The following is a 109986-nucleotide window of genomic DNA, read 5'->3' as shown; positions in this document are numbered from 1 at the left end:
GAACAGCGCGCTCGATACCTTCTCCTCGGCCACCGGCCTGGGCGCCGTCGCCGAAGCCAGCGCCCGCGACATCAACGCCAGCTATGCCCAGGCGACCACCGCCAACGGCATTATCTCGGCGACCAGCGCGCTCGACGGCTATTTCGTCAACCCGACCACCGGCGCCGCGCTGACCAGCGATGTCGCCCGCCAGCTGATGCGCGTCGCCCGCATGATCGATGCGCGCGGCTCGCTCGGCCACAACCGCCAGAGCTTCTTCGTCAGCCAGGGCGGCTATGACAATCACTCGGGCCAGGTGAACGGCGGCACCAACGATACCGGCACCCACGCCAATCTGCTCGGCGACCTCGCCATGGCGCTGGCCGGCTTCCACCGCGCGATGCAGTCGATCGGCATGGCCGAGAACGTCACCGCCTTCACGATGAGCGACTTCGGCCGCACCTATCGCGGCAACGCCCAGAACGGCACCGACCATGCCTGGGGCGGCAACCACCTCGTGGTGGGCGGCAACGTCACGCCCGGCGGCATCTTCGGCGCCTATCCGGACCCGGTGCTCGGCGGCGCGACCGACGTCAGCAGCGAGGGCCGCTTCGTCCCCGCCGTCGCGCAGGAGGAATATATCGGCGCGATCGCCCGCTGGCACGGCGTCAGCGATGCTGACATGCCCTATGTCTTCCCCAACTGGTCGACCTGGAGCACCGGCGGGCGCGGGCCATTACAGTTGTTCCGCGCTTAACGACGTATCCGGATTGCGCTATCGTTCCGCCCCGGCAATGGGGCGCGCCTTCGGGAGGGTGAACGATGGCCAATCTCTACCGCATCACGCCGTTCATGCACGTGCCGGACTTCGACAAGGCGCTTTGGTTCTTCACCGAGGTGCTCGGCTTCGAACTCTATTTCCGCACCACCAACTATGCCTATGTCCGGCGCGAGCAGGCGGCCTTCCGCATCCTCCAGAACGCCGGCGACGACGGCGCCCCGCCGGGCAATCGCCGCTTCTGCTATTATGTCGATGTCGAGGACGTCGACGCGGTCGCCGCGGAGCTGGCCCCCAAGGCGCCACTGCTCAACGACGGCGACATCTATGGCCCGATCGACCAGATCTACGGCCAGCGTGAGCTGATGGTGGTGGCGCCCGACGGCAATCTGCTGGTGTTCGGCCAGGATATCTCGAAGCGATAGCGTCACCCCACCCCAATCGTAATCCCGCCCCAAACCGTCATCCCGGCGAAAGCCGGGATCTCAGGCGAAGGCGCGGGGAAAGAGCCGCACGAGATCCCGACTTTCGTCGGGATGACGGTCAAAGGGCAACACTCCCCTCCCCCATGAACCGCGCCCGGGTGGAGAAGCTCGCCCCCTCCACGGTGATCTCGTTGAACGAAGGCGGCTTGGCGCGCACCCGCTCGGACAGCGTCCCCGCGCCGATCAGCCGCACGGTCCGCCCGCCGACCTCGCGCTCGATGTCGAACGGATCATGGACATGGCCGGTCAGCACCGCATGCGTCCCCGCCTCGGCCAGTGCGTCCAGCGCCTCGGCGCCGTGCCTTGTGTGCGAGGTCGCCAGCGTGCCGCCCTCCACCAGCGGGTGGTGGCAGGCGACGAACACCAGGCCGCCCGTCGGCACCGCCTCGACCAGTGCCAGCGCCTCCTGCAGCGCACGCGTGCTGACATGCCCTTTCGACCAGTTGAGCCGCCACTGGAAGCGCGCCGTGGTCTTGAGCGGCACCACCGCCACGCCCTTCACGTCCAATGGCTTCTCGATCATCTGCTCCAGCGCCTGGTAGCGCTTGTACGGCGTCACGAACCGCGCCCAGAGGTTGAAATAGGGCAGGTCGTGATTGCCCACCTCCACCGTCACCGGCCGGCCCAGTTCCTTCAGCCACTTCGCCGCCGCCGAGAACTCCTTCGCCCGCGCCTGCATCGTCAGGTCGCCGGTCATGATCACGGCATCGGGCTGCTCCTCCTTCACCCGTGCGCCGAACCAGTCGACCGCGGCGCGGTCCTCGCGCCCGAAATGGACGTCGCTGACGTGGAAGAGACGCGTCATCCCAGCTCCTCGCGTGTCGCGATGAAGGCCTTGCGGCTGATGCCGGACCTGATCGCGGTGCCTGGTGCCAGCGACACCGGCTCCCCGTCGAACAAGGCGAGCACCGGCTTGTTCCCTTTCGGGCTCAGCCTGTCGGTCAGGCTCTCGCTCACTGCATGCGCCGCGACCCAGTCGCCGGTCAGCCATTCCCAGCCCAGCTGCACGATCGAGCCCCAGTCACGCGCATCGACCGCGGCGACGTGCAATTCCCCTTCCTCGGGGCGCACGAACACCGCCTGATACTTGTCCTTGAGCGCAGGCACGCCCGCAATCCGTATCCCACTTCCCCCAAAAGTCCTGTTCCACGCGACATGTGCGGCCTGGAACAGCTTCTTGATCGCCCCCTTGCGCACCGCCTCGCGCGCCCGGAACCACGCCGTCGCCGGCCCCAGGATCAGCCCGACAAAGGCGCGATGCTTGCCCGCCTCGATGAACGGCAGCGCCACCCGCGTCGTCTCGTCATGCGCCGCCTCGATGATCTTCTTCGGGTCGAGCGTAGGATGCAGCGACCTGGCGAGCAGGTTCATCGTCCCGCCCGGCAGGATCAGGAAGCTGCCCTTCCAGCTGGCCAGCGCGCAGAGGGCGGTGTTGATCGTCCCGTCGCCCGCGAACAGCACGACCGTGTCCACCTTCTTCCGGGTGAGCGAAGCCCCCTTGGGAATCTCCTCCGCCGGGAATTCGGTGCGGCCGACCAGGGTCAGCCCGCGTTCCTCGAACACGGCCTCCAGCGCATCGCACTTGGCCTTGGTGGTCGATCCCGATCCGGGGTTGGTTATGAACCAGAGTCTTTCCATCCCGGTCGTAACGCTCGGGATACGAAATGGCTCAATAGCGGTAGAGCCGCACCTTCTGGATGCCGAACTGGCCCGGCGGCAGGCGGACGTGCCGGCCCTGGTGCGTCTGGTCGCCATTGAGCCTGCGCCCGGCGACCCATTTGCCGTCGACGAACCTGCCCTCCTCGACGAAATCGAGGCCCACGCGCGGTTCAAAGGTCACCGTGATCCCGCTGCCCGCGATGAGGTAGTCCTCGCCGCCCAGCCACAGCAGGATTCCACCATGCTCGGCCGGCGCCTGCTTGTCCTTCGGCGTCCAGGGATCGACGAAGCCCACGGTCAGCCTGTACCCGCCCAGCGTCGCCACCTGCGGGCTGCTGTCGACCACCCCCTCGAAGCTCACCACCGGCGAGAAGCCGTCGCGCGCCTTCGCCGCGAAGATCGCCGGGGTCAGCTGCCCGAGCATCGCATAGAAGCTGCCCAGCCGGTCCTTGTCGGCGATCTGCTCGATCGCAAAGGGACTGAAACCGATCGCGCCATGCTTGCCGATCGCGCGCATCGCATTGGCCGGCGCGCGCGGATCGCCCGCCTCGTTCGCCTCGGGCACGAACAGCACATTCCCGGGCACGACATAGCCATCGGTGATACCTGCGAAGTTCGGGAAGTAGATGTCGGGCGAGAGCATGTCGATCGCCGGCCCCGCCTGCTTCCATTCCCGCATCAGGTGCGCGAGCGGCCCGCCGCTCGGATACTCGCCCGGCAGCTTGCCCGGCCGCCCCTGTGCGCCGTTGACGTACATCGGCAGCCGATATTCGCGCTTCCCCGCCTCGGCGACCGCATTGGCGAAGCGCGCATAGTGATGCGCGGTGAACGCCTCCTCGCTGCCCTGCCACTTGGCGAAGGCCGCATCCGCCAGCGCCCCATGTTCGCGCGCGGTCGGCAGGAAGCCCATCTCGTTCTCGACCTGCACCATCAGCACGGTATGGCGGTCCCCGTCGATCGCCTTGAGGTGCTGCATCATCGCCGCGAACGCCCGCGCATCGGCATCGAGCGTCGCCTTGCCGAATACCGAGAGGATGTCCTGCGACTGCCCGTCCTTGCCCGTCGAGCGCAGGAAGCGCCTGCCGTCGCGCTTCACCCAGGCCGGCGCATAGGTCGACATGCTGTTCTTCCACACCCCGAACCACAGCAGCACCAGTCGCATGTCGTTCGCCCGCGCATCCTCGACCAGCCAGTCGAGGCTGGAGAAGTCGAACTTCCCCTCCTCCGGCTCGATCGCCTCCCAGGTCACTGGGGCCAGCACCGTGTTGAGGTTCAGCGCCTTGAGCCGCTGCCAGTGCGGCTTGAGCCACGCCCGGTCGGTCGCCGAACTGTTCCCCAGCTCACCCCCGCGGATCAGGAACGGCTTGCCGTCGACGATCAGCCGCCCGCCCTCCAGATGCGGCGTCTGCGCCAGCGCGGGGGTGGCGAGGAAAAGGGCGAGCGCGGAGAGCCAGCGGAGCATGGCGCACACAATAGTCCGAGTAATTACCCAAGGGAACCAGGCGCGTCGAATCGACCGCCGACGCAGCTCAAGTGATTCAGATCTGAGGAGAGATTGGAGCGGGTAGCGGGAATCGAACCCGCGCTAGAAGCTTGGGAAGCTCCTGTGATACCATTTCACCATACCCGCTCGGGCCCGCCGAAATCCCCGCTTTTGCCGATTCTGTCAACCCGCTCCGCTCAATGCCGGAGCTTGAGGTGATGCGGCGGCGGACGGCGCCTGCGGAACAGCAGCTTCAGGCACACCCAGAGCAGCAGCCACTCCCATAGGGACGGCACGCGATCGGCACGCATCACTTCGGCTCCCAGGGCTCGAGGAAGGCGGGCGGCACCGCTTCGGTCAGCCACACGCCGTTGCTGGTCAGCAAGAAGTCCCGGCCCGTCGCGGCCAGCGCCGCCGCACGCACGGCCAGGATCACCGGCGCCCCGCGCCGCCGCCCCACCCGCATCGCGGTGTCGAGATCGCCCGACAGATGGACATGATGCCGCCGCATCGGCTTCAGCCCCTCGGCCAGGATCGCCGGCAGGAAGCGCGCGACCGTGCCGTGCCACAGCAGTTCCGGCGGGTCGGCACGCGGCCAGTCGAGCGCCACTTCCACCGAATGACCCTGGCGCGCCCGGATCCGCGCGGTATCGGCGCTGAGTTCGAAGCGCTGCTTGTCGCTTTCCTCGACCACCCGAAGGAGATCGTCCCAGCCACGACCGGTGCCCGAGCGGGCGAGCGCTGCCAGCACCGCATCCACCTCGGTCCAGCCCTGCGGATCGAGCGTCAGCCCGCCCGCCTCGGGCTGGTGGCGCAGCCATAGCGACAGCGTCTTGGAGAGCCGGACGTCATCCATCACGCCATCTCCGCGATCGCGACATCGGCGCCGGTCCATTCCTCGGCCGCGACCTGGTCGATCGGCCGGGCGATGCCGCGCGTCAGGCCAGCCGGCACCGTCACGCGGAAGCCGCGGTCGATCAGCCCCTCGACCGCCCAGCGCACGCAATAATCGGCGGCCACACCGACCACGATGACCTCGTCGATCTCCCCGCGGAACAGCCCCGAGAAGAACGCCTCGCGATCGACCGAACCCTCCCCGCGGATCGATTCGACCACCAGTCCCGGCTCGGCCCACATGTCGAACACGCCCTTTTCCAGCCGCCAGGTCGCGATCGCCGGATCCACCGCACCGGGATCTACCACCAGCTCCCAGCCGGGCGTGCCCTTCTCGCAATGCGGCGGGAACTGCTTCGCCTCCTCGGACACCGCATAGACCGCGGGCATATGCGTATCGAAGGTAAACAGCACCCCAACCACCGCATCGGGCCGCAACCCGGCCAGCCAGTCCCGCATCGGCGCGACGATCTGCTCGGCGCCCGGTACCGGCAGCGCGCCATCGGCCGCCACGAAATCCCGCTGCATGTCCACCACGATCACGAAGCTCGACATTACCTGTCTCCCATTCATGCCACTTTACTTATGCGCGCAACGCGAATAAGTAAAGTGCATAACGCATATAAGGGTGATGCGCGTGGATGAAGCTGCCTTCCTCAAAAGCTATGACCCGGCCGCATTCGAGCGCCCTTCGGTGGCGGTCGACCTGATCCTGATGAGCGTGATCGACGGCGCCCCAGCCGTGCTGCTCACCCGCCGCGACCAGTACCCCTTCCAGCACGCATGGGCGCTCCCCGGCGGATTCGTCGGCATCGGCGAGAGCCTCGACGATGCCGCGCACCGCCTGCTCGCCGACAAGGCGCACATGGCCGATGCCTATGTCGAGCAGCTCTACACTTTCGGCGCGGTCGATCGGGACCCGCGCATGCGGATCATCAGCGTCGCCTATTTCGCCCTGATCCCCGCCACTGCCTTTGCCGCCGCATTGAAGGCCGCCCAGGAGCTCGCGCTCGCCCGCCTGACCGTGCCCTGGCAGGGCGAGACCGGCGGCCCGGTCGAGGCTCGCCTGGCCGAAGGCGAACCGCTTGCCCTCGCCTTCGATCATGGCGCGATGCTCGGCGTCGCGGTGCTGCGGCTGCGCGGCAAGCTCGATTATTCGGGCATCGCCTTCGCCCTGCTCCCCGAGCGTTTCACCCTGCGCGCGCTACAGGATGTGTACGAGGCGATCCTCGACACCCGCCTCAACAAGCCAGCCTTCCGCCGCCGCATGCTCGATCGCGGCTGGCTGGCGCCTACCGGCGAGCGCGAGACCGGCGCCTCGTTCCGCCCCGCCGAACTCTATCGCTACCAGCCCCCTCGCTGAGCCGCCCCGCCCCGTCTATCGTCACCGGCCATATCCGGAGGAAGCCTTGCCCGTCACCGACATCGCCACCCGCGTCTACAATCATGGCTGGCGCCTCGACCCGATCGTCCGCAGCCTGCTCGACACCGATTTCTACAAGCTGCTGATGCTGCAGATGATCCGCCACCTCCACCCGGAGGTGCAGGCGACCTTCTCCCTCATCAACCGTACAAAGACCGTCCGCCTCGCCGAGGTGATCGACGAGGCCGAACTGCGCGCCCAGCTCGATCATGCCCGCACGTTGCGCTTCTCGAAGAAGGAGCTGATCTGGCTCGCCGGCAACAGCTTCTACGGCAAGCAGCGCATGTTCGCGCCCGACTTCATCGCCTGGCTCGCCGAGTTCCAGCTGCCCGAATACGACCTCCACAAGGTCGACGGCCAGTTCGAGCTGCACTTCGCCGGCCCCTGGACGCACACGATGATGTGGGAGATCCCCGCGCTCGCCATCGTCAACGAGTTGCGCTCGCGCGCCGCGCTCAAAGGCAAGGGCCGGTTCGAGCTCGACGTGCTCTATGCCCGGGCCAAGGCCAAGATGTGGGACAAGGTCGAGCGCCTCCGCCAGCTCCCCGATCTCGTCATCTCGGACTTCGGCACGCGCCGCCGTCACGGCTTCCTCTGGCAGCGCTGGTGCGTCGAGGCGCTCAAGGAAGGCCTGGGCAACCGCTTCATCGGCAGCTCGAACGTCCTGCTCGCAATGGACAACGACCTCGAGGCGATCGGCACCAATGCGCACGAGCTGCCCATGGTCCTTGCCGCCCTGTCCGACACCGACGCGCAGGTCGCCACCGCGCCCTATCGCGTGCTGGAGGAGTGGCGCGCCCATTATGACGGCAACCTCCTGGTCGCCTTGCCCGATGCCTTCGGCACCACCGCGTTCCTGCGCAACGCCCCCGACTGGGTCGCCGACTGGACCGGCTTCCGCCCCGATTCGATGCCGCCGATCGAGGGCGGCGAGCAGATCATCGCCTGGTGGCAGGCGCGCGGCCGCGACCCGCGCAGCAAGCTGCTGATCTTCTCCGACGGCATGGACGTCGACAGCATCGAGGCGACCTATCGCCACTTCCACGGCCGCGTCCGGATGAGCTTCGGCTGGGGCACCAACCTCACCAACGACTTCCGCGGCTGCGACCCCGCCGGCGGCCACGGCCTCGAGCCGATCTCGCTCGTCGCCAAGGTGACCAGCGCCAATGGCCGCCCGGCGGTCAAGCTCTCGGACAACCCCGCCAAGGCGACAGGCACCCCCGCCGAGATCGCCCGCTACCTGCGCATCTTCGGCGAGGAAGGCCGGGTGGCGCAGCAGGTGGCGGTCTAACGCGCACCCAATTCCCCTTCCTGCAAGGGAGGGGAGAAAGAGCAAGACGCCCGCTTAGAATCCGATCGGGGACGCCGCGCCCGGTCGGCCAGCCGCCTCGGCCCGCAGCCGCCCGGCGATGTCCGCCGCGCCCCGCGCCGGCCGGTGCCGCAGCTGGCGCGCGACCACCGCGAAGTCGCCGGGGGTCAGCCCGTCGAGCCCCGCCGGGGCCGTCATGCCGAAGAAGCGCTCGAACGCCCTTGCCGCCCGCTCCGCCCCCAGCGGGCGCAGGCCCAGCTTGAACACGAACCGCCGCAGCGTGGCCGGATCGAGCTTCCCCGGATGGTTGGTCGCCGCCACCACCGGCAGCGGGTGCCGGTCGAGCCAGGTGAGCAGCTCGTTGACCTGCCCGACCTCCCAGCTCGTCTGCGCCGTGGTCCGGTCGAACAGCAGCGAGTCCGCCTCGTCGAACAGCAGCACCCCACCCCGGCGGCGCGCCTCGGCAAAGGCATCGGCGATGTTCGCCTCGGTCTCGCCGACCCATTTGGACAGCAGGTCCGATGCGCGCTTGACCACTAGCGGCCGGTCGAGCCGCTGCGCCAGATGCCAGGCGAGCGCCGTCTTGCCCGTGCCCGGCGGCCCGGTGAGCAGCAGCGAGACATCGGCGGCGCCCGCCTGCGCGATGCCCTCGATCACCTCCGCCACCGGCGGATCGCTTTCGTAGAGCGTCACGTCGAGCGCGCCCGGCCCGGCCAAAGGCAGCTCGTCGCCGCGCAGCGCCCTGACCAGCGATTCGGCCGATCGCACCCCGCCATCGGCCTCGCCCGCCAGCCGCCCGGCCCGGGTCGCCACCCGCAGCACCGTCGCTGCCTCGGGCGCGGCATCGAGCAGCCGCTCGAACCCCGCCCCTGGCGCCACGCCTTCGTCCGCCGCCACCCGCGCCAGCATCCGCTGCCCGGCGCTTCGCGAGGGCAGGCCCAGCTTCAGCACGTGGCTCATCCGCCGCAGGATCGCCCCGTCGACATTGCCGATTGCGTTGGTCGTCCAGATCACCGGCACCTTGTTGGTCTCCAGCATCCGGTTGACGAACACCTTGCTGCCCGTGCGCTTCTGGAACCAGTCGCCGTCGCTCGGGCTGGACTCGCCGATCAGGTCCTCCATCTCGTCGAACAGCAGCGCCGCGTCCCGCCCGCCGCCGAGCACCCGCTGCGACAGCTGCATCGCCGCGATCCGCGCCCAGCGATTGGGCTCCTCGCCGTCCTCGTCGGCTTCCGCTACTGCGTGCAGCCGCGCGCCGGCGGCCGCCGCCAGCGTGCGGGCGAACTCGGTCTTGCCGGTGCCCGGCGGCCCGTGGATCAGGATGTTGATCCCCGCGGCTTGTTCGGCGAGCGCGCCGCGGAGCAGCCGGACCAGATAGTCCGCCTCTTCCACCGCGAAGTCGTCAAGGCCGAGCCGGGCGACCTGGCAGGTGCCGGCCAGCGCCTCGAGCAGCGGCCGGCCCGGCCGCGGCGCCGCGTCGAGCACCCGCTCGAGCGACCAGCTAAGGTTGATCTCGTCCCGGCCCTGATAGTCGTGGCCGAAACTGAGCAGCCCGAGCCGCACCGCCGCCGAGCGGCGCGCCAGCCGCCCGGCATCGACCGGCTCGGCCCCGGCCAGCTCTCCGAGCAGCCCGGGCAGGTCGATGCCGGCCCCGCACATCGCCTCGACCAGCCCATAGACGCGCGGCACCCGCCGGGCCGCGATCATCAGCTCGAGCAAGCCATGGTCGAGCGGCCCGAAGCCGAGCATCGCGGACAGCTCGTCGGCGATCTGGAGCACCTGCGGGCGCATCTCGCCCACCGGCCGCCACCGCAGCGTCGCGGCCAGCAGCGCGTCCCAGCCGATAGTCTCGCTCTCCACGGCCGAGCCGGTGAGCCACTCGACATGCGGCTGCGCCCATTCGAGCACCGCCTTGGCGAGCGGCGCCGTGGCCGGAAGATTCCGGCCGGTCCGGCGGAGCATCCGCCGGACGATCTGATGTTCGTGCATAAATTCCCGTAGTCGCCCGGACGCAGCGGACGGCACGCGCAAGCGCGCGCCGCGGCATCGGCCGGAACGCATCTCTGATCGAATTAAGATACGGACTGCTGCAAGCGCCGCTCGGCTCCGGCAGCGCTCAGGCGAGCTCTACAGGAACGAAGCGACGCAGGGCATAAGGCCGTTCAGGGCGCTCGTGACCAACACGTCATTTCTCCTTCGCCGGGCGGAAACGGTCCCCCGGCTGCGGCGCCGCACTACGCCCAACGCCGCCCAAATTCAAGTTGGCCCTTGTGCTTCCCGGCGCTAGCGTTGCGCAAAGGTAACAGGGGAACGAATGATGCGGGTTCTTGCAGGTGCGGCACTGGTCGCGACGATCCTTACCGGCACCGCCGCCCAGGCGCAGCAGAACCCCCAGGCGGAAGCCCAGGCGCTCGAGCTGCTCAAGCGCGGCCTCGCCTTCCGCACCGTCGCCGGCCCGGGCAACCAGACGCCCGACTATGCCGCCTACCTGAAGGACCAGCTCGTCGCCGGCGGCTTCGACGCGGCCGACATCCGCATCGAGAAGCTCGGCGACACCGCCTGGATGGCGGCGCGCTACCGGGGCACCGACAAGGCGGCCAAGCCGATCTACATCTCCGGCCATATGGACGTGGTCGAGGCCAAGCCCGAGGACTGGACCCGCGATCCGTTCACGCCGATCGTCGAGAACGGCTATATCTTCGGCCGCGGCGCGACCGACATGAAGTACGACCTCTCGACGATGGTCGCCACGCTGATCCAGCTCAAGCGCGAAGGCTACAAGCCCAGGCGCGACATCATTCTCCTCGCCTCGGGCGACGAGGAGACCAGCATGAAGACCACCGCCGCGCTGGCCGAGCTCTATCATGACGGCGAGCTGCTGCTGAACATCGACGGCGGCGGCGGCGCGCTCGACGAGAATGGCAAGCCCGAGATCTTCGGCCTGCAGGGCGCCGAGAAGACCTATGCCGATTACGAGCTGACCTTCACCAATCCGGGCGGCCATTCGAGCGCCCCGGGCAAGAGCAATGCGATCTATTCGCTCGCCCATGCCCTGGCGAAGATCGAGGCCTATCAGTTCCCAGGCGAGATCAACGAGATCACCCGCGCCGGCTTCGTCGAGGGCGCGAAGACCGCCGACGCGGAGATGGCCGCGGCGATGCGCGCCTTCCTCGCCAACCAGCAGGACCCCAAGGCGCTCGCCACGCTGCGCTCCGAGCCCGGGCTGATCGGTCAGACCGGCACCACCTGCGTCGCGACCATGGCCAATGCCGGCCACGCCACCAACGCCCTGCCCCAGCGCGCCACCGCCAACATCAATTGCCGCATCTTCCCGGGCACCTCGGTCGCCGCGGTCGAGGCGACGCTGACCAAGGTGGTCGGCGATCCCGAGCTCAAGATCCGCACGCTCGACAGCGGCAGCATCGCCAGCCCCGCCTCGCCGCTGCGCCCGGACCTGATGAAGCTGGTGTCGGACGGCATCCATGCCCGCTTCCCCGCCGTGCCGATCGTCCCGGCGATGTCGGCCGGCGCCAGCGATTCCATGTGGTTCCGCGCCAAGGGCGTGCCGAGCTACGGCGTCAGCCCGATCTTCATGAAGGGCTCGGACAGCTTCGCCCACGGCCTCAACGAGCGCACCCCGCTGAGCGAGATCGCCCCGTCGATCACTTACTACAAGGCACTGCTCAAGGGCCTGACGAAGTAAGTCCCAACCGTCATCCCGCCCCGGACTTGATCCGGGGCGGGATCTCGGGCGAAGGCGCGCACCGTCCGACCGGGACAATTCGCCCCATGGCGATAGCACCGAGGGCCGACTAGTCCGCCGCCATGTCCACGCATGGCTTTCCGTTCGCGCTGATGATCCTCGCGCTCACCGCCTGCTCCGGCGACCAGCACGAGGAACGCCTGCGCAAGGCCGGCCCCAAACCCACGCTGGCAGCGCTGCTGAAAGTAGCCGATGCGGAAATCGGCGAGCGCAAGTTTGCCCAGTGCGCCGCCTGCCACCGGATCAGCCCCGGCGCGCCCGATCTCGGCGGCCCCAATCTCTACGGCGTCTATGGCCAGCCCATGGGGCAGAACAGCCAGCGGTTCAGCTACACTGCGGCGCTGCGAAACGCCGGCGGCAAGTGGGACGCCGCGACGCTCGATGCTTGGATCGCAAACCCCAGGGCCGTGGTTCCGGGCACCAACATGCAGTTCGCCGGCATCGCCGATCCGCTCGACCGCGCCGACATCATCGCCTATCTGCAGAGCCGGTCCGCGCCCTGACCGCGGCAGCGCGGAAGCACGCCGCCGACACCAGCCACAGCACCGCGAACACTCCACCGAACAGCAGCGCCTTGGACGACTCGCCCGGCACCCGCGCAACCACCGGCGCCGTCGCAATCGCAAGGGCCAGCAACGCCTGCATGACCGCCACGCCCAGCATCGTCCGCGCCATCCCCGCTGGCCGGAACCAGGCGGCGAACGCCCCGGTCATCGCCGCCAGGATCAGCAGGAAGAAGCTCATCCCGTTCCCGTCGTCGCGCACGATCGTGGTCCACACGGTCAGGAAGGACGTCACCACCGCGACGCCGACCCCGGCGCGATAACCCCAACCGCCATTCCCTTGGCTCGATCCAGTCATTCGCCTTCCTCCAATCCCACGATATCTACCACCGTCCCATGCCGGGCCTGTGCAGGAGATGAGGAGAAACCAAGGAATCGGGCACTCGCGTATTATCTTGCCAACACACCCTGGCTGATGCACATTCCCCGCCAGCGGCGCCGGCCTGGCGCCCGGGGGAAAGGATCACGGTGTCCACAAGCGAACCCAGCGGCACGCCCGCGCTAGAGTTGCGCGCGCTCGGCAAGACCTATGGCCGCGGCGCCAAGGGCAAGCGCGCCGTCGACGACGTGTCGCTCAGCGTCCGCCACGGCGAAGTCTATGGCTTTCTCGGCCCCAATGGCGCCGGCAAGAGCACCACGATCCGCATGGCGCTGGGCCTGATCCGCCCCACCGACGGCGAGGCCCTGCTGTTCGGCCGGCCGGTCTCCGACAAGCAGGCGCTGCGCCGGGTCGGCTCGCTGGTCGATGGCGGCACCTTCTATCCCTTCCTCTCCGGCCGCGACAATCTGCGCGTGCTGGCCCGCACCCAGGGCCATGACGGCGCACGGATCGAGCAGGTGCTCGAGCGCGTCGATCTGGCGAACGACGCGAAGCGCAAGGTGAAGGGCTATTCGACCGGCATGAAGCAGCGGCTCGGCGTCGCCGCCGCGCTGCTCGACGATCCCGACCTGGTGATCCTCGACGAGCCCGCCAACGGCCTCGACGCCGCCGGCATCCAGGACATGCGCAACCTGCTCCGCGGCCTGGCGGCGGACGGCAAGGCGGTGTTCCTCTCCAGCCACCTCCTCCACGAAGTCCAGCAGATCTGCGACCGCGTGGCGATCGTCCACAAGGGCAAACTGCTTCGCGAATCCACGATCCGCGACCTGCTCGATCACGGCCAGGCGCTGCGCGTCGAGGCCGAGCCGCTCGGCACTGCCGAGACGGCACTCCAGGGCAAATGGCCGGTCGAGCGCGCGCAGAACGGCCTCAGGGTGCAGGCGCCCCGCGCCGATGCACCCGCCATCGTCCGCCAGCTGGTCGAGGCCGGCGCAGACGTGTTCCGGGTCGGCCCCGACGACCAGAGCCTCGAGGAAATCTTCCTGACCATGACGAGGGACACCGATGCTTGACGCCGTCCGCGCCGAGGCGCTGAAGCTCCGCCGTCACCGCGCCACCTGGCTGATGGTCTGGATCTATCCGATCGCCATCGCCCTGATCATGATCGGGGTGCTGCTCTACGGCGCATTCTCCGCGCATGAGTCGGGGCCGCCCCAGTCCGCCGCCGAGTGGATCCAGGACAGCGCGATGCTCTGGAAGATCCCCACCTCCGGGCCCGGCCGCTTCCTCATCGCCGGCTTCGCCGCGGTGGTGTTCGCCGGCGAATATGGCTGGAACACCTGGAAGCTGATCATCCCGGCGCGCACCCGCTGGCAGCTGATCGCCGCAAAATGGGCCGTGGCGCTCGGCTTCCTGGTCATCGCCCTGGTCGCCGCCGACCTGATCATGCTGCTCGGCGGCTGGCTGGGCTCGCTCCAGGACGGCCAGCTCCCCGCCGGCGTGACGCTCGCCGCCGTCGCCGAGGCGCATTGGAAGGCAGGCGCCCATGCCCTGCTGCCGATTATCTACACCATCGCCTTTGCCGGACTGTTCGCGATCCTGACCCAGTCGATCCTCGCGACGATGATCCTGTCGATCGCGATCGTCGTGATCGAGGGGATGCTGCCGCTGATCGCGATCTTCTTCCACGGCTATGCGCCGGCGCTGACGGCCTGGCTCGTCAAGGTTCTGCCCTTCTACCACATGGCCAATCTGGGCGCCTGGGCGAAGGGCGGCGCGGTGATCCCGTTCGGGCCGAACGAGATCCTGTCGATGTCCTGGACGACGTCCTTCTGGGCACTGACCGCCTGGATCGTCGCCGCAGGCGCGGCAACGCAGCTCCGCTTCCTGCGTCAGGATCTCAACTAAGCCATAGACTCATAATAGCAGCCTGGCGGCTAACGCCCCACCTGTAGACGTTGGAGTGGCTTGAAGGTGGCGCTAGAAGCAGTCGATGACCGAGCCGACAATCCAAGAACTGAAAGCCTCTCTCGCTGTCGCCAATGATGAGCTGGGGCGAGCAGTGCGGACCCTCGCGCCCAAACATGTCGGCGGCGAAATGGAAGCATACGAGGCGGCATATGAGAGGCTCTTAGACGCCGAGCGCCGACTGGCTGCGGCAGAGGGCCGCCCATACGCTGTCCTTTGCGACTGCCCGGTATCGTGGGACGTTGGAGCCCCGCTCCCGACACTTCTTCAATCGGACCAAACTTCCGCCTTGTTTTTCCTCCTGCCGGACGATGACGAACGAGTAGGTCACGTTCGTTTCGAGCGACTATTGTCCAGCTTATTCGGAGCCCCGAACGACGAGACATTCGAAGGGCACCCGCTTCATGGAAGCGGTTTTCAGCCGTATCGCGCGATGCGCGTTGTCGACTCACCCTGGATCGCGCAGCTTGAGCGGATGAACAGCGTTCATCGCTATCACGACCTGAGCGCCTATGCTGCCGCGAAGCATTTCATCTTCCCGTTCCACGACACGACATTCGAATGTGTCGCGCGGTCGTTTACCGCGTCGACAGTAGACCGACGCCTTGCCGACGCTGTTAAAGATGCCGTGGATCAATTGTATTGAGCGTCAGCTATACGGTCTGCTCGCCAGAAGCGGTCGGTCGGCAAACCACCTAATCTCGGACGCTCAGCCCTTCTGCCGAAAGCGGCCGTTCATGAGTTCACGACGCAGGACGAGTTGCCCCCTTTCGATCCTCTCCTGCCAGGGTGAGGTGTCAGCCAAAGGCTGACGGAGGGGGAGGTAAGCCGCCCACTATCGGCTTGCTTGCCTCCCCCTCCGTCCGGATGCCGCGCGCCCGGGCGGGAAGATACGCGATATCGCCGGGCTAGGCGCCGTCGGGACCCGAATAGCGCATCGCCACGTCGCACCGCTCATAGCGGGCGCCATAGCGGGCCATGATCCCGGCATCGTGCCGGAAGCCGAGCTTCTCGTAGAGGTGGATGGCGGCCGCGCATTTGGCGTTGGTGAGCAGATAGAGCGGATCGCCGCCCATCTCCCGAGCCCGCTCGATCAGCGCCGCCAGCAGGAACTCGCCGGCCTTCAGCCCGCGCGCGCTCGCCCGCACGCCCATCTTGGTCAGCTCCAGCCCGCCATCCTTCGAGCGCTGCAGCGCGCCCGCGCCGACGATGCCTAGTCCGCGCGCCTCGACGAACAATATGGCGCCGCCGCCATCGAGGATCCGTCCGCGCGGATCGTCCAGCACCTCGCGGTCGGTCTCTTCCATGCGGAACATCGCATCGATCCACTCGGCGTTGATGTCGCGGAAATGATGCGCCAGCGCGTCGCTATATTCCCGGATCGCAAGCACTTCGCTGCTTGAACGGGCGGCCAGCACGTCGATCGGAGTCGCCGCCAGCGCGGTCTCCAGCCGCGCGATCTGTGTCATGAAAGCGTCCGCGTCCTCCCCGAGCAGCATGCGGACCGCATCCTCCACCTTCGGCCACACATGTACCCGCGCCCGCGCCAGCACCGCTTCGCCGGCCGGGGTCAGCGAGATGGTCCGCTGGCGCTGGTCCTCGCCCTGCTCCGACCGGACCATGCCAAGCTCGACGAGCTGGCCGATCGCCCGCGTCACGCCGGGCTGGCTGATCCCGATCGCCTGGACGAGCTGTCCGATCGTCCGCGCCTCGCCGTCGAGCGCGGCGAGGAAGGCCATGTGCGCGGGCTGCACCGGCAGCTCGGCATCGGCGGTGACGCGCGCCGCACCCGCCTGCATCCGCTCGCCGAGCCGCTTCAGCCGGCTGCCGAGAAAGCCGATCCCCTGCTCGCGAATCACGTCCATTCCGAAACTCCATACAGCGTTATATATCTTGTTATATAAAGCCACACGCGAGTCAATCCTCGGCCCGATCCCAGCGAACATCCGCGTGCAATGTGTCCGCCGGCGGGTCGTTCAGATCCCGCCTTCGAACGCCTCCAGCCCCTTGGCAACCAGCCCCGCGATCAGCGCGTCGCCGCACGCGTCGAGCAGCGCCTGCTCGGTCGCCCGGATCACGAAGTTCGCGCCGGTCTTGCCATCGCGGAAGAAGGGATAGGAGCCGATCGCCACGCCTTCGAAGGCGCGCTCGGTGGCGCCCAGCATGTCGGCGATCTCGCTCTCCGCAGCCCAGGCGCCGATCGTGCGCGACAGCACCGGGCGGCCGCCCTCCAGCGTGCCGGTCAGCGCATCGAGCATGCCCGCGGTGATGTGCGGCACCCCGGCGAGGATGAACAAATTGCCCACCCGGATTCCCGGCGCGCCGGACATGCGGTTGGGGATCAGCTCGGCACCCTCGGGCACCCGCGCCATGCGCAGCCGCGCATCGGTGATGCCGCCGCGCGTCTCGTAATAGCGCTCCAGCACCGCCCGCGCCTCGGGGTGGATCACCACGCCGACGCCCAGCGCCACCGCGATCGCATCGACGGTGATGTCGTCATGCGTCGGCCCGATCCCGCCCGTGGTGAAGCAATAGTCATGGCCGCTGCGCAGCGCATTGACCGCTTCGACGATCCGCGCCTCGACATCGGGCACCACCCGTACCTCGGCCAGGCGGATGCCCTGCACGTTCAGCCAGGTCGCGATCTGGGCGATGTTCTTGTCCTGGGTGCGGCCCGAGAGAATCTCGTCGCCGATCACCACCAGCCCAGCCGTCCAGATGCGTTCGCCCATGCCCCCGGCATAGCCACAAGCCGGGCCCGCGACTAGGGTCCGAACCGGTGTTTCTGCCTCTCGAAAAAGCTGGCCGACCGGCCTATATCGCCTCGATGACCGAATATGTGACCGTAACCGCCGACATGCCGCAGGCCCGCGATGGCGCGATCAAGCTCCATGGCCCGGCAGGCTTCGAGGGCATGCGCCGCGCCGGCCGCCTCGGCGCCGAGATCCTCGACGCGCTCGTCCCCCATGTCGTGCCGGGCGTCACCACCGCCGAGCTGGACGACATCGTCCGCGAGATGACCATCGCCGCCGGCGGCGTGCCCGCCACGCTCGGCTATCGCGGCTACACGCACAGCTGCTGCATCTCGATCAACCATGTCGTCTGCCACGGCATCCCCAGCGAGAAGACGCTGAAGGACGGCGACATCGTAAATATCGACGTGACGCCGACGCTCGACGGCTGGCACGGCGACACCAGCCGCATGTTCCTGGTCGGCGATGTCGGGATCAAGGCGCGCCGCCTGGTCGACGTGACCTATGAGTGCCTGATGCTCGGCCTCGAGCAGGCCAGGCCGGGCAACCATCTCGGCGACGTCGCCAACGCGATCCAGCGTCATGCCGAGAAGCATCGCTACGGGGTGGTCCGCGATTTCTGCGGGCACGGCCTCGGCCAGATCTTCCATGACGCGCCCGAGGTCGTCCATGTCGGCCGCCCGGGCACCGGTCCGGAGCTACGCCCTGGCATGTTCTTCACCGTCGAGCCGATGATCAACATCGGCCGCGCCGACGTGAAGCTGCTCGACGATGGCTGGACGGCGGTGACCCGCGACCGTTCGCTCTCGGCCCAGTTCGAGCATTCGATCGGCATCACCGAGGACGGCTGCGAGATCTTCACCAAGAGCCCCAAGGGCCTCGACAACCCGCCTTATTGAGGCGGAAGGAAGGGGCGGCCCGCACCGCCCCTCCCCTTGCATCTTTTACGACTGGTACGGCCGGCCCGACTGGATGAGCCGCTGCCGGTTGGTGTTGCCGGGCACCGCGATGTGCGTCGCCGGGTCATATTCCCTGCCCACCGCCGGGCTGCCCTGCGGCACCCAGATCTCGACCACGGTGTTGGTATAGCCCTGCGGCAGATAGCGGACGTAATAGCCGTCGGGGTGCAGGCTCCAGCGGCCCTCCGGCACGTCGCTGCTGCCCGGGCCGACGCCCGCCATGCCGGCGAGCACCGCGACGCGCTCGAGATCGGCATAGCTGCTGCCCGGCGAGGCCAGCATCCGCCGCAGGTCCGCCTCGGCCCGCAGTGCCTGGCGCACGCCGCTCGGCAGGTTGTCGGCGATCGGGCCCTGGCTCAGCATGTCGAGCGCGTTGCGGTTGAGCGAGGCGAGCTGGCGCGGGGTGAGCAGGCGGGCGGCGACGGCCTTGTGCTCGTTCGACAGGTCCTCGAACTTGGCCCGGGCGATGATCGCCCAGAGCAGCGTCTGGATGTCGTGCTGGTGGATTTCGGGATGGTTCACCGAATTGCGGACGACCGACATCACCACGTCCTCGGCCGGCCCCTTGGGCGGCGCATAGAGATAGCCGTCGCCGCCACCCGGGCCGTGGGTGCCGGCCTTCAGGCAATAGCTCTGGTCGTGGAAGCTGTAATAGCCCGGCTGGAGCACGAAACCGCCACCCGGCGTGCGCTGCAATTGCATCAGCCCGCGCTTCGGCTCGCGCGGCACAAAGCCGTCCTTGCCTTCCTCACCCCATTTGGCGTCGGGCAGGCTGGTGGTGATCGGCTCCTTCTGCAGGCTGGGCATGCCGATGCCCGCCTTCTTCACCAGCTTGCCGATGCTGCCGAACTGCGCCTGTGCCGGCGCCGCGGAGAATAGAAGCCCGGCCGCCAGGACGGCGCCGAACATCGCGCGGAGGTTCATGATCGTTCTTTCCTGCCCTGTTTAAAGGAAACGGCCGCCTCCCCTGCAGCCACGGGCTGGATATCGTCTTTGTTCGTCGCAGGCCAGTCGGACTTGGTCGCTGAATAGTTGCGAAACCCTCTTACGCGCAGCGCGGCGCGCACTTCAGTGCGAGAGATCTTTGTCCGGCAGATGCGACCAGCATTCGAGCTGCGCCTCCGCCCCCGCCGCGTCCAGATCTCCGGCCTCGCTATGGATCCAGCAGGTCTTGCGCGCCTCCGGATCGAGCGCCAGCAGCCCCTGCGCCATGATGACGAGCGGCCCCGTGGCGACGATCACATCGCCATTCGGCACGTCATTCCCCCGCCGGTGCAACTCGGCGGGCAGGTCCATCGGCATTGCTTGCATTGGGTCACACCCCGGTACGCTCGAACGGCGTACAACGCGGCAGGTCGCGATCGGGTTCCCAAACAGACCGACCAGTCATCCCGTTTCGTATCCGCAACGTGCTACTGCCCCCAAATCCGGCACCGCGCAGCCCGCTGCTCATTTGATAGGCACTTGTTAAACTGCTGCACTGCGTGCAACCGAGAGGGCGAGCCGAGTCCTCGCACTGGCACGAAGTTTGCCAGACGCGCGGATAGGCAAGCCTCATGTGCCTCGGGGGAAACCGTGAAAAAGATCGAAGCGATCATCAAGCCGTTCAAGCTCGACGAAGTGAAGGAAGCGCTCCACGAAGTGGGCGTCTCCGGCATCACCGTCACCGAAGCCAAGGGCTTCGGCCGCCAGAAGGGCCATACCGAGCTCTATCGCGGAGCCGAATATGTCGTGGACTTCCTCCCCAAGGTGAAGCTCGAGGTGGTGGTGGAGGATTCGCTTGCCGACCGCGTGGTCGAGGCGGTCGCTGCCGCGGCGCAGACCGGCCGCATCGGCGACGGCAAGATCTTCGTGATCCCCGTCGAGACCGCGCTCCGCATCCGCACCGGCGAGCGCAACGAGAACGCCATTTGACGCGACGCAACATCACGACGATGTAGCGCCGCGAAGGGCAACATTATTTCCCGATTCGTCGGGTCAATGAAAGAGAGCGAAAGGGCTTAACAATGGCGAATTCGGCCAGCGACGTTCTGAAGATGGTCAAGGAAAACGAGATCGAGTGGATCGATCTGCGTTTCACCGATCCCAAGGGCAAGTGGCAGCACCTCACCATGGTCGCCGGCGTGATCGGCGAGGACGAGCTGACCGACGGCCTGATGTTCGACGGTTCGTCGATCGAGGGCTGGAAGGCGATCAACGAGTCCGACATGATCCTGAAGCCGGATCTGGACGCGGTGTGGATCGATCCGTTCTCGGCCACCCCGATGCTGATCCTGGTCTGCGACATCGTCGAGCCCTCGACCGGCGAGCTCTATGCCCGCGACCCGCGCTCGACCGCGAAGCGCTCGGAGGCGTATCTTCAGTCGCTCGGCATCGGCGACACCGTCTATGTCGGCCCCGAGGCCGAGTTCTTCATGTTCGACGACGTTCGCTTCGAGAACAGCTACTCGACCTCGTACTACGCGATCGACGACATCGAGCTGCCGGGCAATTCGGGCAAGGAATATGAGGCCGGCAACCTCGGCCACCGCCCGCGCGCCAAGGGCGGCTACTTCCCCGTCGCGCCGGTCGACTCGGCCGTCGACATCCGCGGCGAGATGGTCGCGACGATGCTCGAGATGGGCCTGCCCTGCGACAAGCATCACCACGAAGTCGCCGCGGCGCAGCACGAGCTGGGCCTGACCTTCGGCACGCTGGTGCAGACCGCCGATCGCATGCAGATCTACAAGTATGTCGTGCACCAGGTCGCCAACGCCTATGGCAAGACCGCGACCTTCATGCCGAAGCCGATCAAGGAAGATAACGGCTCGGGCATGCACACCCACATCTCGATCTGGGAAAAGGGCGCCAACACCTTCGCGGGCAATGGCTATGCCGGCCTGTCGGACGCGTGCCTCTACTTCATCGGCGGCGTGATCAAGCACGCCAAGGCGCTCAACGCCTTCACCAACCCGTCGACCAACAGCTACAAGCGCCTGGTCCCGGGCTATGAAGCCCCCGTGCTGCTCGCCTATTCGTCGCGCAACCGCTCGGCTTCGTGCCGCATCCCGTACGGTGCTGGCACCAAGGCGAAGCGCGTCGAGTTCCGCTTCCCGGACGCGCTGGCCAATCCGTATCTCTGCTACGCGGCGCTGCTGATGGCCGGCCTCGACGGCATCCAGAACAAGATCCACCCGGGCGACCCGATGGACAAGAACCTGTACGACCTGCCGCCGGCAGAGCTCGAGCAGGTCCCGACCGTCTGCGGTTCGCTCCGCGAGGCGCTGGACAGCCTGGAAGCCGATCAGGACTTCCTGCTCAAGGGCGATGTGTTCTCGAAGGACCAGATCGCGGCGTACATCGACATCAAGCGCGGCGAGGTCGCCCGCTGGGAGATGACTCCGTCGCCGGTCGAGTACGACATGTACTACAGCGCGTAAGCGCAAGGCCTTCGGCAAAAGAAAGGGGGCGTCCGGGAAAGGTCCGGACGCCCCCTTTTCGTTGCTTCCCGCGTCCGGCTCAGAGCCGGTAGCGAAACGCGAACTTATAGCCTTCCCACACCGCAATCGCGAGGAAGAGCAGGTCCATCGGATCGGCGGCTTCCATGAACAGCTGCGCCGTGCCGCTCAGCCCAAGCTGGCTCGCTACAGCCGTCACCTCGGCATGCCCCAGCTGCGCGACCATTGCGACATCGGCCAGCGCCGTGCCCAGCGCCCAGCCGAACGCCGCCAGCACCGCGCCGAGGATGCCGAACTGCTGGTCCACGCCCTTGCCGGTAACGCGCACCGCATAGCCGACCAGCGCGCCGACCACGATCGCCATCAATCCGGTCGAATAATTGGTGACATAGACCACCACCGCCCACAATATCGCGCCAACTATGGCTGCAGCCAGGCCGGCGATGATCGCCAGCGGGAAATTCTGCTGCGCGCGCAGTTGGGCAATCACGTCGTCATGGTTCATCGTCTCGAACTCGGGTGGCTCGATCGTCGCGTCGGTCATTGCATTCCCCCTATTGAATCATCTCATGCGTCAGCTGGGTCATCACCGCCAGGAAAGCGGCAAGGCCCAGATAGATGATCGCGTACTGAAGTTTGGTCTCGCCCGAGGCGCTGTAATAGGCCTGGTTCTCGGGTGCCTTGGGATCATAGTTCCACGCCTGGCGCAGCGCCGGAAAGGCGGCGATCGCGATCAGGAACAGCAGCGGGCTGGGCCGCCACAGCATCAGCGCCAGCATCAGGGGCGCGCCGATGAACCAGATGCGCGGGCTCAGGATCGCGGTGATCCGACCGCCGTCGAGCGGCGAGAGCGGGATCAGGTTGAAGAAATTGAGGAAGAAGCCGCTGTACGAGACTGCGAGCAGGAGGTCGCTGTCCGTCGCACGTGCCCAGAAATAGACGAGGATCGCCCCGGCCGTACCCACCAGAGGCCCGGCGACCGCGACATAGGCCTCGGTCTCGACGTCCATCGGCTGGTCCTTGAGCTGGATCCAGGCGCCGACAAACGGGATGAAGGTCGGCGCGCTCACCGGCAGCCCGCGCTGTCTTGCGGCGAGGAAATGACCCATCTCATGCACAAGCAGCAGCCCGACGAACCCGACGGCATAGGCCCAGCCGAAGATCGAGGCATAGACCGCGATCGACAGAATCATGGTGAGCAAAGTCCCGCCCAGCTTGCCGAGCTTGAACAGCGTGAAAATGGCCACCAGCGCGCTGCCCATCAGAGCGCGCCCGTCAGATTGCAACCGCGCGACAAGGTCCCCCCCAAGAGTCGCCGTTAAGTTGCTGATTGGATACGGGCAACCCGCGCGCTTTGGAAGCCGCTTCCTGCGCGGACGAACCATGCCAAGGCAGTCGCATGCATTGCCTGCAGCTGCAGATACCAGCATCGCCGCTTGGAATGCAGCGCGCCATCGCCAAGGAGGCCGAGGCGATCCGCGAGAAGCGCGCCCGCATCATCAAGGCGGAAGGCGAGCAGGAGGCCGCGCGCACCCTTGCCGACGCGGCCAGCGTCATCGCCGCCAGCCCGGGCGCGCTCGAGCTGCGCCGCCTGCAGACGCTCACCGAGATCGGCGTCGAGCATAATTCGACGATCGTCGCGATGTTCCCCACCGAACTGCTCGAGGCGGCGCGCAAGCTCGGCGCCGCCTGATCCCCGGCATGCAAAAGGGGCGCCCGGGTCCCCCCCGAGCGCCCCTCCCCCCAATCGCCGCGCCTCAGAAATCGTAGCGCAGCGAACCCGATATCGTCCGGCCGTTGATCGCCCGGCCCGAGCCGATGCCATTGGCCGGCACGGTGCTCTGCGAGATCTCGAAGAAGCCGATCTTGTCGAACAGGTTGTTCGCGTTGAGCATCAGCTGCACCCGCGGCAGCGGGCGGACCTGCAGGAAGGCGTTCACCACGGTGAAGCCCGGCATGCGCAGCAGGTTGCTGTCCTGCGCATAGCTGCCAGTCAGGCCGACCACGTTCGCGCCGACCGTGAAGTGCTTCGTCTCGAACTGCGGCGTCGCGGCGAAGGTCCAGGCCGGCTGGTGGCGCGGTTCCTTGCCGGTCAGCGTCGGGTCGAGCTTGTCCTCGGTGATCTTCGCCTTGGTATAGGTGGCGCCCGCGGTGATGCTGAACGGCCCCTCGCGGAAGCTGCCCTCCAGTTCCAGGCCATGCGCGCGGTAGCTGCGGATGGTCTGGTTGGCCGAGCCGTTCAGGACGTTGTGGTCGTCCGCATTGGCCAGGAACGCGGTGGCGTTCAGGGTTACCCCGGCCTTGCGGAACTTGAACCCGCCCTCGAGCTGGCGGACCGCGTCGTACTTGTCGCTGGCGTTCGCCACGTCGCCGGTGGTCGCGCTTACCACCGGGGTGAACAGGATCTTGTCGGCATTGGCGCGGCCGCCCTTGCTGTAGCGGGCGAAGACCGAGAAAGGCTCCGCGACGCGCCAGTTGATGCCGGTCGAATAGCTCAGATAGCCATAATTGTAGTCGACGGGCGCCGGCTGGCTGAGCGGCAGCCAGGCCACGCTGTTCTCCGGCCCGGTCAGCACGCCGTCGCCATTGACGTCATACGCGATCAGCCCGGTACCGCGGCCGCCCAGGTCGGCGCCGTAGAGCGAACCGCGCACCTTGCCGATGTCGTAGCGCAGGCTGCCGCCGACCGAGACCTTGCCGACATGATAGTTGACCGAGCCATAGGGCGCGGTGACGTCGTACTTCACGTCGAAGATGCGGCGGAACTTGCTCGTGCGGCCGCGGCCATAGGCGAAGAAGCCGTTCTGCGTCTGCGCCACGCCGCCCGCGTTGAAGATGTTGACCATCGCGGTCTCGCCATTGCCCGCGACATCGACGTCGATCGCCGAGTGCAGCCACTCGGAATTGAGCGTCTGAATCGCCTTGTAGACGCCGGCGGTCATCGTCAGCTTGCCCTTGCCGACGTTCCACACGCGGGTGGCGCGCAGGTCGTTGGTGAAGTTGTCGAGCGAGCGGGCGCGGGTCTCGGCCATGTAGTAGAGCGCGAGCAGCCCGTTGCCGTTGGCATTCGCCGGCACCAGCTGGCCGGCCTTGGGGCCGGTGGCGTAGCGTGCGGTGGCGCCGGCGCCGCCCTGCGACGCGGCGAAGTTCGCCACCGTGTCCGCCGAGTTGGCGAACACGCGCAGGAAGTCGCCCGAATTCTTCGAGAATCGCGCTTTTTCGCTGATCGTCCAGCCGCCGACGTCGAACTGCGCCTCGAGCCCGATCGCCTTCGACTTGGGGTGCATGCCGTCCTTGACCGGGAAGCGGCGCAGCTGGTTCTTGCCGTCCAGCGTCGTCACGTCGCTGATGTACGGCGAGAGCACCGAGTCACTGCGGATGTCGAAATTGGGCAGGTTGGCGATCACCGGATTGGCATCGGTGCCGGTCAGCTTGAAATAATAGGGCGCGAAGGTCGGCGAGCGATCGTCGAGATATTTCGCGTGCAGTCGGATATAGCCGTTGCTGAACTGGCGGGTGACGTTGAGCTTGATCTGGCCGCCACGATAGCCGGTGAAGCCGATCTCGCGCGGGCCTTCGCCCCAGCGATAGAAGCCGCCGACATGGAAGCGCAGGTTCTCGCTCAGCTTCGCGCCATAGTCCGCATCGAGGCGGTTCTCGCCATAGTCGAGCCCGCGGGTGACCTGCACCGCGCCGCCCGGCTGGTCGCCGGTCTTGGAGATCAGGTTGATCAGGCCGCCCGGCGAATCCGAGGCGAAGGTCGAGGCCGAGCCGCCACGGATCGATTCCACCGCGGCCAGGTTGAAGTCGGCGCGCAGGAACACGTCGGCGCCGAAGTTGAACAGGTCGCCGAACTCGAGCACCGGCAGCCCGTCTTCCTGCAGCTGCATGTACTTGGAGCCGCCGGCCGCGAGCGGCAGGCCGCGCACGGTGTAATTGGCATTGCCCTCGCCGATCGCGGATTCGACGCGCAGGCCGGGCATGGTGCGCAGGATGTCGGCCAGCGGACGCGGCCCGAGCTTCTCGCTCTCGCTCGCCTTCAGCGCACTGGTCGAGGTGGCACTGTCGAGCCGGTCGCGGCCCTTGGCGACACCGGTAGAGAACACGTCCTGCGTCGCTGCCTTGGCAGGCTTGGCACCGTCCGTGCCTGCCGCCGGCGCGGTCTCGGTCTGCGCCAGCGCAGGCGTGGCGACACAGCTCGCCGCAAAGGCAAGCAACAGATACCGTAATTTCACTTGAGCCCCTTCCCCATTAAATGCGCAAATCTTGTAGTTTTGACTTTATAGGACCGTTCCGGAGCCAAACTGCTTTTGCGGAAATTTTTGGGAAACATTCGCCGTACCGTCCGGTACGCCTGAACCCTGTGGTCGATCGGGACAGCCCGGCGGGATCAGCCGAAACGGCGACATCCCCGGTTGCCTTGCCGGCGCCTTGCCCGCACCCTCTTCTGGGGCAGATATCCGGAGGAAGCAGCATGGCACATCATGGCCTCGATGATCCCATCACCGACGCAATCACCCAGACCGATGTGAAGGTGCTCGGCGAGGCGCCCGCCTTCGCGATGGGCAGCGTCTACCAGACCATGGCGCACAGCACCGGCATCCTGTTCGAGAATGCGGTGCACGCCCAGCAGCAGCAGAACACGCTGGGCCAGGCCGCCGCGAACCAGGGCGTGATGCAGATCTATTCGCTCGGCGCCACCCCGGGCCCGCCCGATCCGATCATCCAGAGCGGCGTGGCGGACAATCTCGCCAGCCTGCTGACCGTGCTGAGCGCGTTCCGGAAGTAAAAACACGCCCGGCCCCTAAGGACCGGGCGCATCCCCCTTTTAACTTGTCGGCGCAGTGGCAGACGACCTCGCCTGCGCCGGTACGGCTGCTCGGGCTACGAAGGCGAGCAGCACGTGGCGGACGGACGGGGCGGATCCCGATCACCAGGCGTTTCGGCTGTCCCCTCGGGCAGGGCCGATGGCCTGCGATCATGACATCCATGTTGCGATGCAGTGAATTAGCCGGGGATTTGCACCGATTGTTGATGCGGCGGAACGGCCCTGCCAGCCCCGCGTTGCGGCTGTGGTCTCAGGGAGGACCCCGCATGCGTATCACGCCCCCGCTCACCGGCCTGTTGCTTCTCGCCGCCTGCTCGAGTGGAGGCGATGGCGGCAGCCCCACGCCGACACCCACGCCCACGCCGACCGCCGCCAACACCGCGCCCAGCTTCACCTCGCCCGCCACCGCCAATGTCGCGGAGAACACCGCACTGGCCTATCAGGCAACGGCGACCGATGCAGAGGGCAATCCGGTCACCTTCGCGATCGCCGGCGGCGCCGATGCCGCGCTTTTCACGATCACCGCCGCCGGGGCGCTGAGCTTCGTCGCCGCGCCGAGCTTCGAGACGCCGCGCGATGCCGACGCCAACAATGTCTACCAGGTCCAGTTGCGCGCCAGCGACGCCAGCCTGAATTCGACGCTCAACCTATCGGTCACCGTCACCGATTCGAAGGAAGGCATCGCGGTAAAGCGCGTCGGCACCGGCTTCAGCCAGCCTCTGTTCGTCGCGGCGGTGCCCGGCGACAACAACCGCGTCTTCGTGGTCGAGAAGGGCGGCAATGTCTGGTTCCTGACGCCTGCGACCGGCGCCAAGGCACTCGCCTTCACCGCGGGCAATCTCTCGACCAGCGGCGAGCGTGGCCTGCTCGGCATCGCGCCCCGTCCCGACTTCGCCACTTCGAACGTGGTGTTCGTCCATGCCGTCGCGCCCGATGGCAGCCTGGAGATCCGCGAGTACACGATCGGCACCGCCGGCTATCGCCTCGTCCTATCCACCCCGCATCCGGGCGCGGACAATCACAATGGCGGCTGGATCGGCTTCGGGCCCGACGGACTGCTCTACGACGCCACCGGCGATGGCGGAGGCGGCGGCGATCCGGGCAACAATGCCCAGAACGTCAATTCGCGCCTCGGCAAGATCCTGCGCCTCAGGATCGACACCACGCCGGGCGCGGCCACGCCCTTCGCGCCCGCGCCGGCCAATCCCTTCGCGGCCGGCGGCGGCGATCCCTATATCTTCGCCTATGGCCTGCGGAATCCCTTCCGCAACAGCTTCGACGGCAACACGCTGGTCATCGCCGATGTCGGCCAGGGCGCGATCGAGGAAGTCGATCTCGCGCCGATCGGCCAGCCCGGCCTCAATTTCGGCTGGCGCTTCCTCGAAGGCACCCAGCCCTTCAACGGCACCGCACCGGCCGGCCTCACCGCCCCGGTCACCCAATATGATCATGGCAGCGGCCCCAAGCAGGGCGCCTCGATCATCGGCGGCTATGTCTATCGCGGGCCGGTCACCTCGCTGCGCGGCAGCTACATCTTCGGCGATTTCGTCAGCGGCAATATCTGGACGCTGCCCTATGCATCGCTCGTCCAGGGCCAGCTCTATTCCAACGCCAGTTACGAGCGCCGCAATATCGACTTCACCCCCGATGCCGGCGCGATCAACCAGCTCGCCTCGTTCGGCGTCGACGGCGCGGGCAATGTCTATATCGTCGATCTTGCCGGCGAGGTGTTCATGATCCAGCCCGGCTGAGTCGCCCACTTGCGTTGCGAATGGCAACTGGCCATCTAGCCTCCATACCGCAGGTTCGAATCGGAGAGGCAGAGGGATGCGCAGCTATCTGAAGCAGTTCATCGGGGGCGAGTGGGTCGAGAGCCAGGGCGGCACCCGGCACGAAGTGATCAACCCGGCGACCGAGGAAGCCGTCACCGAGATCACGCTCGGCTCCGAAGCCGATGTCGACAAGGCGGTGGCCGCCGCGCGCAAGGCGTTCGAGAGCTTCTCGCGCACCAGCGTCGAGGAACGCGTCGCGCTGATCGAGGCGATCCTGACCGAATACAAGAAGCGCGCCGGCGACATGGCCGAGGCGATCAGCCTGGAGATGGGCGCGCCGATCAGCCTGGCGAAGACCGCGCAGGTCGGCTCGGGCCTCGGCCATCTGATGTCCGCCGCCAACGCGCTCAAGGACTTCCAGTTCGAGGAGCAGATCGGCAACTCCCTGGTCGTCCATGAACCCATTGGGGTCGTGGCGATGATCACCCCGTGGAACTGGCCGCTCAACCAGATCGTCTCCAAGGTCGCGCCTGCGCTGGCCGCCGGCTGCTGCATGGTGCTCAAGCCCTCCGAAGAGGCGCCCGGCTGCGCGATGATCTTCGCCGAAGTGCTCGCCGCCGCCGGAGTGCCTGCGGGCGTGTTCAACCTGGTCAATGGCGACGGCCCCGGCGTCGGCACCGCGCTCAGCCGCCACAAGGGCGTCGACATGGTGAGCTTCACTGGCTCCACCCGCGCCGGCGTGCTCGTCGCCAAGAACGCCGCCGAGACGGTCAAGCGCGTCCACCAGGAGCTGGGCGGCAAGTCGCCCGCGCTGATGCTCGAAGGCGCCGACATGGGCCGCGCGGTGCAGACCACGCTGTTCAGCGTGCTGCTCAACTCGGGCCAGAGCTGCATCGCCCCCACCCGCCTGCTCGTCCCCGCGGGGCTGCAGGACCAGGTCGCCGCCGCCGCTGCCGAGGTGATGAAGGCGACGGCGACCGGCAACCCCAGCGAGGAAGGCCGCCATATCGGCCCGCTGGTCAACCGGACCCAGTGGGAGAAGGTCCAGGGCCTGATCGCCAAGGGCATGGAGGAAGGCGCCAAGCTCGAGGCCGGCGGCCCCGGCCGGCCGGACGGCGTCGAGACCGGCTATTTCGTCCGCCCCACCCTCTTCTCGGGCGTGCGCAACGACATGACGATCGCCCGCGAGGAGATCTTCGGCCCCGTCGTCACGATCATCCCCTATGAGGACGAGGAAGACGCCGTCCGCATCGCCAACGACACCGATTACGGCCTGTCCGCCGTGGTCTTCGGCAGCGGCGAGGCGGTCAAGCGCGTCGCCCCGCGCCTGCGCGCCGGCATGGTCTATGTGAATGGCGGCCAGCCCGACCCGAACCTGCCCTTCGGCGGCTACAAACAGTCGGGCAACGGCCGCGAGCACGGCAAGTTCGGCCTGGCCGAGTTCATGGAAGTGAAGGCGGTGGTGGGGGTGCTGGCACAATAACCGTCATCCCGGCGAAAGCCGGGATCTCAGGCAGTAGCGCAGGGAAGGAGCCGCACGAGATCCCGGCTTTCGCCGGGATGACGGCTCCTCAGGGCACCAGCACCGTAGACCCCGTCGTCTTCCCCGCCTCCAGCGCCCGGTGCGCGTCCGCGGCATCCTCCAGCGCGAACCGCTGGCCGATGTCCGCCCGCACCGCGCCGCTGCGCAGCATCTGGAACAGCCGCGCGCTGCCCGTCGCGCGCTCCTCGGGCGTGACATAGTAGTCGAACATCGTCGGCCGGGTGACATAGACCGACCCCGCCTTCGCGAGCGCCCCCAGCGCGACGCCGTCCACCGGGCCGCTGGCATTGCCGAAGCTCACCACCAGCCCGCGCCGCCGCACGCTCGCCAGCGACGCTTCCCAGGTCGCCTTGCCGACCCCGTCGAACACCACTTCCACGCCGGCGCCGCCGGTGATCCCGCGCACCCACTCGGCCACGCCCTCGCCGCGCGAGACCAGCACGTCGTCGGCGCCCGCCTCGACTGCCAGCGCCACCTTGTCGGCGCTGCCCACCGTCGCCAGCACCGCGCGCCGATCGCCTTGAGCCAGCGCACCGCGATCTGCCCGACGCCGCCCGCCGCGGCATGGACCAGCACCGTCCAGCCGGGCTCGACCCGGGCGCAGCGCTCGACCAGGAACTCCACCGTCCCGCCCTTGAGCAGGGCCGCCGCCGCGGTCTCGTCGCTGATATCGTCCGGCAGCGCGAACAGCAGCTTCGCCGGCACGTTGCGCGCGGTCGCATAGGCGCCGAGCCCGGGGCCGAAGGTCGCCACCCGGTCCCCGGGCGCGAACTCGGTCACGCCCTCGCCCACTGCCTCGACCACCCCTGCCGCCTCGCCGCCGAGCCCGCTCGGCAGCGGCACCGGATAGAGGCCGGAGCGGTGATAGGTGTCGATGAAGTTCAGCCCCACCGCGGTGTTGCGCATCCGCACCTCGCCCGGCCCCGGCGGCGGCAGCTCGACATCCACCCACTGGATGACCTCGGGCCCGCCGACGCGCTCGATCCGTGCCATCCGTTCCATATGCGACTCCAAACTCAATGCACCGGCCACACCCATAGGATCAGCGGCGTGCCGACCACCAGCACGATCAGCGAGAGCGGCGCACCCAGCCGGGCATAATCGCCGAACTTGTACCCGCCCGGGCCCATCACCAGCGTGTTGCACTGGTGGCCGATCGGCGTGAGGAAGTCGCAGCCCGCGCCCACCGCGGTCGCCATCAGGAACGCCTCGGGCCGATAGCCCAGTTCGCCCGCGAAGGTCGTGGCGATCGGCGCCATCACCAGCACGGTCGCGGCATTGTTGAGGAAAGGCGTCACCGCCATCGCCGCCGCCAGGATCAGCGCTACCGCCCCCCAGGGCGGCAGGGTCGCGGCAAGCTGGCCCAGCCCGTCGCCGATGATCTGGCTCGCGCCCGTCGTGCGCAGCGAATCGGAGACCGGGATCAGCGCGCCGAGCATCACCAGGATCGGCCATTCGATATGGTCATAGGCCTCGCGCACCGGCAGCGCGCCGAGCAGGATGGTCAGCCCAGCCGCCGCGAAGAACGCCACCGCCACCGGCACATAGCCCAAGGCCGTCGCCGCCATCGCCGCGCCGAGAATTGCCAGCGGCAACAGCCCCTTGCGCGCGCTGCCCAGCCGCAGGGTGCGCTCGGCAAGCGGCAGGCAGCCCAGCTCGCCGAGCCGCTCGAACAGCAGGTCGAGCGGCCCTTGCAGCACGATCACGTCGCCCGCCTCAAGCACCACGTCGCCCAGCCGCCGCGCCAGCCGATCGCCGCGGCGCGAGACCGCGATCAGGTTCACCCCGAAACGCTCGTGCAGCCCCAGCCGCCCGGCGGTGCGCCCGATCAACGGGCTCTCGGTGCCGATCACCGCCTCGATCACGCCCACTTCGCTGCTGGAGCCGTCGGGGGTCTCGCGGTGCGCGCCTTCCAGCTCCAGCCGGTCGCTGGCGATCACCCGCTCCAGGCTGTCGGGCGGGCCGGCGAGGATCAGCACGTCCTCGGGCTTCAGCACGGCGTCAGGGAACGGGATCGAGCGGATGCCGGCGCGCAGGATCGCGGTGACGGTGATCTCGCCGTCATGCCGTTCGCGGAATTCGGCGACCGTCTCGTCCACAGCCGGCGATCCGGCGGGGATTTCCGCCTCGGTGACATAGTCCTGGATGTCGATCGCCTCGCCCAGCGTCGGCGCCGCCCGGCGGTCGCGCGGCAGCAGCCGGTAGCCGAAGCGCAGGAAGACCAGCCCGACCAGGGTGAGCCCCAGCCCGACCGGCGCATAGTCGAACATGCCGAAGGGCTGGCCGGTCATCTCCTCGCGCACCCGGCTGACGATGATGTTGGGCGAGGTTCCGATCAGCGTGATCAGCCCGCCGAGCAGCGAGGCGAAGCTCATCGGCATCAGATAGGCCGCCGGCGAGACGTTCGCCCGCTTGCTCATCTGCAGCGCCACCGGGATCATCATCGCCAGCGCGCCGATATTCTTGACCAGCGCCGAGGCGAAGCCGACCGAGGCGCTGAGCAGCAGCAGTTGCGAGCGGACATGCGTCACGCGCTTCTGCAGCAACAGCATCGCCCGCTCGATCACGCCCGAGCGCTGCACCGCGCCCGAGAGCACCAGCGCGCTGGCGACGATGATCACGATGTCGTCGGAAAAGCCGGTGAACGCCTGTTTGGGGCTGACGATGCCCAGCGCCAGCGCCGCAAGCAGCGCGATCACCGCGACCATGTCGTAGCGGAAACGTCCCCAGATGAAGAGCAGCATCATGCCGACGAGCACGCCGACGGAGAGCAATTGGGGCGTGTTCATCGCGGCATGAACGCCGCCGGGTGGTTTCGGGTCCGTGCCTGCCTCTAAAGCCCCTCCCCTTCAGGGGAGGGGTTTGGGGGGGGGCATGTATCTCATCGAGACCGAGAGCCCATTGACAGCCCCCACCCCAACCCCTCCCCTGAAGGGGAAGGGCTTAGAATCCCCTAGTGCACGGTCCCCACGGCCCTGCCGACCGACATCAGCACGATCAGCCGCTCGATCTGGCGCCAGCGGCAGAAATGGATATGGTTGCCCAGGTCGCGGCTGCGGTCGGCACGCGCGGCCGCCTCGCTGCCGGCGAGCTCGCCGAAGCAGGCGATCAGTTCGTTGGCGTCGGCGATTTCGCAGCGATCGCCCAGATACGGCATCATGTTCATGCGCGCGTTCGCTACACGAGCCGTGCCAGTTTCCTGCGATTCCCCGCTTTCGGCGCCACACGAGAGTCAATTTGCGGTAACCATGCCGAATCCGCCGTATCGCCTGCCCCGCCATGGCACATATGGCGTCCCGCCCCGGGACGTGGCAGAGGGTGGCGATGGCCAAGACTCCCTCCAAGACGCCCCTCGCCGGCGGCTTCCTGCTCGCGCTCAGCCTGCTCGTCGGCGTGTTCGTCGGCATCGCCCGGGGCGAGGCCTCGTTCGGGTTCGTCGTGGGGCTCGGCGTCGGCGTGGCGCTGCTGGTCCTGGTCTGGCTGGTCGATCGGGTCCGGGTGGGGCGGTAGGTCGGCCGCTTTTCCTTTTCCCCGGCGAAGGCCGGGGCCCAGACTAAGCAGTGCGCGGCGAAGACGCGCCAAGGCGCGTGACTTTCAAGACTTGGCCCCGGCCTTCCCCCGGGGAAAATTCAGGCCAGAGTGACGCAGGCTAAACCGCCCGCCCCAGCCACGCCACCCGCCCGACCACGTCCAGCGCCCTGGCCGGCACCATCCGCGTCTCCCACTCCGGATTGTCCGAGATCACTTCGATCCCGCCCACCCCGGTGCGCAGCCGCTTGACCATCAGCTCGCCGTCGAGCCGGATCACGAACACCCCGCCGCGGCCCTCCACCCGCCGCCGGTCGCGGTCGACGAGGATCTCGTCGCCATCCTCCAGCGTCGGCATCATCGAATCGCCGCGCACCCGGATCATCGACGCCGCCTCGGGCCGCACGCCCAGCGCGCGCAGCAGCTCGGGCGAGAATTGCGCCCCACGCCGCCGCCGCGCCTCGCCCTCGACCAGCCCGCCCGGCCCCGCCGACGCCCCGACGTCGAGCCGCGCCACCTCGACCAGCCCCTCCTGCTCGGGTCCGCCCAGCCGCGCCTCGGCCACGCCGAAATAGCGCGCGAGCAGCGCCCGGTCCGCCTCGCTCAGCAGCCGCGGGGTGCCCCGCACCAGATATTGCTGGAGATAGGCCGCATTGCGCCCGAGCAGCCGCGAAAGCTCGGAAAGGCTCGTGCCGTTTTCCGTGATCAGCGCCTCCAGCGCGGCTCGTTGCGCCTCCGGTTCCATTACGCCTCCATACCCGTAGGATTTTTCCTAGACAAGTAGGAAATAAGGAACAAAGTGAGAACGATCTTCAGCGAATCGGACGGGAGACGAACGGATGTCGGTGCATCGCAAGATCGAGAAATTCCTCCGGGCGACGGACATGCCGCCCACCAAATTCGGCAGGCTCGCGGTCAGCGATCCGCGCTTCGTGTTCGACCTGCGCATGGGCCGCGAGCCCGGTGCGAAGATCACCGCGCGGGTCGAGGCGTTCCTCGCCGCGCAGAAGCTGGCACAGCAACAACAGCAGCCCCAGCGCCCGGGGTCCGGCCGATGAGCCGCGGCCCCGACGCGGAGACGTTGCTCCGCCGCGCGATTGAGGCGCATGCGGAAGCGGCGGGCTGCCCGGTGGCGCTGGTCGAATCGGACTGGCGGCGCTGGGCCAGCGCCACCTTCAACGGCGCGCGCCACCTGCTCAGCCTCGCCGCCCCGCCCTCCCCGGCGCTCGACGCCTGGATCGCGGGCCTGCCCGATGCGGATATCCGCCTGCGCGGCCATCTGGTCGCCGACCTTGCCGTCGAGCAGGTCCGCCGCGCGGAGGACCGGGTGACGGTGTCGCTGGAAGTGCTGACGGTGGAGGAGGGGCGATAGTTCCTCGCCCTCTTCTTTCCCCGGCGAAGGCCGGGGCCCAGACTAAGCGTGCGCGGCGAAGACGCGCCAAGGCGCATGACTTTCAAGGCTGGGCCCCGGCCTTCGCCGGGGAAAGGCGCAAGAAGCCTGAAGGAGGTCAGGCCGTGCGCCGCGCCAGGTTGCGCAGCGTGACCAGGGCTTCCTCCAGCCCGCGCTCATGCGCCTTGGCCGTCGCCCGCGAGGTCGCCGCGATCTGCTTGTCGGCCACGCCGCGCTCGAGCCGCTCGAGCAGCGCGTGGATCGAGGCATCGGTCTCCGGCCGCACGATCCGCTCGCGCGGCGGGGCGGCGGGCGCCTCGGCCACCGGCTCGGGCACGTGCCGGCGGGGCGGCGGAGTCAGCTCGAATATCTCGAAGCGCTCGCTCTCGTCGAAGATCGACGGGCGCGGCTGGCGGCGCAGCGGCGCAAGCGGCACCGGCGCCGGCTTGGGCACTACCGGGATCGCCTGCGGATCGAAGGCCGAGAGCGGCTGGCCGAGGTCGACCGGCAGCTCCTGCTCGACGAGCGGCTCGGCCTCGCGCGCGTGGATGTCGTGACTTTTGTGACTTTCCGCCGCCTCGGGCTCGGGCTCGAACACCGCTTTGGCGTGTACTTCGTGTACTTTGGGCGCCTCGATCACCGGCTCGGGCTCGGCGACCACCACGGGCGCCGGCAGTTCGATCACAGGCTCGGGCGCCATCGCGACCACCGGTTCCGGCGCCTTGGGCGGTGTGATCGCGCGCGGCGGGAAGATCGCGTCGAAGTCGACTCGCTCCTCCTCGGGCTCGGCCACCGGCACGGCGGCGCGGACCTCGAGGAACGGCCGGCCCAGGTCGCGGGTGGCGAGCAAGGGCGGGCGCGGCGGCGCGTCGGGATGGGCGTCGGCACGGCGCAGCACCGGCAGCGGCACCTGCTCGGGATCGCTCTCCGCCTCGGCCGCTTCGCCGATGGTCAGCCCGCGCGAGCCGAGCAGGATGAAGGCCGAGAGCCACATGAAGGCACCGACGAACGCACCCGCACCCAGCGCCACGGCAAGCCGGGCGGTGGTGCCCAGCGGCGGCTCGGCCATCGCCAGAACGGAAGGGAGCCCGGAGTCCATCACCAGCGCCTCGAGCGCGGGCACGGGGATCATCGCAACGCCAAGCGCAGCGAGACCACCCGCGACCGCGGCGATCAAAGGCGCCAGCGGCAGGTTCATGCGCTCACCACGGACGTGTGCGACCACGAGTCTTCCATGGCCCCGATTTTGGCGAGTCTTTGGTAAACGGAGTCATAACGGCCGACATTTGTCGCCCAGCTGCGCTCGGTCTCGACGAAGCGCCGCCCGCGTTCGCGCCGCGCGTCCCAGCTGTCGCGCTCGGCGAACAGCCTGGCGAGCGATTCGGCCAGCGCCGTGGGGCTGTCGGGAGCGAACAGGGTGCCGGTGTCACCGTCGCGGATCAGCTCGCGGTGCCCGCCCACGTCGGACGCGGCGACCAGCCGGCGCTGCGCCATGGCCTCCAGGGGCTTCAGCGGCGTCACCAGGTCGGTCAACCGCATATGCTTGCGCGGATAGACCAGCACGTCGATCACGCTGTAATAGCGCTCGACCTGCTGGTGTGGGACGCGGCCGACGAAGTGGATGCGATCGGCGACCGGCGATGCAGCGGCCTGGGCCATCAGCGCCGCGTCGCACGGCCCGCCGCCGACCAGGACGAGATGCATCTTCGGGCGCAGGGCAACCAGCCGCGGCATCGCCTCGATCAGCACCTCCAGGCCTTCATAGTCATAGAAGCTGCCGATGAAGCCGATCGTCTCGGCCCCCTCGATACCCAGCTCCTTCGCCAGCGCCGTGTCATGCGGCAAGGGCTCGCCGAACAGGCCCAGGTCGACGCCATTGGGCGAGATCATGATCTTGCCCGCATCGATCCCGCCGCGGGCGACCAGGTCGCCCTTCAGCCCCTCGCAGATCACCGCCACCGCATCGGCCTTGCGCACTGCCCGCGTCTCCAGCCAGCGCGTCGCCCGGTATTTCCAGCTACCTTCGGTGCCGGTGCCGTTGCCGACGGCGGCGTCTTCCCAGAAGGCGCGGATCTCGTACATCAGCGGCAGGCCCAGCTTGTTCGCCACCCGCTGCGCCGCCATCGCGCCGAGCACCGGCGAATGGGCGTGGAGCACATCGGGCTGCCATGCCTTCGCCACCGCCTCGATGCGTTTTGCGAATGCCGAGACCTCGCGCAGCTCGCCGATCACCGGCGGTCCCGAATTGACTCGCGGCGTCCGGTAGAAGCGGATGCCGTCGATCGTCTCCTCGTCGGTGTCGAACTTGCCGTGGCGCGGGCTGGTCACCGCGGCGACGTCCCAGCCGCGCGCCATCTGCGCCTTCAGGATCGCACGCGTCCGGAAGGTATAGCCGCTGTGCAGCGGCAGGCCGTGATCGAGGATATGGAGAATCCGCATGGATGCTCCCATGCCACGCGAGCACTTAACGCGGCGTCAACCGCATCCCGCTATGCCGTCCCCACAAGCAGGAGCGGCAACGGGCCCATGATCGACAATCTATCGCTCGCGATCTCGCACGGGCTGATGCTGCTCGCGGCCTTCCTGCTGCTGCGCCGCCCCGATCTCGACCACAAGCCCGGCCCCAAGGATCAAGCCTCCAAGGCCAAGCCCAGCCGATGGGGCAAGCCCGGTGCGTGATCTCGTCTTCGTCGCCTTCCTGCTGGCCTTTTTCGGGATGGGCTTCCGCAAGCCGTTCATCTTCGTGCTGGTCTATGCCTATATCGACATCGTCTCGCCGCAGCGGCTGACCTACCTCCTGCTCAACTCGGTGCCGATCTCGCTGATCGCCGTTGGCCTGTCGGTGCTCGGCTGGCTGGCGATGGACGACAAGAAGGACGTCCGCGTCGCGCCGCGACAGCTGATGATCGTCGCCCTGCTCGGCTATTGCTTCTACACCACGCTCAACGCCGACTTCAAAGTCGAGGCCTTGGACAAGTGGGACTGGGTGTGGAAGGCGCTCGCCTTCGCCGCCTTCCTGCCGCTGACGCTGCGCACCAAGTTGCGCATCGAGAGCCTGCTGCTCTTCATGATCCTGTCCGCCTCGTCGATCATCATCGTCGGCGGGATCAAGACGCTCGGCTCGGGCGGCGGCTATGGCGAGCTCAACCTGATGGTCGCCAACAATTCGGGCCTCTACGAAGGCTCGACCATCTCCACCGTGGCGATCGCGATCATCCCGCTGATCGTCTGGTTCATGCGCTTCGGCACGATCTTCCCGCCCGACTGGAAGGTGAAGTGCTTCTGCCTGGCGTTGATCTTCGCCTGCCTGCTCATCCCGGTCGGCACCTCGACGCGCACCGGACTGCTCTGCATCGGCCTGGTCGCGCTGCTGATGATCCGCGATGCCAAGCGCAAGGTCGTCTACCTCACCGCGCTCGGCTGCCTCGGCCTCGCCGCCGTGCCCTTCCTGCCCAGTTCGTTCACCGAGCGGATGGGGACGATCAAGACCTACAAGGCCGACGCCTCGGCCTCCACCCGCCTCGCCGTGTGGCAATGGACGATGGACTACGCCAAGGCCCATCCGATGGGCGGCGGGTTCGAGGCCTATCGCCAGAACAAGATCCGCTACGAGAAGGTAGCGGTCGAAGGCGAAGGCGCCGGCCAGCAGAAGATCGACCGCAGCCTCGAGGTCGACAGCGCCCGCGCCTATCACAGCGCCTATTTCGAGATGCTCGGCGAGCAGGGCTATCCCGGCCTCGCGCTGTGGCTGCTCATCAACATCCTCGGCATCTTCCGCATGGAAGTGCTGCGCCAGCGCTATCGGAAGCCCGAGCCCGGCCAGGAATGGGTCGCCCCCCTCGCCTCGGCGCTGCAGACCGCGCACATCGTCTACATGCTCGGCGCGACCTTCATCGCCATCGCCTTCCAGCCCTTCGTCTACATGCTGATCGGCGCCCAGATCGGGCTCGACACCTATATGGCCCGCAAGCGCGAGGAATCCGCCTGGCGCCCGCTGCGCAGGGCCAGGCCGGCACTGGCATGAGGGGGCCGGAGCTCAGGGCACTGACCAGCGTGCGCGGGATCGCGGCCTGGTTCGTGGTGTTCTTCCACATCCGCTTCGCGCTCGGCCTGCCCGATCCCGAGACGCACCTGCTCGCCAAGGGCTATCTGGCGGTCGACTTCTTCTTCCTGCTCTCGGGCTTCGTCATCTGGATGACGTGGAGCGAGCGCCTCCGCACCGGCGGGATCGCCGCGGTACCGGGCTTCCTCCAGCGCCGCGTCGCCCGGGTCTGGCCGCTCCATCTCGTCATGCTCGGCTTCGGCGTGGCGATCGCCGCCGTGCTCGAGCTGACCGGCCGGGGCAGCGGCCAGTTCCCCTGGCACGAGCTGCCGCTCCACATCCTGCTGCTCCAGAATTGGGGCTTCACCCCGCACCTCACCTGGAACGACCCGGCCTGGTCGATTTCCTGCGAGCTTGCCGCCTATCTGCTATTCCCGCTGCTGGCCCTCGCCATCGACTGGCGCCGCATGCCGAGCTGGGCCGTGATCGCCGCCATTGCCTCGCTGCTCGCCCTGCTCCACGGCATCTTCGCCAGCCGCGGCGCCTGGGCATTGGGGCAGGAGATCACCCGCCTCGGCCTGATCCGCTGCCTGTTGGAGTTCACCGCCGGCACCGCCGTCGCCGCGCTGTGGCTGCGCTGGCGTGACGCCTGGCGCCTCCCTGCATTGATGAGCGGCGGGATCGCCCTCGCCTTCGCCATCGGCTGGGCTGCAGGCCTGCCCGAGACCCTCGCCGCCCCCGCCCTGTTCGCCGCGCTGCTGCTCGCGCTTGCGCTGACCTCGGCCCGGCGCGGCAACCCGCTGGAGGCGGGCTGGATCCATTATCTCGGCGAGATCAGCTACGCGACCTATCTCTCGCACTATCTCCTGTGGTTCGCCTTCAAGCTGGCCTTTGTCCGCGACGCGAGCGCCGTGCCCTGGCCGCTGGTGATCGGCTTCCTGGTGCTGGTGCTGCTCGCCTCGGTGGCGCTCTACCATCTGGTCGAGCGCCCGGCGCAGAAATGGGTGAATACCCTGAAACTCCCCTTCCGCTTGCGAGTGCCGGGTCGGCCATGCCCCCGGCATGGCCTGAACAGCGCGGGGCGCTGTTCACCCGGCACTGGGTCGGGGGAGGGGTTGTCGAAACCTAGCATCGGGAAGGAACAACCCCTCCCCTAGCCCCTCCCGCAAGCGGAAGGGGAACCTTCAGGCCTCCGCCGGCACCTTCTGAAGCGCTTCGATCACCGCGCGGTTGAACGCCGGGATGTCGTCCGGCTTGCGGCTGGTGATGAGGTTCTCGTCGACCACCACTTCGCGATCGACCACCTCGGCGCCGGCATTCGCCAGGTCGGTGCGCACCGAGGGCCAGCCGGTCACCTCGCGCCCCTCGACCACATCGGCCTCGACCAGCAGCCAGGGGGCATGGCAGATCGCCGCGACGATCTTCTCGTCGTCCATGAACTCGCCGACGATCTCCACCGCCCGCTCGTTCATCCGCAGCTTGTCGGGATTGGCCACGCCGCCGGGCAGCACCAGCGCGTCGTAATTGTCGGTATCGACCTCGTCGACCGTGGTGTCCGGCGTGATGCTCTCGCCCTTCTCGCCCCCCTTCTCGCCGATGATCGGCCTGGTATCGAGCGCCGCCAGCGTCACTTGCGCGCCGGCGTCGATCAGCGCCTGGCGGGGCAGCATCAGCTCGTCCTGCTCGAAGCCGTTGGTCGCCATCATCAGAACGCGGACATGGGAGAGATCGGTCATGGCAAGGCTCCTCGGTTGCTCCCGATGAACCGGCCGCCCACCGCCCGGTTCCGGAACGAAGCGATGGCCTGCGCATTGACCGGGCCATAGCGAGGAGGCCCATGCCAAGTACCGACATCGTCTATGTCGACGACCAGCAACCCGGGATCACGCGGCGCAAGGTGCGCCATGGCTGGGGCTATTGGGATGCCGAGGGCGAGCGCATCAAGGACCGCGACGCGATCGACCGGCTGAACGCGATCGGCCTGCCGCCGGCCTATCACGACGCCTGGTTCTGTCCCGATCCGCGCGGCCATATCCAGGCGACCGGCTATGACGAGAAGGGCCGCAAGCAGTATCGCTACCACGCCGGCTTCCGCGAAGCGCAAGAAGCGGCAAAATATGATCGCTGCGCCAGCTTCGGCGAGCATCTCGCCAAGCTCCGTGCCCGGGTCGAGCACGACCTGAAGCTGCGCGGCCTGTGCAAGGAGAAGGCGGTGGCCGCCGTGGTCCGCCTGCTCGATCTCGGCAGCATCCGCGTCGGCAACGAGCAATATGTCCAGGCGAACAAGAGCTTCGGCGCCACCACGTTGCGCAAGCGCCATGCGGTAGTGAAGGGCCAGACGCTCCGCCTCCAGTTCCGCGCCAAGTCCGGCAAGCTCAGGGTGATGACGATCACCGACGGATCGCTCAGCCGCTTCGTCCGGAAGTGCCAGGACCTGCCCGGCCAGCATCTGTTCCGCTGGCTCGACGATGCCGGCGAGGCGCACCCTGTCACTTCGTCCGACGTCAACGCCTATATCCGTGAGGCCACCAGCGAGGACTTCACCGCCAAGCATTTCCGTACCTGGGGCGCCAGCGTCATCGCCTTCCGAGCGCTGGCCGGGGCAGACGAGCATGTCGGCCTCAAGGCGATGCTCGAGCCGGTGACGGAGGCGCTGGGCAACACGCCCGCCATCGCCCGCAAATCCTACGTCCATCCCGCCTTGGTCGATCTCGCCAAGGATCGCGAGGCACAGGCGGAATGGCGGGCAGCATGCCACTTGCCGCGTGCCACGCGCTGGCTCAATCGTTACGAACGCGGCCTGATCGCCTTCCTCGAAGGCCTTGCCGCGCACCAACAGCCCCGAAAGGCCGCATGACTATCAATCGCACCGCCAATGGTTTCCCCCAGAGCGAGGATCTTCAGATTCAGGCCGAAACCTTCGCAAATGACAGCTGGGCCTGGGCGCAATCGCACTGGCTCCAGATCCTGATCGCCGCCGGCGTCGCCATCGCGGTGTTCTTCGTGCTGCAGGCGATCAAGGGCTGGGGCGCGCGCCTGTGCCGGCGCGGCGAGGGCGTCGCCAACTGGTATTCGATCATCGGCCGCGCCGTCGCCAAGACCGGCAACTTCTTCATCTTGATGACCTCGATCCGGCTTGTCACCGGCTATGCCGGCCCGCCGCCGATGGTGGAGGCCACGGTCGAGTTCCTCTTCACCATTTCGGCCGTGTTCCAATGCGCGATCTGGCTGCGCGAGCTGATCTTCGGCGCGATCGAGCACAAGACGACCGCCGACAACTACCACGGCTCGGGCTTGGCCAGCGCACTCGGCATCATCCGCATCCTGATCACGGTGGTGCTGTTCGCGATCGCCACGGTGATGGTGCTCGGCAATCTGGGCGTCAACGTCACTGGCCTGATCGCCGGCCTCGGCGTCGGCGGCATCGCCATCGGTCTCGCCGCGCAGGGCATCTTCGCCAACCTGTTCGCCGCGCTGACGATCCTGTTCGACCGCCCCTTCCGCGTCGGCGACAAGATCCGCTTCGACAAGAACAGCGGCACCGTCCAGTCGATCGGCCTGATGAGCACGCGCATCCGCTCGTTCGTCGGTGAGGAGCTGATCTTCTCGAACAAGCAGCTGCTCGACAAGTTGATCGAGAACCTGTCGCTGCGCCACCACACGCGCACCAAGCTGCCGGTTTCCGTCGCCTATGAGACCCCGGTCGAGACGCTCGAGGCGCTGCCGGCGATGCTCAAGGAAATCGTCGAGGCGGCCGGCGGCACCCTGTCGCGTGCCAGCACCGAGGGCTTCGGCGCCAGCTCGATCGACTTCATGATCGAGTTCGACGTCGAGGGGGACGACGTTCCCCATGCCCAGATCGTGCGCGACAAGATCATCTTCGGCATCCTCCGCAAGTTCGCCGCCGAGGGCATCTCGATCCCCTACCCGACCCAGACCAGCTACACCGCAGATCCCAGCGGCAAGCTGATCCTGCCCTATCCGGCAGAGCATCAGGCCTGAAAGGAGCCGCCATGCTGAAGGACCATAGCAGCCACGCGATCATCCCCTGCCGCGACGTCGCCGTCGCCAAGGCCTTCTACACCGAGACGCTGGGCCTGCCGCTCGCCGCCGATCATGGCGAGGTCTTCCTGATCCGCACCGGCGTGACGTTGCTCAACGTCTATCGCAGCGACTTTGCCGGCACCAACCAGGCCAATGCGGTGGTGTTCGACGTCCATGACGACCTTGAGGCGATCGCAGCGGACCTGCGCGCCAAGGGCGTCAGGCTGGAGGAATACCCCGACGGCTTCGATCGGGTGGAGGACGGGGTCCATATCCAGGGCGACTTCCGCGCCATCTGGTTCAAGGATCCGGACGGCAACATTCTCCACGCCAATAGCGGGGGATGAGCACCCGCCCATCCCCCGATGGAGACCGAGTCTAGATCTCGTCTTCCTCGCGGTTGCGGCCGAACAGCTTGCGGAAAAAGGCCAGCATGGCTGCGCCCGCAGCGGCGATGCCGACCAGGATCACCTTGCCGAACTTCAGGATGATCGCGAGGAAGCCCAGCTTCTTCGCCGCCGCCACCGCGACACCGCCGGCGACCAGCCCGGCCAGGCCATATTCGGCCGCCTTGTCGGTCGATGCGTTGAAGTCGGCATAAGTCGCGCCCTGCTCGAACGTCACCGACTGGCCGAACGCCTGCGCCGCGGTGCGCACGTCGCCGAGCAGCGGCATTTCGGAAAGCATGTTGAGGCTCAGCACGCCGGTGCGGCCGAGCAGGCGCACGTCATAGTTGAGCGCATTGGTGTTCGACCCGGCGATCTGCAGCTCACGCGCCCAGATCAGCGAATGGCTCGCCGCGTCATAGGAGGGCGGCTGCGCCCAGCCGGCCAGGTGCATCGCCGGATAGCCCGCCTTCTCCCGCTCGGGATTGGCCGCTTCCTGGCTCTCCTGCATCGACTTGAGCACCGATGCGTAATCCTCCTCCTTCGCCTTGGAGTCGGAGACATGGCCGGTGTCCTCATAGGTGATCACCGCCGCCCAGGGCGAATCGAAGATGGTCTTGCCCTGCTCGATCACCAGGCCGAGCACGCCGTCGCCCTGGCTCGGCGGATTGCCCCAGGCCTCGACCAGCACGCGCTTGGCTTCGGCAGGCGGCAGGAAATAATAGCGCTCGCCAAGATGCAGCACCGCCTTGGCTTCGGGAATGCGGATATCGCCGGTCTGCGGGTGCAGCGACTTGAGGAACGCCTCGGCGCTGGGCGGCAGCTTGTCCGCCTTGCTCCCGGTCGCGTTCGCCTCGGCCTTGGGCGCCCTGGGCGCGTCGTCCGCCCCGGCCGGCGTTGCCGCCAGCATCACGGCCAGCGCCACCGCACCGGCTCCCACCAATTTCCGCATCTTGTCCCCCTCTTCGCGCAAATGCGATTCGTCCCCGCTCCGAATGGGCCGCCGGATCGCCGCCGCGTCAAGCACTTGCGCGAGTCGCACCCACGACGCGGGCCCGCTTCGGGACTTTTAGAATATTGGGTCCGGAGCTTTTCCGATGGCTTACGTTACGTCCACCGCCCATTTCAAATTTCCGGTCGGCCGAGGCTTGCAGGAGGCCATGGTGCGCCCCTAGATGGGCCGCAATGCAGCAAATGCGCGAGGATTCCCTGGTGGAAACGATCACGGTGCAGGAGATGGCCGAGAGCATCGGCACCGAGCGGGTGTCCGACTGGGTGGAAGTCACCCAGATGATGATCGACACCTTTGCCGAGGCGACCGGCGATCACCAGTTCATCCATGTCGATCCCGTCCGCGCGGCGCAGACCCCGTTCGGCGGCACGATCGCGCACGGATTTCTGTCGCTCTCGCTGATGCCGATGCTCGCCGCCCGCTCGAACGCCCCCGCCATCGAGGGCGTGAAGATGGGCGTCAATTACGGCGGCAACAAAGTCCGTTTCATGCAGCCGGTACGCTCGGGCAAGCGCGTCCGCGGCCGCTTCAAGCTGCTCAAGTTCACCGAGCGCAAGCCCGGCGTCTGGGAACAGGTCCAGGAATATACCCTCGAGATCGAAGGCGAGGAGAAGCCCGCCTTGATCGCCGAGTGGATCGCGCTCGTCTACGTTTGAGATCCCAAGAGAAGGAACCACCATGTCTCGCTCCGCAGTCATCGTCTCCACCGCTCGCACCGGCATCGGTCGCGCCTATCGCGGTGCGTTCAATGCCACGCCGGCGCCGACGCTCGGCGCCCATGCGATCCGCGCCGCCGTCGAGCGCGCCAGGATCGATCCGGCGGAAGTGCAGGACGTCGTGTTCGGCGCCGCGCTCCAGCAGGGCAGCACCGCCGGCAACATCGCCCGCACTGCGCTGCTGCGCGCCGGCCTGCCCGTCTCGGTCGCCGGCATGTCGGTCGATCGTCAGTGTGCCTCGGGCCTGATGGCGATCGCCACCGCCGCCAAGGAGATCATCGTCGACAATATGGACATCGCCATCGGCGGTGGCCTCGAGTCGATCTCGCTCGTCCAGACCCCGGCGATGCGCGTCGAGCCCGATCGCGAGCTGCTCGCGATGCACGGCGACATCTACATGCCGATGCTGCAGACCGCCGAAGTCGTCGCCAGCCGCTACGGCATCGGCCGTGACCGGATGGACGCCTATTCGCTCCAGTCGCAGCAGCGCACCGCCGCCGCCCAGGCCGCGGGCAAGTTCGACGACGAGATCGTGCCCGTCACCGCGACGATGAACGTCGTCAACAAGGAGACCAAGGAAGTCTCCCAGAAGGAAATCACCCTCGCCAAGGACGAGGGCAACCGCGCCGACACCACGATCGAGGGTCTGCAGGCGCTCAACCCGGTGCTGCCGAACGGCACGATCACCGCAGGCAACGCCTCGCAGCTGTCGGACGGTTCGTCGGCTTCGGTGCTGATGGAAGAGAAGCTCGCCGAGAAGCGCGGCCTGCAGCCGCTCGGCCGCTATGTCGGCATGGCCGTTGCCGGCACCAAGCCCGACGAGATGGGCATCGGCCCGGTCTTCGCGATCCCGAAGCTGCTCGAGCGCTACAACCTCAAGATGGACGATATCGGCCTGTGGGAGCTCAATGAGGCTTTCGCAGTGCAGGTGCTCTATTGCCAGGATCAGCTCGGCATTCCGAACGAGCTGCTCAACGTCAATGGCGGCGCGATCTCGATCGGCCATCCGTACGGCATGTCGGGTGCCCGCATGACCGGCCACGCGCTGATCGAAGGCAAGCGCCGCGGTGCGAAGTATGTCGTCGTCACGATGTGCATCGGCGGCGGCATGGGCGCGGCGGGCCTGTTCGAGGTGCTGTAAGGCCTCATCGAAAATTGACGCCTGCAGGGCCATGGAGGTCTTGCAAGTGTCATTGGACCAGCTCCGTTGATATGGGCCTCGGCTGTGCCAGCAGCGGGGGCCAAAATCGTTCGGGGCCCCGGGGGGGGGGCCGAACCCCTCCCGTCATGCTTATTTGAAGCGCGCCACCTCCACGACCTTGAGGATCAAGGTCGCAAGGATCAGGCACAAATTGGCTGGCCACCGGACCTTCCTGAACGGTCCCGCCGCCTTCATCCGCTGCAACACACGTTGTAACAAAACCGGCTTGCGCCCGGCCTTCTCTTCGCCCTACCCTCCTGACAACGCTGCCAATCGCAACCTTATTGCTTCTGTAACCAGTGTTAGCGATAACAGCTTTCGGACTTCGCAAAGCGGAGCCGGCAAAGAGAGGGATGCCGCCCATGGGCGAAGGCTTGGCTTTGGTGGCCGATATCGGCCGCCAATCGGTGCGATTCGGGCTGACCGGCGGAGACGCAGGGCTGGCGCCACGCGACATCCGCCGTTTCTCGACCAGCGAGCATCCCACCTTCACCAGCGCGCTCGTCACCTATCTCAACGGCCTCGGCCTGCAGGATGCGCGCCTGCCCAGCGTGCTCGCGGTGGCCGGCGCTGCGCGCGGCGACCTGATCAACCTCACCGGCAGCCGCTGGTACATCTCGCTCTCCGGCGTCGAGGCAGTGCTGCGCGCCCCGCCGCGCGCGCTCAACGAATGCGCGGCCAACGCGCTGGCACTCACCACCCTGCCGACCAGCGCCTTCACTGCGCTGCACGGCCCGCCGATCCGCCCCGTCGCGCCCGGCGGCAATTATGTCGTGATCGGCACGGGCACCGGGCTCGGCGTCGCGGCGCTGATCAGCGCGGGCGACCGGCTGATCCCCGTGCAGAGCGAAGCCGGCCATGTCGCCTTCGCTCCGCAGACCGCAGACGAGCGCAAGTTCGCCGAATTCTGCCGCGCCCGCGGCCATCCGCTCGATGTCGAGACGCTGATCAGCGCGCCTGGCCTGTGCCTTGCCTATGAGGCGCTGTCGGGCGGCGCCAAGCCCGGATCGCCCGAGGAGGTCACTCGCCACACCGCGCGCGACACCACCGCGGCGGCAGTGGTCCGCATGTTCGTCGAGCATCTCGGCAGCTTCGCCGGCGATCTCGCGCTGGCTTTCGGCGCCTGGGATGGCGTGTTCCTCACCGGCGCGATCAGCCGCGCGCTCCATCCGCACCTGATGGATCCGGCCTTCCGCCGCCGCATGGAGGGCAAGGCCGCCTTCCGCCGCCAGCTGTCCGAAGTGCCGGTGGCGCTGGTCAACCGCAACGATCTCGAGCTGATCGGTGCCGCCGCGGCCTATGGGAACGCCTGACGCCTCCTGCCGGTTCTCTCCCTACACCCCGATATGGAGAGCATCATGGCCGACGTCACCGAACTCAAGCAGCATCTCTGGAAGAAGCTGGCCGACAGCCCGTTCGTGATGGTCGGCCTGATCGACAGCCAGCAGCACCATATCCCGCTGACCGCGCAGCTCGACGCGGACCAGGTCGATACGCTGTTCTTCTTCGCCGGCAAGGACAACCGCCTGACGCCCGGCGGCCGCGCGATGGTGCATTTCGCCGCCAAGGGGCATGATTATTTCGCCTGCCTCGACGGCGATCTCCGCGTCGACAACGACTTCGCCCAGATCGACAAGCTGTGGAACCGCCATGTCGAGGCCTGGTTTCCGGGCGGCAAGGACGACCCCAACCTCGCTCTGCTCCGCTTCGACATCGACAGCGCCGAGCTGTGGGAAGCGGACATGTCGCTGGGCGGCATGGTGAAGATGCTGTTCGGCGGCAAGATCAAGGGCGACGAGGAAGGCAGCCACGCAGTGGTGGATACGACTACGGCTTCCTGACCGCCTCATCGCCTTCCCGCGCGATAACCATCATCCCGCCCCTACTTCCGTCATCCCGGCGAAAGCCGGGATGACGAATGGACTTGGACTTGACCCATCGCCCCGCCCGCGTCACGCCAAGCGCATGCCCGGCCCCTCGCTCGCCCATCGCATCCGCACCGAAGCGCATGCCGTCTGGTTCGCGGTGCGCGATCCGCGCACGCCGCTGGTCGCCAAGCTGGTCGGCCTGCTGGTCGCCGCCTATGCGCTGTCGCCGATCGACCTGATCCCGGATTTCATCCCCGTGCTGGGCCTCGTCGACGACGCGATCGTCATCCCGCTCGGGGTCTGGCTGTTCGAGAAGCTGATCCCGCCCGCCCTCTTCGCCGAGCACCGCGCCCGCGCCGAGATCGAGACGCAGCGCCCGGTCAGCTGGCCGGGCGTGCTGATCATCATCGCGATCTGGGCGGCGGTGGCTTGGCTGGTGTGGAGCGTGGTCGCGACGAGCGAGTATAATTGACCCTAAGCTCAATTCGTGCCGTACAGCTCACCATCGCTATCGAGCACGAACAACCGGCCGGCATAGTCGCACACGATTCCCACCGGTCGCTCGATCACGCCCGTCGCCGGGGCGAAATCGGCGGTGCGGTTCTCCATCTCACTGGCGCGGTGGAGGATACCGTCGGCGAGGAAGGTCGCGGGGAAGGCGAAGACCTTGCCCGATTCGTCGGTCACCAGGATCTTGTTGGCCAGGCTGGCGATCGGCCCCGGATAGAAGGCGCCCCCGGTCATCCCCTTGCCGGCGAAGAAGCCCTCGCCATGGCCATAGGTGAGCGACGGTCCGATCACCGCCGCCGGCGGATTGGCAACGCGCTCGAACGTCCCTTCGCGATAGGGCCAGCCGAAATCGATCGGTCGCGCATTCTGGTTGAAATAGCTGATCTCCTCCTGCTGGTCGGTTCCCCGATCGAGCAGGAAGCTCTGGCCGGAATAGCTCCCGCCACCCGCCGGCGCATGGACGCCGTCGCCAAACAGGCCGGTGGACAGGCAATAGGTGAAGGTCGACGCCCCACAATAGGGATCGATCTGCACCTGGTAGAATTTGCCATAGCCCGAGGCGGCATCCTGGGCGAGAGCGCCCGCGGGATCGCCGAGCGCAGCGTAGAGGAAGCCATCCCCGCCGACGAAGAACGCGCCGCGCGGCGCCAGCGTCGAGGCCGCGGCAAGGTCGCGGTCGATGGTATATTGCGCAATCGATTCCGGCAGCGGGATCGAACGCACGATCACCCCGCGTCCGGCAATGTCGAGCATCACCGCACCGTAGAAGTTGAAGTCGGTCACGGCGAGCACGCGGCCGGTCTCGCCCGGCTTGAACACATTGCCCGGATTGCGGACCGCCCCCGTGGCGGCATCGACCAGATGGATCGTACCGTCCTGCGAGACGATGAATAGCCCGCTCATCCGTCGGCGCGGCGTGATCGCCGCATCGGCGCCGAAGCCGCTCCCGATCCGCACCAGGTTGACGCCCTCATGATCGTTGGTGACCTTGACGCTCAGCGCCTGCGTGGCCGTGCCGCCCTTGCCGTCCGAGGCCGTGAGCGTGATCTCGTAGCTGTTGTCGGTATTGGCGTCGGTCGGCCGATCGAAATTGGGCGCCGAGGCGAAGGTGAGCGCATTGCCGGCCAGGGTGAAGGCGGCAGCATCGGCGCCGCCGGTGATCGCGAAGCTGACGGTGTCGCCGTCGGAATCGCTGGCTGTGGGCGTGTAGATGGTACCGCCGGTGTTCTCCGCGACCGAGATACTGGCGGCGGAGGTGAAGCTGGGCGCGTGGTTGACGGGCGCGGGCGCGGGCGACGATCCTCCACCGCCGCTGCACGCCCCGGCCATCGAGACGAGGCCAAGGGCCAGCGCGGGGACGCACGGCCTCCGTGTGAGAGCATTCCGCCACATAACTGTAATATCCCCCTTTTCTCGCACGGAACTTCCCATGCGGCCGTACGCCGTGCAAGCAGGTTCCGCTTCGATCCGGGGGTTTCCGTCGGGTTGGAAGATAGGCGCGCGACATCGGCAGGCGCCCATCGGCACCGGGGTCACCCAGCGCAGCTTGGTCGCGTGATGGGCCCGCAGCTCATCCTGCCAGGCGCGCAGCGTATGGAGCAGGAGCAGCAGATGGCCGGCGGCCTGGGGTTCCTCTCCCCGATGGGGAGAGGGCTTTGAGCACGCTCAGCCCTTGTGCGTCGCCATCCACTCCACCAACACCGGCGCGATGCGGTTGCGCCACTTGGAGCCGTTGAAGATGCCGTAATGGCCCACGCCCTGGGCGAGGTGGTACTGCTTCAGCGAATCCGGCAGCGCGGTCGCGATGGTCAGCGCCGCCTTGGTCTGGCCGATGCCCGAGATGTCGTCCTTCTCGCCTTCGATCGCGAGGATGCCGACGTCCTTGATCGCCGCCGGATCGACCTTGCGGCCGCGATGCGTCATCTCGCCCTTGGGCAGCGCATGCGCCTGGAACACCAGGTCGATCGTCTGGAGGTAGAATTCGGCGGTCATGTCGCAGACCGAGCGATACTCCTCGTAGAACTTCATCGTCGACTCGGCGCCCTCGTCATCGCCCTGGACGAGATGCTTGAACATCTCCCAATGGCTGATCATGTGGTTGCCGAGGTTCATCGTCATGAACCCTGCGAGCTGCAGGAAGCCCGGATAGACCTTCCGGCCGGCGCCGGCATAGGTCATCGGCACGGTGGCGATGACGTTCTGCTCGAACCAGCTGAACGGCCGCTCGGTGGCGAGCGTGTTGACCGCGGTCGGCGCCTCGCGCGTGTCGATCGGGCCGCCCATCATGGTCAGCGTCGCCGGGCGGTTGGGATGGTTGTCGGCACTCATCACCGCGACGGCGGCATAGGCCGGGACCGAGGGCTGGCACACCGCCAGCACGTGCGGGCGCGGATCGCCGTCCTTGCCGATGAAGGCGAGGAACTCGACCAGGTAATCGATGTAATCGTCCAGGTCGAAGCGGCCATCGGCGGTCGGCACCAGCTTCGCGTCGCGCCAGTCGGTGATGTAGACGTCCGCCACCGGCAGCATCCGCTCGACGGTGCCGCGCAGCAGCGTGGCATAGTGGCCGGACATCGGCGCGACGATCAGCAGCTTGGGGCCGCCCTCCACGCCCTCGCGCACGAAGCGCTTGAGCTGGCCGAACGGCTTGCGCAGCACGATCTCCTCATGGACGTCGACCTGCTTGCCGTCGATCTCGGTATGATCCAGCGCGAACTCGGGCTTGCCGCGCGGTGCGGAAGCATGCGCGAACACCTCGAGCGCCGAGGCCATCACCGGCCCGCCGCCGAAATAGGCGAAAGGATTGGCGGGATTGTTCAGCAGCCCGGCGGAGAAATTGGCCAGCGCGCTCGCACCTGCGAGAAGCGAGCGCTGAATCTCATAAGCGTCGTACAGCATTGCGTCCCTTCCGCCGTCCCCCTCCCCATCACGGCGGCGGCTATGTTAGCGTTATAGGCGAGCGGTGCTGCGGTGCAACGGCGCCCGGTATCAGAATGCGACAAATTGAGGACAGGTTCCCGTACCCGGGTTACGAAAATCGCAGCAAGGGCGGAGTAACCCTCTCTGCACGCACGATTAAACCGGCATCCCACGCTTTGAATGAATTCGCGGTAAGGATCCTCCGCCAAACGACAGTTTCCCTGCCCCCGCAATCGCGCTAGTCCGCCCCGCATGGCCGAACCCGTCCCGCCGGCGCCGCAGAAGCGCAAGCTCTCCAACCTGCTCGTCGTGTGGAGCTTCACCCGGCGCTATCCGCTCCAGCTGCTGATCGCGGTGGTCGCGCTGCTCGGATCGTCGGTGACGACGCTGCTGATCCCGCGCACCTTCCAGCTGATCATCGACCATGGCTTTGCTGCGGGCGTCGATACCAGCCGGATCGGCATCTATTTCGAGGGGCTGCTGCTCGTCGTCCTCGCGCTGGCGGTGTTCACCGCGGTGCGCTTCTATTTCGTCTCCTGGCTGGCCGAGCGCACCGTTGCAGACCTGCGCATCGCCGTGCACCGCAACCTGCTGCGCCTGCCGCCGAAATGGTTCGAGGAGAACCGCCCGTCCGAGATCGCCTCGCGCCTCACCGCCGACACAGCGATCGTCGAGCAGGTGGTCGGCTCCACCGTGTCGATGGCGTTGCGCAACCTGCTCACCGGCGCGGGCGGCGTGATCTATCTCTTCGCGCTCTCGCCCAAGATCGCCGCCTATCTGATCGTCGGCATCCCGATCACGATCCTGCCGATCGTCTGGCTCGGCAGCCGCGTCCGCCAGCTCTCGCGCAACAGCCAGGACCGGGTCGCCGATGTCGGCTCTATCGCCTCGGAGACGCTCGGCGCGATGCGCATCGTCCAGGCGTTCGGCCAGGAGACGCGCGAGGGCGAGCGCTTCGAGGGCGCCGTCACCCGCACCTTCGAGGCCGGCAAGCGCCGCTTCGGCCTGCGCGCGGTAATGACCGCGCTGGTGATCGGCGCGCTGTTCTCCGCGATCGTGCTGATCGTCTGGGCCGCCGTCGCCGATGTCGCCGCCGGCCGTGCCTCGGGCGGATCGATCCTGGCCTTCGTGCTTACCGCGGGTCTCGTCACCGGCTCGTTCAGCACGCTGACCGAAGTCTATGGCGACCTGCTGCGCGCCTCGGGCGCCGCCAGCCGCCTGGCCGAGCTGCTCCAGGAACAGCCCGACATCGCCGCCCCGGCCAAGCCGGTCGCCTTGCCCCAGCCGCCCCAGGGTGCGCTGACGTTCGATCATGTCACGTTCCGCTACCCCACCCGGCCCGAGGTCTCGGCGCTCAGCGACTTCTCGCTGGATGTCCGCCCGGGCGAGACGGTGGCAGTCGTCGGCCCCTCGGGCGCCGGCAAGTCCACCCTGTTCCAGCTGCTCCAGCGCTTCTACGATCCGGAGGGCGGCGAAGTCCGGATCGACGGCGTGCCGATCAAGTCCGCCGACCCGGCCGATGTCCGCGCCCGCATGGCGATGGTGCCGCAGGAGACGGTGATCTTCGGTGCGTCCGCCCGCGACAATCTGCGCTACGGCGCCTGGGACGCCTCGGACGAGCAGATCTGGGCCGCCGCCCAGGCCGCCAACGCCAGTGACTTCCTCCGCGACCTGCCCGAGGGGCTCGAGACCTTCCTCGGCGAAGGCGGCGCCCGCCTGTCGGGCGGCCAGCGCCAGCGCATCGCCATCGCCCGTGCCCTGCTTCGCGACGCCCCGATCCTGCTGCTCGACGAAGCCACCTCCGCGCTCGACGCCGAGAGCGAGCGTCTGGTGCAGGACGCGCTCGAGCGGCTGATGGAGAACCGCACCACCCTGGTCATCGCCCACCGCCTCGCCACCGTCCGCGCCGCCGGCCGGATCATCGTGATGGACGAGGGCCGCATCGTCGAGACCGGCACCCATGCCGAGCTCGTCGCCCAGGCCGGCCTCTACGCCCGTCTCGCCGCGCTGCAGTTCAACGAGGCGGCCTGACGCGAAAAGGGCCCGCACGCCGGCGGGCCCTTTCCTGATCACGGAGGCGCTCAGACCAGCCTGGCCGGCTTGAGCAGGTCCGACATGCCCACGCGGTGGAGCATCTCGGCGCGCACCCGGTCCATCACGCCGAAGGTGACATCGGCGCCGTCCTGGCTCGGGTCATAGTGGAGGCGGAACGGCCGGGTGCCGAATTCCATGCCGACCAGGTCGACGATCTCCTCGGCCACGCCCGCCGGATCAGCGTCTTCCGGCACGATCTCGCCGAACGCCTTCTGGATGATCGCGCCGAAGTCCTTGTACGGACCCGCCTCATATTCGGCGAGCCGCGCGGCATCCGCCGGGCTGCCCGAATGGGCGAAGTGGTTGGTGCCCTTGGTGAAGGCGCCGGGCACGACGATCGAGGTCTCGATCCCCCAGCGGCTCAGCTCGCGGGCATATTGCACCGCCAGCGCGTCCATCGCCGCCTTGGCCGCGAAATAGGGCGAGAGATAGGGCGGCGTGCCACCCGCCGAGCTGCTGCTCGACACCCAGACCAGCAGCCCCTGCTTCGCCGCCCGCATGTGCGGCAGCGCGGCGCGGTTGACCCGCTGGGTGCCCAGCACATTGACGTCATATTGCTGGGCAAACTGCTCCGGCGTGAAGCTCTCGGCCGGCCCGAACATCATGTGCCCGGCATTGTGGACGAGCACGTCGATCCGGCCGCTCTCGGCGATGATCTTCGCCACCGCCGCCTCGGTCGAAGCCTCGGACTGGACGTCGAGCTCGATCGGGCGAAGGTCGCTGCCCGGGATGGCGGCCAGCTCGGCGGCATTCTTCGCGTTGCGCCCGGCGACGTCGCGCATCGAGGCGTAGACGATGTGCCCGGCCCGGGCGAGCGCCTCGGCGGTCAGGCGGCCGAAACCGCTGGAGGCACCGGTGATGAGGATGATCTTGCTGTTCGACATGGGAAATTCCTTTCGAAGATAAGAGCTTGGGAAGAGGTTCGGGATCAGATGATCCCGCCGTTTGCGCGCAGCACCTGGCCGTTGATCCAGCCGCCGTCGGGGCCGGCGAGGAAGGCGACGGCGCCGGCAATGTCCTCGGGCTGGCCGAGGCGCTCGAGCGGCGCGGCCTTGGTGAGCGTGTCGATCACCGACTGGGGCTTGCCGTCGAGGAACAAGGCCGTGGCGGTCGGCCCGGGGGCGATCGCGTTCACCGTGATGTTGCGGCCGCGCAGCTCCTTGGTGAGGATATGGGTCATCGCCTCGACCCCCGCCTTGGTGGCGGCATAGACCGCGTAGCTGGCGGGGCGCAGCCCGACGACGCTCGACGACAGGTTGATGATCCGCCCGCCTTCGCGCAGCCGCCTGGCTGCCTCGCGCAGCGTGTTGAAGCTGCCCTTCAGGTTGATCGCGACCTGGCTGTCGAACAGCGCGTCGTCGCTCTCGGCCAGCGTCGCCAGCTTCATGATGCCGGCATTGTTGACCAGCACGTCGACCCCGCCGAACGCCGCCTGCGCCGCGTCGAACATGCGGGCCACCGCCGCCGGATCGCTCACATCGGCTTGGGCCGGGATGGCCGAGCCGCCCGCCGCCTCGATCTTCGCGACCAGCACCTCGGCCTCTGCCGCGCCGCCGGCATAGTTGACGACGACGGTGAAGCCGTCCTTCGCCAGCCGCTCGGCGATCGCAGCGCCGATGCCGCGCGAAGCGCCGGTGACGATCGCAACTTTCTTGTCCGTGTTCATCTTCGCATCTCCACTTGGCCCGGGACCGTCCCGAGCGGTGATGCCTAGATGCCTGCTGGCGGACCCAAGATAATCAGCCTAGATACGGCAACATTGTTCGTTTTGATGGAATAGTGGAATGGACCGACTCGACGCGATGCGGCTCTTCACCCGGGTGGTCGACCGGCGCAGCTTCACCCAGGCGGCGCACGATCTCGACCTGCCGCGCTCGACCGCGACCCAGGTGATCCAGCAGCTCGAGATGCGGCTCGGCGTGCGGCTGCTCCAGCGCACCACCCGAACCGTCCGCCCCACGCTCGACGGCGAGGCCTATTATCGCCGCTGCCTCGCGATCCTCGACGATATCGAGGATGCCGAGGGCGCCTTTCTCGGCGCCGTCCCGCGCGGCATGCTCCGGATCGAGGTGCAGGGAACGATCGCCCGCCACTTCCTGCTCCCGGGCATCCCGCACTTCCTCGATCAGCATCCCGGCATCGAGATCTCGATGAGCGAGAGCGACCGCTGGGTCGACATCGTGCGCGAGGGCGTCGATTGCGTGCTGCGCTATGGCGCGCTGCCCGACAGCGACTTGGTCGCGCGCACCGTGACGATGCTCGACCGGATCACCGTCGCCGCTCCCGCCTATCTCGCCCGCCAGGGCACGCCCGAGACGCCCGCCGACCTCGCCCACCACCAGGCCGTGTCGCTGCGCTCGCTCACCACCGGCGCGCTGACACCCTTCGAGTTCGTCCGCCCGCACGGCGTGGAGCGGATCGAAGTCGCCTCGCCCTTTTCGGTCACCGGCACGGAGAGCTATCGCGACGCGGTGCTGCTCGGGCTCGGCCTCGCCCAGATGCCGGTCTTCCACATCGAACGCGACCTGGCCGAGGGCCGGCTGGTCCGCGTGCTTGCCGAGCATCCGCTGCCCAGCGCGCCGATCTCGATCCTCTATCCGCGCAGCCGCCAGCTGTCCCCGCGGGTGCGGCTGTTCATCGACTGGGCGGTCCAGCGCTTCACGGCACAGGCCGGCTGATCTCCTGGTCCTCCATTGATGCCGCCGGCAGGGTGAAGCAGAAGGTCGCGCCGCCGCCCTCGCCATTGGCCGCGCTCATCGTGCCGCCATGCGCCTCGACGATGCGGCGCGAGATCGACAGGCCGATGCCCATCCCGGCCCCCGCCTTGGTCGAGGTGAAGCGTTCGAACAGCTGGTCGAGGATCGCCTCGGGCACGCCCGGGCCGTCGTCGCGGAACAAGATCTCCACCCATTCCTCGTCGTTCCGATAGGCGGCGATCACGATCCGCCCGCGATGCGGCGCGCTCGACCGGATCGCCTCGACCGCGTTGCGCAACAGGTTGACCACCACCTGCTGCACCTGGATGCGGTCGATGAACACGCAAAGGTCCTCGGGTTCCACCGCCAACTCGATCTCGACATGGTGCGCGCTGGTCCCGGCCAGCACCAGCTGGATGGCATCGTCGATCATCGGCACCAGCGGCTCGACGCGCTTTTCCACGTCGCGGTGCTGGGCGAATTCGCGCATCCGCCGGATGATCTCGCCGGCGCGTACCACCTGGCCGCGCGCCTGCTCCACCATCTCGGGCGCCGGCCCCTGATCCTCGTGCTGGTTCAACACGAAGCCCGCCGCCGACAGATAGTTCACCGCCGCGGTCAGCGGCTGGTTCAGCTCGTGCGCCAGGTCGGCGGCCAGCTCGCCCATCGCATTGTGGCGCGAGACATGGGCAAGCTGCGCGCCCAGCCGTGCGACATGCTGCTCGGCGGCGAGCTTCTCGGAAAGATCGCGCGCGAACAGGGTGAAGCAGGTCTCGTCGTCCATCCCCTGGAGCAGCGCGCCGCGCAGCTCGAGCGGGAAGCGCGATCCGTCGAAGCGCACGCCTTCGCCGGTCAGCAGGAACTCCGGCGCCTTGCGCGCCAGCAGCCCGGCAAGCTTGTCGCGCTCCTTCTCGCCGAGATAATCGGCCATGTTGCAGCCCGGCCCCATTTCCGGAGGCACGCCCCACAGCCGGGCGGCGGCGGCACTGAAGTCTTTCGAGCGGCCCTCGCCGTCGATCACGATCACCGCGTCGGGCACGCCGGCCAGGATCGAGCGGAGCTGCCGCTCGCGCAGCAGCACCGCCTCGTTCTGCTGCTTGGCGCGACGCAGGCCGATGCCGAGCAGCAGCAGCACGATCAGCACATTGCCCACCACCACCAGGAAATGGGCCTCGTTATGGGTGAGCAGCCGGCCGCCGACGCTGAGCAGCGCGATCAGCGATGGGAAGACCGGCAGCACGATGATCGCGGGGGAGAGCTGGCGCAGCAGCGTATATTCGAAGCCCAGCTCTTCCTGCTGCCGCCCGCGCTCGTTGAGCCCACTCTCGTTGAGGATATGCAGCACCATCGCCAGCGCCATGGTGAAGTTGGGCAGCGCCGAAGCGGTCGAGCGGCCGATGAAGGTGGGCGAGAGGTTGGTCGGATCGGTGACCGTCATCGTCATGGTCAGTACGGAGAGCCCCAGGCTCGCGCTCGCCAGCAGCACCACCCAGGTGCGCGCGAAGGCCGACCGGCTGGTCATCAGCAGGATGGCGATGCAGTTGAGGATGAAGATCGCCACCGCGCCCAGGCCGGGGATGCCGTGGTTGGTCACTTGCAGCGCCGCCACCTGCCCGGGGAACAGCAGCCGCTCGAGACCCAGGTCGAGCCGCGCGGCATATTGCACGACGATCAGCAGCAGCAGCGCCAGGGGCACGGCAGTCACCGCCCGCGCCACATTCCATGCACCGCGGTGCGCCAGCAGCGCTCCGATCGCGATCAGCAGGAACAGAGAGGCAGTGAGCGGGGCGATGGCGTAATGGGGATTGCCGAACCCGCGCAGCACCGGGACGGCGAAAATCCAGCCTAGGATCGGCAGGGCCGGGCAGAGGATCGAGACGAGGAGCAATCCGGTCGCCCAGCGATCCGCTGCAATGCTCCCCCTTGCCCCGCTGTCCTCGGCCGTTGCGATGTCCATCGCTTCCTTCCCCCGCCCAGGCCGTCGGGCGCCCGTCATGTCGACTCGCTTATGGCGGATTTACCACATGTCTGCAGCCTTCACTTTTGCGCAGATTAAGGGCCCCGCCAGCCCGGGAAAATTGCGGAGGTTCCGTATTTCCCGGGCGGCAGGGCCTTTGGAGCGGGGATGTTTCAGGCGATGGTCAGGCCCACGTCGATATTGTTGCGGGTGGCGTTCGAGTAAGGACAGATCTGGTGCGCAGCCTCGACCAGCTTCTCCGCATCGGCCCGCTCGACGCCGGGCAGGTTGATCTCCAGGTCGGCGGTGATGCCGAAGCCGCCTGCCGCACGCGGGCCGATGCCCACCGTCGCGGTCACGGTCGTCTCGGCCGGAACCTTGAGCTTCAGTTGCTGGCCGGCGACCTTCAGCGCGCCGATGAAGCAGGCCGAATAGCCCGCGGCGAACAGCTGCTCGGGATTGGTGCCCTCGCCGCCGGCGCCGCCCAGTTCCTTCGGGGTCGAGAGCTTGGCGACGAAGCGCCCGTCCTCGCTGCGGGATTCGCCGTCACGGCCGCCGTTCGAGGTGGCGCGGGTGGTGTACAGGACATTGACGGACATGCTCGGTCTCCTCATTTGGTTCGCGATATCAGTTATCGCGATAAGCATTAGCTAGGGGCTGAGTCGGGGCTTGTCCAGCAAAATCGTTATCGCGATATAGATTTTGATGATATTGGTTCCGCCAAGGAGACGAACATGCCCGCCGCGATGCCGCTCGACGACCAGCTCTGCTTCTCGCTCTATGCGACCAGCATGGCGATCACCCGCGCCTACAAGCCGATGCTCGACCAGCTCGGCATCACCTATCCGCAATATCTGGTGCTGCACGCGCTGTGGGAGCAGGACGGCCGCACCGTCGGCGCGATCGCCGATCGGCTGGCGCTCGAATCGAGCACCATCACCCCGCTGGTGAAGCGGCTCGAGGCCGCCGGCTTCGTCACCCGCGAGCGCAATCCCGAGGACGAGCGCCAGGTCCAGGTCCGCCTCACCCCGCGCGGCGCCCGGATGCGCGAGGATTGCGGCTGCCTGGCCGAGGAGCTGCTGGTCCGCTCCGGCATGAAGGGCGAGGAGCTCGGCGCGCTCAACCGCGAAGTGAAGACGCTGTGGAACGCGCTCCGCGAGGCGAAGGACTAGACGGTTCTCCTAGTTCCCCTCCCTGCAAGGGAGGGGTCAGGGGTGGGTTAGAATAAGGTCGGGCTCGATGCCCGGCCTTTTCTTTTCTCCGCGGCCGCGTGGCTGAGCTCGCTGCGCTCGCCACCCACCCCCAGCCCCTCCCTTGCAGGGAGGGGAGTGGATTCAGCCACGACAGACCCGCAAATCACCATACCGCCTCTTCCAAAATAGGATTTCCTCTGCTTCACTGCCCAACGCTCGAAAAGGCCCGTGATCGGGGAATCGGCAGCCCGCCGCTCTCCCACGCGTTAATAAGAGCGATTCAAGAGATTCAATGAATCGTTCGACCAGACGGTTGAACGCCGAGGAGCAGGAACCGGGAAAATGGCAGACCGCGAATTCGATATCATCGTCTATGGCGCCACCGGCTTCACCGGCCGCCTCGTCGCCGAATATCTCGCCGGCCATTATCCCGACGTGAAATGGGCGATGGCGGGCCGCTCGCTGACCAAGCTGCAGGAAGTGCGCGACGAGATCGGCGCGCCTTCGGATACGCCGCTGCTCACCGCCAATGCCGACGATCCCGCCAGCCTCACGGCGATGGTCGCCCGCGCTTCGGTGGTGATCTCCACCGTCGGCCCCTATCAGCTCTATGGCGAGGCATTGCTCGCCGTCTGTGTCGAGACCGGCACCGCCTATGTCGATCTGTGCGGCGAGCCCGCCTGGATGGGCCAGATGATCCGCAAATATGAAGACGCCGCCAAGGCCAGCGGCGCGCGCATCGTCTTCTCCTGCGGCTTCGATTCGATCCCCTTCGATCTCGGCGTGTGGACCGCGCAGCAGGCGGCGATCGCCCGCTTCGGCAAGCCCGCGCCGCGGGTGAAGGGCCGGGTGCGGGCGATGAAGGGCACCTTCTCCGGCGGCACCTTCGCCAGCGGCAAGGCCTCGATGGCCGCCGCGGCCAAGGATCCCTCGATCCTAAAGCTGATGATCGATCCCTTTGCGCTGACCCCGGGCTTCGCGGGGCCGCACCAGCCGAACGGTATGGTCCCCTATCATGACGAGGCGGTCGATGCCTGGGTAGCGCCCTTCATGATGGCGGTGATCAACACCAAGAACGTCCACCGCTCGAACTTCCTCGCTGGCCAGCCCTATGGCGCCGACTTCCAGTATGACGAGATGCTGATCGTCCCGGGGCTCGGCGAGATCGGCAAGGCTGCAGCCGAGGCGCTGGCCAAGATCAACCCGATGGCGGCCGACAAGGGCCCGGCGCCGGGCGAGGGCCCGAGCAAGGAAGAGCGTGAGACGGGGTTCTACGACCTGGTCTTCGTTGCCGAGATGCCGGACGGCCAGCGCCTGTCGGCAACGGTCAAGGGCGACAAGGATCCGGGCTATGGCTCGACCAGCAAGATGATCGCCGAAAGCGCGCTCTGCCTGCTCCGCGACGTGCCCGCGGAGGGCAAGGGCGGCATCTGGACCGCCGGCGGCCTGATGCCCGAGCCGCTGGTCAAGCGGCTCGAGGCAAATGCCGGGCTCAGCTTCTCAGTAGAGTAAGGTGATCAGCCCCGCGGCGAGGAGGCACAAGGCGATGACGATGGGGACCAGGAAGGCGCGGGTGCGCTCCTGGCTCCGCTGCCAGGCGACGATGTCGAACCAGTAGCGGCCCGGCCCCGCGTCCCGGACGATCCCGGCGCGGCGCATGCGCTCGAACTGGGTGCGCTCGACGGGCCGCTGCGGCACGAAGGGAACCGCCTCCTCGGCGGTCACCGCGTGGAGGGCAAAGAAATGGGCGCGGATCCGCCGCCGTGCCCCTGCGGCCAGCGCCCCGATGATCGCCGGGGCGCCGGAAGCCGGGATCACTTCGGTGCGGCGGGCGTGGCAGCCGGCGCCGGCGCGGGCGGGCACTTGGTCACGACCGGCCCCTTGGCGAGCTTGGCGTCGTCGAGCGAGTCGACCCGCATCGAGACGCCGGTGTCGAAGAATTGCGGCGCGGTGCCGCAAAAGCCGCCGACCAGGGCGGTCGAGATGTCCGCGGGGGTCAGCCCGGTGCGCCAGCCCTTGGGGCCGTCGACGGTGAGGACCAGCGTGTTGGCTTCCGCGGTGATGGCCTTGAGAGTGATACCACCCTCGAAGGTCTGGCCGACGGCGCCCTGCATGTTCTTGGCGAAGTCGGCCGCGGTCGGCTTGGCCTGGGCAGCGGGCGCCGGCGCCGTCTGGGCAGCGGCGGGCAGAGCCGGGGCGACAACGAACGCGAGAGCGAGGATGATGGGCTTCAGCATTGGGTCGATTCCCCCGGGAATGTGGAAGCGGGAGCATAAAGGCCCCCGCCTCGGGGTCAATGAACCCAGATCAACGCCGCTTCCCATTATGGCGGATATTGGCCGGCCGGCCGCGCCGCTTGATCGGACGGGGACGGCCCTTGTGGACCCGGTCCCGCTCGAACGCCGAGGGTCCCGCCGAGCCCTTGCCGTCGGGCAGTTCGAAGCGCAGCGCACCCGAGACCGGATTGGCCTCGACCAGCCGCAGCTGGAGCCGCATGCCGATGGTGAACGCGTCGCCGCTCTCGTCGCCGACCAGCCGCTGCCCGGCCTCGTCGTAGCGGAAGTATTCGGTGCCGAGGTCCCGCGCCGCGACCAGCCCGTCCCCGCCGACGCCGTCGACGGTGGCAAAGAAGCCGAAGCTCTGCACCCCGGTGATCCGTGCCTCCAGCACCTCGCCGACATGGTTGGCGAGATAGGCAGCGACATAGCGGTCGATGGTCTCCCGCTCGGCTTCCATCGCCCGGCGCTCGAGGCTGGAGATGCTTTCGCCGATCCGCTCCATCGTCGCGGCCTCGTCCTGCGTCAGCCCGCCCGGGCCAAGGTCATAGGCGTGGACCAGCGAGCGGTGGACGATCAGGTCGGCATAGCGGCGGATCGGCGAGGTGAAGTGGGCATAGCTGCCGAGCGACAGGCCGAAATGGCCATGGTTCGCCGGCCCGTACGAAGCCTGCATCTGGCTGCGCAGCACCTGCTGCATCACCTGCTCGCGGAAATCGCTCTCGCCGACGCGCTTCAGGATATGGTTGAACGTCGCTGGCTTGATCACCTGCCCGAGCGCGAACTCGATGCCGAAGGTCTTGAGATATTCCCGCAGCGCGACGAGCTTCTCCCGTGCCGGCGGCTCGTGGATGCGGTACATCACCGGCGCCTTCTTGGCCTCCAGCGCCTTCGCCGCCGCAACGTTCGCCGCGATCATGTAATCCTCGATCAGCTTGTGCGCATCGAGCCGCTCCCGCGGTGCCACCGAGAGGATACGCCCCATCTCGTCGAGCACGATCCGCCGCTCGGGCAGATCGAGGTCAAGCGGCTCGCGCTTGTCGCGCGCATTGTTGAGCGCGGCCCAGCAGCCCCAGAGCGGCTTCAGCGCCACCTCGGTCAGCGGATGCTCGATCTTGCCGTCGATTGCCGCCTGAGCGTCCTCATAAGCGATATTCGCCGCAATGCTGACCACCGCACGCGTGAAGCGCCAAGTCTTCAGCTCGCCATGCTTGCCGATCTGGAGATGGCAGGCCAGTGCCGCGCGGTCCTCGCCTTCCTTGAGCGAGCAGACCTCCGCCGAGAGGATCTCGGGCAGCATCGGCACGACGCGGTCGGGGAAATAGACCGAGTTGCCGCGCTTCCGCGCCTCGCGGTCCAGCTCCGAGCCGGGGCGGACGTAGAAGGATACGTCGGCGATCGCGACCACGGCCTTCCAGCCGCCTTCGTTCTTCGGATCGTCGTCGGGCGCGGCCCAGACCGCATCGTCATGGTCGCGCGCGTCCGCCGGGTCGATCGCGACGATCGGCAGGTGGCGAAGGTCCTCGCGCTTGCCAAGGTCGGTCTTCGACACCCGCTCGGCTTCGTCGAGCAGGTCCTCGGAGAAGACATTGGGGATGCCATGCCGGTGGATCGCTATCAGCGAGAAGCTGCGCGGGGCGAAAGGATCACCGAGAATCTCGACCACCTTGGCGGTGATCCGCGGCGGGCGGCCGGTCTTCTCGGCGAGGACGAGATCGCCCTGCTCGGCACCGCCGGCATCGGAGACCGGCCAGTTGCGCCGCTCCTTCTTCTCGACGCCCTGCAGCCAGAGCCGCCCGGCCTCTTCCTTGAGCACGCCGAGCATCAGTTCCTCGCCACGGGCGAGCTTCTTCATCGGATGGGCGATCCAGCCGTTGCCGGCCTCTTCGGTGCGGGCGAGGATGCGGTCGCCGATGGCCAGCGCCGAGCGCTTGCCGCGCGCCTCGCGAACCCGCAGCCGCGGCACGGGCACGCCCTCGGCCTCCCAGCGCTCGGGCACCGCCCAGGTGGTGTCGCCATCGGCATCGGTGATGCGCAGCACGGTGACCTTGGGCACGCCGCCCATCTTGTGGAAGGCGCGGCCCGGGGCGACGTCGATCAGCCCCTCGTCGCTCATGTCCTTGAGCAAGGCCTTGAGCAGGATCTTGTCCTGCCCGTGCAGCCCGAATGCCTTGGCGATCTCGCGCTTGCCGGCGGGCGTGTCGGAATTGGTGATGAAATCTAGAATCTGCTGCCGCGTGGGCAGCCCTGCTTTATGTTTTGGTTTTGCCATTGGACCCCAAGATAAGGACTCGCGAGCCGCATGCCAACGCCGTAGCGTAGCACCGTGACATATGACCTGCTCATCGTCGGCGGCGGGATCAACGGGTGCGCGATCGCCCGCGAGGCCTCGCTGCTCGGCCTCAAGATACTGCTCGTCGAGAAGGACGACCTGGCCGGCCATACCAGCTCGGCCTCGACCAAGCTGATCCATGGCGGGCTGCGCTATCTCGAGACCTATGAGTTCCGCCTGGTCCGCGAGGCACTGCACGAGCGCGAGCGGCTGCTCGAGGCAGCGCCGCACCTGATCCGCCCGCTCACCTTCGTCCTGCCGCACGCCCATGCGCTGCGGCCCTGGTGGATGGTACGGGCCGGCCTCTATCTCTATGACGCGCTGGCAATCGGCAGCAACTCCACCCTGCCCCGCTCCCGCGACCTGACCGCCAGGGACAAGGCCTTCACCGATCCGCTCGCCGGCGCGCATCGCGGCTTCGTCTATTCGGACTGCCGCGTCGACGACGCCCGCCTCACCCTGGCCAATGCCGTGGACGCCGCCGCCCACGGCGCCGAAATCGCCACGCGCACCGAATTGCTGAGCGCCCGGCGCGAGGGCGGAAGCTGGCGCGCCGAGCTGTCCAACGGGCGCACCGTCGAGGCGCGCGGGCTGGTCAACGCGGCCGGTCCCTGGGTGCGCAAGCTGCTCGACACGCTGGCTATCGCTAATCATTCGCAGATCCGGCTGGTCAAGGGCAGCCACATCGTCGTCCCCAAGCTTTTCGACGGTGACCATGCCTATATCCTCCAGCAGCCCGATCGGCGGATCGTCTTCGCCATCCCCTATGAAGGCGAATTCACCGAGATCGGCACCACCGACATCCAGGTCGACCGGCCCGAGGATGCGATGTGCACCGAGGAGGAGAAGACCTATCTCTGCGAGTCGGTGAACCGCTATTTCACCCGCCAGGTCACGCCCGACGACATCGTCTGGAGCTGGTCCGGCGTGCGGCCGCTGCACGATGACGGAGCGGCCAAGGCGCAGTCGGTGACCCGCGACTATGTGCTGGAGCTCGATCAGGACGGCCCACCCCTGCTCTCGATCTTCGGCGGCAAGATCACCACGGCGCGGGCCCTGGCCGAGGACGCATTGGCGAAGATCGGGCCGGTGCTGGGCGCCACGGTCGAGCCTGTGACCCGCGCCCGGGTCTTCCCCGGTGGCGCGATCGCCGACTTCGACAAGTTCGTCGCGCAAGCCAAAGCCCGCTGGCCCTTCCTGGGCGACGCGCGGGCCGAGCGCATGGCGCATGCCTATGGCTGCTGCCTGGGCGACATGCTGAAGGGCGTGACCGACTTGGGCGAGGACCTGGGTGCCGGGCTTACCGCCACCGAGATACGCTGGATGCGCGACCAGGAATGGGCCCGCACCGCCGAGGACGTGCTCTGGCGCCGGAGCAAGCTGGGGCTGCACGCCGGGCGGGAGCTGGCGGCGAAGGTCGAGGCGATATTGAAGGAGCAATCATGATCGCCACGCTGGCCGCGCTCGCGCTAGCCGTGCAGCCGCAATGCCGAACCGTACATGGCCGACTATTCGCCGCGAACGGCAATCCCGCCTTGCGCATCTGGGTCATCGGCACTCGGCGCATGCTCGGCGTCGATGTCGATCAGGATCTCTCGCTCGCCCAGCTCCCGGCCAATGTCCGCCGGCTCTGGCTCCCGGCAGGCGACCTGTTCGGCACAAGCGTCTATGGCGACTTCCAGGTCTGCTCCCGGGAACCGCAACGGCCCGGCAAGATGCAGAAGGTTCGCGTCGCCCACGCCCGCAATCTGGTGCTGAGGCCGGATCACTGATCGCCTTAAGTGCTTGTTAAACCGTCCAAGGCAGGGTGCGCGCCGGGGCGGAGAGAGAATGGCGACCAAATTCTCGCAATATCGGGCTGTGGCGCCCGCGCTTGTCGAACAGCGCGGGGCGACGCGGCATCGCATCCTTGTCACCCGCGCCACCGTCACCAAGCGCGGCAACCGCCCGGTCGAGGCGATGCTTCACGACCTCTCGGTCTATGGCTGCCGGCTCGCCTGCGCCGTCGCCCATGGCGAAGGCGACCGGGTGTGGCTGGCCCTGCGCGACGACCAGCCGGTGCCCGCCACCGTGATATGGAACGACGGTGCCCATATCGGCTGCCGCTTCGACGACCCGATCGAGCGCAGCCTGGTCCGCCAGCTCACCCTGGTGATCTGCTGAGATCAGAAGATCTCGGCGAATTCCGTACGCACCTTACAGAACAGGCTCGGACGGGATACGGTCTTGGCGCCGCGCGTCAGCTCCCAGCGAACCTGCTTGCACTTGAAGGGCCCCACCGGCTCTTCCGAAGTCACCGTCAGCCTGCCCGTCGCCGCGCGGCTCTTCCATGACCAGCTCTGGTTCAGCGCGAGCCCTTCAACGAACTTCGGGAACGGGTTGAACACACCCTTGTTCGGCAGGTGGCGCTGGGGCCAGTCCTCATAGTCATAGCCGCCCTCGCAATCATTGCAGGACACCCGGCCGAACAGGTCGAACGCCTTCTTCTCCGCTTCCATGGCTGCGGAGAATTTATAGTCGCGCGGGCTGTAGACCTGCTCGTTGATGTTGAGCGGATAGGGCTCCACACCGGTCGCCGGATAGTTGAGGGGGGCCTTGCCCGGCTTGTCCGCGGGGGCGTCAGGCTGGCTGGCCGGCGTGATGGTCACGTCCTCGGCCTCGCCCTCCTTCGAGCCGACGACCCGACTTACATCGGCCGCAGCGCGGGCGGCACGGGTCGCCTTGCCCAGAAGACCGCCAAGGGACTGCGCCGCGGCGGACGGCGATACGAGCAAGGCCAGCGCGAGCGGCACGGCGACGGGGATCGAACGCATGGTCACTCCTGTGAAAGGACAGTGCGCGCTAGCGTCGGGTTCGGCCCGATACCCGCATTGCACGACGGACCCCGCCCGGAAGGCGACCAAAGCGGACGGGTGCGACGAGCATCCGCGCTCATTCGCCCAGTACGGAAACAGACGAAATCCTACATTGCAACCAGATCCGTCACCCCGACGACTGGGGTCTAGAAGCCGATCACATTCGCCCGGGTGAAGCGGCGCGCCTCCTCCGCCGTCAGCAGCTTGCGGTCGGCCCCTGCCACGCCGGCCCCCGGTCCCTTACTCGCATATTCGTAGAGCCGCGCCTCGGGCGGGGTCAGGCGGCGCTTGTCGCCGTCGGCACCCTTGTAGCCCATCCAGGTCCAACCCTCACGCCGGATATGGGCGTCCATCCAGCAGTTCAGGAACGCCGCCTGGCCGAGCAGCGCCATGTTGCCACCGGCACGCCAGGGCCGGCCGAGCCAGGTCGAGTTGGCGGGCACCCCCGGCTCGCGCTTCAGCCGGCAATCGGCGAAGACCAGCCCGAACTCCTGCGCCGCCGGGGTGCTCGGCGCGGCGACGAAGCCGAAGCTCTCGGCACCCGGCACATAGCGGGTGACGATCTCGCAGCGCTCGAACCACGCCGCGGCTCCGCCGAAGATGAAGTCCACCCCGCCGACGATGCGGCTGTCGGTGACCAGGCTACGGGTGTGGAGGTAGAATGTGTCCTGATAGCCGAGCAGGGTGCAGCGATCGACCACGGTGCGGTCCGCCTCGCGGCCGATCGCCAGCGCCACGGCCTGGGCGCCGTTGCCGGAACCGTCACGCCGGGCACCGATATAGTCGAAGCTGTTGCGAATGGTCAGGCCACGCAGGGTGACGTCCGGCGCCGCGATGGTCAGCGTTCCCGAGCCGCCGGTGCCCCAGGTCCCGCCGCCGGGCTTCGGCGTGCCGGCCGCGGTACCGTATTCGAGCACGGTGCCCGGCGAGCCCTGGATCGTCACCCCGGCTGCCCGGACCGTCAGCTTCTCGGTGAAGATGCCGGGCCTGAGCAGGATGCGATACGGACGCCCTGCCCGTTCCGCCTCGGCCAGTGCCTTGCCGAGGGTGCCGGTGGCGGGATCGACCACCGCGTCCCATGCCTCGCCCGCCTTCGCCGCGAGCGGCAGGCTCAGCGCGCCGGCAAGGAAGGCGCGCCGGCCATTCATCCCCAGCGATAGTTGAAGCTGATGCTGATCCGCGGCTCCTTGCCCGCGCCGGCCGGGACCTCGTGGCGCAACCAGCTTTCCCAGAGCAGCACGGTGCCGGGCTCGGGGATGATCTCGATGAAGCTCTGCAGCGCCTCGGGTGCATCCTCCAGCCGCGGCGGGGCGGCCATCATCATCGCCAGCCTTGGGTCTTCGAGCTTGAGGCCGCGCGAACCCTTGGGCAACGCGACATAGAGCGTGCCCGAGACGACACTGTGCGGATGGATATGCGCGCCATGCCCGCCCTTGCCGTCGAGCACGTTCACCCAAAGGCTGTCGAGCTTGAGCTTCTTGCCGCCGAGATCGAAGGCGCAGGCCTTGGCGAATTTGGCGACATGCTTGTCGAGCAGGCGCTTGAGGTCCGCGAAATTGGGGTCGCGGATCGGCAGGTCGTCGAGCGAGGCGTAGCTGGTGTACCCGCGATAATGGTTCTCGCGGCACCAGCGGCGGCCGGCGCTGTCGTCCTCGACGAGCTGGAGGCAGGAATCCTCCAGCGCGTCGAGGAGATCATCGTCGCCGAGCGGCTCTTGGTAGAGCAACGTGGCGAAAAGTGTGCGCATCAGTAAGCCCGCGCGACCAGGATCCGCTCTATCGCCGGCGCGCCGGTGAAGATGCAGGTGCCGGTGGCCGGCGCCGCGTTGCTCGCCACGTTGCGGAAGGTCAGCTTGAGCGCCTTGATCCGCTCGACCACCTTGTCGAGCTCGGTCCCGGTCGGCTTCGACCATTCGACTTCGACCCAGCCGGGGAACTTGCCGGCATTCTCGAAATAGGCCTCGAGCCCGGCAAAGTCGGTCACGTCGCGGACGATGTTGGCGTCGGTGCGGGCCTTGGCCTGCTCGAACAGCGCCTTCTGCACCGTCTCGAGCGTGCCGACGACATCGCCCAGGAATGCGTCGCGGGCGACGATCTGCGAGTTGAGCTTGCCGTCCTCCTTGTAGAGATCGGTGCGGACGGTGACCGAGACGTTGCCGCCGGCCATGTCGCGACCGCCGACCTCGATGACGATCGGGCAGCCCTTCTTGATCCAGCCCCAGCGCTTGGTGACGGCCTTGATCGCCTTGAGATCGAGCAGCGCACGCACGGGCTCGCCGAACGCGAACTGCTTCGACAGTTCCTGCTGCAGCGACTTGCAATAGTCGATCAGCGCGGCGTCCTCGTCATTGTCGCGCAGCATCGGCACGATCACGACCTGCCAGGGCGCCAGGCGCGGCGGCACGCGCAGGCCGTCGTCGTCGCCATGCGTCATGATCATGCCGCCGATCATCCGGGTCGACATACCCCAGCTGATCGTCTGGGCGAGCTCCTGCTGGCCTTCCGAATTCTGGAACTTGATGTCCTGCGCCTGGCTGAAGGTGGTGCCGAGGAAGTGGCTGGTGCCCGCCTGGAGCGCCTTGCCGTCCTGCATCATCGCCTCGATGCTGTAGGTCGAGACGGCGCCGGGGAAGCGCTCATTCTCGGGCTTCTCGCCGGCAACCACGGGCATCGCCGCGCAATCCTCGGCGAAGCTGCGATAGATCTCCAGCGCCTTCAGCGTCTCCTCGCGCGCCTGCTCGGCGCTGGCATAGGCGGCATGGCCTTCCTGCCAGAGGAACTCGCTGGTGCGCAGGAACATGCGGGTGCGCATTTCCCAGCGCACGACGTTCGCCCATTGGTTGATCTGCACCGGCAGGTCGCGCCACGACTGGATCCAGCGGCTGAAGCCAGCACCGATCACCGTCTCCGAGGTGGGGCGCACGATCAGCGGCTCTTCGAGCTTCGCGGCGGGATCGGGGGTGAGCCCGCCCTTGCCGTCGGAGATCAGCCGGTGGTGCGTGACGACCGCCATCTCCTTCGCGAAGCCTTCGACGTGATCGGCTTCCTTCTCGAAATAGCTCAGCGGGATGAACAGCGGGAAATAGGTGTTGTCATAACCCGCGCCCTTGATGCGGTCGTCGAGCAGGCGCTGGATCCGCTCCCAGATGCCATAGCCCCACGGCCGGATGACCATGCAGCCGCGCACCCCGCTCTCCTCGGCCATGTCGGCCTCGGTGATGACGGTCTGATACCATTGGGCGAAGTCGCCTTCGCGGGTGACGTTGAGCGCATGCTTGATCATGGCCGTGCCTCTAAAGTCGTGGCGCGCCCGCCGCAAGCGAGCCCGGATTCATTGAATCTCTTGAATCCCCATCGCGTGCGCGAAGCACCGGCGGGGCCAGCCTCGTGGTGACAAATCAAATCCTATTTTGCCAGCGCCTTCTCTCCCGAGCCCGCCGCTTGATTCGACGCCGCAGGCCGGCTCTACTGGTCGGCAGGGGGAATCGGGGCATGGAACAACGGGATGTGGCGCCGCGCGAAGTCTCGCGCACCGGGCTGGCGATCGGGATCGTCCTGCTGCTGCTCGCCACGCTGGGCATAGGCGGGGCCTGGTGGTTCGGCACGCAATTCAAGGAACAGGCGCAATCGCCCGAAGGCATCGCCGAATCGATGCTCAAGGACCGCACCGGCAAGGTCTTTTTCGAAGCGCTGCAGGACAGCTACCCGGAGGAGTTCGCCGCCTATACCGCCATGGTCTCGAAGCGGGTCCGCGAAGGCGCGACGCGCGAGCAGATCGGTCGCGAGAGCTTCGCCTGGATGCGCGCCTCGACGCTCCGCCACCGCGACGAGTTCGTCCAGGCACCGCATGGCGACCTCAACCTCTACCGCCAGATGGAGATCCAGCTGATCGAGACACTGCAGCAGCGCGATGTCGCCCTGTGCGACCGCTATGTGATGGGGACGATCACGAGCGGGGGCATCTATTCGCCCGAAGTGTCCGAACGGCTGGTCGAGCTTGCCGCCGCGCAGATCACCACCTCGGCGGCGGGACGCGACAAGCCGGTCCATCGCAAGGTCCCCAGGAAGGAGATCGCGAGGCCCGACGCGGTTGCCCTGGTGACGGCGATGCGGCGCGGCGGGATGAGCCAGTTCGACCTCGAAACCTGGGGCGATGCGGCACGCATGGCGCGGGCGCGGCCCGAGAAACGGTGCGCGATCGGCCTGCACGTGCTGCGCGGCATCACCAGCCTGCCCCATGAACAGGGCGACCGGATCACCGGCTGGCTCACCTACCAGCAGAGCTGAACGCCGCCTGCGCGATTGCCCCGGCGCGCGGTTTTCCCTAGCGCGCTCGGGTGGGCGACGATCATATCCTGAAGGGCATAACGCTGCGGCTGTTCGCGGTCGCCTGCCTCGCGACCATGTCGGCGCTGATCAAGCTGGCCGAGGCGCGCGGTGCCGGGCTGGTCGAGACGATGTTCCATCGCCAGTTCTGGGCAGTGCCGCTGGTGACCGCCTGGGTGGCGGCCGGGCCCGGGCTGGGATCGATCCGCACCAGGCGCTTCGGCGCGCATGTCTCGCGCACCGCAGTGGGCCTGACCGGCATGATCTTCACCTTCGGCGCGGTGCTGCTGCTGCCGCTGGCCGAGGCGGTGACCTTCCAGTTCACCGTGCCGATCTTCGCGACGATCCTGGGCGCGGTGCTGCTCAGGGAGCCGACCGGCTGGCATCGCTGGGGCGCGGTGGTGGTCGGCTTCCTCGGTGTGCTGATCGTCACCCAGCCATGGAGCGCGCATGTGCCACTGTTCGGCGCGGTGGTCGGCCTGCTCGCGGCGCTGTTCGTGGCGATCGTCGCGATCCTGCTCCGGCAGATCGGCAAGACCGAGGCGACGGGGACGACGGTTTTCTGGTTCTCGGTCCTGTCGGTGCCGGTGCTGGCGATCCCCTATGCCTTCCAGTTCAGGCCGCATGATCCGGCGACCTGGGGCATCCTGGTCGGGATCGGGCTGATCGGCGGCGTCGGTCAGCTGGCACTCACCGGATCGGTGCGCCACGCCCCGGTGAGCGCGGTGGTGCCGATGGACTATTCGAGCCTGATCTGGGGCACGCTCTATGGCTGGGCGATCTTCGGCATGTGGCCGAGCGGCTGGACCTGGCTCGGCGCGCCGGTGATCATCGCCAGCGGGCTGTACATCGTGTGGCGGGAAAGGAAGCGCGGCGTGGGGCCGGCGGTGACGAGTGCGGAGATGGAGCCGGTTTAGGGATGTTGGGGCAGACTTCCGCCGCCCCGCACCAGCCGTCTCCCTCACCCCAAGCCGTCATCCCGACGAAAGTCGGGATCTCAGGCGAGGGCGGGAGAAGAGCCGCACGAGATCCCGACTTTCGTCGGGATGACGGAGGAAGGCGCCGGGATGACGGCTATTTCCGATACACCAGCATCAGATTGTTCGCCGGCATCTCGACCAGCCGCGCCAGCGCCAGCCCCTGCACCGCCGCCGCCGCGCTCACCGCCTCGACGTAGCGCAGCCCGAAGCGCGGGTCCTTTTCCTTGAGCCACAGCTCGAACGCCTCGTTCGACGGCGCGGTCTCCACGTCCTCGCGGCGATAGGGGCCGTAGAGGATCAGCGGGGCGCCCGGCGCCAGCACCTTCCCCGCTCCGGCGAGCAGCCCGAGCGTCGCTTTCCAGGGGCTGATATGGACCATGTTGATGCACAGGATCGCATCCGCCGCGGGGAAATCCCCGGTGCTCGCATCGATCTCCAGCGGCGGCAGGATGTTCGCAAGCCCCTCGCTCCAGGCGGCGATCGAGGCGAGCGCGTCGGCGTCGGGATCGCTCGGCTGCCAGCTCAGCGCCGGAAAGCGGGCGGCGAACCAGGCGACATGCTCGCCGGTGCCGCTGGCGATCTCCAGCACCTTGCCCGTCGCCGGCAGTTCCCCGGCGAGCACCGCGGCGATCGGATCGCGGTTACGCTCGGTGGCGGGCGCGTGCCGCTTCATGCCGCGCGCGCTGCCTCGAGCAGGCGGCGGGCGCGCAGGAACATCTCGACGCGCTGCATCGTCAGCATGCCCAGCGCGAAGGCGATCAGCACGTCGGTCATCGCCATCACGTCGAAATGCATGCCGGGGATGCCGAGCGATTCGGCGTTGCGCGCGCCCATGCGGATCAGGATGAGGACGACGATGAAGGCCATCGCGGCGAGCGAGCCCTTTTGCGAGATCTCGTGCGTCTCCGGATCGACCTTGATGTGCATCATCCGGCCGCGTTGCCAGCCGAGCGCGGCGCCCGCGAGCAATGCAGCGGCGGCGATCGCCCAGGTCATCGGCGCGGGCGGGATGTTCCAGAAGGTGAAGCCGGCGATCGCGACGTACAGGGCAGGCACGACCCACAGCCACTCGACCTTCAGCGGACGCTCCCGGGTCAGCCGGCGCATGCGCAGCGCGACGACGACCAGGACGATGGCGATCGGAATCAGGTTGAACAGCGGATTGTGCTGGCCTTGCATCATTTCCCCCGGGAGCTTGAAAGTGACTTATACAAGCAATACACTATCCATGCCAGCCGAGTTGCGTGGCAAAGGCAAGAGGATTGCGCATGCGGACACGCCGGTCCATCAGGGCGCCCGGAGGGTTCATGGACGTCGATCAGGATAGTGCGGGCGTGAAATTCGCGCCGCCGGCCGCTTTCATCGGGACATTGGTGGTGGGACTGGCGCTCGGCAAGTTGCTGGGCAGCCCCGACCTGCCGCTCAACCACGCGACCGAGCGCGGGCTGGGCTCGCTGGCGACCTTGCTCGGCGTGGGCATCATGCTGTCCGCCCTCGGGCTGTTCCGCGCCGTGGGCACCGATCCCAAGCCGTGGAAGCGCTCGACCGCGCTGGTCACCGACGGCGTCTATCGCTGGTCGCGCAATCCGATGTATTTCGGCATGGCGCTGGCCTATGCCGGCATCGCGGTCTGGATGGACAGCCTGGTGACCCTCCTGCTGCTGATCCCGCTGCTGCTGGTGATCCAGCGCGAGGTGATCGAGCGCGAGGAGCTGTACCTCGCCGGCAAGTTCGGCGAGCGCTATCTCAGCTACAAGTCCGCCGTGCGGCGCTGGATCTGAGCCCTCGGCCCGGCGCTCAAGGGCGCCGGGGGAAGTCGCCACGGAACGCGATGCAGTAGCGCATGCGCTTTTCCTTATCGACCACCGGCTGCGGGATCGCCTTGCGCAGATCGGGCACCGCGAAGGTATTGGCGCCGTCGCCGCCATAGCTGTTGCTGAGCAGCGCAAAGAGCGCCTGCTGACCGCGGATCGGCAGCAGCCGGCCGTCCGCCTCCACCCAGCCGTCCGGGCAGAAGTCGAAGGCGATCAGACGGACTTCGCCGACGAATGCACCGTCCTGGGCATGGGCGGGCAGCGAGAAGGTGGCGGCAGCAAAGGCGGCCGCGAGCAGTGCGATCTTCATGTCGAATCCCCCAATGGATTTGGCGCGCAGGCTGCGCTGCCCGTCGCCCGCGGGCAATCCGCTTTTGAACGGTTCCGGGGCTATCGGCGTTGAGCCGGCATGGCCGCGCTTTCGCTTCCCACGCCCATGCTCCGCCGGATCGGCGCGGCGGCGGGCGAGATGATGGGCAGCGCGCCGGGCATGGACTTCGACTTTGCCGCGCCCAGAGGCGAGCCGGCGCTGGTGCCGGCGGACTCGGTATCGTGGCGGGTGTTCCGCAATCCCGTAACGCTGTTCGTCGGCGGCGTGGCGGCGGTGATCCTCGAGCTGACCGAGCCCGGCGTGCGCGACGGCGTGTGGCAGCATTCGAGCTTCCGCACCGATGCGCTCACCCGCCTGCGCCGCACCGGGCTGGCGGCGATGATGAGCGTCTATGGCCCGCGCAGCCGGACCGAGGCGATGATCGCCGGGGTGGTCCGCGCGCATGAGCGGGTGACGGGCGTCACCAGCGAGGGCATGCCCTATCGCGCGAACGATCCGGTGCTGCTCGACTGGGTGCAGGCGACCGCCTCCTATGGCTTCATCCGCGCCTATCACGCCTATGCGGAGGCGCTGAGCTATCGCGAGCGCGACAAGGCGCTGGCGGAAGGCGCGGTGGTGGCGCGGCTCTATGGCGCGACCGGCGCGCCGGCGAGCGAGGCGAAGATGGCGGCGCTGTTCGCGAAGATGGACGCGCGGCTGGTGGCCTCGCCGATCATCCACGAATTCCTGGCGATCATGCGCGCGGTGCCGGCGCTGCCGCGGGTGGCACGGCCGCTCCAGCATGTGCTGCTGCGCGCCGCGGTGTCGCTGCTGCCCGATGCGCTGATCGAGCGGCTCGGCCTGGAGGACTGGCGGCTGCGCCGGTTCGAGCGGCGACTGGTCCGCGCGGTGGCACGGGTAGCGAACCGGGTGCCGCTGCTCGATGCGCCGCCGGCCAAGGCAAGCGAGCGGCTTGGGCTGCCGGCGGACTGGTTGTGGCGGGACCGGTAATAAGCCCCTCCCCTTCAGGGGAGGGGTTTGGGGTGGGGCAGGTATCCCATCGAGACGGGGAGCCAGTTGACAGCCCCCACCCCAACCCCTCCCCTGAAGGGGAGGGGCTAGAGCAAGTTACTCCGCAGCCTCGGCCTTGGCCGGCGGCTTCCACGCCAGCACCGGCTTGCGCGCGGCGAGCGTCTCGTCGAGGCGGCGGCGCGGGGCGAAGTGCGGGGCGGTCTTGATCGTCGGGTCGCCATTCTTGGCGCGAGCAGCCACGCTGCGGAACGCGCCGATGAACTGGTCGAGCGTCGCCTTCGACTCGGTCTCGGTCGGCTCCACCAGCATCGCGCCGTGGACGACGAGCGGGAAATAGACCGTCATCGGGTGATAGCCCTCGTCGATCAGCCCCTTGGCGATGTCGATCGTCGAGAGCCCCTCGGGCAGGCCCCTGTCGCTGAAGATCGCCTCGTGCATGCACGGGCCGTACTTGGCGAAGGGCGCGTCGAGCACGTCGGTCATCGAGCGCAGGATATAGTTGGCGTTGAGCACCGAATCCTCGGCGACCTGGCGCAGGCCGTCCGCACCGTGCGACAGGATGTAGGTAAGCGCGCGCGTGAACATGCCCATCTGGCCGTTGAACGCGGTCATGCGGCCGAAGGTGCCGGCATGATGCTCGCCCGCGGTCTCTTCCTCGACGAGGTGGAATTTGTCGCCGTCCTTTTCGACGAAGGGCAAAGGCGCGTAGGGCGCCAGCGCCGCCGACAGCACGACCGGGCCCGAGCCCGGGCCGCCGCCGCCATGCGGGGTCGAGAAGGTCTTGTGCAGGTTGATGTGCATCGCATCGACGCCGAGATCGCCCGGGCGCACCCGGCCGACGATCGCGTTGAAGTTGGCGCCGTCGCAATAGACATAGCCGCCCGCCGCGTGGACCGCGTCCGAGATCGCCTTCATGTCGCGCTCGAACAGGCCGCAGGTGTTGGGGTTGGTGATCATCACGCCGGCGATGTCCGGCCCCAGCCGCGCCTTGAGCGCTTCGAGATCGACGCGGCCGTCCTCGGTGGCGGGGATGTCCTCGACCGAGAAGCCGGCGAACGCTGCCGTCGCCGGGTTGGTGCCATGCGCGCTGGTCGGGACGAGCAGGATCTTGCGGTCCTGCTGGCCCTGCGCGTCGAGCGCCGAGCGGATCGCGAGGATGCCGCAAAGCTCGCCGTGCGCGCCGGCCTTGGGGCTCATCGCCACGGCCTGCATGCCGGTGAGCGTGATCAGCCAGTGGGCGAGCTGATCGATCACTTCCAGCGCACCCTGCACCGTGTCGACGGGTGCAAGGGGATGGATGTCGGCGAAGCCCGGCAGGCGGGCCATGCGCTCGTTGAGGCGCGGATTGTGCTTCATCGTGCACGAGCCGAGCGGGAACAGGCCCAGATCGATCGCATAATTCTGGCGCGACAGGCGGGTGTAGTGGCGCACCGTCTCGGGCTCGGACAGGCCGGGCAGTCCGATCTCGGCATTACGCTCGAGGCCGCCGAGGCGCGAAGGTGCCGCGGGGACTTCGCCGAAATCGACGCCGGTAGTCTGCGACGAGCCGATCTCGAAGATCAGCGCCTCATCAAGCATCAGCGCGCGATTGCCGGTGAAGGTCGAGATGTCGCTGGCCTCGCCCGCTTCCGGAGTGGTGGGGCGCCAGCCGGACTGGTTGATCGTGCTCATGCCAGCACCTCCTGAAGCGCGGAGGCAAGCGTCTCGACGTCCTCCTGCGTAGTGGTTTCGGTCACCGCGACAATCAGGCCGTTCGCCAGATCGCCCGCACCCGGATAGAGACGGCCGAGCGACACGCCGGCCAGGATACCCTGATCGGCGAGCTTGCGGACCACCGGACGGGCTTCCTTCGAAAGCTTCAGCGTGAACTCGTTGAAGAAGGTCGGGGTGACCAGCTCGACACCCGGCACCTGGGCCAGGCGGTCGGCTGCGGCCGAGGCCGTGGCGTGGTTGACCACGGCGAGCTGGCGCAAGCCCTTCTCGCCGAGCAGCGTCATGTGCACCGACATGGCGAGCGCGCACAGCACCGAGCTGGTGCAGATGTTCGAGGTCGCCTTTTCGCGGCGGATATGCTGCTCGCGGGTGGAGAGCGTCAGCACATAGCCGCGCTTGCCCTCGGCATCCTGGGTCTCACCACAGAGCCGGCCCGGCATCTGGCGGACCAGCTTCTCCGAGCAGGCGAACAGGCCGACATAGGGCCCGCCAAACTGCAGGCCGACGCCGAGCGACTGGCCCTCGCCCACCACGATGTCCGCGCCCATCTCGCCCGGCGCCTTGATCGCACCGAGCGCCACCGGCTCGGTCACCACGGCGACGAGCAGCGCCTTCTTCGCGTGGCACGCTTCGGCGAGCTTCGACAGGTCGGCGATGCGGCCGAGGATGTCGGGATACTGGACCACGACACACGAGGTGTCGTCGTCGATCTGGCCGATCAGATCATCGGTGTCCGGGGTCGGGCTCAGCGTGGGGAGCGACGTGACCAGCTGGTCGCCGGTGAACTTGGCCATGGTCTCGGCGACCGAGACATAATGCGGGTGGAGGCCGCCCGAGAGGATCGCCTTGCCGCGCTTGGTGACGCGGCGGGCCATGGTGATGGCTTCCCAGCAGGCGGTCGAGCCGTCGTACATCGAGGCGTTCGCGACGTCGCAGCCGAGCAGGCGCGCGATCTGCGACTGGAACTCGAACATCATCTGCAGCGTGCCCTGCGCGATTTCCGGCTGATAGGGCGTGTAGGCGGTGAGGAACTCGCCGCGCTGGATGATGTGGTCGACGCTGGCCGGCACATGGTGGCGATAGGCGCCGGCGCCGAGGAAGAAGGGCGCTGCCCCCGCGGCGAGATTCTTCGCCGCCAGCTTGGTCATGTGGCGTTCGACGGCGAGCTCGCTGGCATGCATCGGCAGGCCGGGGATCGGACCATCGAGCACGGCGCTGGCGGGAACGTCGACGAAGAGATCGTCGATCGACTTCGCGCCGATGACGCCAAGCATCGCCTCGCGATCGGGCTGGGTAAGGGGCAGGTAGCGCATCAAAATCTCCCCCCTCCCTTCCAAGGGAGGGGCTGGGGGAGGGTGAGCGCCCCAAGCGGTTCGTTCGCGGAGAGGCACCCACCCTCGGCCCCCTCCCTTGGAAGGGAGGGGGAGTTAGAAGGTCACAGCTTCGAGACGTATTCCTGATAGGCGGAGTCGTTCATCAGGCTGTCGAGCTCGCTGGTGTCGGCGAGCGTCAGCTTGAAGAACCAGCCTTCGCCCTCGGGGTCCTCGTTGACCAAAGCCGGATTGTCGGCGAGCGCTTCATTGCCCTCGATCACGGTGCCCGAGACCGGCGCATAGACGTCCGAAGCGGCCTTGACCGACTCGACCACGGCGGCGTCGTCGCCCTTGCTCACTTCCTTGCCCTCTTCCGGGACCTCGACGAACACGATGTCGCCAAGCTGGCTCTGGGCATATTCGGTGATGCCGACCGTGGCGGTGTCGCCGTCGACGTCGATCCACTCATGATCTTCGGTGAAATAGCGGCTCATCAGGCTCCCTTTCTGACGTAACGGTGGGGGACGAAGGGCATCTTCACGACCTCCGCCGAATGGATCTTGCCGCGCTGGGCAAGGGTGATCTTCGTGCCCGGCTCGGCCTGGGCCGCGGGCACATAGGCCATGGCGATCGGCTTCTGCAGCGTCGGCGCGAAACCGCCCGAGGTCACCTTGCCGACCTCGTTGCCGTCGGCATCGACGACCAGCCCGCCCTCGCGGACCGGCTGGCGGCCCTCGACGATCAGGCCGACGCGCTTGAGGATCGGGCCGTTCTCGCGCTCGAGCATGACACGCGCATGGCCGGGGAAGCCGCCTTCCTCGCGCCGGCGCTTCTTGAGCGCGAAGCCGAGCGCGGCGGCGACCGGGGTGGTCTCGGTATCGAGGTCATGGCCGTAGAGCGGCAGGTCCGCCTCGAGCCGCAGCGAATCGCGCGCGCCCAGGCCGATCGGCTTGACTTCGGCCTGGGCGGTGAGCGCGTCGGCCAGCGCCTCAGCACCCTCCGCGGGCACCGAGATCTCGAAGCCGTCCTCGCCAGTATAACCCGAGCGGCTGATCCACAGGTCATGGCCCTGCCACTGGAAAGCGGCGCCCTGCATGAAGACCAGAGCCGAGACGCCGGGAATCACCCGCTCCAGCGCCACGGCGGCTTCCGGCCCCTGCAGCGCGAGCAGGGCATGGTCTTCCATGTGGTTGAGGCCGATCTCGTCGGCCAGGAACTCGCGGAAATGGGCGATGTCGTCCCATTTGCAGGCGCCATTGACGACCATGTAGACTTCGCCGTCCTGGATGCGGGTGAGCATCAGGTCGTCGAGGATGCCGCCATTCTCGGCCATCAACAGCGAATAGACCGGGTGCGAGAACTTCGCCGCCTGGATGTCGGCGGGCATCAGCGCTTCGAGCGCGGCTTCGACGCCTTCGCCGGTGAAGGTCAGCTGGCCCATGTGCGACACGTCGAACAGGCCGGCATGCTCGCGGGTCCAGACATGTTCGGCCATGATGCCTTCATACTGGACCGGCATCTCATAGCCGGCAAAGGGAACCATGCGGCCGCCCCTGGCGCGGTGCCACTGGTCGAGCGGGAGCGTGAGCAGCTCGGCTTCGCCCTCCCCGCCTTCGGGATCGCCGCTCAGGGTCTGGTCCTGGACTTGCTGGCTCATCGGGCACGCTCCGGATTCGAAGGGGATTCGACGGAGCAGCACGGAATCCTCGCGCGCCGTTCCATCGCCCCCTCTGTCACGGAACCTGAGAGCTTTCGCCAGCATGCTGGCTTACCCCTTCGGTGGGACGTGGCCTGGCCGCGTCCGCTTTCCAGAGTGTCGTGTACGCGCGGTCCCTTGTGCCTGAGAGATTCCGGGGCGGTTGCTCCTTCGGCGGTGGGATTCCTTTTGTTCCAATCGAACCGCCAGCAAGCTGGCTACGATTGGAAGGGACCCCACACTCTCCCGCGCGTGCCTGTCGACGGGGAGCAGCCTTGGCCGTGAGGGTGATTCGAGTCAACGACCAAACGCTCTTAAACTCCCCTCCCTGCAAGGGAGGGGTCGGGGGTGGGTGGAATGCTCGCGATACGGAAAGGCCCGGCGATACGGTTCCGTACCACCAGGCCTCTACCCACCCCTCGATCCCCTCCCTTCCAGGGAGGGGAAGGATCTTACCGCGTGACGTTGTACTTCAGCTGGTCCTCGGTCAGCTGGAAGCCGACCAGCGCCTCGAAGGTGGCGGAGAGCACCGCGCCGCGGACCGAGGGATCGGCCAGCGGGTCCATCGCCGCAGCCTCGTCGCCGGCCTTGCGCTTCTGGGTCAGGCGCTTGCGGACATCGTCGGGCAGCGTCGCGGCGCTACGCTCGACATAGGTGGTGGCGGTGCCGCTGGTCTGCGCACGCAGCTGGCCGGGCTCGAAATGCACGGTGACGCGGTTGATCCGCTTGGCGACCACCGAGCTGCCGCCGCGGACGACCGTGATGAAATAGGGGAAGCTAACGTCGCGCGCGCCATCGGCGCTCTGGCGGCGGGCCAGCACGTCGAACTTGACGGTGGTGACCACCTGCTGGCCGGCATCGTCGCAAGTCGAGGTGACGTTGGTCATCACCGCGTTGACGTCGATCGCGCTGGCCTCGCGGCTGTTGCCCGGATTGAAGATGGTCATGTCGCCCGTGCCGGCGGGAATCGCCACATGCGGGCAGGCCGAACGGATCGCCGTGATGCCGGCGCCGCCGCCGGAGGCGTCGATCTCGCCGGTTTTTGCGCAGGCGCCGAGCGCGAGCGGGATCAGGGCGACAACGGCGAGCTTGCGGACCAAGATGGAAACCCTTTCAAACACACGGGACCAGATCGGGTCCAAAGCGGCGCGCACCATAGGAACCGCGTTGAGCCCGCGCAAGCAATCGCGTAGAGCCGCGGCAGAACTATGGCCGACAATCCGAAACCCTTTCTCGAGCTGCTGATCGCAGCGCCCCGCGGCTTCTGCGCCGGGGTGGACCGCGCCATCCGGATCGTCGAGCTGGCGATCGAGAAATATGGCGCGCCCGTCTATGTGCGGCACGAGATCGTCCACAACAAATATGTCGTCGACAGCCTGAAGGCGCAGGGCGCGATCTTCGTGGAGGATCTCGACCAGGTGCCGGACGGCGTGCCGGTGGTGTTCTCCGCGCACGGCGTGCCCAAGGCGGTGCCGGCCAAGGCGGAGGAGCGCGGGCTCGACTATCTCGACGCTACCTGCCCGCTCGTCTCCAAGGTGCATCGCCAAGCCGAGCGGCTGGTGAGCGCGGGGCGCCACATCTTGTTCATCGGCCATGCCGGCCATCCCGAGGTGATCGGCACCTTCGGCCAGGTGCCCGAGGGCGCGATGACGCTGGTCGAGACGCCGGAAGATGCCGAGCGGGTGACGGTCGGCGATCCCGCCACCCTCGCCTTCCTCACCCAGACCACGCTTTCGGTGGACGACACGGCCGCGACCCTGGCGGTGCTCAGGCGCCGCTTCCCCGCGATCCTGGCGCCCGGGCCCAACGACATCTGCTATGCCACCACCAACCGCCAGGGCGCGGTGAAGGCGATCGCATCGTCGGTGGACCTGATGCTGGTGATCGGCGGCAAGAACTCCTCCAACTCGCTGCGCCTCGTCGAGGTCGCCGAGCGGCAGGGCACCACCGCCTATCTGATCCCGCGGGCCGAGGATATCGACTGGGCGTGGTTCGACGGCGTCGGCACGGTCGGCGTGAGCGCGGGCGCCTCCGCCCCCGAACTGCTGGTCCGCGAGCTGGTCGACAAGCTCTCCGAGCGCTTCGAAGTGAGCGAGCGCGAAGTCGAGACGGTGCCCGAGAACGTCGTCTTCAAGCTGCCGCGCGGGCTGGAAGCGGCCTGACCCCTACCCGTCATCCCCGCGAAAGCGGGGACCCAGCTCCTTTGCTCGCCCCAAGTACAACTGCTGTTGTATGCGCGGCCTATCCGGGAGATGGGTCCCCGCTTTCGCGGGGATGACGTTCAGAGGGGGCAGCGTGGCGGTCTACACACAGGTTTCGGCGGAAGCGCTGTCGGACTTTCTGGAGAAGTTCGACGTGGGCGAACTCGCCTCGGCCAAGGGCATCGCCGAGGGGGTGGAGAACTCCAACTATCTCGTCGACACGACGAAGAGCCGCTTCATCCTGACCCTGTACGAGAAGCGCGTGGCCGAGGGCGACCTGCCCTATTTCATGGCGCTGCTCGAGCATCTGGCGGACAAGGGCCTGCCCGTGCCGCCGGCGGTGCCGGACCGCGAGGGCACGCTGATCCACCAGCTGGAGGGCCGCCCGGCCTGCCTGATCCAGTTCCTGTCTGGCGTGTCCGTCTCGCACCCCACGCCTGCCCAGGCGCGCGCCGCGGGCGAGGCCTTGGGCAAGCTGCACAAGGCGGCCGCAGACTTCGCGCTCGACCGGCCCAATTCGATGGGCGTCGCCGAATGGCGCCCCTTGTTCGAGCGCTGCGGCCGCGATCTCGATGGCATCCAGCCGGGCCTCCACGACCGCGCGGGTGCCGCACTGGACGCGATCCTCACCGCCTGGCCGGCCGACCTGCCGACCAGCGCGATCCATGCCGATCTTTTCCCCGACAACGTACTGATGCTCGGCAACCGAGTGACCGGACTGATCGACTTCTATTTCGCCTGCACCGATATCCGCGCCTATGATCTGGCGGTGATGCATGGCGCCTGGGCGTTCGACGCGCGGGGCGAGAATTTCTCCCCCGAGGTCGGCGCGGCGCTGATCGAAGGGTACACGGCCAGCTTCGGGCTGTCCGACGCCGAGCGCGCCGCCCTCCCCATCCTGGCCCAGGGCGCCGCGATCCGCTTCTTCCTCACTCGCGCCTGGGACTGGCTCAACACGCCGGCCGACGCGCTTGTCACCAGGAAAGATCCGCTCGCCTATCTGCGCCGGCTGGACTTCTACGTGGAGAAGGGCGACGCGCTGTTCGCATGAGCGAACTGCAACATGTCGAAATCGCCACCGACGGCGCGTGCAAGGGCAACCCCGGCAAGGGCGGCTGGGGCGTGGTGCTGCGCATGGGGACGACCGAGAAGGAACTCTCGGGCGGCGAGGCGCACACCACGAACAACCGCATGGAGATGATGGCGGCGATCCAGGGCCTGAAGGCGCTCACCCGCCCCTGCCGCGTCACCCTCTCCACCGACAGCCGCTATGTGATGGACGGCCTGACCAAGTGGATCCACGGCTGGATGAAGAATGGCTGGAAGACGGCGGACAGGAAGCCGGTCAAGAATGCCGATCTGTGGCAGGAACTCCTCGCCGCCGCCAAGCCGCACCAGGTGAAGTGGGTCTGGGTGAAGGGTCATGCCGGCCATCCGGACAATGAGCGCGCCGACAAGCTCGCAAGCGACGCCGCAATCGGGATGTGACCGGCGGCGGCGATTGGCCTATCGGACGGTCTGCGCCTCGACATTGATATTCCAGGAAGAACGACGTGACCGATCCGGTTTCCACTGATCCCCTGACCGAGGCACGCGCAGCGCTCGCCGAAGCGATGGCCCTGCACGAGCAGGGGCAGCTCGAAGCCGCCGAGGCCGGCTATCGCAAGGTGCTGGCCCAGGGCTATCGCCCGGTGGACGTACTGCCTTTGCTGGCGGGCCTGCTCGGGCGCCTCACTCGCCCCGAGGATGCCCTCACCGCCTGGGACCAGTTGCTCGCGATCGAGCCCGACCATGCCGTGGCGCTGCACGAGAAGGGGCTGACGCTCCACTGGCTCGGCCGAACCGCCGAGGCGATCGCCACGCTCGAGCGCGCCGTTGCGGTCGATCCCGACAATGCGATCGCGATCGGCAATCTGGCCGTGGTACTGGCCGATGCCGGTCGAAACTTCGAATCCCTCCAACATTTCCGCCGCGCGCTCGCGCTGCAGCCCGACAATCTCCACCTGCGCCACCAGGTCCGGCGGCTCGGCTCGGGATCGGTGCCCTTCTGGCACATCCCGATGATGAACGACGTGCCGCGCAACGATGCGTTCGAGGACGCCATCAAGGCCGCGATCGGCGTCACCGGTCCCGATGCGCGGGTGCTCGACATCGGCGCGGGCAGCGGCCTGCTCTCGCTGATGGCGGCGCGGGCCGGGGCGCGGAAGGTGGTGGCGTGCGAGATGGAGCCGATGATCGCCGAGATGGCGCAGCGCATCGTCGCGCAGAATGGCTATGCCGACCGCGTCACCGTCCACGCCAAGCCTTCGACCGAACTCGCCGTGGGTGCGGAACTCGACGCACCGGCCGATATCCTGGTCTCCGAGATCCTGTCGAGCGACCTGCTGACCGAGAAGGTGCTCGACACCTTCGAGGACGCGCATCGCCGGCTGCTCGCGCCCGAGGCGATCGTGATCCCGCGCGCGGCGAGCGCGATGGGCTGCCTGGTGGCGAGCGAGAATTTGGCCGACTATGCCTTTGTCGGCGCGGTCTCGGGATTCGATCTTTCCGCCTTCACCGCCTTCGCGCCGCAGCGCCTGCCGATCCACGGCACGATGACCGGATGGGAGCGCCTGTCGGGCGACCTGGAACTCGTCCGCCTCGATCTCACCCAGAAGAAGCACGACGCCACGCTCGCACGGCTGTCCATTCCGGTCACCGCGAGCGCGCGCGCGATCGGCATCGTCCAGTGGATGCACATCGACCTGTGGGAAGGCGTGTCGTTCGACAACCATCCCGATCGCTACACCGATGGCGGCTGGCTTCAGGTGCTGCACAGCTTTCCCGAGCCGATCGACGTGGTGGCGGGGCAGACGCTCGACATCGCGGTCGGCCATGACCGGATCACGCTGATCCTGTTGCCACTCACCGAATAGACTGGCCGATCAGCGGCTCGACAGGCCCTCGGCGCCGAAACGCATGCGATCGGGATCGAGCCCGAGCCGCGCGAGATTGGCCCGGCCCGACGCCTTGAGCCGGGCACTGGCGGCGGGATCGGGCTTCTGTTTGAGCTCGAGGACAGCGGTCGCGGTGAACATGCCGGTGACCGCGAACATCTCGTAGAGCTTCTGCTTCTCGGCATCCGAGGCGCCGGCGATCCCGGTTCCGCTCTGCAGCAGGGTGCGCATCTGCGCGATGAGCGGGCGGGCCTGGTCCGGCTTCACTTCCACGCCGGTGACCGCCTCGTAGCTGGTGGCGACATAGAGCGCGAGCGCGGTCGGCAGGTCGTTGTGCGGCTGGCCGAACATCTTCTCGATCGCGCCGAACTTGCCGAGCAGCTGACGGAAGACGTCTGCGACTTCGCCGCGCCTGGCCGCCGGATAGGCCGCCGCCATGGCCGGGATCGCCGTCGCCTCGGGCGTCGAGGTGAACTGCAACGCCTTGGCAGGCGTGGGCACGGGCTTAGCGGGTTGCCGGGGCGCGGGCTCCGCCTTGTTGCCGAGCAGCGCCTTGGTCCGCGAGACGATGGTGCTGGCGTTCAGCGCATTGTTGAAGGCGCCGCCGTCCATCAGATAGACGTTGACCATGTCCTGCGCCCGGGCAGGCGCGGCGGCGAGCAGCCCCGCGCCGATGAGGATGGCCGTACCCATTCGAACCATGATCGTCCTCCTGCTCGCGCGAGCATAGCGGGACGGGAAGTCGGTCACACGGCGAACGAGCGCGGCCCGCCGCAGCGGCGCGCCCGTTCATCGTGCGCTTCAGCCGCGGCGGAGCAGCCAGGTGAGCGCGCTCTCGGCGCGACCGAAGATGCGCAGATAGGGCTGGGTCATCTCGCGGCGGATCTGCATCCGGGCGATCGCGCTTTCGGTGACCACGGCGATGCGGCTCGCCACCGGGAAGCCGGCAAAGTGGCGGCGAAAGGCCGCGACGGCTTCCTGCGCCTGCACGCCGCTGCGCCGCATGTCCATGCGCAGCAGATAGCCGGGCGCGAAGCCCTCGGCATCGAACTGGTCGCGCAGGCGGCGGGCATAGTCGCCCACGGCATCGGGCTCGAACATGGCGAGCCACTCGATATCGAGCAGATTCAGCTCTTTACGGAAGGCAACCCGGTACATGGCGCCGCTCTCGCAGGGAAAAGTTAAGGGACTCTGGACCGTCAGTCGTCGGATTTGACGAAGAACTTGTCGATCACGTCGCGCGCCAGCCGCGCCGGGCGCAGCGTCTCGGCATCGAGGCAGCACCAGCTCGACTTGACCTCGGCCAGCACCTCGCCGCCGCGGCGGATCACCGTCTCGTAGAAGGCGCGCGCGCCCTGGACCTTCTCGAGCAGCACCGTGGCGACCACGTCGTCCTCGAGGAACGCCGGCTTGCGATAGGTGATCTCGTGCTTGAGCGCGACCCAGAGATGCTCGGCCACCGCCTCGACCGGCGCCAGCGCCTGCCAATGGGCGATCACCGCTTCCTGCACCCACTTCAGATAGGACGCGTTGTTCACATGCCCCATGAAGTCGATATCGTCCTGGGCGACGTCGATCGGGAATTCATAGGGAAGCGCGGTGCCGGACATGCCCTGCATCATAGTGCAAACCCCATGCCGAAGCGACTCAAATCCCCGGAAAACCGTGCTTTTCGCGGAATCCGCGCTTGCCGTAGCGTCACCCTTGGCAAGCCGATCGCCATGAAATTGGCCTTACCACTTGACTCGAACACGTCGGACCAACATCGTCCGGGCATATCGCGATGACAGCGGTAGCAAGATGGGGATATCGGATGACACTGAAGCTCGCCGCCGCACTGGCCGGCGCCGCCCTCGCCACCAGCACCAGCGGCACCGCCGCCCCTGCGGCCCCCGCCGCCACGGCCGTGCCTGCCCTGCCCAGCCGCGCCCAGGTGATGGCATCGCTTGAGCGCGTCGCCGACTGGCAGCTCACCCATCTCGACGACCTCAGCTACATGCCCGCCGCCCGGCCCAGCACCAAGCGCGCCCGCGACTGGCAGCAGGCGACCTTCTGGGTAGCGCTGACCAGCGTGGCCGACCGCTCGAAGAGCGTGCGCTACAAGGATGCGATCCTGTCCAAGGGCCGCGAGGAAGGCTGGCGGCTGGGCGACCGGCTCTACCATGCCGACGACCATATCATCGGCGCCGCCTGGATCTGGGCGGCGCGCCACGGCGCCGGCGCGCAGGCGCTCGCCCCGATGCGCGCCAGCTTCGACCAGATCCTCGCCGCGCCCAAGACCAACGACCTGAAGTTCATCGCCCCGACCGGCGGCGACCCCGAATGCACCACCCGCTGGTGCTGGTGCGACGCGCTGTTCATGGCTCCGCCGACACTCTGGGCGCTGTCGAAGGACACGAAGGACAAGCGCTACGCCGCCTTTGCCGACCGGGAATATCGCGCGACCACCGACTATCTGTTCGACAAATCGGAGGCGCTGTACTTCCGCGACAGCCGCTTCTTCGACCAGCGCGGCGCGCACAATGAGAAGCTGTTCTGGAGCCGCGGCAATGGCTGGGTGTTCTCCGGCCTCGCCCGGATGATCCCCGAGATGTCCGCCAAGGATCCGCGCCGGCCTTATTACGTCAAGCTGTTCCGGGATATGGCCGCCAAGCTGGTCAAGCTCCAGCGCGGCAATGGCTATTGGCCGCCCTCGCTGCTCGCCGCCCCCAACCGCTCGCAGGACGAATCGAGCGGCACCGGCTTCTACGTCCATGGCCTGGCCTGGGGAATCAAGGCTGGCCTTCTCGATCGCAAGACCTATCTTCCTGCGGTTACAAAGGGTTGGGCAGCACTCGAACGCGCCGTTCAGCCAAATGGCATGCTCGGCTGGGTACAGCAGGTGAGCGACCGGCCCGATGTGGTGAAGGCCGAGGATGCGCAATTCTATGGCACGGGCGCGTATCTGCTCGCCGGCGCCGCGGTCTATGATCTGACGAGGTAAGGAAGACATATGAAGCACGCCCTCTGGCTCCTCGCCGCACCGCTGCTGGTTGCGGCCGGACAGGACGCCGCGCCGCCCGCCCCGCTGGCGACGCTCAACGTCCGCCAGGCCGATGGCAGCTACAGGCTGGTCGAGCGGCTCGACGTGCCGGCGGATCACAAGATCCATGACGGGCTGATCGCGATGGAGGGCCCGGGCTGGGAGAGCGACAAGGTCGCCTATCGCCTGTATCTCGACGAGCGCAACGTGCCCGACATCTATGGCAAGAAGCTGCCCGGCAACGTGCTGCCGACGATCGGCATGGGCAAGGACGACTATCATTCGATGGCGCCCTGGGGGCAGGACATCTTCCAGGTCGACCAGTCGCTCGGCATGGGTGGAATCGGCGTGCTGCGCAACGGCACGGCGACCCAGCTCGGCAAGGCGAAGATCAGCGCCCGCATATTCAACACCGATCGGGCGGCGACGGTGCTGGTCACCAACACCGGCTTCCCCGGCGAGGGCGGCGGCGCCGACCTCTCGACCACCTACCGGATCTTCGCCGGATCGCGGCTGACCAATGTCGAGGCGCGGGTGAGCGGCAAGGTGCCGGCGATGATCGCCGGGCTGACGCTGCACGACGGCGTCACCAAGATCGAAAGCCCGAAGCGCGGCAAGTGGCGCTATTTCGCCACCTGGGGCCAGCAGAGCCTGGCCAGGGACGATCTCGGCATCGCCCTGTTCTACCCGGCGGACGAGGCGGCCTCGACCGGCACCGACGGCAAGTCGCTCTATGTCCAGTTCTGCGATCCGCGGAACCTCCGCTACGCCTTTGGCGCGGCTTGGGTGCAGGAGCCGGGCGCGCCTAAGACCGAGCGCGAGTTCCGCAAATGGCTGGACGACACGGCGGCGGACCTGGCCAAGCAGCCCTATGTGGTAGGCGCGGCGCAGAAGACCTGCGCGGCAAAGTGAAACCTTAAAATTCCTCCCCGAGCTTGTCTCGGGGGGGGGGGCCATTCGCAAAGCGAATGGTGGAGGGGCCGGCGAGGGAGCGGCGGCAAGCGCCGCGCCCCTCCACCACCGCCTTCGGCGGCGGTCCCCCTCCCCGAGACAAGCTGGGGGAGGAATTGGGAGATCACCCCGGATTCTTCCCCTCGCCCACCGGCGGCGCGGCGCCGAAATACCGCTTCAGTTCGGTCTCCTTCGCCAGCGGATAGCCCTCGCCCCAGGCCCCGCGCGCCCGGCGCAGCAGCTCGTCGAGCTCGCCGGCATCGGGGCGCAGCTCGGGCATCGGCCAGCTTGCGACCTTGCGGTAATAGGGCTTGAGGAAATCGGTCGCGAGCCGGAGGCTCTTGCCGTCTTCCTGCCGGTTCCACACGTCGATGCCGACGCACTTGCCCATGTCCGCCACGTCATAGGCGGCGAGCAGCGCGTAGATCGAATAATGCAGGCTGCGCGTGCGGGCGAGCTCGAGCGGCATCCTGCCCTCGGCCGTGATCTGCGGCGCCATGCGCTTCTTCGCGAACGCCTCGGCCACCGCCCTAGTCATCTCGGGCCGCCGGGCGAACAGCGCGAACTGCGCGGTCTGCGCGTCGAACCACATGCCGTGATTGTTCTTCGCGGCATTCTCGGCCTTGCCGTTGCGGCTCGACTGCATCCAGTCGAGATAGTCGGAGAACCATGTCTCCAGGCCCTTGCGTTCCGTCTCGGTCAGCCTGCCCGACGTGCCGATCAGCCCGATGCCCTCGACCACCCGCTCGAGCCGCGAAGTGTCGAGCACGCCCTCGGCACGCCCCTCCTCGCGCCCGGGCACGGCCTGGGCATAGTTCATGTTGGGGTTCATCCGGCTCTTCGGATCGAGGAACCAGGTGCGCACCAGGCTCGCCGCGCGGCCGGCGTATCGGGGATTGTCGGAGAAATAATAGGCCAGGCTCAGCGTCTCGACGTCCGAGCTCATCCCCTCCAGGTCGCTCACGTCGAACTTGTCGGTGTTGCGGTCCGGATTGATCTCGCCGTCCTTGCGCACATAGGGCAGGCCGCCCGGCTTGCTCGGATCCGGCCACCAATAGGGCGCCAGGCTGAGATAGTCGTGCGGATCGCGCGACGGCGGCGAGGCCTTCTTGTCAACGACCGTATAGAGCGGCCGCGCCATCGCCTTCTCCGCGCGGGCGATCAGCGCGTCATAGGCCGCCTTGGCCGCCGGATCGGTGGCGATCGCCGCCTTGAGCCGGAGCATCGTGTCCGGCGCCAAGAAAAAGGTCCTGCGTCCACCGAACGCCGCGGAATATCCTTCCGCGCCGTCGCAGACCGGCTGCTGCGTGTTTTGGCCAGGGGAGGCGTTCCCGGCATGGGAGGCAGCCTGCGGCGCAAGCGCCGCAGCCAGGACTAGGAGAAAAATGGGGCTGCGGCGCATCGGATATCCTTCCCGAAATCAGTAGCGGAGCCGGAAGCCGAAATAATATTGCGGTCCGCTCTCGCTCACCTCGGCGATCGAGTCGTATCCGCCCTTGTAGAAGACGTCCTTGGTGTTGGTGACGTTGAGCGCCTGCAGCTTGAGCTGGATGTTCTTCGTCACGTCATACTGGGCCGAGAGGTTCAGATAGCCTGCATCCTGCACGCTGCGGTTCGTGCCGCCGTTCGGCTTGTAGTAATGCGAGCGGTAGCGATACATCGCGCGCAGCGAGAAGCCCTTGCGCTCCCAATAGACCGTGCCGTTGGCGACATATTTGGACAGGCCGATCAGGTTCGCCGGATCGAGATAGGCGGCCAGTGTCGAGGTGTCGGGATATTCGAAGTTCGCCCAGGCGATGTTGAGCGAGCCGTTGACGCCGAAGCCGCTGAGGATGCCGGGCAGCCAGGAGAAATTGTGGCTGCCGGTGAACTCCACGCCGTAGAGGCGGCGCATGTCGGGATCGTTGGACGGTGCGATGACGTTGACGTTGTAGCTCGCCTGGGTCGGCGCGCCGCCATCGACGATGGTGGTGACGTTGATCGTCGTCGGGATGCCCGCCGAGCGCGAGATCACCGAGCCGCGCAGCCATTTGTAATAGCCCGCCACCGAGAAGAGCGTGTCGCGGCTCGGATAGAATTCCAGGCTGACGTCCGCGTTCCAGGCGCGCATCGGCTTCAGGTTCGGATTGCCGCTGGTCGGGTTGAAGATCACATTGGCCGGGCCGCCGGTGCCCGCGGTCTGCGGGTTGAGCGCGATGCCGGCGCCGAAGCTCTCGATCGGCGAGCGCGACAGGGCGCGATAGCCGGCGGTGCGCAGCTTGATCTTGTCCGACAGGTTGAAGCTGAGGTTCAGGCTGGGCAGCCAGTAGGAATAGTCGCCCTTCAGCGTGTCGGTCTGGATCGCGCCGGTGGGATCGGGGCCGACGGTGAAATTGTCGGCAGCGGTGTCGATCGTCACCTTGAAGGGCAGGCGATAGCCGATCGAAGTGATGTTGGTCTTCACATAGCGCAGGCCGACATTGCCGCTGACGAACCCGTCGCCGCCGGCGAAATTGGCCATGACATAGGCGGCCTTAATCCGCTCGCGGATGTCGAGGTCGCTCGGGTCGCGGCTCTCGGCCGGCAGCGGCAGCGCGTCCGATCCGGTGAAGGTGCGGTAGAGGCACTGGTTGTCGAAGGTCGCCCAGCTGGTCAGGTTGGTGCTGGTGCTGGGGAAATAGTCCTTGGTCGGGAAGGCCTTGCGGCAATTGGCATTGGCCGCGTTGATCACCTGCGCCGGGGTCGTGAAGCTGCCATAGGGCACGATCGTGCCGACATCGGTGTTGCGGTTGTTGTCGAGCGTGCGGTGATGCTCGGAATAGCGCCCGCCCGCCTTGATCGCAGTGATGAAGCTGCCGTCGGCGAACTTGTACTCGCCGTCGAAGCGGCCCGCCCAGATATTGTCCTTGCGGTTGGTGACGAAGCGGTTGCGGGCATAGACCGCGGTCGCGGCATTGGCCCCGAAGGCGGCCGGATCGTTGACGTCGAAGTTGAGGAAGGTGACGCGCGGGACGTCGGGGCTCTCGGTATAGTCGAGCTCATAGCCGACGCGCGTGGTCGAGCGCATGCGCGTGGCCTTCTGCGTCTCGGTGCGGTGCGAGTCCGAGAAGCTGCCATCGGCGACCAGGGTGAAGTTGCCCGGCTTCCAGGTGATGGTCGCGCCGCCGCCCTTGTACTCCTCGTCGCGCTCGCGCAGCTCGAGCTGGTTCTCGATGTTCGAATTGCCGCTGTACTTGATCAGCGCGCCTTCGGAGTAGCCGTTGCTGCCGTTGCCGATCAGGATCGGCTTGATGCCGCGCAGCGCCTCGGCGATCGACAGGATGTTGCGGTCCTCGGTCGATTCGCGCTTCGACCATTGGCCGTCGATCGCGATGTCGAGATTGGGCGCCGGGCGCCACTGGAGCGCGCCGATCACGGCGTTGCGCAGCTCGCGGGTGTTCTGCTGGCGGAAGTTGCGCGACTGGGTGGCGTAGTAGGTGGTGCCGACCGTCTCGCCGATCCCGGCGCGCGGCGCTGCGGCGAACTGGCAGTTGACCGCGGCACCGGCGGCGTTGTTCGCCGCGGTGCTCGTCGAGATCAGCGTGCCGTTGCTGGCCGAGGTGTTGCACGGCACGAAGGCGGCGTTGCCGTTGTAATAGTCCTCCGGCGCGGCGACGTCCTGGCGCTGATATCCGATCGCGATGCCGAACTCGCCGATGCCGGTGTTGAATTGCTTCACCAGGCTGGCATTGGCCCGGTAGCCCAGGCCGTCGCGGCCGATGATGTCGTCGTCCTTGGGCAGATACGAGCCGCGGAACTCGGCCTGGAAGCGCGACTTGCCATAGTCGAGCGGGCGCATCGACTTGAGCTCGATCACGCCGCCGATGCCGCCCTCGAGGAAGTCGGCACGCTGCGTCTTGTAGACTATGACGCCGTTGACCAGCTCCGAGGGGAATTGCTGGAAGGCGACCGAGCGGTCGGCGCCGGCGGTGGAGACTTCGCGGCCGTTGAAGGTGGAGAAGCTCAGCGTCGGGCCGAGGCCGCGCACCGACAGCTCGTTGGCATTGCCCTTGAATCGGTCGGCCGAGACGCCGGTGATGCGCTCCAGCGTGTCGCCGACGCTGTTGTCGGGCAGCGCGCCGATCTCGTCGTTGACGATGCCGTCGAGCACGACGTCGGCGTTGCGCTTCACGTCGATCGAGCTGCGTTGCTCGGCCCGGGCGCCGGTGACGACGATCGCCTGGCTTTCCTCCTGCGGGGCCGCGCCGTCCGCTTGGGCGGCATCGGACGCGGCGCCGGCCGTCTGCGCATAGGCGGGCATCACCGCACAGGCGGATGCCAGCAGCGCGAGGCGCAGCGAATTACGTCCGAAAGCGGAAAAAACGGTCCCAGGCATGCACTCTCCCCGTCAGTATCTTTAGCGCCCGTTTTCGGGTCAGGCGGTGTGGTAAGGCCAATTTGGCACCGGTGTCAACCCAATTGGGCGGGCACAGTGCACGATGATCGTAACGTTCGTCACTTGTAGCGAAGCGTCCAGCTCAGCGTGAGCGGCGCCGCCAGCCGCCGGGCGCCGAGCCGGCAGCGGACCAGCGAGGCGAAGGCGCCGGTGGGCGCGCGATATTCCTTGCCCACCGCGGGGCCGACCGTGCAGCCTTCATATCCTGTCGCCGAGAATCCGGTGACTTCCCCCGCCCCGAACGCCACCGCCGCCGGCCCGGTGCTGCGCGGATCGCCCGAGAAGCTGGCGAACTCCATCGTCACTTCGGACAGGTCGATCGGCACGGCCGCGCGATAGACGTCGGTGCGAGTGATTCGGCCCGGCGCGAATTCGTAGCGCGTCGTGACGGTGAGGCGCTTGTCCGCGACCGGCGCGTTCCCGCCCATCCGGTCCATCGCATCCTGCCGCCAGCCGACTGTCGTGCGGTTGCCCGTGCGCTTCCAGGTCACGCCGCGGAACCAGGCGAGCGGCATCAGCACGCTGCCGTCGGCCAGCGCGAAGCGCGGCGTGAGCTGCGGGAAGCTGGCGTCGGCCGATCCCTGGAGCATCCCGCCCGCGAAGGGGATCGGGAAATAGGGATTGTGCATGTGCTGGTCCTCGGCGCCGTTGATGATCGGCAGGCCGATGACGTGATTGCCGTCCCGCAGCGTGAGCAGCGCGCGGTCCTGGTCGCCGCGCGCGAACCAGGTGAAGCGGGCGGCGGGCAACGTCCGGAGCCAGGCCGCATAGCCGGGCGACGGCGCAGTGCCCTTGTAGCCGAGGCCGTTCCACAGCGCATTGGTGTAGATATATTGGCGGGCAAGGCTGAGATTCTCGCCCAGGATCCGGTGCTTGCCGCGATAGCCATCGGTGCGGCGGCCATCGTCCCACAGGTTCACCGAGCCTGTCGCCGGGTTCAGCCAGAAATCGGCATAGCGCGCGGCGATGCGGCTGGAGAGCGCATAGGCCATGTCGCGCTCGCGCCTGTCGAGCACGCCCAGCTTCGCCGCAGCGGTGAGCACCTCGAGGAACGCGGTTTCGCCATAAGTGCCGATGCTGCGGCCATATTCCCAGCCCTCACCGGTGAGCGTCGCGCGGTGGAGCATCAGGTCGGCCGATTTGCGCAGCCAGGCCTTGACCTGCGGGGTCGGCGTCATGCCGGTCTCGATGAAGCGCTGGGCGATCTCGCCGATCAGCAGCACCGAATAGCGATCGAACCGGCCATGGCCATCGGTCTCGTCGGCAAAGCCATATTGCCCCGAATAGCTGCGATAATGGTCGATCATCCGCTGGAGCAGCGCCTTGGACGCCGCCTCGTCCTCCCAGCCGAGCAGGTAACGCAGCCGGGCGACGCTGAAGGCGACGCCGTAATAATTGTTCGGCAGGTCGTGAAGCAGCCTGAGCGACTTCGCATCGACGAAGCGGCGCCAGTCGAGCTTCTGCCGCAGCTTCGCGAGCGTCTCGGGGCGCACCGCCTGGTCGAGCAGGCCGGCCCGCTTCAGGTCGTGGAGGGCGGAGATGTAGTAATAGATCCCCCAGGTATCGTTGGGATCGTCGATCGTCAGGTCGGCGATGTCGCGGTAGCCGGCGAGATACTCGACAAGCCGCGGATCGCCCTTCGGGGTGTCGAGCAGGAGATAGCTGAGGCCCGAGGCGATCTTGCCGGGGAGGAACTTGTCGCCGCTGTCGAACACCGGCACGCCGTCCAGCCGCATGCCCCGCTTCTCGCGGAGCAGCTGGTGGAGCAGCCCGGCGAGCTGGGGCATCAGCCGGCCCTCGATCGTCGCGTCCATCGGCGGGGCGGTCTCGTAGACCGGGCCATGTGGCGCCGGCGCCGCGGACTGGGCCGTCGCCGCGGGGGCGGCGAGCAACGCGAGACAGGCGGCGCCGAACGGCGCACGCGACAGCTTGTTCAATTGGCCTCTCCTTTTGGTCAGGCCAATCTCAACATTAAGGTAATCGGTGTCAAGCCACCCTAAGGGCGATCAGGCCGACCCGATCTTCAGGCGCCGCGCGACGCTGTCACGCCGAGTCTCGATCTCGTTGCGCGCGCGCTGCATCGCCTCGAGCTCGGTGGCCTCGAGCAGATCGTCGACCACGCCGCGCAGGTGCCGGCGCATCGCGTTGCGCGCCGCATGCGGGTCATGCGCCTTCAACGCATCGAGGATCGGGCGATGCTCCTCGACCCGCGGGGTGATGCCGCCGCGCTTGGCGCGGGCGAACATGTTGGCCGCGAGCGGCGAGTTGACCCGCAGGTCCCAGAGATAATCGACCACGCTGCGGATCGCCGCGTTGCCGGTCGCATTGGCGATGGCGAGGTGGAAGCGGTGATCGGCGTCCATCACCGACGGCTCGTTCGAGTCGTCGGCAGCCATCTCCTCCAGCAGCGCATCCAGCTCGGCAAGCTGCTCGTCGGTGATCGAGACCGCGGCCAGGGCGACGGCCTCGCCCTCGAACAGGATGCGCGCCTCGGTCAGGTCGAAGGCGCCGACGTCGAAATTGAGCGCATCGGCGCGCTCGCCGCTGCCATGGTCGCGCTTGGTGACATAGAGGCCCGAGCCGTGGCGGGCTTCGATCCAGCCCTTCATCTCGAGCGCGATCATCGCCTCGCGGATCGTCGGGCGGCTGACCTTGTATTCCTCGGCGAGGTCGCGCTCACCGGGAAGGCGGGAGCCCGGCGACCAGCGCCCGCCCTCGATCGCCTCGGTGATCGAGGCGGCTACGCGCTGGTAGAGCTTGTTGCCGGTAATCTTCATTGCGTCCTCGTCATACACAGTCTCGTAGGTTGACACGATAGGTCATACAAGTCGATATTGGCCTGACCACTTCCAGGGGATGTTGTTTTGCCACGTATCACTGCCGCCCGCGTCATCGTGACGCGCCCCGGCCGCAACTTCGTAACGCTGAAGATCGAGACCGACGAGGGCGTATATGGCCTTGGCGACGCGACGCTCAACGGGCGCGAGCTGGCGGTGGCGAGCTATCTCACGGACCATGTGATTCCCTGCCTTATCGGCCGCGATGCGCACAGCATCGAGGATATCTGGCAGTATCTCTACAAGGGCGCGTACTGGCGCCGCGGCCCGGTGACGATGACGGCGATCGCGGCGGTCGACATGGCGCTGTGGGACATCAAGGGCAAGCTGGCCAACATGCCCGTCTACCAGCTGCTGGGGGGCGCGGCGCGCGAAGGCTGCATGGTTTATGGCCATGCCAATGGTAGCGATACCGCCGAAACGATCGAGCGGGCGCACGAATATCTCGAGCAGGGCTACAAGGCGGTGCGCCTGCAATCGGGCGTGCCGGGCATGGAGACGACGTACGGCGTGTCCGGCGAGCGCTTCTATTACGAGCCGGCCAAGGGATCGCTGCCCGAGGAATCGCAGTGGAGCACGTCCAAGTACATGCGCTTCGTGCCCGAGCTGTTCCAGAAGGCGCGCGACTCGCTGGGCTGGGACATCCACCTGCTCCACGACGTCCACCACCGCCTCACCCCGATCGAGGCCGGGCGGCTGGGCAAGGACCTGGAGCCGTACCGCCTGTTCTGGCTCGAGGACACGACGCCGGCGGAGAACCAGGCCGGCTTCCGCCTGATCCGCCAGCACACCACCACCCCGCTGGCGGTGGGCGAGATCTTCAATTCGATCTGGGACGCCAAGCAGCTGATCGAGGAGCAGCTGATCGACTATATCCGTGCGACCGTGGTGCATGCCGGCGGCATCACCCATCTGCGCCGGGTGGCGGCGCTGGCCGATCTCTACCAGGTGCGCACCGGTTGCCACGGCGCGACCGACCTGTCGCCGGTGTGCATGGCCGCGGCGCTGCATTTCGGCCTGTCGGTGCCCAATTTCGGCATCCAGGAGTATATGCGGCACTCCGAGGAGACCGACGCGGTGTTCCCCCACGCCTACAGCTTCAACCAGGGGCTGATGCACCCGGGCGACAAGCCCGGCCTGGGCATCGACATCGACGAGGTGCTGGCGGCCAAGTACGAGTACAAGCGCGCCTATCTGCCGGTGAACCGGCTCGAGGACGGGACGATGTTCAACTGGTGAGGCGCCGCGCGGGGTTTCCTACGCCCCGCGCCCCGGCGACTCGCCAAAGTACACGAAGTTCACGCCAGAAGCCGTTTTTCGCGGCGCTTAAGTTGACACGGTTCCCGCAAGCGCGACGCATCCCGCAACATGCTTGCGCGGGCGTGATCCTATCTTTCCAACAGCATCAAAGAGCGGCCGGTTGCGATGCCGGCCGCGAAAGCCAAGCAGGCGAAATCCTACATTGCAAGGCCGCCCCAGGCGCGTTCCCGCTTCATCCAGCGCCCCTCGCCCGGGAACGGAAAGCGCGGGACGAGCATCCAGGACTTGCCGTCGATCGCAATCGGCTGCCCTGGCGCCTTGCGCGCGAGCAGCCGATCCAGCGCGGGCAGATCCTGCAAGGGCAGATAGAGGCTGTGCCGGCCATCCTTCCAGTGCACGGTCCGCGGATCGTTCAAGCCGGGCCAGCCCCGCGGCCAGGCAAGCGGTGCGCCTTCCGGCACCGGGTCATAGAGGCCCAGCACCACTTCGATCCGCTCGGGCATCCATGCCGTGGCACGCGGAGGATCGAAATGCGCCAGCCGATCATAGGCGGCGACGACCAGCGGCGGCAGCTTCTCACGCACCCGCGCGATCGACGGCTCGCCATAGACCGAGATCACGTGCGGAGACCCCGAGCCATACAAATACAGCGTGGCATTGCTGCCGTCGGTCCAGGTTTCCGCTTCGTAGTGGCGGGCCAGCCCGGCCTGCACGGGAATGTTCAAGTCCCGAACCAGCGCGTCACGCTCCGACGGTTCGAGCCGGACCATCCGGAAACCTTCGCCGTGGCGATAGATCGCCGTGCCATCCGCGTAGAGCGCGAAATCCGGGGTTTCGAGGCCCATGCGAGGCGACCAGACCGGTAGCGAGACCAGCACGACCAGCGGCTCGGCTACCGCCGCGCCGGCAAATGCGGGCAGCGGCACACAAGCGGCGATCCCTGCCATCAGCAACGCGCGGCGTGCAATTTCCATCGGATCCCCTTGATCTGGAGGCAGCCAGCCTGCCCATGCGGCGGCGCGAGGAAAAGACGGCGAATGGTCCGATTAGGTATGCCAGCGCCGCTTGCAGCGACCCGAAATCCTGCATCGGCGGGCGCCTAGCAGGCCGGGCCCAATTTCAGCTCGCTATCGCCCCATGCGACATGATGGACCACCAGGGTTGGTTCGCGCGCATCACGCTCGATCTCGAAATGCTGCGGCGCATCCTCGGCAACGCTGTGCAGATCGGCGTCAGCACTGCTATCGAAAAGGAAACCGGGCGTGACTTGTATCTCGGCCCCCGCCTGCGTCATCCGGAAGTCCCACACGACGCCTGGGACAAACAGGCTGCCGTCCCTGCCCGCGAGTCGCATGACAGGCCTTTCGCCAAGATAATAGCAGCCATCCACCAATCTGGGCGCCGGCTGGCACCCAGCCAGGACCATCGTGGTGAGAAGCGCGCGCGCTGCCAACAGAATCCCGGCGCGAGAGGCTCGCAGTTTCACCGACATGCCTCGCTCTCTGAACCCCCAGTTCTCCGGCGAAAGCCGGGACCCAGAGTTAAATGCACTCCGGCGGAGAAACCCTGGGCCCCGGCCTGCGCCGGGGAACGGAGCCTGGGAAGGGCTCAGCCCTCCTCGACAGGTGCCGTGGGGCCGTTCTTCAGGATCGACTCGATCGCGTTCTTGGCGCTCGCCTTGCTCGAATAGCCCTCGGTCCAGAAGATCACTTCGCTGTTGTACTTGAACTTTGCGACATACTCGCCGGCCTTGTTCTGCTCGATCACGAACTTGTGTGCCATTGGGTTTCTCCCGGACTCGAACGACTAACCTGAGTTAGCCCCCGAAAGGTGCAGGGGAAGGGGCGCCCCGGTCAAGAGCCGCTGCGGCCAGTTCCGGCGAATGCGTAGAGGAAAGGAGAGCCGGCATAATTCGCATTGGGATAGGCATAGAGCACCGTGAAGCCGAAGCGCTTGCCATCCCGCGCCAGCTCGCCATGCGGAATCCGCCAGATCGCGGTGCGGGCGCCCCCTTCGGTCGCCTCAGAATAGCGCCCCCTGGTCCTGAATTCCCCGCAAGGAGTGGTCGCACCTTCCTCGATCACCAGCTGATACGCGGCGCACGCCCCGCCTTCGTTATCGGCTCCGAACAGGAGATCGGCCCTGTCATCGACCTTGCCGTCTGCATTCACGTCGATCGCATAGCTGACCCAGACATTCTCCGGTCCAACCGCACGGAATTCGAGGACCTTGCCATCGTCGAGAACCGAGACCTTGACCCGGCTGACCGCACCGTCATCGATCGTCGTGATGACCCCGAGCGGCGAGCTGATCCGCGCGGCATCCTGGCCCCATGCGACACCAGGGGCGCCGAAGAGCAATAGCGCTGCGAGCAGATCCTTCATGCGTCCTCCATTCAAAACCGGCCCGGCGCGTAGAGCGCGGGATCGATTCCCGCCACCGCGGGATCGGGCGTTCGGCCCAGCAGCAGCGCCGCCGCGAGCCTGGCCGCTGCCGGGGCGGTCTGGATGCCGAAGCCGCCCTGGCCCGCGCACCAGAAGAAGCCGGGCGCAGCCAGGTCGAAGCCATAGACCGGCAGGCGATCGGGGGCGAAGGTGCGCAGGCCCGCCCATTTGTGCTCAAGCTTCTCGACCCGCCAGTCGACGACATGCTCGAACCGGTCGATCGCGGTGGCGACGTCGATATCCTCGGGCTGGGCGTCGCAGGGCGGGGTCTCGATCTCGTCATGGGGCGAGAGCCACACCCGGCCGCCGGCCTCGGGCTTCCAGTAGAAGCTGCCGCCGATATGCGCGACCATCGGGCTGCCCGGCGCGGGCGCGGGATCGGTCTTCAGCTGCATGATCGTGCGGCGATAGGGCCGGATGCCGAGCGGCCGCACGCCCGCCATCTCCGCCACCGGATCGGCCCAGGCGCCGGCGGCATCGACGAGGATGTCCGCCTCGAACGACCCCGCCCGCGTCTCGATCTTCCAGGCACCGTTCTCGCGCCGGGCGGCGAGGACGCCGGCGCCGGTGACCAGCTCCGCCCCGCTCCGCTTCGCGGCGGCGAGCTGGTCGCCGTGCAGCCCGCCGACATCGATATATTCGCAGCTCGGCTCGAGCACGCCGAGCGTCCATTCGGGGCGCAGGCCCGGGATCATCGCCTGGGGATCGACCGGGCGCAGTTCGACGCCCGTCCCTTCGAACTCGGCGAGGAACGCGTCGATCGCCTCCGCCTCGTCGGCGCGGCCGATATGGACCGAGCCCATCGGTTCCAGATAGGGCCGCAGCATCGGCCCCGAGGCGGTGGTGAGCGGCTGGATCGCCGGGCCGCCATAGCTTTCGGACCAGAAGGCGGCGGAGCGGCCGGTGGCGTGATAGCCGGGCCGGTCCTCGCCCTCGAGCAGCAGCACCCGGGCGTGCGGCGCGATCTCGGCCGCAAGGCTGGCGCCGGCGATGCCGGCACCGACAATCGCGACGTCGTAGCGCATCAGCGGCGCTGGGCGCGCGCGGCGAGGAACAGGTCGATCTCGCCGATCGCGCGGTTGCGCACCTTGTCGCCCTCGCGCAGGATCTCGTGCGCGCTTTCCTTGCCGAAGCTGACGATGCGGGCGTCGGGGAGCCTGGGCACGATCCGGAGCGCGGCCCTGGCATCGACCAGCCCGTCCGCCTTGGCGACAACGGCGAGCAGCGGCACCGGCATCTTGCGGAGCTTCGGATTGCCGGCCAGCTCGCGCATCGACTTGAACGCCTGGATCAGCCAGCGCCAGCTGGGCGGGCCGGTGACGATGTCGGGATTGTGCTGCTGCCACCAGATCTCGTCCGAATAGCGATCCGGGTCATGGGTGAGCAGATTGGCGCGGGTTTCGGTGGTGTAGGGCTTCTCGTTGCTCTTCCAGGCCGGGCGGGTGCTGTCCCCCACCCCACCCAGGATGCGCGCGGCCCGCTCGGCAAAGGGGCCGAGCGCGCTCTTCACGCCGAGCATCGGGGCAATGATCACCGCGGCATCGGGGCGGATGGCGCCTTCGACCAGCCCGCGCAGGATCAGGTGGCCGCCCATCGAATGGCCCATCACCACGTGCGGCCCCGGAGTCGCGGCCTCCCATTCGGCATAGAAGGCGCGCAGATCGGCAATGAAGGTGTCGAAGCTGTCGATGTCGCCGCAATGCGCGCGCGAGGTCAGCCGGCCCGAGCCGCCCTGGCCGCGCCAGTCGAACGAAGTGATCGTCCAGCCCTGTTCGTGCCAGTGGTGGAACGCCTCGAGATACTTCTCGAAAATGTCGCCGCGCCCGCCCTGGAACAGGATCGAGCCGCGCGGAGTCGCGGTCTCGGCCGGCCAGGCGAAGGCGCGCAAATGCCAGCCGTCCGGGGTTCCCCAATAGTGGACCTTGGCCCCGGCGGGGATGGAACGGCGGATATCCGGGTTTTCACGCATGTCCCTTGGTTACGTTTTGATAAGCCGTCCCGTCTAGGACTTTGGCTCCATGGGGGAGTTGTTCGTCACTTTGCTGCTCGTCGCGCTCGCGCTGCTGCTCGTTTCGGCGGGCATCCAGGACGCGCGCACCCGTGAGATCGCCAACTGGAAGAATGCCGCCATCGCCCTGATGGCGCCGCTCTGGTGGTGGGCGCACGGGCTGGCGCTGTGGCCGGACGTCGCGCTGCAGGCCGGCGTGGCCGCGCTCGTCTTCGCCTTCTTCGTCGGCGCCTTCGCGCTGGGGCAGATGGGCGGCGGCGACGTGAAGATGATCGGCGCGCTCGCCCTGTGGCTGCCGGTGCAGCCGCTGGTGTGGATGCTGGTGCTGATGTCGCTGATCGGCGGCGTGCTCACGCTCATCATGGTGATCGAGCGCAAATGGCGGGCAAAAACGGGGGATCCTGTGGAAATCCCTTATGGGGTGGCGATCGCAATCGCCGCGCTTCTCGTGCTTCGCGAACCGATTTTTAACCAGTTCGGGTGAATAATTAACGCTGGCGCAACCACAAACGTCTGCGTTTTTGAGAAGGCTTGGGAATAGCGAAATGGATGCACGCAAGCTGATCCTGCTCGTCGGTGCGCTCGTCGTGGCGGCAATTACCGCGTTCATGGCGCGCAGCCTGATGACCGGCGCACCCGCGCCCCAGGCCGGAGCGATTCCGGCGGCCGTCCAGCCGCAGAACACCACCGAGGTGCTCGTCGCCAAGCGCGAGCTGCCCGTGGGCACCATCCTCGACGCCCAGTCGCTCGAATTCCGCCCCTGGCCCAAGGAGCTGGTCGAGGGCGCCTATTATGTGAAGAGCGAATCGGATCCGGCCAAGCTGGTCGGCACCGTCGTCCGCTTCCCGATCCCCGCCGGTCAGCCGGTGACCCAGGGCGCGCTGGTCAAGCCCGGCGACCGTGGCTTCCTCGCCGCTGCGCTCGGCGCCGGCATGCGCGCGGTGACCGTGCCCGTCTCGACCCAGAGCGCGGTCGCTGGCTTCGTCTTCCCGGGCGACCGGATCGACCTGATCCTCACCCAGTCGGTGAGCGGCGGCGGCGACGGCCCCGCGCTCAAGGCCTCGGAGACGGTGCTGCGCAACCTGCGCGTGCTCGCCACCGACCAGAAGACGGACAAGCAGACCGACGACAAGGGCAACACGATCGTCAACACCTATTCGACCGTCACGGTCGAGGCGACGCCCAAGATCGCCGAGAAGATCGCGGTGGCGCAGACCATCGGCACGCTCTCGCTGTCGCTGCGCTCGATCGCCGACAACCAGGGCGAGCTCGAGGATGCGATCGCCAGCGGCGACGTCGACGTTCCGGCCGATGGCGATCCCAAGAAGGAAAAGGCGATGATCGCCAAGGTCGCGGCGCGTCCCCAGGAGGGCGCGACCACCTTCGCCACCGGCGCCGACGTGTCGCGCTTCCAGCGCAGCACCGTGCCGGCCAAGCCGCGCGACATGGGCCCGGCGGCCGTCGCCGGCAGCCCGACGCCCGGGCAAAGCTATCCCGGTGCCGCGACTCCGCGCGGCCCGGTCGTGACCATCGTCCGCGGCAATGCCGAGACCGCCGTTGCTCTGGGGGGCAAGAACTAACATGACTGGCAAGCTGCTTCTGAAGCGCTCGCTCGCCGCGATCGTGTCGACCGCCCTGGTCGGCATGCCGGCGACCGGCTTCGCCCAGACCGCCAAGGCCAAGCGCCCGAGCCAGGCGCGTGCCAATGTCGGCGTCGCCAACCTGCCCTCGGGCACCCAGCGCCCGAGCAGCGAGATCCTGCTCTCGATCGGCGAGGGCCAGCTGATCACGCTCCCGGCCAACGTCGCGAACGTCTGGACGTCGAACCCCGGCGTGGCGGACGTCTATGTCAACAATCCGCGCCAGATCCACCTGTTCGGCAAGGAATTCGGCGAGGCGACGGTGTTCGCCACCAGCGCTTCGGGCGCGGTGGTGTTCTCCACCAATGTCCGCGTCGCGCAGAACATCACCTCGATCGACCGGATGATCCGGCTCGCCATGCCCGATACCGACATCCAGGTGACCACGGTCGGCCAGATCGCGGTGCTCAACGGCACGGTGCGCTCGCCGCAGGACAGCGAGCAGGCCCAGCGCCTGGTCACCGGGCTGCTCAACCCCGGCGTCAACGTCAACGACGCCGCCGCCCAGCTCAAGATCGCCGTGATCAACCGGCTGAAGATGGCCACGCCGCTGCAGGTGCAGCTCCAGGTGAAGTTCGCCGAGGTGAGCCGCAGCTTCGTCAAGAATGTCGGCGTGAACTTCTCGACCAAGGATTCGACCGGCGGGTTCCAGTTCGGCCTGGCCCAGGGCCGCAGCCCGGGCTCGTTCACTGCCGCCGACCTCGCCAAATACCCGACCGCGACGATGACGCAGAACGGCGTGACGATCACCGGCGCCTATGATCCGTCGACCGGCCAGTTCCTCAATCCGCGCGCCAGCGGCCTTGCCGACATCACCCGCGGTGCGGACAACGCCACCATGGGCCTGGCCGGCAAGCTGTTCGGCCTCGACGTGCTCTCGGCGATCGACCTGGGCGAGACGATCGGCCAGGTGACCACGCTGGCCAACCCGAACCTGACCGCCCGCTCGGGCGAGACTGCCAACTTCCTCGCCGGCGGCGAGATCCCGATCCCCGTCGCGCAGGGCCTGGGCACCACCACGGTGGAGTACAAGCAGTACGGCGTGAGCCTGGCCTTCACCCCGACGGTGCTGTCGGACGGCCGCATCTCGCTGCGCGTGCGCCCCGAAGTGTCGCAGCTTTCCTCGGCCGGCGCGGTGCAGCTCAACGGCGTCACCATCCCCGCGCTCACCACGCGCCGCAGCGAGACCACGGTCGAGCTCGGCTCGGGCGAGAGCATGGTGATCGGCGGGCTGCTGTCGAACAACCACAACAACTCGATCTCGAAGACCCCGGGGCTGGGCGACGTGCCGATCCTGGGCGCGCTGTTCCGCTCGAACGGCTTCCAGCGCAACGAGACCGAGCTGGTGATCGTGATCACCCCGTATCTGGTGAAGCCGGTCAACGCGAACCAGATCGTCCTGCCGACCGACGGCTACAAGGCGCCGAACGACTTCGAGCGTGTCTTCCTGGGCTCGCTCGGCGGCGCCCGGAGCGGCACCGACCGTCCCAAGCCGAGCATGGCGCCGGCGGACGGCCAGCCTTCGGTGGGCGCCTTCTCGCCCGCCCCGACCAGCCAGCCGGCCGCGCCGGTCCAGCTGGCTCCGGCCCCGCAACCCAACCGCAAGCAGAAGAAGGGGGGCGCCTCGGCGGCCCCCGGCTTCGGCTTCTGACCCGATCGACGAGGAGATCGCCCGTGCTTCCGCGCTTCACTCCCCTGCTCGTCCCGGCGCTGCTGCTCGCAGGCTGCGGCACCTATAATGGCGGCGTAGAATCGGTTCATCAGCCGGTTGTCCAGCGTAACGACTATGTGCTCGACCTGCAGACCACCGGCTATGGCCTGGCCGCGGGCGAGAGCCAGCGCCTGGCCGGCTGGATGTCGGCGATGAGCCTGCGCTATGGCGACCGCGTCGCGATCGACGACGGTGCCAATGGCGCCACCGGCCGCGACGAAGTCGCCGCCGAGGCCGGCCGCTACGGCCTGATGCTCGCCGATCGCGCGCCGGTCACCGCCGGCCAGATCGCCCCGGGCACCGTCCGCGTGGTGATCACCCGGATGACCGCCAATGTGCCGGGCTGCCCCGACAATTCGCGCCCTGCCGAATATACGTTCGAGGCGAGCACCAGCTCCAACTATGGCTGCGCCAGCAACGCCAACCTCGCCGCGATGATCGCCGATCCGGCCGATCTGGTCCGCGGTGCGCCGGGCTCGCCCACCGCCGATCCGGCGACGAGCGCCAAGGCCGTCGGCGCCTTCCGTTCGGCCGCGCCCTCGGGCGCCGGCGGAGCCACGTTGAACTCGGGTGGAGGGTCGCCGAAGTGAACGCTCCTTTCAATCCCGCCCGCGCCGGGCATCGCGATCCGTTCGTTGCGTTCGTCTGCGACGAGACGACGGCGGAAGTGCTGCGCCCGATCGCCGTCGAGCTCGGCTGGTCGCCGGAAAAGGTCAACAAGGGCGGGCTGCGCAACGCGGTCCAGACCCTGTCGGTCTCGGCAAGCCCGAACATCCTGTTCGTCGACCTGTCCGAGAGCGGCGATCCGCTCAACGACATCAACGCGCTCGCCGAAGTCTGCGAGCCGGGCACCGTCGTGATCGCATCGGGCCAGGTCAATGACGTGCGCCTGTACCGCGATCTGGTCGCGAGCGGCATCCACGATTACCTGCTCAAGCCGCTGAACCCGGATGCGCTGCGCGACGCCTTCGCCCAGGCGCAGACCGCGCTCAATGCGCCGAAACTGGCCGAAGCCTCGGCCGACCGCCCGCATTGCGCGGTGGCGGTGATCGGCACGCGCGGCGGCTCGGGCGCCTCGACCGTGGCGACCTCGCTCGCCTGGCTGATGGGCGAACGCCAGAACCGCACCACGGCGCTGCTCGACCTCGACGTGCATTTCGGCACTGGCGCGCTGGCGCTCGACCTCGAGCCGGGCCGCGGCCTGACCGACGCGATCGAGAATCCGAGCCGCATCGACGGGCTGTTCATCGAGCGCGCGATGGTGCGCGCCTCGGACCGGCTCGCCGTGCTCAGCGCCGAAGCGCCGATCAACTCGCCGATCATGACCGACGGCGCGGCCTTCTATCAGCTGCAGGAAGAGATCCGCACCGCCTTCGAGTGCACCGTGGTCGATCTGCCGCGCTCGATGCTGGTCAATCACCCGCACCTGATCACCGATGTGCAGGTCGCCGTGCTGGTCACCGAGCTCACTCTGGCCGCGGCCCGCGACGCGATCCGTATCCTGAGCTGGTTCAAGTCCAACGCCCCGCAAACCCAGGTGATCGTCGTCGCCAACAAGATCCAGCAGGCGGCGGTGCTCGAGATCAGCCGCAAGGACTTCGAGGGCTCGATCGAGCGCAAGATCGACTTCCTGCTCGGCTTCGATGCCAAGCTGGCCGCGCAATCGGCCAAGCTGGGCAAGCCGATCGCCGAAGTGGGCAAGGGCAACAAGGCCATTGCCGGGCTGGGCGACCTCGCCCTGCGCATCGCCGGCATCGCCGATTCGGGCGCCGACGAGAGCGTGGGCAAGGCCAAGAGCAAGGGCGACAAGCCCAAGGGCGGCGGTTCGCTGCTCGACAAGTTCAAGGTGAAGATGCCGGTAAAGGCAAAGAAGTAACCATTGCGCGGCTAGGCTGCGCGATGCTCAGCTAATCGGAGACGGTGCGGCGTGGACATGCTGCCGGTATTGATGCTCGCTGGAGGCACCTTCCTGGTGCTCGCGCTGATGGTGTTCGCCTTTTCGGGCCCCTCGGCCGAGCGCGCGGGCGCGCGCCGCGTCAAGTCGGTCCGCGAGCGTCATCTGGTGAGCGTCACCGGCAGCAACGCGATGGAAGCGCAGATGCGCCGCGTCGCCGCCGCCCGCGCCACGCGGATGGACGTGACCGCCGCGCGCTTCCTGCCCAACCCGGCGCTGCTCCAGAAGCGGCTCAACATGACGGGCAAGCCCTGGACGCTCGGCCAGTACATGATGGTCAGCGCCGGGCTTACGCTGGTGCCCGCGGCACTGATCCTGCTGCAGGGCCTGCCCATCCTTCTGGCGCTGGGCGTCGGCCTGTTCCTCGGCGTCGGACTGCCGCATTTCGTCGTCGGCTTCTTCATCAAGCGCCGCGTCGCCAAGTTCACGTCCAAGTTCCCCGATGCGATCGAGCTGCTCGTCCGCGGCCTGCGCTCGGGCCTGCCGATCACCGAGACGATGGGCGTGGTCGGCCAGGAAGTCGACGGACCGGTCGGCGAGGAATTCCGCGCGGTCAGCGACAAGATGAAGATCGGCAAGTCGCTCGACACCGCGCTGCAGGAGACTGCGGACCGGCTTGGTACCCCCGAATTCCAGTTCTTCACCATCACCATCCAGATCCAGCGCGAGACCGGCGGCAACCTGGCCGAGACGCTCGCCAACCTGGCCGACGTGCTGCGCAAGCGCGCCCAGATGAAGCTGAAGATCAAGGCGATGTCGTCGGAATCCAAGGCATCGGCGCTGATCGTCGGCGCGCTGCCCTTCATCGTGTTCACGCTCGTGTGGTTCATCAACAACAACTACATGGCCAATTTCTTCAAGGACGAGCGGCTGATCATGATCGGCGGCGGCGGCCTGATCTGGATGGGCCTGGGCGCCTTCATCATGGCCAAGATGGTCAATTTCGAGATCTGATGCGATGAACGGCGCACCTCCTTCCGGCCCCACGCTGCTCGGCGTCGACGTCATCTGGGTGGCGACGATCCTCTCGGCCGTCGCCGCCTTCGCGGTGATGCTGGCGATCTATGCCGCCACCACGGTGCGCGATCCGATGGCCAAGCGGGTCAAGTCGCTCAACGAGCGCCGCGAGCAGCTCAAGGCGGGCATCACCGCCTCCACCTCGAAGCGCCGCGCCAAGCTGGTCCAGAAGAGCGAGACCACCGACCGGATCCGCTCGCTGCTCTCCTCGATGAAGGTGCTGCAGGACAGCCAGGTCAAGCAGGCGCAGACCAAGCTGCTCCAGGCCGGCATCCGCCGCAAGGAATTCGCGGTCGCGGTGATCTTCGGCCGCCTGGTCCTGCCGATCGTGTTCGGCGGGCCGATGCTGTACTTCGTCTATGGCACCGAGATGTTCGCGGACTGGAGCCCGATGAAGGCGTACGGCCTGGTCGCCGGCACCTTCATCCTCGCCTACAAGTTCCCGGACCTCTACCTGAAGAACAAGATCCAGAAGCGCAGCGCGGCGATCCGCAAGGGCCTGCCCGACGCGCTCGACCTGCTGGTCATCTGTGCCGAAGCGGGACTCACCGTCGATGCCGCCTTCCACCGCGTCTCGAAGGAACTGGGCAAGGCCTATCCCGAGCTGGGCGAGGAGTTCCAGCTGACCGCGATCGAGCTCGGCTTCCTGACCGATCGCCGCCAGGCCTTCGAGAACCTGGCCGAGCGCATCGACCTGGATTCGATCCGCGGCGTGGTCACCACGATGATTCAGACCGAGAAATACGGCACGCCGCTCGCCTCGGCGCTGCGCGTGCTTTCGGCCGAGTTCCGCAACGAGCGCATGATGCGCGCCGAGGAAAAGGCCGCCCGCCTGCCGGCGATCATGACCGTGCCGCTGATCCTGTTCATCCTGCCGGTGCTGTTCATCGTCATTCTCGGGCCGGCGGCGTGCTCGATCAACGACGCGCTGATCTCCAAGGGCCCTTAACCAATTTCGGTAGCGCGACCTGCCCGGGCGGGATAGCTTCCCGCGCGACTAAGGGGAGGGTCGACTCGATGCATGATTTGCCGTTCCAGACGATCACCCAGCTCGCCGGGCTGGGCCTGACGCTGATCGCCGGCTGGTTCCTGGGGCTCGCCAGCCACAGCGGCGGCCGCAAATGGCGTGAGCGCCTGCAGGAAGAAGAGATCGACAATGCCGGCTATCGCGACCGCGCCGAGAACGACCTGCGCGACGCCGCCCGCCGCATCCGCGACCTCGAAGCCGAGAATGCGAAGCTGAAGGCGGCGGTCGAGGCTCCTGCCCCCGTTGCCACGGCAGCGGTTGCTGCGCCGGCGCCTGCCCCCGAGCCCGAAGGCCATTCGACCGCCACTGTCGCGGCGGCTGCCGTTGCCGGCGCGGTTGCCGGTGCTGCGGTCACCCATGCCGTGGAGAGCCATGCCGAGGCCGAGCCTGCCGAGCCGGTCGCCGCCGCCGAACCGGTGGCGCCCGAGCCCGTCGCAGTTGCGGAGC

At 67.6% G+C, this 109986-nt stretch carries 111 protein-coding genes, 1 tRNA gene, 1 pseudogene and 1 riboswitch (2 of these 114 only partly in view); of the genes and pseudogenes, 56 read left to right on the top strand and 57 right to left on the bottom strand.

Annotated elements, in window-relative coordinates:
* Together ACEN8G_RS01635 and ACEN8G_RS01630 are read left to right on the top strand one after the other, a co-directional pair.
* On the top strand, positions 1–736 hold the 3' portion of the coding sequence (locus ACEN8G_RS01635; protein WP_413417214.1) for a DUF1501 domain-containing protein. The gene continues 644 nt to the left of window position 1, outside the view; the window shows 736 of its 1380 coding nt (coding positions 645–1380); its start codon lies beyond the left edge, outside the window; its stop codon occupies positions 734–736.
* A 65-nt stretch (positions 737–801) separates the two neighbouring features.
* Positions 802–1182 carry a bleomycin resistance protein gene (locus ACEN8G_RS01630; protein WP_307119918.1) on the top strand — a complete coding sequence of 127 codons (381 nt, stop codon included), beginning with the start codon at positions 802–804 and terminating at the stop codon, positions 1180–1182.
* Between the two features lie 118 nt (positions 1183–1300).
* Here the strand turns inward: ACEN8G_RS01630 and ACEN8G_RS01625 are convergent, their stop codons facing one another.
* The 6 genes from ACEN8G_RS01625 to ACEN8G_RS01600 all read right to left on the bottom strand — a co-directional run bounded on the left by ACEN8G_RS01625 (position 1301) and on the right by ACEN8G_RS01600 (position 5833).
* Positions 1301–2047: a metallophosphoesterase family protein gene (locus tag ACEN8G_RS01625; RefSeq protein ID WP_413416234.1), complete on the bottom strand. Its 747-nt coding sequence runs from the start codon at positions 2045–2047 to the stop codon at positions 1301–1303.
* The gene (locus ACEN8G_RS01620) at positions 2044–2880 is read right to left on the bottom strand and encodes a diacylglycerol/lipid kinase family protein (protein WP_413416235.1); all 837 of its coding nucleotides are present in this window, start codon (positions 2878–2880) and stop codon (positions 2044–2046) included. Before ACEN8G_RS01620 ends, ACEN8G_RS01625 begins: the two co-directional genes overlap by 4 nt.
* A 31-nt stretch (positions 2881–2911) precedes the next feature.
* Positions 2912–4363: a DUF5597 domain-containing protein gene (locus ACEN8G_RS01615; RefSeq protein ID WP_413416236.1), complete on the bottom strand. Its 1452-nt coding sequence runs from the start codon at positions 4361–4363 to the stop codon at positions 2912–2914.
* A 94-nt stretch (positions 4364–4457) separates the two neighbouring features.
* Positions 4458–4531: transfer RNA gene (locus ACEN8G_RS01610), tRNA-Gly, on the bottom strand.
* A gap of 163 nt (positions 4532–4694) precedes the next feature.
* The gene (locus ACEN8G_RS01605) at positions 4695–5240 is read right to left on the bottom strand and encodes an RNA 2'-phosphotransferase (protein ID WP_413416237.1); all 546 of its coding nucleotides are present in this window, start codon (positions 5238–5240) and stop codon (positions 4695–4697) included.
* Positions 5240–5833, bottom strand: coding sequence for a cysteine hydrolase family protein (locus ACEN8G_RS01600; RefSeq protein WP_413416238.1), 594 nt, complete (start codon positions 5831–5833; stop codon positions 5240–5242). Before ACEN8G_RS01600 ends, ACEN8G_RS01605 begins: the two co-directional genes overlap by 1 nt.
* Positions 5834–5909: 76 nt before the next feature.
* Between ACEN8G_RS01600 and ACEN8G_RS01595 the strand changes: the two genes are divergently transcribed.
* A complete protein-coding gene (locus tag ACEN8G_RS01595) occupies positions 5910–6641 on the top strand; it encodes an NUDIX hydrolase (protein ID WP_413416239.1) in 732 nt (243 codons plus the stop codon).
* A gap of 46 nt (positions 6642–6687) precedes the next feature.
* Complete coding sequence (pncB, locus tag ACEN8G_RS01590) at positions 6688–7992, top strand: nicotinate phosphoribosyltransferase (RefSeq protein ID WP_413416240.1); 1305 nt, start codon at positions 6688–6690, stop codon at positions 7990–7992.
* Between the two features lie 54 nt (positions 7993–8046).
* Here the strand turns inward: pncB and ACEN8G_RS01585 are convergent, their stop codons facing one another.
* Positions 8047–9999 (bottom strand): AAA family ATPase, encoded by a 1953-nt coding sequence (locus ACEN8G_RS01585; RefSeq protein ID WP_413416241.1) that lies wholly within the window; start codon positions 9997–9999, stop codon positions 8047–8049.
* A gap of 328 nt (positions 10000–10327) precedes the next feature.
* Here ACEN8G_RS01585 and ACEN8G_RS01580 point away from each other — a divergent pair, with 328 nt between their 5' ends.
* Complete coding sequence (locus tag ACEN8G_RS01580; RefSeq protein ID WP_413416242.1) at positions 10328–11713, top strand: M20/M25/M40 family metallo-hydrolase; 1386 nt, start codon at positions 10328–10330, stop codon at positions 11711–11713.
* Positions 11714–11835: 122 nt separating this feature from the next.
* A complete protein-coding gene (locus ACEN8G_RS01575; RefSeq protein WP_413416243.1) occupies positions 11836–12276 on the top strand; it encodes a c-type cytochrome in 441 nt (146 codons plus the stop codon).
* Here ACEN8G_RS01575 and ACEN8G_RS01570 read toward each other — a convergent pair.
* Positions 12242–12634, bottom strand: coding sequence for a hypothetical protein (locus ACEN8G_RS01570; protein ID WP_413416244.1), 393 nt, complete (start codon positions 12632–12634; stop codon positions 12242–12244). The two genes, ACEN8G_RS01575 and ACEN8G_RS01570, sit on opposite strands and share 35 nt — an antisense overlap.
* A 170-nt stretch (positions 12635–12804) precedes the next feature.
* Between ACEN8G_RS01570 and ACEN8G_RS01565 the strand changes: the two genes are divergently transcribed.
* The 3 genes from ACEN8G_RS01565 (at position 12805) to ACEN8G_RS01555 (ending at position 15269) form a co-directional block, all read left to right on the top strand.
* Complete coding sequence (locus ACEN8G_RS01565) at positions 12805–13728, top strand: ABC transporter ATP-binding protein (protein ID WP_413416245.1); 924 nt, start codon at positions 12805–12807, stop codon at positions 13726–13728.
* Positions 13721–14563, top strand: a complete 843-nt coding sequence (locus ACEN8G_RS01560) for an ABC transporter permease (RefSeq protein WP_413416246.1) — start codon at positions 13721–13723, stop codon at positions 14561–14563. Before ACEN8G_RS01565 ends, ACEN8G_RS01560 begins: the two co-directional genes overlap by 8 nt.
* Before the next feature lie 85 nt (positions 14564–14648).
* Positions 14649–15269 carry a hypothetical protein gene (locus ACEN8G_RS01555; RefSeq protein WP_413416247.1) on the top strand — a complete coding sequence of 207 codons (621 nt, stop codon included), beginning with the start codon at positions 14649–14651 and terminating at the stop codon, positions 15267–15269.
* A 262-nt stretch (positions 15270–15531) separates the two neighbouring features.
* Here the strand turns inward: ACEN8G_RS01555 and ACEN8G_RS01550 are convergent, their stop codons facing one another.
* Entirely contained in the window at positions 15532–16488 is a 957-nt protein-coding gene (locus ACEN8G_RS01550; RefSeq protein ID WP_413416248.1) for a GNAT family N-acetyltransferase, read from the bottom strand.
* A gap of 111 nt (positions 16489–16599) precedes the next feature.
* Positions 16600–17355 (bottom strand): competence/damage-inducible protein A, encoded by a 756-nt coding sequence (locus ACEN8G_RS01545; protein ID WP_413416249.1) that lies wholly within the window; start codon positions 17353–17355, stop codon positions 16600–16602.
* A 95-nt stretch (positions 17356–17450) separates the two neighbouring features.
* On the opposite strand from ACEN8G_RS01545, the gene map reads away from it, so the two are divergent.
* The gene (gene map / locus ACEN8G_RS01540; RefSeq protein ID WP_413416250.1) at positions 17451–18275 is read left to right on the top strand and encodes a type I methionyl aminopeptidase; all 825 of its coding nucleotides are present in this window, start codon (positions 17451–17453) and stop codon (positions 18273–18275) included.
* Positions 18276–18320: 45 nt separating this feature from the next.
* On the opposite strand, the gene ACEN8G_RS01535 is transcribed toward map, so the two are convergent.
* Complete coding sequence (locus ACEN8G_RS01535; RefSeq protein ID WP_413416251.1) at positions 18321–19259, bottom strand: hypothetical protein; 939 nt, start codon at positions 19257–19259, stop codon at positions 18321–18323.
* 144 nt (positions 19260–19403) lie between these two features.
* Positions 19404–19631, bottom strand: a complete 228-nt coding sequence (locus ACEN8G_RS01530; RefSeq protein WP_307119901.1) for a hypothetical protein — start codon at positions 19629–19631, stop codon at positions 19404–19406.
* Between the two features lie 279 nt (positions 19632–19910).
* Here ACEN8G_RS01530 and ACEN8G_RS01525 point away from each other — a divergent pair, with 279 nt between their 5' ends.
* Positions 19911–20249 carry a P-II family nitrogen regulator gene (locus tag ACEN8G_RS01525; RefSeq protein WP_086131131.1) on the top strand — a complete coding sequence of 113 codons (339 nt, stop codon included), beginning with the start codon at positions 19911–19913 and terminating at the stop codon, positions 20247–20249.
* Positions 20250–20341: 92 nt separating this feature from the next.
* Entirely contained in the window at positions 20342–21754 is a 1413-nt protein-coding gene (gene glnA / locus ACEN8G_RS01520) for a type I glutamate--ammonia ligase (RefSeq protein WP_413416252.1), read from the top strand.
* 79 nt (positions 21755–21833) lie between these two features.
* On the opposite strand, the gene ACEN8G_RS01515 is transcribed toward glnA, so the two are convergent.
* Both ACEN8G_RS01515 and ACEN8G_RS01510 read right to left on the bottom strand, forming a co-directional pair.
* Positions 21834–22316 carry a hypothetical protein gene (locus ACEN8G_RS01515; RefSeq protein ID WP_413416253.1) on the bottom strand — a complete coding sequence of 161 codons (483 nt, stop codon included), beginning with the start codon at positions 22314–22316 and terminating at the stop codon, positions 21834–21836.
* Positions 22317–22326: 10 nt separating this feature from the next.
* Positions 22327–23034, bottom strand: a complete 708-nt coding sequence (locus ACEN8G_RS01510) for a site-2 protease family protein (RefSeq protein ID WP_413416254.1) — start codon at positions 23032–23034, stop codon at positions 22327–22329.
* Positions 23035–23213: 179 nt separating this feature from the next.
* On the opposite strand from ACEN8G_RS01510, the gene ACEN8G_RS01505 reads away from it, so the two are divergent.
* Positions 23214–23465: a hypothetical protein gene (locus tag ACEN8G_RS01505; RefSeq protein ID WP_413416255.1), complete on the top strand. Its 252-nt coding sequence runs from the start codon at positions 23214–23216 to the stop codon at positions 23463–23465.
* Positions 23466–23529: 64 nt separating this feature from the next.
* Here ACEN8G_RS01505 and ACEN8G_RS01500 read toward each other — a convergent pair whose 3' ends face one another.
* Positions 23530–26007, bottom strand: a complete 2478-nt coding sequence (locus ACEN8G_RS01500) for a TonB-dependent receptor domain-containing protein (RefSeq protein ID WP_413418299.1) — start codon at positions 26005–26007, stop codon at positions 23530–23532.
* A gap of 239 nt (positions 26008–26246) precedes the next feature.
* Here ACEN8G_RS01500 and ACEN8G_RS01495 point away from each other — a divergent pair, with 239 nt between their 5' ends.
* From ACEN8G_RS01495 to ACEN8G_RS01485, 3 genes are all read left to right on the top strand, one after another.
* Positions 26247–26561: a RebB family R body protein gene (locus ACEN8G_RS01495; RefSeq protein WP_413418301.1), complete on the top strand. Its 315-nt coding sequence runs from the start codon at positions 26247–26249 to the stop codon at positions 26559–26561.
* A 305-nt stretch (positions 26562–26866) separates the two neighbouring features.
* Positions 26867–28351 (top strand): PQQ-dependent sugar dehydrogenase, encoded by a 1485-nt coding sequence (locus tag ACEN8G_RS01490; RefSeq protein ID WP_413418303.1) that lies wholly within the window; start codon positions 26867–26869, stop codon positions 28349–28351.
* Positions 28352–28427: 76 nt separating this feature from the next.
* A complete protein-coding gene (locus ACEN8G_RS01485) occupies positions 28428–29855 on the top strand; it encodes an aldehyde dehydrogenase family protein (RefSeq protein ID WP_413418305.1) in 1428 nt (475 codons plus the stop codon).
* Between the two features lie 88 nt (positions 29856–29943).
* On the opposite strand, the pseudogene ACEN8G_RS01480 reads toward ACEN8G_RS01485, so the two are convergent.
* The 3 genes and pseudogenes from ACEN8G_RS01480 to ACEN8G_RS01470 all read right to left on the bottom strand — a co-directional run bounded on the left by ACEN8G_RS01480 (position 29944) and on the right by ACEN8G_RS01470 (position 33081).
* Positions 29944–30917 (bottom strand): annotated as a pseudogene (locus tag ACEN8G_RS01480) (quinone oxidoreductase family protein).
* A 14-nt stretch (positions 30918–30931) separates the two neighbouring features.
* A complete protein-coding gene (locus ACEN8G_RS01475; RefSeq protein ID WP_413418309.1) occupies positions 30932–32704 on the bottom strand; it encodes an SLC13 family permease in 1773 nt (590 codons plus the stop codon).
* A 164-nt stretch (positions 32705–32868) separates the two neighbouring features.
* Complete coding sequence (locus ACEN8G_RS01470) at positions 32869–33081, bottom strand: hypothetical protein (protein WP_307119893.1); 213 nt, start codon at positions 33079–33081, stop codon at positions 32869–32871.
* A gap of 158 nt (positions 33082–33239) precedes the next feature.
* Here ACEN8G_RS01470 and ACEN8G_RS01465 point away from each other — a divergent pair, with 158 nt between their 5' ends.
* The gene (locus ACEN8G_RS01465; RefSeq protein WP_413416194.1) at positions 33240–33425 is read left to right on the top strand and encodes a hypothetical protein; all 186 of its coding nucleotides are present in this window, start codon (positions 33240–33242) and stop codon (positions 33423–33425) included.
* 139 nt (positions 33426–33564) lie between these two features.
* Here the strand turns inward: ACEN8G_RS01465 and ACEN8G_RS01460 are convergent, their stop codons facing one another.
* Complete coding sequence (locus tag ACEN8G_RS01460) at positions 33565–34188, bottom strand: helix-turn-helix transcriptional regulator (protein ID WP_413415324.1); 624 nt, start codon at positions 34186–34188, stop codon at positions 33565–33567.
* A gap of 94 nt (positions 34189–34282) precedes the next feature.
* Here ACEN8G_RS01460 and ACEN8G_RS01455 point away from each other — a divergent pair, with 94 nt between their 5' ends.
* Together ACEN8G_RS01455 and ACEN8G_RS01450 are read left to right on the top strand one after the other, a co-directional pair.
* Entirely contained in the window at positions 34283–34501 is a 219-nt protein-coding gene (locus tag ACEN8G_RS01455; protein ID WP_413415323.1) for a hypothetical protein, read from the top strand.
* Positions 34498–34815, top strand: coding sequence for a hypothetical protein (locus tag ACEN8G_RS01450; RefSeq protein ID WP_413415322.1), 318 nt, complete (start codon positions 34498–34500; stop codon positions 34813–34815). The genes ACEN8G_RS01455 and ACEN8G_RS01450 overlap by 4 nt, the downstream gene beginning before the upstream one ends.
* Positions 34816–34951: 136 nt before the next feature.
* On the opposite strand, the gene ACEN8G_RS01445 is transcribed toward ACEN8G_RS01450, so the two are convergent.
* Both ACEN8G_RS01445 and ACEN8G_RS01440 read right to left on the bottom strand, forming a co-directional pair.
* The gene (locus ACEN8G_RS01445) at positions 34952–36031 is read right to left on the bottom strand and encodes a hypothetical protein (RefSeq protein WP_413415321.1); all 1080 of its coding nucleotides are present in this window, start codon (positions 36029–36031) and stop codon (positions 34952–34954) included.
* Positions 36028–37272, bottom strand: a complete 1245-nt coding sequence (locus ACEN8G_RS01440; RefSeq protein WP_413415320.1) for a TIGR04063 family PEP-CTERM/XrtA system glycosyltransferase — start codon at positions 37270–37272, stop codon at positions 36028–36030. Before ACEN8G_RS01440 ends, ACEN8G_RS01445 begins: the two co-directional genes overlap by 4 nt.
* An 87-nt stretch (positions 37273–37359) precedes the next feature.
* Here ACEN8G_RS01440 and ACEN8G_RS01435 point away from each other — a divergent pair, with 87 nt between their 5' ends.
* The 3 genes from ACEN8G_RS01435 to ACEN8G_RS01425 are packed head-to-tail and all read left to right on the top strand — an operon-like array spanning position 37360 to position 40032.
* Complete coding sequence (locus ACEN8G_RS01435; protein WP_413415319.1) at positions 37360–37512, top strand: hypothetical protein; 153 nt, start codon at positions 37360–37362, stop codon at positions 37510–37512.
* Positions 37505–38857: a putative O-glycosylation ligase, exosortase A system-associated gene (locus tag ACEN8G_RS01430; RefSeq protein ID WP_413415318.1), complete on the top strand. Its 1353-nt coding sequence runs from the start codon at positions 37505–37507 to the stop codon at positions 38855–38857. Before ACEN8G_RS01435 ends, ACEN8G_RS01430 begins: the two co-directional genes overlap by 8 nt.
* On the top strand, positions 38854–40032 hold the full coding sequence (locus ACEN8G_RS01425) for an acyltransferase family protein (protein ID WP_413415317.1): 1179 nt from the start codon (positions 38854–38856) through the stop codon (positions 40030–40032). Before ACEN8G_RS01430 ends, ACEN8G_RS01425 begins: the two co-directional genes overlap by 4 nt.
* Before the next feature lie 27 nt (positions 40033–40059).
* On the opposite strand, the gene ACEN8G_RS01420 is transcribed toward ACEN8G_RS01425, so the two are convergent.
* Entirely contained in the window at positions 40060–40611 is a 552-nt protein-coding gene (locus ACEN8G_RS01420) for a type 1 glutamine amidotransferase domain-containing protein (protein ID WP_413415316.1), read from the bottom strand.
* Positions 40612–40712: 101 nt separating this feature from the next.
* Between ACEN8G_RS01420 and ACEN8G_RS01415 the strand changes: the two genes are divergently transcribed.
* From ACEN8G_RS01415 to ACEN8G_RS01405, 3 genes are read left to right on the top strand one after another with little or no spacing between them, the layout of a single operon-like run.
* Positions 40713–41732 (top strand): DNA topoisomerase IB, encoded by a 1020-nt coding sequence (locus ACEN8G_RS01415; protein WP_413415315.1) that lies wholly within the window; start codon positions 40713–40715, stop codon positions 41730–41732.
* The gene (locus tag ACEN8G_RS01410) at positions 41729–42877 is read left to right on the top strand and encodes a mechanosensitive ion channel family protein (RefSeq protein WP_413415314.1); all 1149 of its coding nucleotides are present in this window, start codon (positions 41729–41731) and stop codon (positions 42875–42877) included. The genes ACEN8G_RS01415 and ACEN8G_RS01410 overlap by 4 nt, the downstream gene beginning before the upstream one ends.
* A gap of 11 nt (positions 42878–42888) precedes the next feature.
* Positions 42889–43266, top strand: a complete 378-nt coding sequence (locus ACEN8G_RS01405; protein ID WP_413415313.1) for a VOC family protein — start codon at positions 42889–42891, stop codon at positions 43264–43266.
* A 31-nt stretch (positions 43267–43297) separates the two neighbouring features.
* On the opposite strand, the gene ACEN8G_RS01400 is transcribed toward ACEN8G_RS01405, so the two are convergent.
* A complete protein-coding gene (locus ACEN8G_RS01400) occupies positions 43298–44257 on the bottom strand; it encodes a DUF2167 domain-containing protein (RefSeq protein WP_413415312.1) in 960 nt (319 codons plus the stop codon).
* Positions 44258–44490: 233 nt separating this feature from the next.
* Here ACEN8G_RS01400 and ACEN8G_RS01395 point away from each other — a divergent pair, with 233 nt between their 5' ends.
* The 5 genes from ACEN8G_RS01395 to ACEN8G_RS01375 all read left to right on the top strand — a co-directional run bounded on the left by ACEN8G_RS01395 (position 44491) and on the right by ACEN8G_RS01375 (position 48574).
* Positions 44491–44973, top strand: coding sequence for a MaoC family dehydratase (locus ACEN8G_RS01395; RefSeq protein ID WP_413740718.1), 483 nt, complete (start codon positions 44491–44493; stop codon positions 44971–44973).
* 22 nt (positions 44974–44995) lie between these two features.
* Positions 44996–46174 carry an acetyl-CoA C-acyltransferase gene (locus tag ACEN8G_RS01390; RefSeq protein WP_413415311.1) on the top strand — a complete coding sequence of 393 codons (1179 nt, stop codon included), beginning with the start codon at positions 44996–44998 and terminating at the stop codon, positions 46172–46174.
* Between the two features lie 422 nt (positions 46175–46596).
* Positions 46597–47547 carry a glucokinase gene (locus ACEN8G_RS01385; protein WP_413415310.1) on the top strand — a complete coding sequence of 317 codons (951 nt, stop codon included), beginning with the start codon at positions 46597–46599 and terminating at the stop codon, positions 47545–47547.
* 45 nt (positions 47548–47592) lie between these two features.
* Positions 47593–48075: a pyridoxamine 5'-phosphate oxidase family protein gene (locus tag ACEN8G_RS01380; protein WP_413415309.1), complete on the top strand. Its 483-nt coding sequence runs from the start codon at positions 47593–47595 to the stop codon at positions 48073–48075.
* Between the two features lie 124 nt (positions 48076–48199).
* On the top strand, positions 48200–48574 hold the full coding sequence (locus tag ACEN8G_RS01375) for a YkvA family protein (RefSeq protein WP_413415308.1): 375 nt from the start codon (positions 48200–48202) through the stop codon (positions 48572–48574).
* 8 nt (positions 48575–48582) lie between these two features.
* On the opposite strand, the gene ACEN8G_RS01370 is transcribed toward ACEN8G_RS01375, so the two are convergent.
* Together ACEN8G_RS01370 and ACEN8G_RS01365 are read right to left on the bottom strand one after the other, a co-directional pair.
* Entirely contained in the window at positions 48583–49941 is a 1359-nt protein-coding gene (locus ACEN8G_RS01370; RefSeq protein WP_413415307.1) for an Ig-like domain-containing protein, read from the bottom strand.
* 336 nt (positions 49942–50277) lie between these two features.
* On the bottom strand, positions 50278–51510 hold the full coding sequence (locus tag ACEN8G_RS01365) for a polyhydroxyalkanoate depolymerase (protein WP_413415306.1): 1233 nt from the start codon (positions 51508–51510) through the stop codon (positions 50278–50280).
* A gap of 273 nt (positions 51511–51783) precedes the next feature.
* On the opposite strand from ACEN8G_RS01365, the gene ACEN8G_RS01360 reads away from it, so the two are divergent.
* Positions 51784–53562 carry an ABC transporter transmembrane domain-containing protein gene (locus tag ACEN8G_RS01360; protein ID WP_413415305.1) on the top strand — a complete coding sequence of 593 codons (1779 nt, stop codon included), beginning with the start codon at positions 51784–51786 and terminating at the stop codon, positions 53560–53562.
* A 50-nt stretch (positions 53563–53612) separates the two neighbouring features.
* Here ACEN8G_RS01360 and ACEN8G_RS01355 read toward each other — a convergent pair whose 3' ends face one another.
* Positions 53613–54509 (bottom strand): SDR family oxidoreductase, encoded by an 897-nt coding sequence (locus ACEN8G_RS01355; protein WP_413415304.1) that lies wholly within the window; start codon positions 54507–54509, stop codon positions 53613–53615.
* A gap of 44 nt (positions 54510–54553) precedes the next feature.
* The gene (locus ACEN8G_RS01350) at positions 54554–55291 is read right to left on the bottom strand and encodes an SDR family oxidoreductase (protein ID WP_413415303.1); all 738 of its coding nucleotides are present in this window, start codon (positions 55289–55291) and stop codon (positions 54554–54556) included.
* Between the two features lie 118 nt (positions 55292–55409).
* Between ACEN8G_RS01350 and ACEN8G_RS01345 the strand changes: the two genes are divergently transcribed.
* Positions 55410–56303 (top strand): LysR substrate-binding domain-containing protein, encoded by an 894-nt coding sequence (locus ACEN8G_RS01345; RefSeq protein ID WP_413415302.1) that lies wholly within the window; start codon positions 55410–55412, stop codon positions 56301–56303.
* Here the strand turns inward: ACEN8G_RS01345 and ACEN8G_RS01340 are convergent.
* Positions 56284–58278, bottom strand: coding sequence for a sensor histidine kinase (locus tag ACEN8G_RS01340; RefSeq protein ID WP_413415301.1), 1995 nt, complete (start codon positions 58276–58278; stop codon positions 56284–56286). The two genes, ACEN8G_RS01345 and ACEN8G_RS01340, sit on opposite strands and share 20 nt — an antisense overlap.
* Positions 58279–58451: 173 nt before the next feature.
* On the bottom strand, positions 58452–58877 hold the full coding sequence (locus tag ACEN8G_RS01335; RefSeq protein WP_307119868.1) for an organic hydroperoxide resistance protein: 426 nt from the start codon (positions 58875–58877) through the stop codon (positions 58452–58454).
* 135 nt (positions 58878–59012) lie between these two features.
* On the opposite strand from ACEN8G_RS01335, the gene ACEN8G_RS01330 reads away from it, so the two are divergent.
* Together ACEN8G_RS01330 and ACEN8G_RS01325 are read left to right on the top strand one after the other, a co-directional pair.
* Positions 59013–59450: a MarR family winged helix-turn-helix transcriptional regulator gene (locus ACEN8G_RS01330; RefSeq protein WP_413415300.1), complete on the top strand. Its 438-nt coding sequence runs from the start codon at positions 59013–59015 to the stop codon at positions 59448–59450.
* A 363-nt stretch (positions 59451–59813) separates the two neighbouring features.
* Positions 59814–60983: a saccharopine dehydrogenase family protein gene (locus tag ACEN8G_RS01325; RefSeq protein ID WP_413415299.1), complete on the top strand. Its 1170-nt coding sequence runs from the start codon at positions 59814–59816 to the stop codon at positions 60981–60983.
* Here the strand turns inward: ACEN8G_RS01325 and ACEN8G_RS01320 are convergent.
* From ACEN8G_RS01320 to rnr, 3 genes are all read right to left on the bottom strand, one after another.
* Positions 60972–61334, bottom strand: coding sequence for a hypothetical protein (locus ACEN8G_RS01320; RefSeq protein WP_413415298.1), 363 nt, complete (start codon positions 61332–61334; stop codon positions 60972–60974). The two genes, ACEN8G_RS01325 and ACEN8G_RS01320, sit on opposite strands and share 12 nt — an antisense overlap.
* Complete coding sequence (locus tag ACEN8G_RS01315) at positions 61286–61708, bottom strand: hypothetical protein (RefSeq protein WP_413415297.1); 423 nt, start codon at positions 61706–61708, stop codon at positions 61286–61288. The genes ACEN8G_RS01320 and ACEN8G_RS01315 overlap by 49 nt, the downstream gene beginning before the upstream one ends.
* 70 nt (positions 61709–61778) lie before the next feature.
* The gene (rnr, locus tag ACEN8G_RS01310) at positions 61779–64019 is read right to left on the bottom strand and encodes a ribonuclease R (protein ID WP_413415296.1); all 2241 of its coding nucleotides are present in this window, start codon (positions 64017–64019) and stop codon (positions 61779–61781) included.
* A 54-nt stretch (positions 64020–64073) separates the two neighbouring features.
* Between rnr and glpD the strand changes: the two genes are divergently transcribed.
* Genes glpD through ACEN8G_RS01295 form a run of 3 tightly spaced genes read left to right on the top strand, consistent with a single transcriptional unit; the run spans position 64074 to position 66242 of the window.
* Positions 64074–65525: a glycerol-3-phosphate dehydrogenase gene (gene glpD / locus ACEN8G_RS01305; RefSeq protein WP_413415295.1), complete on the top strand. Its 1452-nt coding sequence runs from the start codon at positions 64074–64076 to the stop codon at positions 65523–65525.
* On the top strand, positions 65522–65851 hold the full coding sequence (locus ACEN8G_RS01300; protein ID WP_413415294.1) for a hypothetical protein: 330 nt from the start codon (positions 65522–65524) through the stop codon (positions 65849–65851). Before glpD ends, ACEN8G_RS01300 begins: the two co-directional genes overlap by 4 nt.
* 58 nt (positions 65852–65909) lie before the next feature.
* Entirely contained in the window at positions 65910–66242 is a 333-nt protein-coding gene (locus ACEN8G_RS01295; protein WP_413415293.1) for a PilZ domain-containing protein, read from the top strand.
* A 2-nt stretch (positions 66243–66244) separates the two neighbouring features.
* Here the strand turns inward: ACEN8G_RS01295 and ACEN8G_RS01290 are convergent, their stop codons facing one another.
* The 4 genes from ACEN8G_RS01290 to ACEN8G_RS01275 form a co-directional block, all read right to left on the bottom strand.
* A complete protein-coding gene (locus tag ACEN8G_RS01290) occupies positions 66245–66892 on the bottom strand; it encodes a hypothetical protein (RefSeq protein ID WP_413415292.1) in 648 nt (215 codons plus the stop codon).
* 188 nt (positions 66893–67080) lie between these two features.
* Positions 67081–68082 carry a pectinesterase family protein gene (locus ACEN8G_RS01285; protein ID WP_413415291.1) on the bottom strand — a complete coding sequence of 334 codons (1002 nt, stop codon included), beginning with the start codon at positions 68080–68082 and terminating at the stop codon, positions 67081–67083.
* Entirely contained in the window at positions 68079–68681 is a 603-nt protein-coding gene (locus ACEN8G_RS01280) for a TIGR02466 family protein (RefSeq protein ID WP_413415290.1), read from the bottom strand. The genes ACEN8G_RS01285 and ACEN8G_RS01280 overlap by 4 nt, the downstream gene beginning before the upstream one ends.
* On the bottom strand, positions 68681–70216 hold the full coding sequence (locus tag ACEN8G_RS01275) for an aminoacyl--tRNA ligase-related protein (RefSeq protein WP_413415289.1): 1536 nt from the start codon (positions 70214–70216) through the stop codon (positions 68681–68683). Before ACEN8G_RS01275 ends, ACEN8G_RS01280 begins: the two co-directional genes overlap by 1 nt.
* A gap of 209 nt (positions 70217–70425) precedes the next feature.
* Here ACEN8G_RS01275 and ACEN8G_RS01270 point away from each other — a divergent pair, with 209 nt between their 5' ends.
* Complete coding sequence (locus ACEN8G_RS01270) at positions 70426–71220, top strand: hypothetical protein (protein ID WP_413415288.1); 795 nt, start codon at positions 70426–70428, stop codon at positions 71218–71220.
* A 50-nt stretch (positions 71221–71270) separates the two neighbouring features.
* On the top strand, positions 71271–72176 hold the full coding sequence (locus tag ACEN8G_RS01265) for a DMT family transporter (protein ID WP_413415287.1): 906 nt from the start codon (positions 71271–71273) through the stop codon (positions 72174–72176).
* A 157-nt stretch (positions 72177–72333) separates the two neighbouring features.
* Here the strand turns inward: ACEN8G_RS01265 and ACEN8G_RS01260 are convergent, their stop codons facing one another.
* Positions 72334–72912, bottom strand: coding sequence for a DUF938 domain-containing protein (locus ACEN8G_RS01260; protein WP_413415286.1), 579 nt, complete (start codon positions 72910–72912; stop codon positions 72334–72336).
* A complete protein-coding gene (locus ACEN8G_RS01255) occupies positions 72909–73421 on the bottom strand; it encodes a CcdC protein domain-containing protein (RefSeq protein WP_413415285.1) in 513 nt (170 codons plus the stop codon). Before ACEN8G_RS01255 ends, ACEN8G_RS01260 begins: the two co-directional genes overlap by 4 nt.
* 125 nt (positions 73422–73546) lie before the next feature.
* Here ACEN8G_RS01255 and ACEN8G_RS01250 point away from each other — a divergent pair, with 125 nt between their 5' ends.
* Entirely contained in the window at positions 73547–74020 is a 474-nt protein-coding gene (locus ACEN8G_RS01250; RefSeq protein WP_413415284.1) for a methyltransferase family protein, read from the top strand.
* Positions 74021–74036: 16 nt separating this feature from the next.
* Here the strand turns inward: ACEN8G_RS01250 and ACEN8G_RS01245 are convergent, their stop codons facing one another.
* Positions 74037–74363: a phage tail protein gene (locus ACEN8G_RS01245; RefSeq protein WP_413415282.1), complete on the bottom strand. Its 327-nt coding sequence runs from the start codon at positions 74361–74363 to the stop codon at positions 74037–74039.
* Positions 74364–74462: 99 nt separating this feature from the next.
* Between ACEN8G_RS01245 and ACEN8G_RS01240 the strand changes: the two genes are divergently transcribed.
* Entirely contained in the window at positions 74463–75374 is a 912-nt protein-coding gene (locus tag ACEN8G_RS01240) for an oxygenase MpaB family protein (RefSeq protein ID WP_413415281.1), read from the top strand.
* Positions 75375–75491: 117 nt separating this feature from the next.
* On the opposite strand, the gene gcvPB is transcribed toward ACEN8G_RS01240, so the two are convergent.
* The 5 genes from gcvPB to ACEN8G_RS01215 all read right to left on the bottom strand — a co-directional run bounded on the left by gcvPB (position 75492) and on the right by ACEN8G_RS01215 (position 81220).
* Complete coding sequence (gcvPB, locus tag ACEN8G_RS01235) at positions 75492–77066, bottom strand: aminomethyl-transferring glycine dehydrogenase subunit GcvPB (protein ID WP_413419265.1); 1575 nt, start codon at positions 77064–77066, stop codon at positions 75492–75494.
* Entirely contained in the window at positions 77063–78421 is a 1359-nt protein-coding gene (gene gcvPA / locus ACEN8G_RS01230) for an aminomethyl-transferring glycine dehydrogenase subunit GcvPA (protein WP_413419263.1), read from the bottom strand. Before gcvPA ends, gcvPB begins: the two co-directional genes overlap by 4 nt.
* A 122-nt stretch (positions 78422–78543) precedes the next feature.
* On the bottom strand, positions 78544–78915 hold the full coding sequence (gcvH, locus tag ACEN8G_RS01225; protein ID WP_307119846.1) for a glycine cleavage system protein GcvH: 372 nt from the start codon (positions 78913–78915) through the stop codon (positions 78544–78546).
* Positions 78915–80078: a glycine cleavage system aminomethyltransferase GcvT gene (gene gcvT / locus ACEN8G_RS01220; RefSeq protein ID WP_413418441.1), complete on the bottom strand. Its 1164-nt coding sequence runs from the start codon at positions 80076–80078 to the stop codon at positions 78915–78917. The genes gcvH and gcvT overlap by 1 nt, the downstream gene beginning before the upstream one ends.
* Before the next feature lie 160 nt (positions 80079–80238).
* Positions 80239–80376: riboswitch (glycine riboswitch) on the bottom strand.
* 193 nt (positions 80377–80569) lie between these two features.
* The gene (locus ACEN8G_RS01215) at positions 80570–81220 is read right to left on the bottom strand and encodes a hypothetical protein (RefSeq protein WP_413418443.1); all 651 of its coding nucleotides are present in this window, start codon (positions 81218–81220) and stop codon (positions 80570–80572) included.
* A 105-nt stretch (positions 81221–81325) separates the two neighbouring features.
* On the opposite strand from ACEN8G_RS01215, the gene ispH reads away from it, so the two are divergent.
* The 4 genes from ispH (at position 81326) to ACEN8G_RS01195 (ending at position 85233) form a co-directional block, all read left to right on the top strand.
* On the top strand, positions 81326–82279 hold the full coding sequence (ispH, locus tag ACEN8G_RS01210) for a 4-hydroxy-3-methylbut-2-enyl diphosphate reductase (RefSeq protein ID WP_413418440.1): 954 nt from the start codon (positions 81326–81328) through the stop codon (positions 82277–82279).
* Positions 82280–82412: 133 nt separating this feature from the next.
* Positions 82413–83369 (top strand): homoserine kinase, encoded by a 957-nt coding sequence (gene thrB, locus ACEN8G_RS01205; protein WP_413418438.1) that lies wholly within the window; start codon positions 82413–82415, stop codon positions 83367–83369.
* Positions 83366–83806, top strand: a complete 441-nt coding sequence (rnhA, locus tag ACEN8G_RS01200) for a ribonuclease HI (RefSeq protein ID WP_413418436.1) — start codon at positions 83366–83368, stop codon at positions 83804–83806. The genes thrB and rnhA overlap by 4 nt, the downstream gene beginning before the upstream one ends.
* Before the next feature lie 65 nt (positions 83807–83871).
* Positions 83872–85233 (top strand): 50S ribosomal protein L11 methyltransferase, encoded by a 1362-nt coding sequence (locus ACEN8G_RS01195; protein ID WP_413418434.1) that lies wholly within the window; start codon positions 83872–83874, stop codon positions 85231–85233.
* A gap of 9 nt (positions 85234–85242) precedes the next feature.
* On the opposite strand, the gene ACEN8G_RS01190 is transcribed toward ACEN8G_RS01195, so the two are convergent.
* The 3 genes from ACEN8G_RS01190 to ACEN8G_RS01180 all read right to left on the bottom strand — a co-directional run bounded on the left by ACEN8G_RS01190 (position 85243) and on the right by ACEN8G_RS01180 (position 86876).
* Positions 85243–85947, bottom strand: coding sequence for a DUF6683 family protein (locus ACEN8G_RS01190; RefSeq protein ID WP_413418433.1), 705 nt, complete (start codon positions 85945–85947; stop codon positions 85243–85245).
* A gap of 108 nt (positions 85948–86055) precedes the next feature.
* A complete protein-coding gene (locus ACEN8G_RS01185; RefSeq protein WP_413418431.1) occupies positions 86056–86412 on the bottom strand; it encodes an STAS/SEC14 domain-containing protein in 357 nt (118 codons plus the stop codon).
* 41 nt (positions 86413–86453) lie between these two features.
* Positions 86454–86876, bottom strand: a complete 423-nt coding sequence (locus tag ACEN8G_RS01180; RefSeq protein WP_413418429.1) for an acyl-CoA thioesterase — start codon at positions 86874–86876, stop codon at positions 86454–86456.
* A 191-nt stretch (positions 86877–87067) separates the two neighbouring features.
* Between ACEN8G_RS01180 and ACEN8G_RS01175 the strand changes: the two genes are divergently transcribed.
* Positions 87068–88237, top strand: coding sequence for a glycoside hydrolase family 88/105 protein (locus ACEN8G_RS01175; protein WP_413740717.1), 1170 nt, complete (start codon positions 87068–87070; stop codon positions 88235–88237).
* Between the two features lie 9 nt (positions 88238–88246).
* Positions 88247–89188: a DUF4861 family protein gene (locus ACEN8G_RS01170; RefSeq protein ID WP_413419335.1), complete on the top strand. Its 942-nt coding sequence runs from the start codon at positions 88247–88249 to the stop codon at positions 89186–89188.
* Positions 89189–89351: 163 nt separating this feature from the next.
* Here ACEN8G_RS01170 and ACEN8G_RS01165 read toward each other — a convergent pair whose 3' ends face one another.
* The 4 genes from ACEN8G_RS01165 to ACEN8G_RS01150 all read right to left on the bottom strand — a co-directional run bounded on the left by ACEN8G_RS01165 (position 89352) and on the right by ACEN8G_RS01150 (position 96418).
* On the bottom strand, positions 89352–90452 hold the full coding sequence (locus tag ACEN8G_RS01165) for an alginate lyase family protein (protein ID WP_413740716.1): 1101 nt from the start codon (positions 90450–90452) through the stop codon (positions 89352–89354).
* Between the two features lie 195 nt (positions 90453–90647).
* Positions 90648–93581 carry a TonB-dependent receptor gene (locus ACEN8G_RS01160; RefSeq protein ID WP_413416120.1) on the bottom strand — a complete coding sequence of 978 codons (2934 nt, stop codon included), beginning with the start codon at positions 93579–93581 and terminating at the stop codon, positions 90648–90650.
* Between the two features lie 119 nt (positions 93582–93700).
* On the bottom strand, positions 93701–95578 hold the full coding sequence (locus ACEN8G_RS01155) for a hypothetical protein (protein WP_413416119.1): 1878 nt from the start codon (positions 95576–95578) through the stop codon (positions 93701–93703).
* A gap of 69 nt (positions 95579–95647) precedes the next feature.
* Entirely contained in the window at positions 95648–96418 is a 771-nt protein-coding gene (locus ACEN8G_RS01150) for a FadR/GntR family transcriptional regulator (protein ID WP_413416118.1), read from the bottom strand.
* 87 nt (positions 96419–96505) lie between these two features.
* Here ACEN8G_RS01150 and manD point away from each other — a divergent pair, with 87 nt between their 5' ends.
* Entirely contained in the window at positions 96506–97717 is a 1212-nt protein-coding gene (manD, locus tag ACEN8G_RS01145; RefSeq protein WP_413416117.1) for a D-mannonate dehydratase ManD, read from the top strand.
* Between the two features lie 218 nt (positions 97718–97935).
* Here the strand turns inward: manD and ACEN8G_RS01140 are convergent, their stop codons facing one another.
* The 6 genes from ACEN8G_RS01140 to ACEN8G_RS01115 form a co-directional block, all read right to left on the bottom strand.
* Entirely contained in the window at positions 97936–98712 is a 777-nt protein-coding gene (locus ACEN8G_RS01140) for a hypothetical protein (protein WP_413416116.1), read from the bottom strand.
* A 125-nt stretch (positions 98713–98837) separates the two neighbouring features.
* Positions 98838–99230 (bottom strand): hypothetical protein, encoded by a 393-nt coding sequence (locus ACEN8G_RS01135; RefSeq protein WP_413416115.1) that lies wholly within the window; start codon positions 99228–99230, stop codon positions 98838–98840.
* A 116-nt stretch (positions 99231–99346) separates the two neighbouring features.
* Positions 99347–99520 (bottom strand): YegP family protein, encoded by a 174-nt coding sequence (locus ACEN8G_RS01130; protein ID WP_413416114.1) that lies wholly within the window; start codon positions 99518–99520, stop codon positions 99347–99349.
* Positions 99521–99591: 71 nt separating this feature from the next.
* On the bottom strand, positions 99592–100122 hold the full coding sequence (locus ACEN8G_RS01125) for a hypothetical protein (RefSeq protein ID WP_413416113.1): 531 nt from the start codon (positions 100120–100122) through the stop codon (positions 99592–99594).
* Positions 100123–100133: 11 nt separating this feature from the next.
* Positions 100134–101207, bottom strand: a complete 1074-nt coding sequence (locus ACEN8G_RS01120; RefSeq protein ID WP_413416112.1) for an NAD(P)/FAD-dependent oxidoreductase — start codon at positions 101205–101207, stop codon at positions 100134–100136.
* A complete protein-coding gene (locus ACEN8G_RS01115; RefSeq protein ID WP_413416111.1) occupies positions 101207–102151 on the bottom strand; it encodes an alpha/beta fold hydrolase in 945 nt (314 codons plus the stop codon). The genes ACEN8G_RS01120 and ACEN8G_RS01115 overlap by 1 nt, the downstream gene beginning before the upstream one ends.
* 49 nt (positions 102152–102200) lie before the next feature.
* Between ACEN8G_RS01115 and ACEN8G_RS01110 the strand changes: the two genes are divergently transcribed.
* From ACEN8G_RS01110 to ACEN8G_RS01075, 8 genes are all read left to right on the top strand, one after another.
* The gene (locus ACEN8G_RS01110; protein ID WP_413416110.1) at positions 102201–102674 is read left to right on the top strand and encodes a prepilin peptidase; all 474 of its coding nucleotides are present in this window, start codon (positions 102201–102203) and stop codon (positions 102672–102674) included.
* A 61-nt stretch (positions 102675–102735) separates the two neighbouring features.
* A complete protein-coding gene (cpaB, locus tag ACEN8G_RS01105) occupies positions 102736–103770 on the top strand; it encodes a Flp pilus assembly protein CpaB (protein ID WP_307119823.1) in 1035 nt (344 codons plus the stop codon).
* A 1-nt stretch (position 103771) separates the two neighbouring features.
* On the top strand, positions 103772–105481 hold the full coding sequence (locus tag ACEN8G_RS01100; RefSeq protein ID WP_413416109.1) for a type II and III secretion system protein family protein: 1710 nt from the start codon (positions 103772–103774) through the stop codon (positions 105479–105481).
* Between the two features lie 23 nt (positions 105482–105504).
* On the top strand, positions 105505–106131 hold the full coding sequence (locus ACEN8G_RS01095) for a CpaD family pilus assembly protein (protein ID WP_413416108.1): 627 nt from the start codon (positions 105505–105507) through the stop codon (positions 106129–106131).
* Positions 106128–107417 (top strand): pilus assembly protein CpaE, encoded by a 1290-nt coding sequence (locus tag ACEN8G_RS01090; protein WP_413416107.1) that lies wholly within the window; start codon positions 106128–106130, stop codon positions 107415–107417. Before ACEN8G_RS01095 ends, ACEN8G_RS01090 begins: the two co-directional genes overlap by 4 nt.
* A gap of 51 nt (positions 107418–107468) precedes the next feature.
* Entirely contained in the window at positions 107469–108449 is a 981-nt protein-coding gene (locus tag ACEN8G_RS01085; RefSeq protein ID WP_413416105.1) for a type II secretion system F family protein, read from the top strand.
* Between the two features lie 4 nt (positions 108450–108453).
* Positions 108454–109461, top strand: coding sequence for a type II secretion system F family protein (locus ACEN8G_RS01080; protein WP_413416104.1), 1008 nt, complete (start codon positions 108454–108456; stop codon positions 109459–109461).
* Positions 109462–109529: 68 nt separating this feature from the next.
* A protein-coding gene (locus tag ACEN8G_RS01075; RefSeq protein ID WP_413416103.1) for a hypothetical protein crosses the window boundary here: on the top strand, positions 109530–109986 show its 5' portion. The gene runs 152 nt beyond the window's last position; only the first 457 of its 609 coding nucleotides appear in the window; the start codon lies at positions 109530–109532; the stop codon falls past the right edge of the window.

This window comes from Sphingomonas sp. Sphisp66 (assembly GCF_047324325.1).
In the GTDB taxonomy this organism is placed as follows: Bacteria; Pseudomonadota; Alphaproteobacteria; order Sphingomonadales; family Sphingomonadaceae; genus Sphingomonas.
This window is presented reverse-complemented; position numbering and strand designations above follow the sequence as displayed.

What these genes read in the sequence shown, in the direction of transcription:
- ACEN8G_RS01630 (WP_307119918.1), top strand. Translation starts at nt 802, where the DNA reads ATGGCCAATCTCTACCGCATCACGCCGTTCATGCACGTGCCGGACTTC.
- ACEN8G_RS01625 (WP_413416234.1), bottom strand. Translation starts at nt 2,047, where the DNA reads ATGACGCGTCTCTTCCACGTCAGCGACGTCCATTTCGGGCGCGAGGAC.
- ACEN8G_RS01620 (WP_413416235.1), bottom strand. Translation starts at nt 2,880, where the DNA reads ATGGAAAGACTCTGGTTCATAACCAACCCCGGATCGGGATCGACCACC.
- ACEN8G_RS01615 (WP_413416236.1), bottom strand. Translation starts at nt 4,363, where the DNA reads ATGCTCCGCTGGCTCTCCGCGCTCGCCCTTTTCCTCGCCACCCCCGCG.
- ACEN8G_RS01605 (WP_413416237.1), bottom strand. Translation starts at nt 5,240, where the DNA reads ATGGATGACGTCCGGCTCTCCAAGACGCTGTCGCTATGGCTGCGCCAC.
- ACEN8G_RS01600 (WP_413416238.1), bottom strand. Translation starts at nt 5,833, where the DNA reads ATGTCGAGCTTCGTGATCGTGGTGGACATGCAGCGGGATTTCGTGGCG.
- ACEN8G_RS01595 (WP_413416239.1), top strand. Translation starts at nt 5,910, where the DNA reads ATGCGCGTGGATGAAGCTGCCTTCCTCAAAAGCTATGACCCGGCCGCA.
- ACEN8G_RS01585 (WP_413416241.1), bottom strand. Translation starts at nt 9,999, where the DNA reads ATGCACGAACATCAGATCGTCCGGCGGATGCTCCGCCGGACCGGCCGG.
- ACEN8G_RS01580 (WP_413416242.1), top strand. Translation starts at nt 10,328, where the DNA reads ATGCGGGTTCTTGCAGGTGCGGCACTGGTCGCGACGATCCTTACCGGC.
- ACEN8G_RS01575 (WP_413416243.1), top strand. Translation starts at nt 11,836, where the DNA reads ATGTCCACGCATGGCTTTCCGTTCGCGCTGATGATCCTCGCGCTCACC.
- ACEN8G_RS01570 (WP_413416244.1), bottom strand. Translation starts at nt 12,634, where the DNA reads ATGACTGGATCGAGCCAAGGGAATGGCGGTTGGGGTTATCGCGCCGGG.
- ACEN8G_RS01560 (WP_413416246.1), top strand. Translation starts at nt 13,721, where the DNA reads ATGCTTGACGCCGTCCGCGCCGAGGCGCTGAAGCTCCGCCGTCACCGC.
- ACEN8G_RS01555 (WP_413416247.1), top strand. Translation starts at nt 14,649, where the DNA reads ATGACCGAGCCGACAATCCAAGAACTGAAAGCCTCTCTCGCTGTCGCC.
- ACEN8G_RS01550 (WP_413416248.1), bottom strand. Translation starts at nt 16,488, where the DNA reads ATGGACGTGATTCGCGAGCAGGGGATCGGCTTTCTCGGCAGCCGGCTG.
- ACEN8G_RS01545 (WP_413416249.1), bottom strand. Translation starts at nt 17,355, where the DNA reads ATGGGCGAACGCATCTGGACGGCTGGGCTGGTGGTGATCGGCGACGAG.
- map (WP_413416250.1), top strand. Translation starts at nt 17,451, where the DNA reads ATGACCGAATATGTGACCGTAACCGCCGACATGCCGCAGGCCCGCGAT.
- ACEN8G_RS01535 (WP_413416251.1), bottom strand. Translation starts at nt 19,259, where the DNA reads ATGAACCTCCGCGCGATGTTCGGCGCCGTCCTGGCGGCCGGGCTTCTA.
- ACEN8G_RS01530 (WP_307119901.1), bottom strand. Translation starts at nt 19,631, where the DNA reads ATGGACCTGCCCGCCGAGTTGCACCGGCGGGGGAATGACGTGCCGAAT.
- glnA (WP_413416252.1), top strand. Translation starts at nt 20,342, where the DNA reads ATGGCGAATTCGGCCAGCGACGTTCTGAAGATGGTCAAGGAAAACGAG.
- ACEN8G_RS01515 (WP_413416253.1), bottom strand. Translation starts at nt 22,316, where the DNA reads ATGACCGACGCGACGATCGAGCCACCCGAGTTCGAGACGATGAACCAT.
- ACEN8G_RS01510 (WP_413416254.1), bottom strand. Translation starts at nt 23,034, where the DNA reads ATGGGCAGCGCGCTGGTGGCCATTTTCACGCTGTTCAAGCTCGGCAAG.
- ACEN8G_RS01505 (WP_413416255.1), top strand. Translation starts at nt 23,214, where the DNA reads ATGCAGCGCGCCATCGCCAAGGAGGCCGAGGCGATCCGCGAGAAGCGC.
- ACEN8G_RS01495 (WP_413418301.1), top strand. Translation starts at nt 26,247, where the DNA reads ATGGCACATCATGGCCTCGATGATCCCATCACCGACGCAATCACCCAG.
- ACEN8G_RS01490 (WP_413418303.1), top strand. Translation starts at nt 26,867, where the DNA reads ATGCGTATCACGCCCCCGCTCACCGGCCTGTTGCTTCTCGCCGCCTGC.
- ACEN8G_RS01485 (WP_413418305.1), top strand. Translation starts at nt 28,428, where the DNA reads ATGCGCAGCTATCTGAAGCAGTTCATCGGGGGCGAGTGGGTCGAGAGC.
- ACEN8G_RS01475 (WP_413418309.1), bottom strand. Translation starts at nt 32,704, where the DNA reads ATGAACACGCCCCAATTGCTCTCCGTCGGCGTGCTCGTCGGCATGATG.
- ACEN8G_RS01470 (WP_307119893.1), bottom strand. Translation starts at nt 33,081, where the DNA reads ATGAACATGATGCCGTATCTGGGCGATCGCTGCGAAATCGCCGACGCC.
- ACEN8G_RS01465 (WP_413416194.1), top strand. Translation starts at nt 33,240, where the DNA reads ATGGCCAAGACTCCCTCCAAGACGCCCCTCGCCGGCGGCTTCCTGCTC.
- ACEN8G_RS01460 (WP_413415324.1), bottom strand. Translation starts at nt 34,188, where the DNA reads ATGGAACCGGAGGCGCAACGAGCCGCGCTGGAGGCGCTGATCACGGAA.
- ACEN8G_RS01455 (WP_413415323.1), top strand. Translation starts at nt 34,283, where the DNA reads ATGTCGGTGCATCGCAAGATCGAGAAATTCCTCCGGGCGACGGACATG.
- ACEN8G_RS01450 (WP_413415322.1), top strand. Translation starts at nt 34,498, where the DNA reads ATGAGCCGCGGCCCCGACGCGGAGACGTTGCTCCGCCGCGCGATTGAG.
- ACEN8G_RS01445 (WP_413415321.1), bottom strand. Translation starts at nt 36,031, where the DNA reads ATGAACCTGCCGCTGGCGCCTTTGATCGCCGCGGTCGCGGGTGGTCTC.
- ACEN8G_RS01440 (WP_413415320.1), bottom strand. Translation starts at nt 37,272, where the DNA reads ATGCGGATTCTCCATATCCTCGATCACGGCCTGCCGCTGCACAGCGGC.
- ACEN8G_RS01435 (WP_413415319.1), top strand. Translation starts at nt 37,360, where the DNA reads ATGATCGACAATCTATCGCTCGCGATCTCGCACGGGCTGATGCTGCTC.
- ACEN8G_RS01425 (WP_413415317.1), top strand. Translation starts at nt 38,854, where the DNA reads ATGAGGGGGCCGGAGCTCAGGGCACTGACCAGCGTGCGCGGGATCGCG.
- ACEN8G_RS01420 (WP_413415316.1), bottom strand. Translation starts at nt 40,611, where the DNA reads ATGACCGATCTCTCCCATGTCCGCGTTCTGATGATGGCGACCAACGGC.
- ACEN8G_RS01415 (WP_413415315.1), top strand. Translation starts at nt 40,713, where the DNA reads ATGCCAAGTACCGACATCGTCTATGTCGACGACCAGCAACCCGGGATC.
- ACEN8G_RS01410 (WP_413415314.1), top strand. Translation starts at nt 41,729, where the DNA reads ATGACTATCAATCGCACCGCCAATGGTTTCCCCCAGAGCGAGGATCTT.
- ACEN8G_RS01405 (WP_413415313.1), top strand. Translation starts at nt 42,889, where the DNA reads ATGCTGAAGGACCATAGCAGCCACGCGATCATCCCCTGCCGCGACGTC.
- ACEN8G_RS01400 (WP_413415312.1), bottom strand. Translation starts at nt 44,257, where the DNA reads ATGCGGAAATTGGTGGGAGCCGGTGCGGTGGCGCTGGCCGTGATGCTG.
- ACEN8G_RS01395 (WP_413740718.1), top strand. Translation starts at nt 44,491, where the DNA reads ATGCAGCAAATGCGCGAGGATTCCCTGGTGGAAACGATCACGGTGCAG.
- ACEN8G_RS01390 (WP_413415311.1), top strand. Translation starts at nt 44,996, where the DNA reads ATGTCTCGCTCCGCAGTCATCGTCTCCACCGCTCGCACCGGCATCGGT.
- ACEN8G_RS01385 (WP_413415310.1), top strand. Translation starts at nt 46,597, where the DNA reads ATGGGCGAAGGCTTGGCTTTGGTGGCCGATATCGGCCGCCAATCGGTG.
- ACEN8G_RS01380 (WP_413415309.1), top strand. Translation starts at nt 47,593, where the DNA reads ATGGCCGACGTCACCGAACTCAAGCAGCATCTCTGGAAGAAGCTGGCC.
- ACEN8G_RS01375 (WP_413415308.1), top strand. Translation starts at nt 48,200, where the DNA reads ATGCCCGGCCCCTCGCTCGCCCATCGCATCCGCACCGAAGCGCATGCC.
- ACEN8G_RS01370 (WP_413415307.1), bottom strand. Translation starts at nt 49,941, where the DNA reads ATGGCCGGGGCGTGCAGCGGCGGTGGAGGATCGTCGCCCGCGCCCGCG.
- ACEN8G_RS01365 (WP_413415306.1), bottom strand. Translation starts at nt 51,510, where the DNA reads ATGCTGTACGACGCTTATGAGATTCAGCGCTCGCTTCTCGCAGGTGCG.
- ACEN8G_RS01360 (WP_413415305.1), top strand. Translation starts at nt 51,784, where the DNA reads ATGGCCGAACCCGTCCCGCCGGCGCCGCAGAAGCGCAAGCTCTCCAAC.
- ACEN8G_RS01355 (WP_413415304.1), bottom strand. Translation starts at nt 54,509, where the DNA reads ATGTCGAACAGCAAGATCATCCTCATCACCGGTGCCTCCAGCGGTTTC.
- ACEN8G_RS01350 (WP_413415303.1), bottom strand. Translation starts at nt 55,291, where the DNA reads ATGAACACGGACAAGAAAGTTGCGATCGTCACCGGCGCTTCGCGCGGC.
- ACEN8G_RS01345 (WP_413415302.1), top strand. Translation starts at nt 55,410, where the DNA reads ATGGACCGACTCGACGCGATGCGGCTCTTCACCCGGGTGGTCGACCGG.
- ACEN8G_RS01340 (WP_413415301.1), bottom strand. Translation starts at nt 58,278, where the DNA reads ATGGACATCGCAACGGCCGAGGACAGCGGGGCAAGGGGGAGCATTGCA.
- ACEN8G_RS01335 (WP_307119868.1), bottom strand. Translation starts at nt 58,877, where the DNA reads ATGTCCGTCAATGTCCTGTACACCACCCGCGCCACCTCGAACGGCGGC.
- ACEN8G_RS01330 (WP_413415300.1), top strand. Translation starts at nt 59,013, where the DNA reads ATGCCCGCCGCGATGCCGCTCGACGACCAGCTCTGCTTCTCGCTCTAT.
- ACEN8G_RS01325 (WP_413415299.1), top strand. Translation starts at nt 59,814, where the DNA reads ATGGCAGACCGCGAATTCGATATCATCGTCTATGGCGCCACCGGCTTC.
- ACEN8G_RS01315 (WP_413415297.1), bottom strand. Translation starts at nt 61,708, where the DNA reads ATGCTGAAGCCCATCATCCTCGCTCTCGCGTTCGTTGTCGCCCCGGCT.
- rnr (WP_413415296.1), bottom strand. Translation starts at nt 64,019, where the DNA reads ATGGCAAAACCAAAACATAAAGCAGGGCTGCCCACGCGGCAGCAGATT.
- ACEN8G_RS01300 (WP_413415294.1), top strand. Translation starts at nt 65,522, where the DNA reads ATGATCGCCACGCTGGCCGCGCTCGCGCTAGCCGTGCAGCCGCAATGC.
- ACEN8G_RS01295 (WP_413415293.1), top strand. Translation starts at nt 65,910, where the DNA reads ATGGCGACCAAATTCTCGCAATATCGGGCTGTGGCGCCCGCGCTTGTC.
- ACEN8G_RS01290 (WP_413415292.1), bottom strand. Translation starts at nt 66,892, where the DNA reads ATGCGTTCGATCCCCGTCGCCGTGCCGCTCGCGCTGGCCTTGCTCGTA.
- ACEN8G_RS01285 (WP_413415291.1), bottom strand. Translation starts at nt 68,082, where the DNA reads ATGAATGGCCGGCGCGCCTTCCTTGCCGGCGCGCTGAGCCTGCCGCTC.
- ACEN8G_RS01280 (WP_413415290.1), bottom strand. Translation starts at nt 68,681, where the DNA reads ATGCGCACACTTTTCGCCACGTTGCTCTACCAAGAGCCGCTCGGCGAC.
- ACEN8G_RS01275 (WP_413415289.1), bottom strand. Translation starts at nt 70,216, where the DNA reads ATGATCAAGCATGCGCTCAACGTCACCCGCGAAGGCGACTTCGCCCAA.
- ACEN8G_RS01270 (WP_413415288.1), top strand. Translation starts at nt 70,426, where the DNA reads ATGGAACAACGGGATGTGGCGCCGCGCGAAGTCTCGCGCACCGGGCTG.
- ACEN8G_RS01260 (WP_413415286.1), bottom strand. Translation starts at nt 72,912, where the DNA reads ATGAAGCGGCACGCGCCCGCCACCGAGCGTAACCGCGATCCGATCGCC.
- ACEN8G_RS01255 (WP_413415285.1), bottom strand. Translation starts at nt 73,421, where the DNA reads ATGATGCAAGGCCAGCACAATCCGCTGTTCAACCTGATTCCGATCGCC.
- ACEN8G_RS01250 (WP_413415284.1), top strand. Translation starts at nt 73,547, where the DNA reads ATGGACGTCGATCAGGATAGTGCGGGCGTGAAATTCGCGCCGCCGGCC.
- ACEN8G_RS01245 (WP_413415282.1), bottom strand. Translation starts at nt 74,363, where the DNA reads ATGAAGATCGCACTGCTCGCGGCCGCCTTTGCTGCCGCCACCTTCTCG.
- ACEN8G_RS01240 (WP_413415281.1), top strand. Translation starts at nt 74,463, where the DNA reads ATGGCCGCGCTTTCGCTTCCCACGCCCATGCTCCGCCGGATCGGCGCG.
- gcvPB (WP_413419265.1), bottom strand. Translation starts at nt 77,066, where the DNA reads ATGAGCACGATCAACCAGTCCGGCTGGCGCCCCACCACTCCGGAAGCG.
- gcvPA (WP_413419263.1), bottom strand. Translation starts at nt 78,421, where the DNA reads ATGCGCTACCTGCCCCTTACCCAGCCCGATCGCGAGGCGATGCTTGGC.
- gcvH (WP_307119846.1), bottom strand. Translation starts at nt 78,915, where the DNA reads ATGAGCCGCTATTTCACCGAAGATCATGAGTGGATCGACGTCGACGGC.
- gcvT (WP_413418441.1), bottom strand. Translation starts at nt 80,078, where the DNA reads ATGAGCCAGCAAGTCCAGGACCAGACCCTGAGCGGCGATCCCGAAGGC.
- ispH (WP_413418440.1), top strand. Translation starts at nt 81,326, where the DNA reads ATGGCCGACAATCCGAAACCCTTTCTCGAGCTGCTGATCGCAGCGCCC.
- rnhA (WP_413418436.1), top strand. Translation starts at nt 83,366, where the DNA reads ATGAGCGAACTGCAACATGTCGAAATCGCCACCGACGGCGCGTGCAAG.
- ACEN8G_RS01190 (WP_413418433.1), bottom strand. Translation starts at nt 85,947, where the DNA reads ATGGGTACGGCCATCCTCATCGGCGCGGGGCTGCTCGCCGCCGCGCCT.
- ACEN8G_RS01185 (WP_413418431.1), bottom strand. Translation starts at nt 86,412, where the DNA reads ATGTACCGGGTTGCCTTCCGTAAAGAGCTGAATCTGCTCGATATCGAG.
- ACEN8G_RS01180 (WP_413418429.1), bottom strand. Translation starts at nt 86,876, where the DNA reads ATGATGCAGGGCATGTCCGGCACCGCGCTTCCCTATGAATTCCCGATC.
- ACEN8G_RS01175 (WP_413740717.1), top strand. Translation starts at nt 87,068, where the DNA reads ATGACACTGAAGCTCGCCGCCGCACTGGCCGGCGCCGCCCTCGCCACC.
- ACEN8G_RS01170 (WP_413419335.1), top strand. Translation starts at nt 88,247, where the DNA reads ATGAAGCACGCCCTCTGGCTCCTCGCCGCACCGCTGCTGGTTGCGGCC.
- ACEN8G_RS01165 (WP_413740716.1), bottom strand. Translation starts at nt 90,452, where the DNA reads ATGCTCCGGCTCAAGGCGGCGATCGCCACCGATCCGGCGGCCAAGGCG.
- ACEN8G_RS01160 (WP_413416120.1), bottom strand. Translation starts at nt 93,581, where the DNA reads ATGCCTGGGACCGTTTTTTCCGCTTTCGGACGTAATTCGCTGCGCCTC.
- ACEN8G_RS01150 (WP_413416118.1), bottom strand. Translation starts at nt 96,418, where the DNA reads ATGAAGATTACCGGCAACAAGCTCTACCAGCGCGTAGCCGCCTCGATC.
- ACEN8G_RS01140 (WP_413416116.1), bottom strand. Translation starts at nt 98,712, where the DNA reads ATGGAAATTGCACGCCGCGCGTTGCTGATGGCAGGGATCGCCGCTTGT.
- ACEN8G_RS01135 (WP_413416115.1), bottom strand. Translation starts at nt 99,230, where the DNA reads ATGTCGGTGAAACTGCGAGCCTCTCGCGCCGGGATTCTGTTGGCAGCG.
- ACEN8G_RS01130 (WP_413416114.1), bottom strand. Translation starts at nt 99,520, where the DNA reads ATGGCACACAAGTTCGTGATCGAGCAGAACAAGGCCGGCGAGTATGTC.
- ACEN8G_RS01125 (WP_413416113.1), bottom strand. Translation starts at nt 100,122, where the DNA reads ATGAAGGATCTGCTCGCAGCGCTATTGCTCTTCGGCGCCCCTGGTGTC.
- ACEN8G_RS01120 (WP_413416112.1), bottom strand. Translation starts at nt 101,207, where the DNA reads ATGCGCTACGACGTCGCGATTGTCGGTGCCGGCATCGCCGGCGCCAGC.
- ACEN8G_RS01115 (WP_413416111.1), bottom strand. Translation starts at nt 102,151, where the DNA reads ATGCGTGAAAACCCGGATATCCGCCGTTCCATCCCCGCCGGGGCCAAG.
- ACEN8G_RS01110 (WP_413416110.1), top strand. Translation starts at nt 102,201, where the DNA reads ATGGGGGAGTTGTTCGTCACTTTGCTGCTCGTCGCGCTCGCGCTGCTG.
- cpaB (WP_307119823.1), top strand. Translation starts at nt 102,736, where the DNA reads ATGGATGCACGCAAGCTGATCCTGCTCGTCGGTGCGCTCGTCGTGGCG.
- ACEN8G_RS01100 (WP_413416109.1), top strand. Translation starts at nt 103,772, where the DNA reads ATGACTGGCAAGCTGCTTCTGAAGCGCTCGCTCGCCGCGATCGTGTCG.
- ACEN8G_RS01080 (WP_413416104.1), top strand. Translation starts at nt 108,454, where the DNA reads ATGAACGGCGCACCTCCTTCCGGCCCCACGCTGCTCGGCGTCGACGTC.